Source organism: Fusibacter sp. 3D3 (assembly GCF_001748365.1).
In the GTDB taxonomy this organism is placed as follows: domain Bacteria; phylum Bacillota; class Clostridia; order Peptostreptococcales; family Acidaminobacteraceae; genus Fusibacter_A.
The window spans coordinates 288,358-403,700 of sequence record NZ_BDHH01000002.1 but is presented as its reverse complement, the minus strand read 5'-3'; the positions used below and the strand labels follow the sequence as shown (position 1 = coordinate 403,700).

General features: G+C 38.0%; 100 protein-coding genes and 1 riboswitch (2 of these 101 only partly in view). Of the genes, 90 read left to right on the top strand and 10 right to left on the bottom strand.

The genetic code is table 11. The annotated features are described in order from the left end of the window. A protein-coding gene (locus tag F3D3_RS03800) for a methyl-accepting chemotaxis protein (protein ID WP_069871342.1) crosses the window boundary here: on the top strand, positions 1-308 show its end. Its footprint begins 1,819 nt before the window's first position; only the last 308 of its 2,127 coding nucleotides appear in the window; its start codon lies beyond the left edge, outside the window; it ends in the stop codon at positions 306-308. A 139-nt stretch (positions 309-447) separates the two neighbouring features. Further along, positions 448-2,016: a M20/M25/M40 family metallo-hydrolase gene (locus tag F3D3_RS03795; RefSeq protein WP_175438277.1), complete on the top strand. Its 1,569-nt coding sequence runs from the start codon at positions 448-450 to the stop codon at positions 2,014-2,016. Positions 2,017-2,234: 218 nt separating this feature from the next. On the opposite strand, the gene F3D3_RS03785 is transcribed toward F3D3_RS03795, so the two are convergent. Both F3D3_RS03785 and F3D3_RS03780 read right to left on the bottom strand, forming a co-directional pair. Continuing rightward, on the bottom strand, positions 2,235-4,007 hold the full coding sequence (locus tag F3D3_RS03785) for a M3 family oligoendopeptidase (RefSeq protein ID WP_069871336.1): 1,773 nt from the start codon (positions 4,005-4,007) through the stop codon (positions 2,235-2,237). A 29-nt stretch (positions 4,008-4,036) separates the two neighbouring features. After that, positions 4,037-5,479, bottom strand: a complete 1,443-nt coding sequence (locus tag F3D3_RS03780; RefSeq protein ID WP_069871334.1) for a sensor domain-containing diguanylate cyclase — start codon at positions 5,477-5,479, stop codon at positions 4,037-4,039. A 161-nt stretch (positions 5,480-5,640) separates the two neighbouring features. On the opposite strand from F3D3_RS03780, the gene F3D3_RS03775 reads away from it, so the two are divergent. The 9 genes from F3D3_RS03775 (at position 5,641) to F3D3_RS03735 (ending at position 14,413) form a co-directional block, all read left to right on the top strand. Beyond that, complete coding sequence (locus F3D3_RS03775) at positions 5,641-6,075, top strand: NfeD family protein (RefSeq protein ID WP_069871332.1); 435 nt, start codon at positions 5,641-5,643, stop codon at positions 6,073-6,075. Positions 6,076-6,152: 77 nt separating this feature from the next. Continuing rightward, positions 6,153-7,076, top strand: a complete 924-nt coding sequence (locus F3D3_RS03770; RefSeq protein ID WP_069871330.1) for an SPFH domain-containing protein — start codon at positions 6,153-6,155, stop codon at positions 7,074-7,076. 307 nt (positions 7,077-7,383) lie between these two features. Next, entirely contained in the window at positions 7,384-8,655 is a 1,272-nt protein-coding gene (locus F3D3_RS03765) for an MFS transporter (RefSeq protein ID WP_069871328.1), read from the top strand. A 54-nt stretch (positions 8,656-8,709) separates the two neighbouring features. Then, entirely contained in the window at positions 8,710-9,078 is a 369-nt protein-coding gene (locus F3D3_RS03760) for a DUF2089 domain-containing protein (protein ID WP_069871326.1), read from the top strand. Positions 9,079-9,080: 2 nt separating this feature from the next. Beyond that, positions 9,081-9,428, top strand: a complete 348-nt coding sequence (locus F3D3_RS03755) for a hypothetical protein (RefSeq protein ID WP_069871324.1) — start codon at positions 9,081-9,083, stop codon at positions 9,426-9,428. A gap of 11 nt (positions 9,429-9,439) precedes the next feature. After that, the gene (locus F3D3_RS03750) at positions 9,440-10,390 is read left to right on the top strand and encodes a DUF4097 family beta strand repeat-containing protein (RefSeq protein WP_069871322.1); all 951 of its coding nucleotides are present in this window, start codon (positions 9,440-9,442) and stop codon (positions 10,388-10,390) included. A 143-nt stretch (positions 10,391-10,533) separates the two neighbouring features. Continuing rightward, positions 10,534-11,706 carry an FAD:protein FMN transferase gene (locus tag F3D3_RS03745; protein WP_084388806.1) on the top strand — a complete coding sequence of 391 codons (1,173 nt, stop codon included), beginning with the start codon at positions 10,534-10,536 and terminating at the stop codon, positions 11,704-11,706. Positions 11,707-11,757: 51 nt separating this feature from the next. Then, entirely contained in the window at positions 11,758-12,906 is a 1,149-nt protein-coding gene (gene ercA / locus F3D3_RS03740) for an alcohol dehydrogenase-like regulatory protein ErcA (RefSeq protein ID WP_069871320.1), read from the top strand. Continuing rightward, on the top strand, positions 12,893-14,413 hold the full coding sequence (locus F3D3_RS03735; protein ID WP_069871318.1) for a diguanylate cyclase: 1,521 nt from the start codon (positions 12,893-12,895) through the stop codon (positions 14,411-14,413). The genes ercA and F3D3_RS03735 overlap by 14 nt, the downstream gene beginning before the upstream one ends. Before the next feature lie 134 nt (positions 14,414-14,547). Here the strand turns inward: F3D3_RS03735 and F3D3_RS03730 are convergent, their stop codons facing one another. Beyond that, a complete protein-coding gene (locus F3D3_RS03730) occupies positions 14,548-14,865 on the bottom strand; it encodes a YbjQ family protein (protein WP_069871317.1) in 318 nt (105 codons plus the stop codon). A gap of 33 nt (positions 14,866-14,898) precedes the next feature. Continuing rightward, positions 14,899-15,117 (bottom strand): hypothetical protein, encoded by a 219-nt coding sequence (locus F3D3_RS03725; protein WP_069871315.1) that lies wholly within the window; start codon positions 15,115-15,117, stop codon positions 14,899-14,901. 160 nt (positions 15,118-15,277) lie between these two features. On the opposite strand from F3D3_RS03725, the gene F3D3_RS03720 reads away from it, so the two are divergent. The 6 genes from F3D3_RS03720 to F3D3_RS03695 all read left to right on the top strand — a co-directional run bounded on the left by F3D3_RS03720 (position 15,278) and on the right by F3D3_RS03695 (position 20,981). After that, positions 15,278-16,126, top strand: a complete 849-nt coding sequence (locus F3D3_RS03720) for a sugar phosphate isomerase/epimerase (protein WP_069871313.1) — start codon at positions 15,278-15,280, stop codon at positions 16,124-16,126. Positions 16,127-16,270: 144 nt separating this feature from the next. Then, the gene (locus F3D3_RS03715; RefSeq protein WP_242877067.1) at positions 16,271-16,537 is read left to right on the top strand and encodes a Veg family protein; all 267 of its coding nucleotides are present in this window, start codon (positions 16,271-16,273) and stop codon (positions 16,535-16,537) included. 422 nt (positions 16,538-16,959) lie between these two features. Next, on the top strand, positions 16,960-18,192 hold the full coding sequence (gene arcA / locus F3D3_RS03710) for an arginine deiminase (RefSeq protein ID WP_069871310.1): 1,233 nt from the start codon (positions 16,960-16,962) through the stop codon (positions 18,190-18,192). A gap of 224 nt (positions 18,193-18,416) precedes the next feature. Then, entirely contained in the window at positions 18,417-19,409 is a 993-nt protein-coding gene (gene argF / locus F3D3_RS03705) for an ornithine carbamoyltransferase (protein ID WP_069871308.1), read from the top strand. Between the two features lie 104 nt (positions 19,410-19,513). Further along, complete coding sequence (arcC, locus tag F3D3_RS03700) at positions 19,514-20,455, top strand: carbamate kinase (RefSeq protein ID WP_069871418.1); 942 nt, start codon at positions 19,514-19,516, stop codon at positions 20,453-20,455. A gap of 190 nt (positions 20,456-20,645) precedes the next feature. Then, on the top strand, positions 20,646-20,981 hold the full coding sequence (locus F3D3_RS03695) for a winged helix-turn-helix domain-containing protein (protein ID WP_069871307.1): 336 nt from the start codon (positions 20,646-20,648) through the stop codon (positions 20,979-20,981). 61 nt (positions 20,982-21,042) lie between these two features. On the opposite strand, the gene F3D3_RS24005 is transcribed toward F3D3_RS03695, so the two are convergent. Next, positions 21,043-21,795: a hypothetical protein gene (locus tag F3D3_RS24005; RefSeq protein ID WP_069871305.1), complete on the bottom strand. Its 753-nt coding sequence runs from the start codon at positions 21,793-21,795 to the stop codon at positions 21,043-21,045. A gap of 276 nt (positions 21,796-22,071) precedes the next feature. Here F3D3_RS24005 and F3D3_RS24985 point away from each other — a divergent pair, with 276 nt between their 5' ends. The 3 genes from F3D3_RS24985 to F3D3_RS03675 all read left to right on the top strand — a co-directional run bounded on the left by F3D3_RS24985 (position 22,072) and on the right by F3D3_RS03675 (position 26,053). After that, positions 22,072-23,469 (top strand): sigma-54-dependent Fis family transcriptional regulator, encoded by a 1,398-nt coding sequence (locus F3D3_RS24985; RefSeq protein ID WP_069871303.1) that lies wholly within the window; start codon positions 22,072-22,074, stop codon positions 23,467-23,469. Positions 23,470-23,709: 240 nt separating this feature from the next. Further along, a complete protein-coding gene (locus F3D3_RS03680; protein WP_069871301.1) occupies positions 23,710-24,750 on the top strand; it encodes a 3-oxoacyl-ACP synthase in 1,041 nt (346 codons plus the stop codon). Next, positions 24,734-26,053 carry an acetyl-CoA hydrolase/transferase family protein gene (locus F3D3_RS03675; RefSeq protein ID WP_069871299.1) on the top strand — a complete coding sequence of 440 codons (1,320 nt, stop codon included), beginning with the start codon at positions 24,734-24,736 and terminating at the stop codon, positions 26,051-26,053. Before F3D3_RS03680 ends, F3D3_RS03675 begins: the two co-directional genes overlap by 17 nt. A 195-nt stretch (positions 26,054-26,248) precedes the next feature. Here the strand turns inward: F3D3_RS03675 and F3D3_RS03670 are convergent, their stop codons facing one another. Then, complete coding sequence (locus F3D3_RS03670) at positions 26,249-27,034, bottom strand: NAD(P)H-dependent oxidoreductase (protein ID WP_069871297.1); 786 nt, start codon at positions 27,032-27,034, stop codon at positions 26,249-26,251. Between the two features lie 80 nt (positions 27,035-27,114). Further along, a complete protein-coding gene (locus tag F3D3_RS03665) occupies positions 27,115-28,317 on the bottom strand; it encodes an FprA family A-type flavoprotein (protein WP_069871296.1) in 1,203 nt (400 codons plus the stop codon). Positions 28,318-28,854: 537 nt separating this feature from the next. Between F3D3_RS03665 and nifJ the strand changes: the two genes are divergently transcribed. Further along, the gene (gene nifJ / locus F3D3_RS03660) at positions 28,855-32,397 is read left to right on the top strand and encodes a pyruvate:ferredoxin (flavodoxin) oxidoreductase (RefSeq protein ID WP_069871294.1); all 3,543 of its coding nucleotides are present in this window, start codon (positions 28,855-28,857) and stop codon (positions 32,395-32,397) included. 254 nt (positions 32,398-32,651) lie between these two features. On the opposite strand, the gene F3D3_RS03655 is transcribed toward nifJ, so the two are convergent. Continuing rightward, positions 32,652-33,059: a hypothetical protein gene (locus F3D3_RS03655; RefSeq protein WP_069871293.1), complete on the bottom strand. Its 408-nt coding sequence runs from the start codon at positions 33,057-33,059 to the stop codon at positions 32,652-32,654. Positions 33,060-33,232: 173 nt separating this feature from the next. Between F3D3_RS03655 and F3D3_RS03650 the strand changes: the two genes are divergently transcribed. The 15 genes from F3D3_RS03650 (at position 33,233) to F3D3_RS03580 (ending at position 53,462) form a co-directional block, all read left to right on the top strand. Then, the gene (locus F3D3_RS03650) at positions 33,233-33,715 is read left to right on the top strand and encodes a hypothetical protein (RefSeq protein WP_069871290.1); all 483 of its coding nucleotides are present in this window, start codon (positions 33,233-33,235) and stop codon (positions 33,713-33,715) included. A gap of 86 nt (positions 33,716-33,801) precedes the next feature. Beyond that, positions 33,802-34,935, top strand: a complete 1,134-nt coding sequence (locus tag F3D3_RS03645; RefSeq protein WP_069871288.1) for an aldo/keto reductase — start codon at positions 33,802-33,804, stop codon at positions 34,933-34,935. Positions 34,936-35,174: 239 nt separating this feature from the next. Beyond that, positions 35,175-35,357, top strand: a riboswitch (cobalamin riboswitch). A 267-nt stretch (positions 35,358-35,624) separates the two neighbouring features. Then, positions 35,625-36,623 carry a radical SAM/SPASM domain-containing protein gene (locus tag F3D3_RS03640; RefSeq protein ID WP_069871287.1) on the top strand — a complete coding sequence of 333 codons (999 nt, stop codon included), beginning with the start codon at positions 35,625-35,627 and terminating at the stop codon, positions 36,621-36,623. 4 nt (positions 36,624-36,627) lie between these two features. Then, positions 36,628-37,629: an ATP-binding protein gene (locus F3D3_RS03635; RefSeq protein ID WP_069871285.1), complete on the top strand. Its 1,002-nt coding sequence runs from the start codon at positions 36,628-36,630 to the stop codon at positions 37,627-37,629. Next, on the top strand, positions 37,622-39,547 hold the full coding sequence (locus F3D3_RS24980) for a VWA domain-containing protein (RefSeq protein WP_069871283.1): 1,926 nt from the start codon (positions 37,622-37,624) through the stop codon (positions 39,545-39,547). The genes F3D3_RS03635 and F3D3_RS24980 overlap by 8 nt, the downstream gene beginning before the upstream one ends. An 11-nt stretch (positions 39,548-39,558) precedes the next feature. Next, positions 39,559-43,290: a cobaltochelatase subunit CobN gene (gene cobN, locus F3D3_RS03625; RefSeq protein WP_069871281.1), complete on the top strand. Its 3,732-nt coding sequence runs from the start codon at positions 39,559-39,561 to the stop codon at positions 43,288-43,290. 30 nt (positions 43,291-43,320) lie between these two features. Next, the gene (locus F3D3_RS03620; RefSeq protein ID WP_069871279.1) at positions 43,321-44,169 is read left to right on the top strand and encodes an ABC transporter ATP-binding protein; all 849 of its coding nucleotides are present in this window, start codon (positions 43,321-43,323) and stop codon (positions 44,167-44,169) included. 14 nt (positions 44,170-44,183) lie between these two features. Next, positions 44,184-44,903 (top strand): ABC transporter permease, encoded by a 720-nt coding sequence (locus tag F3D3_RS03615; protein WP_175438276.1) that lies wholly within the window; start codon positions 44,184-44,186, stop codon positions 44,901-44,903. Between the two features lie 20 nt (positions 44,904-44,923). Then, complete coding sequence (locus tag F3D3_RS03610) at positions 44,924-46,159, top strand: ABC transporter substrate-binding protein (protein WP_069871276.1); 1,236 nt, start codon at positions 44,924-44,926, stop codon at positions 46,157-46,159. Between the two features lie 22 nt (positions 46,160-46,181). Continuing rightward, positions 46,182-47,222 (top strand): iron ABC transporter permease, encoded by a 1,041-nt coding sequence (locus F3D3_RS03605; RefSeq protein ID WP_069871274.1) that lies wholly within the window; start codon positions 46,182-46,184, stop codon positions 47,220-47,222. Positions 47,223-47,234: 12 nt separating this feature from the next. Continuing rightward, positions 47,235-48,350 (top strand): ABC transporter ATP-binding protein, encoded by a 1,116-nt coding sequence (locus F3D3_RS03600; protein WP_069871272.1) that lies wholly within the window; start codon positions 47,235-47,237, stop codon positions 48,348-48,350. Positions 48,351-48,523: 173 nt separating this feature from the next. Then, a complete protein-coding gene (locus F3D3_RS03595) occupies positions 48,524-49,687 on the top strand; it encodes a hypothetical protein (protein ID WP_069871271.1) in 1,164 nt (387 codons plus the stop codon). Further along, positions 49,684-50,913: a glycosyltransferase family 4 protein gene (locus tag F3D3_RS03590; protein WP_069871269.1), complete on the top strand. Its 1,230-nt coding sequence runs from the start codon at positions 49,684-49,686 to the stop codon at positions 50,911-50,913. The genes F3D3_RS03595 and F3D3_RS03590 overlap by 4 nt, the downstream gene beginning before the upstream one ends. Positions 50,914-50,923: 10 nt before the next feature. Beyond that, positions 50,924-52,660, top strand: a complete 1,737-nt coding sequence (locus tag F3D3_RS03585; protein WP_069871268.1) for a cyclic nucleotide-binding domain-containing protein — start codon at positions 50,924-50,926, stop codon at positions 52,658-52,660. 157 nt (positions 52,661-52,817) lie between these two features. Further along, entirely contained in the window at positions 52,818-53,462 is a 645-nt protein-coding gene (locus tag F3D3_RS03580) for a hypothetical protein (protein ID WP_069871266.1), read from the top strand. Positions 53,463-53,547: 85 nt separating this feature from the next. Here F3D3_RS03580 and F3D3_RS03575 read toward each other — a convergent pair whose 3' ends face one another. Further along, a complete protein-coding gene (locus F3D3_RS03575; protein WP_069871264.1) occupies positions 53,548-54,945 on the bottom strand; it encodes an MBL fold metallo-hydrolase in 1,398 nt (465 codons plus the stop codon). 158 nt (positions 54,946-55,103) lie between these two features. On the opposite strand from F3D3_RS03575, the gene F3D3_RS03570 reads away from it, so the two are divergent. The 11 genes from F3D3_RS03570 (at position 55,104) to F3D3_RS03520 (ending at position 66,017) form a co-directional block, all read left to right on the top strand. Continuing rightward, positions 55,104-55,985: a fumarylacetoacetate hydrolase family protein gene (locus F3D3_RS03570; RefSeq protein ID WP_069871262.1), complete on the top strand. Its 882-nt coding sequence runs from the start codon at positions 55,104-55,106 to the stop codon at positions 55,983-55,985. A 103-nt stretch (positions 55,986-56,088) separates the two neighbouring features. After that, the gene (locus F3D3_RS03565; protein WP_069871260.1) at positions 56,089-57,540 is read left to right on the top strand and encodes an SH3 domain-containing protein; all 1,452 of its coding nucleotides are present in this window, start codon (positions 56,089-56,091) and stop codon (positions 57,538-57,540) included. A gap of 73 nt (positions 57,541-57,613) precedes the next feature. Next, positions 57,614-59,170 (top strand): putative glycoside hydrolase, encoded by a 1,557-nt coding sequence (locus F3D3_RS23205; RefSeq protein ID WP_084388803.1) that lies wholly within the window; start codon positions 57,614-57,616, stop codon positions 59,168-59,170. A 73-nt stretch (positions 59,171-59,243) separates the two neighbouring features. Further along, positions 59,244-59,876: an orotate phosphoribosyltransferase gene (pyrE, locus tag F3D3_RS03555; protein WP_069871259.1), complete on the top strand. Its 633-nt coding sequence runs from the start codon at positions 59,244-59,246 to the stop codon at positions 59,874-59,876. A gap of 93 nt (positions 59,877-59,969) precedes the next feature. Continuing rightward, a complete protein-coding gene (gene trmB / locus F3D3_RS03550) occupies positions 59,970-60,611 on the top strand; it encodes a tRNA (guanosine(46)-N7)-methyltransferase TrmB (protein WP_069871257.1) in 642 nt (213 codons plus the stop codon). 177 nt (positions 60,612-60,788) lie between these two features. Beyond that, positions 60,789-62,339, top strand: coding sequence for a cardiolipin synthase (gene cls / locus F3D3_RS03545; protein ID WP_084388802.1), 1,551 nt, complete (start codon positions 60,789-60,791; stop codon positions 62,337-62,339). 8 nt (positions 62,340-62,347) lie between these two features. Then, on the top strand, positions 62,348-62,800 hold the full coding sequence (gene lspA / locus F3D3_RS03540; RefSeq protein WP_069871256.1) for a signal peptidase II: 453 nt from the start codon (positions 62,348-62,350) through the stop codon (positions 62,798-62,800). Between the two features lie 11 nt (positions 62,801-62,811). Continuing rightward, complete coding sequence (locus F3D3_RS03535; protein ID WP_069871254.1) at positions 62,812-63,189, top strand: hypothetical protein; 378 nt, start codon at positions 62,812-62,814, stop codon at positions 63,187-63,189. A gap of 34 nt (positions 63,190-63,223) precedes the next feature. Beyond that, positions 63,224-63,994, top strand: a complete 771-nt coding sequence (locus F3D3_RS03530) for an enoyl-CoA hydratase-related protein (RefSeq protein WP_069871252.1) — start codon at positions 63,224-63,226, stop codon at positions 63,992-63,994. 38 nt (positions 63,995-64,032) lie between these two features. Continuing rightward, positions 64,033-64,875: a 3-hydroxybutyryl-CoA dehydrogenase gene (locus F3D3_RS03525; RefSeq protein ID WP_175438280.1), complete on the top strand. Its 843-nt coding sequence runs from the start codon at positions 64,033-64,035 to the stop codon at positions 64,873-64,875. A 98-nt stretch (positions 64,876-64,973) separates the two neighbouring features. Beyond that, positions 64,974-66,017, top strand: a complete 1,044-nt coding sequence (locus F3D3_RS03520) for an LCP family protein (protein ID WP_069871249.1) — start codon at positions 64,974-64,976, stop codon at positions 66,015-66,017. Between the two features lie 95 nt (positions 66,018-66,112). Here the strand turns inward: F3D3_RS03520 and murC are convergent, their stop codons facing one another. Then, complete coding sequence (murC, locus tag F3D3_RS03515) at positions 66,113-67,495, bottom strand: UDP-N-acetylmuramate--L-alanine ligase (protein ID WP_069871247.1); 1,383 nt, start codon at positions 67,493-67,495, stop codon at positions 66,113-66,115. A gap of 70 nt (positions 67,496-67,565) precedes the next feature. Here murC and purR point away from each other — a divergent pair, with 70 nt between their 5' ends. The 43 genes from purR to F3D3_RS03305 form a co-directional block, all read left to right on the top strand. After that, positions 67,566-68,477 (top strand): pur operon repressor, encoded by a 912-nt coding sequence (gene purR / locus F3D3_RS03510; RefSeq protein WP_306455907.1) that lies wholly within the window; start codon positions 67,566-67,568, stop codon positions 68,475-68,477. A gap of 110 nt (positions 68,478-68,587) precedes the next feature. Beyond that, complete coding sequence (gene spoVG / locus F3D3_RS03505) at positions 68,588-68,881, top strand: septation regulator SpoVG (protein ID WP_069871245.1); 294 nt, start codon at positions 68,588-68,590, stop codon at positions 68,879-68,881. Positions 68,882-69,002: 121 nt separating this feature from the next. Continuing rightward, positions 69,003-70,127: a poly-gamma-glutamate synthase PgsB gene (pgsB, locus tag F3D3_RS03500; RefSeq protein ID WP_084388801.1), complete on the top strand. Its 1,125-nt coding sequence runs from the start codon at positions 69,003-69,005 to the stop codon at positions 70,125-70,127. Then, positions 70,120-70,554 (top strand): poly-gamma-glutamate biosynthesis protein PgsC, encoded by a 435-nt coding sequence (pgsC, locus tag F3D3_RS03495; RefSeq protein WP_084388800.1) that lies wholly within the window; start codon positions 70,120-70,122, stop codon positions 70,552-70,554. The genes pgsB and pgsC overlap by 8 nt, the downstream gene beginning before the upstream one ends. A gap of 46 nt (positions 70,555-70,600) precedes the next feature. Next, positions 70,601-71,656 (top strand): poly-gamma-glutamate system protein, encoded by a 1,056-nt coding sequence (pgsW, locus tag F3D3_RS03490; RefSeq protein WP_069871244.1) that lies wholly within the window; start codon positions 70,601-70,603, stop codon positions 71,654-71,656. Beyond that, positions 71,656-73,077 (top strand): sensor histidine kinase KdpD, encoded by a 1,422-nt coding sequence (locus F3D3_RS03485; protein WP_069871242.1) that lies wholly within the window; start codon positions 71,656-71,658, stop codon positions 73,075-73,077. The genes pgsW and F3D3_RS03485 overlap by 1 nt, the downstream gene beginning before the upstream one ends. Continuing rightward, complete coding sequence (locus F3D3_RS03480) at positions 73,046-73,681, top strand: response regulator (RefSeq protein ID WP_084388799.1); 636 nt, start codon at positions 73,046-73,048, stop codon at positions 73,679-73,681. Before F3D3_RS03485 ends, F3D3_RS03480 begins: the two co-directional genes overlap by 32 nt. A gap of 234 nt (positions 73,682-73,915) precedes the next feature. Then, complete coding sequence (locus F3D3_RS03475; protein WP_069871240.1) at positions 73,916-74,521, top strand: DUF6305 family protein; 606 nt, start codon at positions 73,916-73,918, stop codon at positions 74,519-74,521. A gap of 45 nt (positions 74,522-74,566) precedes the next feature. After that, positions 74,567-75,844 (top strand): TRAP transporter large permease subunit, encoded by a 1,278-nt coding sequence (locus F3D3_RS03470; RefSeq protein WP_069871239.1) that lies wholly within the window; start codon positions 74,567-74,569, stop codon positions 75,842-75,844. A 15-nt stretch (positions 75,845-75,859) separates the two neighbouring features. After that, entirely contained in the window at positions 75,860-76,006 is a 147-nt protein-coding gene (locus F3D3_RS23995; protein WP_175438275.1) for a hypothetical protein, read from the top strand. 10 nt (positions 76,007-76,016) lie between these two features. Beyond that, a complete protein-coding gene (locus F3D3_RS03465) occupies positions 76,017-77,162 on the top strand; it encodes a succinylglutamate desuccinylase/aspartoacylase family protein (protein ID WP_069871237.1) in 1,146 nt (381 codons plus the stop codon). 91 nt (positions 77,163-77,253) lie between these two features. Next, complete coding sequence (gene ggt / locus F3D3_RS03460) at positions 77,254-79,086, top strand: gamma-glutamyltransferase (RefSeq protein WP_069871235.1); 1,833 nt, start codon at positions 77,254-77,256, stop codon at positions 79,084-79,086. Positions 79,087-79,275: 189 nt separating this feature from the next. Continuing rightward, a complete protein-coding gene (glmU, locus tag F3D3_RS03455) occupies positions 79,276-80,643 on the top strand; it encodes a bifunctional UDP-N-acetylglucosamine diphosphorylase/glucosamine-1-phosphate N-acetyltransferase GlmU (protein WP_069871234.1) in 1,368 nt (455 codons plus the stop codon). Between the two features lie 9 nt (positions 80,644-80,652). Continuing rightward, on the top strand, positions 80,653-81,606 hold the full coding sequence (locus tag F3D3_RS03450; protein ID WP_069871232.1) for a ribose-phosphate pyrophosphokinase: 954 nt from the start codon (positions 80,653-80,655) through the stop codon (positions 81,604-81,606). Positions 81,607-81,753: 147 nt separating this feature from the next. Further along, positions 81,754-83,778, top strand: coding sequence for a methyl-accepting chemotaxis protein (locus F3D3_RS03445; RefSeq protein ID WP_069871230.1), 2,025 nt, complete (start codon positions 81,754-81,756; stop codon positions 83,776-83,778). A gap of 119 nt (positions 83,779-83,897) precedes the next feature. Then, positions 83,898-84,455, top strand: coding sequence for an aminoacyl-tRNA hydrolase (gene pth, locus F3D3_RS03440; RefSeq protein WP_069871228.1), 558 nt, complete (start codon positions 83,898-83,900; stop codon positions 84,453-84,455). A 16-nt stretch (positions 84,456-84,471) separates the two neighbouring features. After that, a complete protein-coding gene (mfd, locus tag F3D3_RS03435) occupies positions 84,472-87,951 on the top strand; it encodes a transcription-repair coupling factor (RefSeq protein ID WP_069871226.1) in 3,480 nt (1,159 codons plus the stop codon). Between the two features lie 40 nt (positions 87,952-87,991). Continuing rightward, positions 87,992-89,068, top strand: a complete 1,077-nt coding sequence (locus tag F3D3_RS03430; protein WP_069871224.1) for a peptidylprolyl isomerase — start codon at positions 87,992-87,994, stop codon at positions 89,066-89,068. Between the two features lie 111 nt (positions 89,069-89,179). Next, entirely contained in the window at positions 89,180-90,634 is a 1,455-nt protein-coding gene (mazG, locus tag F3D3_RS03425) for a nucleoside triphosphate pyrophosphohydrolase (protein WP_069871223.1), read from the top strand. Between the two features lie 91 nt (positions 90,635-90,725). Further along, the gene (locus F3D3_RS03420; RefSeq protein WP_069871221.1) at positions 90,726-91,004 is read left to right on the top strand and encodes an HU family DNA-binding protein; all 279 of its coding nucleotides are present in this window, start codon (positions 90,726-90,728) and stop codon (positions 91,002-91,004) included. A 189-nt stretch (positions 91,005-91,193) separates the two neighbouring features. Next, positions 91,194-91,457 carry an RNA-binding S4 domain-containing protein gene (locus F3D3_RS03415; protein ID WP_069871219.1) on the top strand — a complete coding sequence of 88 codons (264 nt, stop codon included), beginning with the start codon at positions 91,194-91,196 and terminating at the stop codon, positions 91,455-91,457. A gap of 220 nt (positions 91,458-91,677) precedes the next feature. Then, complete coding sequence (locus F3D3_RS03410; RefSeq protein ID WP_069871218.1) at positions 91,678-91,995, top strand: septum formation initiator family protein; 318 nt, start codon at positions 91,678-91,680, stop codon at positions 91,993-91,995. Between the two features lie 21 nt (positions 91,996-92,016). Then, entirely contained in the window at positions 92,017-92,928 is a 912-nt protein-coding gene (locus tag F3D3_RS03405) for a Ppx/GppA phosphatase family protein (protein ID WP_069871216.1), read from the top strand. A gap of 264 nt (positions 92,929-93,192) precedes the next feature. Beyond that, positions 93,193-94,581 (top strand): TldD/PmbA family protein, encoded by a 1,389-nt coding sequence (locus F3D3_RS03400; RefSeq protein WP_069871214.1) that lies wholly within the window; start codon positions 93,193-93,195, stop codon positions 94,579-94,581. 1 nt (position 94,582) lies between these two features. After that, a complete protein-coding gene (locus tag F3D3_RS03395; protein ID WP_069871212.1) occupies positions 94,583-95,929 on the top strand; it encodes a TldD/PmbA family protein in 1,347 nt (448 codons plus the stop codon). Positions 95,930-96,138: 209 nt separating this feature from the next. After that, a complete protein-coding gene (gene tilS, locus F3D3_RS03390) occupies positions 96,139-97,485 on the top strand; it encodes a tRNA lysidine(34) synthetase TilS (protein WP_175438274.1) in 1,347 nt (448 codons plus the stop codon). Between the two features lie 27 nt (positions 97,486-97,512). Further along, positions 97,513-99,510 (top strand): ATP-dependent zinc metalloprotease FtsH, encoded by a 1,998-nt coding sequence (ftsH, locus tag F3D3_RS03385; RefSeq protein ID WP_069871209.1) that lies wholly within the window; start codon positions 97,513-97,515, stop codon positions 99,508-99,510. 106 nt (positions 99,511-99,616) lie between these two features. Next, positions 99,617-100,000, top strand: a complete 384-nt coding sequence (locus F3D3_RS03380) for a thioesterase family protein (RefSeq protein WP_069871207.1) — start codon at positions 99,617-99,619, stop codon at positions 99,998-100,000. A 15-nt stretch (positions 100,001-100,015) separates the two neighbouring features. Further along, entirely contained in the window at positions 100,016-100,858 is an 843-nt protein-coding gene (locus F3D3_RS03375; protein ID WP_069871206.1) for a fumarate hydratase, read from the top strand. A 9-nt stretch (positions 100,859-100,867) separates the two neighbouring features. Further along, the gene (locus F3D3_RS03370; RefSeq protein ID WP_069871204.1) at positions 100,868-101,425 is read left to right on the top strand and encodes a Fe-S-containing hydro-lyase; all 558 of its coding nucleotides are present in this window, start codon (positions 100,868-100,870) and stop codon (positions 101,423-101,425) included. 246 nt (positions 101,426-101,671) lie between these two features. Further along, positions 101,672-103,045 (top strand): hypothetical protein, encoded by a 1,374-nt coding sequence (locus tag F3D3_RS03365; protein ID WP_069871202.1) that lies wholly within the window; start codon positions 101,672-101,674, stop codon positions 103,043-103,045. A gap of 56 nt (positions 103,046-103,101) precedes the next feature. Next, complete coding sequence (locus F3D3_RS03360) at positions 103,102-103,437, top strand: DUF3870 domain-containing protein (protein ID WP_069871201.1); 336 nt, start codon at positions 103,102-103,104, stop codon at positions 103,435-103,437. 198 nt (positions 103,438-103,635) lie between these two features. Further along, positions 103,636-105,132 (top strand): acetyl-CoA hydrolase/transferase family protein, encoded by a 1,497-nt coding sequence (locus F3D3_RS03355; RefSeq protein WP_069871199.1) that lies wholly within the window; start codon positions 103,636-103,638, stop codon positions 105,130-105,132. A 131-nt stretch (positions 105,133-105,263) separates the two neighbouring features. After that, a complete protein-coding gene (locus tag F3D3_RS03350; protein ID WP_069871197.1) occupies positions 105,264-106,940 on the top strand; it encodes a methylmalonyl-CoA mutase in 1,677 nt (558 codons plus the stop codon). A 27-nt stretch (positions 106,941-106,967) separates the two neighbouring features. After that, positions 106,968-107,366, top strand: a complete 399-nt coding sequence (locus F3D3_RS03345; RefSeq protein WP_069871196.1) for a cobalamin B12-binding domain-containing protein — start codon at positions 106,968-106,970, stop codon at positions 107,364-107,366. 99 nt (positions 107,367-107,465) lie between these two features. After that, on the top strand, positions 107,466-108,410 hold the full coding sequence (gene meaB / locus F3D3_RS03340; RefSeq protein WP_069871194.1) for a methylmalonyl Co-A mutase-associated GTPase MeaB: 945 nt from the start codon (positions 107,466-107,468) through the stop codon (positions 108,408-108,410). A gap of 256 nt (positions 108,411-108,666) precedes the next feature. Further along, complete coding sequence (gene mce / locus F3D3_RS03335; protein ID WP_069871192.1) at positions 108,667-109,071, top strand: methylmalonyl-CoA epimerase; 405 nt, start codon at positions 108,667-108,669, stop codon at positions 109,069-109,071. A 22-nt stretch (positions 109,072-109,093) separates the two neighbouring features. Beyond that, complete coding sequence (locus F3D3_RS03330) at positions 109,094-110,641, top strand: carboxyl transferase domain-containing protein (RefSeq protein ID WP_069871190.1); 1,548 nt, start codon at positions 109,094-109,096, stop codon at positions 110,639-110,641. Positions 110,642-110,658: 17 nt separating this feature from the next. Next, positions 110,659-111,072, top strand: coding sequence for an OadG family protein (locus tag F3D3_RS03325; RefSeq protein ID WP_069871188.1), 414 nt, complete (start codon positions 110,659-110,661; stop codon positions 111,070-111,072). A 62-nt stretch (positions 111,073-111,134) separates the two neighbouring features. Continuing rightward, positions 111,135-111,533, top strand: a complete 399-nt coding sequence (locus F3D3_RS03320; protein ID WP_069871187.1) for a biotin/lipoyl-containing protein — start codon at positions 111,135-111,137, stop codon at positions 111,531-111,533. 34 nt (positions 111,534-111,567) lie between these two features. After that, positions 111,568-112,710, top strand: a complete 1,143-nt coding sequence (locus F3D3_RS03315; RefSeq protein ID WP_084388797.1) for a sodium ion-translocating decarboxylase subunit beta — start codon at positions 111,568-111,570, stop codon at positions 112,708-112,710. A 258-nt stretch (positions 112,711-112,968) separates the two neighbouring features. Next, positions 112,969-115,071, top strand: a complete 2,103-nt coding sequence (locus tag F3D3_RS03310) for a methyl-accepting chemotaxis protein (protein WP_069871184.1) — start codon at positions 112,969-112,971, stop codon at positions 115,069-115,071. 168 nt (positions 115,072-115,239) lie between these two features. Then, positions 115,240-115,343 carry the start of a biotin--[acetyl-CoA-carboxylase] ligase gene (locus F3D3_RS03305; protein ID WP_069871182.1) on the top strand. The gene runs 883 nt beyond the window's last position, so only the first 104 of its 987 coding nucleotides appear in the window; the start codon lies at positions 115,240-115,242; its stop codon lies off the right edge, out of view.

The window sequence follows — 115,343 nt, the reverse complement described above, 5'->3', positions numbered from 1 at the left end:
ATGTGATGAAGGACTATGAGCTTTTATTAGGTCTTGGAGATCAGTATGATAATGATGCGACAACGCTTAATAATCTCTTTACAAGATTTGATCTGACCATGCAGGCGATGAAGGTTTCAGTAGAGGATGTCAATCGATCAATCGGTAGCATTGCTGTTAATATAGGGGAAAGTACATCTGGTATTAATGAAGTTGCAAATAATGTGGGCGATATCGTGAGTGTATCTGAATCCGTTTATAAAGAAGTGGGAAATGTCAGAAATACCTCCAGAAGTTTAAAGGCACATGTGGAAAAATTTGATATTTAAGCTCGAATTATCGTATCTATATAAGTTCAGTTATGTTAAAATATAATGGAATGTACGTCATGTTAGAGGATTTATGCGAAACTGCTTTGACACTCTGACCATAATTGAAATTTTCATGATAATCGAGGATGAATATAATATGTCACAAAAAATAGTACTAGATCATTTTTACAAACTGATGTCATGTAGAAGTGATTCAGATTCTTTTCATGAAAAAGAATTTGAATCACTTTTGCTGGATTTAATTGAAGATATGGATTACTTTAAAAAAAATAAGACATTGTGTGGGCGATCACTTTTGCCGAATGATCGTTTGGAGCGAAGTTGTATTTGGGCACTTGTCGATAAAGGCGCTAAAGAAACCGTGATTTTATTTGGTCACCATGATATTGTCGGCATTGAGCAATATGGTGAGTTTAGAGCACATGCTTTTGATTCGGATTTTTTAAGAACTAAATTTGGAGATTTAGAATCTGAACCCGATCAATGGATTTTTGGAAGAGGGAGTTGTGATATGAAAGCCGGGATTGCTATAAACCTCGCGCTTTTAGAAAGAGCTACTTTAAGTGATGAGTATCCCAATATTCTATTTCTTGCGGTGCCTGATGAAGAAAATTTATCAGCAGGTATGCGTCATTGCATTGAATTAATAGAGACTCTGCGCGCTCGATATGCGCTTCATTTTCACAGTGCATTTTTAACAGAACCTCATGAACGGCGATGTGATGAAGAATTTGTCACTTACTCAGGTTCTGCGGGTAAAATGATGCCACTTATTGTCGCAAAGGGGATTCCTGTTCACACGGGTGATGTCTTCTCGGGGCTTAATCCAATCAGTATTCTAACTGAAATCGTTAAGGCGGTTGAACTTAATACTGAGATGGGCGATGTCAAATATAAAAAAATGACGCCGCCACCTACTTTTCTATATTTAAGAGATTTGAAAGAGCAATATGATGTGACTACACCAGAATTTGCAAGTGCTTTTTTTAACTGGATGTTTTTAAAAGATTGCTTGGATGCGAAACTCTCTCAACTTAAAGAGTTGTGTGTGTGGTCATTGGAGGATGCGATCAATCAGTTCAACTATTCTCAAAATGAATTTTTAAGAAAACAAGGTTTGAGATCATTCGAATGTGTCAAAGAGTTTAAAACGAAAGTGTTGCTTTACGAGGAATTAATAGCATTACTTGAAGAGAAAACCGATGCTGAGGCTTTTGTAAATCAATACTTAGAACTCCATTCAGAAATGAATGATCAACGGCTTACGGTGATGCTCATTAAGCATATCATGGAATTTTTAGAGTTTGATCATCCCGTGGTGGTTATTGGGTTGTTGGCGCCTTTTTATCCAGCTGTTGATGCCACGGATTTTCACATGGAACACTTCAACGAAGTCATTGAAGAAGCGTGTTCTAAATGTGGCTTTTCTTATAGAAATGAACCCTTTTTTATGAAAATTTGTGATATGAGTTATCTTAAAGGGATGCAGACAAGTGCGGAAGCTATAGAAAATAATATGCCACTCATGAATAAACGTTATAGCATCAATTTTGAAAAATTGAACAAACTCAATATTCCGTGTTCCATAATTGGGCCTTGGGGTAAGGATTTGCATCAAAAAACGGAGCGTGTTTTCAAAAAAGATCTAGAAGAAACCGTGCCGATGATATTAGAAAATTTATTAATTCATATAAAAAGGATTTGAGCCCTATTTGAGCTCAAATCCTTTTTTTGAAATCGTGGTGACTTTTCCCTTTAACCGCCTTAACCCTCTTAATCATAGAGCCGGGTTAAAAACAGATAATTGGGTTTATCCACACTGTAAACCGTTAAAATTAACAGGATTTCAACAGGGAAAAGCTAAAATTGTGGATAAGTCTGTGGATACTGTTGACAAACATCTGTTTGCTTCACATAATTCTATTATTGTGGATAACTTTTTTGAATGAGAGATTCAAAGAGAACAATATCTTTTTTGATGATTTCAAGTGATTTAATCCAAAAGGCTTCTGATTCAACATCAATATCCATAAGTTTACAAACATCCACGATGGCCATTTTCCCTGCTGACGCAAGCAGCTGGTCATAATGCTCTACAAAGTATGTTTTATCTTCAAGATATTTTGCATAGAGACCTTTCGCAAAGAGTAATCCAAAGGCATACGGGAAATTATAAAAATTGAGATCAGCTGAATAATAATGCGGTTTGATGAGCCACATATAAGGATGAAGATAATCGTGATCAAGCCCAGCACCGTAAGCTTCTTTTTGAGCGTTTAGCATGGCTTCTTTAAATTCTGCCACAGAAAGCGGATGATCCACACGTGTATCGAATAAAGCAGATTCAAACAAAAATCTTGAGTAGATGTCACAGATAACTTGAGTGGCATCTTGTAGAGCATTCTCTAAAATAGTAATGGCTTCCTCTTTTGAAGCGATTTCAAGAGCCGCATTATTGACGATGGTCTCGCAGAATGTAGATGCAGTTTCGGCCAGAGGCATGGGTGCATCTGTATTTAAAATGTTCTCATCAAGGGTACACATTACATGATAGCCATGACCGAGTTCATGCGCTAAAGTGGTTACATCACCTAAATTTCCCGTATAATTGAGCATCACTCTAAATTCTTTTATAGGGTGTTGATCCGAACAGAAAGCACCGTTAACTTTGCCGTCTTTGGGCTCTACATCAATCCAAGATTTATCCATGGCATCTTTAGCCACTTGGTAGAGTCTATCTGAAAATTGCTTGAAATTAGTCAAGACGAATTCACAGCCTTCTTCATAGGTATACTTTTTGCACTGAGTGCCGACAGGGGCAAAGAGATCATAAAAAGGGAGCCCATTTTGATGATTCAAAAATTTCCCTTTTGCTACAAGATATTTTTGAAATTCTGGAATGTATTTTTGTATGGCGCTGAACATGGCATCAAGTGATTTTTTAGACATTCTCGAATCTTCAAGGGTTTTATCTAAAGGAGAAGCATACCCTCTGAGTTCGCTCATGGTAATGACTTCACCTTTTATACTATTTAGTGAAAGTGCAATAGCTTCATCTATTTTTGAATAAGCTAAAAGTTCGGCCTCATAGGCTGCTTTTCGAACCTTAGGATCAGAATCTTTTGCCAAATTTCGGAGGGTTGCGATTGGTAAAACTTCTGTTTTATCCTCTAATATGAGGGTTGCAGTGAGTGTTGAAGTCAACTTGCTTTGTAGAGTACTCCAAGCATTTGAGCCCGTTTGAGATAACTTAGAGGCGATAACTTCTTCGGATTCAGAAAGCATATGCGTTCCAGACGCTTTTAATCTCATGATGATAAAGGATAATGAAGACAGATATTCAGAGTGCTGGATGACCGCATCGATAGCTTCTATTTGATTTAGAAAATGAACACATTTGGCTTTTGCAAGTGTGGCATTGTTATAGAGGGTTAGAATCTTATCCGAATATTGAAGTGCCTTTTCGTGTTTGGTATTGACTGAGAAAGTTAGGTTACAATAAGAGTAGAGCTTAGCCACTAATATGTTAAAACTTTCGTAGTGCCTAAAATAGATCTCGAGTGACTCGCCATCTTTTAAAGACTGGGCAGCTTTGTTTAAGGCTTCAAGTTCCATTTCAAGCGCATTAAAATCTTTTTTAAAATCTGCTGAGTCAAAGTCGGTATAAAGTGCGTTCAAACTCCAATTATAGTTCATTTTGATCCTCCTATTAATGTTTTTGTAAATCAGTGTAGAATTGAAGTCAAAATATCTTGGTGCGTTTCTTTATAAGCCTTTTTAAATTCATACATTCGGACGTCGGCGATCTTGATCAGAACATCATAAACCATCGAATCATCTGGTGATGCAGCCAAACCGTAACTAAAGCTGATGGGAAGCTTATGACCGTTAAAATTCACCGTATAATATTCATATCGATTAAATATAGAGGCCATTTTTTCTTCTGCTTTCTGGTAATGAATGTTTTTGAGAAGAAGCACAAATTCATCACCACCTACTCTGGAGAAAATATCTGAATCCCGAATAGAATTTTGAATGAGATTTGAAAATTCTGAAAGGACGAGATCGCCTGCAGTATGGCCAAAAGTATCGTTAATGGATTTCAAAAAGTTTAAATCACAGAGTACAATGGCATAGGGTTCAAGATTCTCAAGTGTCAATTCGCTGTGAGATTCAAATATTTTTTCAAAGTAGTTGCGATTGTATGCACCTGTAAGTTTATCAAATTGGGACAATTTTACGGTTTCATCCACAAGGCGTTTATTGCGAATTGCGATTGAAATTTGTGCACTGAAGAATTGGATGAGTTGAACGTCAACTGCATCAAATGCGTTATCTTGGCTGCTATCGATGTTTAAAATGGCATAGAGCTTATGATCAATCATAATGGGCGTTGAAAGCGCTTCTTTGGCCTCTAACCAATTTGCCTTGGTGAGCCATTTGATGGTTTCCTCAGAGAGTATAGAATGACTGAAATCTTGAACGCTCGAGACGACCATCGGTTGATCTAAATTACCATCTGTGTATTGATATAGAAAGGTTTCTTCTAGTGCATAGTCAATATGTTTTAGGTATTCTAGTTCAAAGCCAACAGCAGTTTGATATTCGTATCTATTGGTTTCGGCATTCAAGACTAAGATACTGCCTTTTGTGGCGTTTTCTATAACATCAATGGCAGAATTGAGAATAAGCGTATAAAAATCCTCGTCGGCATTGCGATCCAAAATGTGATTGCTAACAGCCAGTATAGTATCTAAAGTACTGCTTTTACAGGCATTCAATCGATTTAATTCTATGATTGAGTTATGACTTTGCTTTATATACTCAAGTACAAGCTGGATGCTTCTTTCAAAGTTCTTCGAACTGCGATGAAAAATTTGTGAAAATTTAAGCGTATCCTCTATTTGAGGGCCAATGATAAATTTATTATAAATAGGAGTGTTTACCATTTCTTCGCGTATGTTTGTCAGTGTTCTATTGATCAAACTTTGAAATTTCATATAACGTGTTGCCAAGAATAAGTAAAGTCCAAATAAACTAATTGAAAGAAAGGAAACGGCAATTATGGCGTGCCACTGGACTAGTTTTTCGACGACGAAAACAATGCATAAACTGAACGTCAAAATCATAAGAAAATGGAAACCAATAGTATGCTTATATTTATTCAATTGAAGAGCCTCCTTCACTTAAGATTTCTCTCGTTTTTTAAGGGTTTTTTAATACTTTATCAAAGTCAAAAGGGTATAATAATATTAAGATAACTCTATTATACATGAATTACTAGGTATAGGGTAGCATATGATATCAAATCACTTTGGGAGGTGAGAACATGGATTTAAACTATTTTACGATAATGTGGGCCGTCCTTATTGTGGTATTCACTTTGATTGAGGCCGGTACATTGGGACTTACATCAATCTGGTTTGCAGTGGGTTCTTTAGCAGCACTGATAACTTCAGCAATGGGATTTAATATCGTGATCCAATTTGTGGTCTTTGTAATCGTTGCGGTGGTACTTCTCATTTACACGAGACCGATTGCTAAAAAGGTGCTTAAAATAGGTCAAAACAAAACCAATATCGATGCCATTATTGGGGAAACAGGATATGTAACTAAAGCGATTAAAATGAAAGAAACAGGTCTTGTGAAGGTCAATGGGCAAATGTGGACTGCAAAGTGTCCTGAACATGAAGAAATTGATGAGAATGAAGAAGTTGAAGTCCTAGCAATAGAAGGCGTTAAATTGATTGTTAAGAAAAAATAAATGAAAGCTCATGATGTTCAAGGATAATTTGCTTGATCATTGAGATTCAGATAAATCATATTTTATAGGAGGATTTTATGGGTGGTTTTATATTAGGAACAATACTTGTTGTTCTTGCATTTTTACTGGTCGTCAGCAATATTAGAATTGTACCTCAGGCCAGTTCATATGTACTCGAACGCCTAGGCGCTTACCATGGTACATGGGAAACTGGCTTGCATTTCAAAATGCCTTTGCTGGACAGAGTTTCTAAGAGAGTGTCTCTGAAGGAAATGGTAGTTGATTTTCCACCACAACCTGTAATTACGAAAGACAATGTTACGATGAAAATTGATACCGTCGTCTATTACCAAATTACAGATGCAAAATTATTTACTTACGGTGTTGCACAACCTATTGTTGCGATAGAGAATTTAACGGCAACAACACTTAGAAATATAATAGGACAACTTGAACTGGATGAAACATTAACTTCAAGAGATCTGATCAATACGCAAATGCGGAGTATTCTTGATGAAGCTACAGATCCATGGGGGATTAAAGTTAACCGTGTAGAGGTTAAAAATATTTTACCGCCAAAGGATATCCAAGAAGCAATGGAAAAGCAGATGAGAGCAGAGCGTGAGAGAAGAGAATCTATTTTAAGGGCAGAAGGCGAGAAGCGTTCAGCGATTCTTGTGGCTGAAGGTAAAAAAGAATCCGTTATCTTAGATGCTGAAGCGGAAAAACAATCGGCGATCTTAAGAGCAGAAGCGAGAAAAGAAGCTCAAATCAGAGAAGCCGAAGGTCAAGCAGAAGCGATTCTCAAAGTGCAACAAGCGACGGCTCAAGGTCTTGAAATGCTTAAAGCAGCAAATGCGGATCAAGCTGTACTCATGTTAAAAAGCTTTGAAGCGTTGGAACGTGTTGCGGATGGACAAGCGACTAAGATCATTATCCCTTCTGATTTAGCAGGTGTTGCTAACTTAGTGACAAGTCTAACAGAAATCGCAAGAAAATAAACGATCGTTAGAGTGTCAAAAGTCAAAAATCAAAAGTTGAGCAACCCTTTGACCGATGCGGATCGAATGAAATAAACATATAAAATGATGAGGAGTTTTCTGAAGGTGATTGAAAAATCATTTTTAAGAAGACTCCTTTTTATGTTATTAAGTGTTTTCAATATAATTAATCATTAAATTAATATTATCAATAGTATGGTTAAAAAATGGTTAGAAATTAAATTATCATATTGACTTTGATGATGTATAAGCTTATATTAGTTTTAGGATATCAAGCGAATACGGTTACATAGTGAAGGAGATCAAAATGAGTGAAGAATCGTTAGCACCGCAACAAAACATTGTGGGGAACAAAAATTTCATGCTTTTACTGTTAGGGCAGATTGTATCTAACCTTGGAAACGCACTCTATTCAATATCGATTATTTGGTATCTTATGAGTGCAGGAACTGCTCAAAATGTGGGACTTATCATATCTGGATTTGGGATTTGTATGGTTTTACCTTATATTCTAGTAGGACCGATTGGCGGGGTCATCGTAGATCGATTTGATAGGCGCAAAATTATTTATGGCACGGATTTTATGAGAGGTGTGTTGTTTGCAATTTTAACAATTGCCATTTATATGGACTTTTATCCGATTCTAAGTATTTTCGTGATCACAATAATCAGTAATGGGTTGAGTGCTCTCTTCAATTCCGCGATAGATGCAAGTGTGCCCAATATAGTGCACGAGAGTCAACTCAATAAGGCCAATTCATACAACGGCATGTCAAGGCAGTTTACAATGATTTTAGGTTCAGCAGCTGCAGGGTTTCTATATTATTATATTGGTATTGTGGGGATTTTGATCATAAATACAATTTCATTTATACTCTCAGGTATATCAGAAACCTTTATAGCACTTGAACGAAAATCTACTGGTATTGTGGACTTTAAAGAGATGAAAAGTGATATGAAAGCAGGTTTTGAATATATTAAAGGTCATCCAGCACTTCTTAAAACCGTTGTTTTTTTTACTTTATTAAATTTGATTGTCAATCCAGTCTATATGGTCGTTTTTCCAAGAGTCATTAAGTTTGATTTGCATTTGACAGCTGTAGCGCTGGGTGTTTTCGAAGCTATTTTTGCAGGGGGTGCGATTATTGGTATGATTGTCGCGTCAAGGATTCCCGTTAGGAAGTCCTATTACAAATTGATATCCACTTCTTTAATCAGCCAATGTTTTGTGTTTGTTTTGTTTGCACTGCCTCTAACGCCTTGGGCGATCAGCCGTTTTAAAGGCATCGAGATTTTAGGCGCATGGGCTGTTATAGGCGTTGTCTTTGCAATTATTAACGCACTTTTAAATATTCCCTTGTTCACTATTTTGCAGACGCGTATAGAAGATGATTATAGGGGGCGCGTGATCTCAATGATTACCACCCTTGCTCAAGCTGCAACGCCAATAGGATTTGTAATCATGGGACTTTTAGCAGATAGAGTGGCTTCTTGGTTATTGTTTCTTATTTGTGGCATATTGTCATTAGGTGTATCCTTAGTGTTTTTAGTCAATAAAGAGATCAAGGCATATTGGTAGTAAATTTTAGGCATATTCAACAGGTGAATTTATAATTGGAAAGAGGTGTGCATTGTGAAGAAAGAGGTTTTAGGGAATTGTCCAGTTTGTCAGTCTAAACTAAAAGTGGTAAAACTGCATTGCGAACATTGTAAAACCAGTATTGAAGGAAATTTTGAACTGGATAAATTTAGCTATTTGACCAAAGAGGATAAGTTGTTTATCGAGATTTTTATTAAGAACAGAGGTAATATAAAAGAAATTGAAAAGGATTTAGGCATTTCATATCCAACGGTTAGACGGAATCTAGATCAGGTTATCGGTGCACTTGGATACAATGTAAAACCCAGTGAAGAAGAGCTCAGTAAAAAGGAAATTCTGGAAAAATTAAGTCAAGGAGAAATCACTTCTGATGAAGCTTTAAAGCGATTGAAGGGAGAATGAAAATGAGTGAGGACAGATTACAAATATTAAAAATGATTGAAAACGGAACGATATCTGCTGAAGATGGGTTAAAATTATTAGATGCTGTTTCTGAAAAAAAGGAAGATAAGAAGACAACAGAACCGATTAAGTGGGTCAGAGTAATCGTTACCAATGATGAAGCCGAGAAATCTGTGGATATCAAGTTGCCTGCAAAGCTCTTTAAAATACTGGGTTCTAAAATCATAAAACACGTGGATACAGACATTGATATGGAAGCAATTCTCGAGATGATTCAATCGGGTCAAGTGGGTGAAGTTATGAATATTATAGCGGATGATGGTCATGTGGTATCCGTCAGTTTAGAGTAGGAGGAATAGAGATGAATAATAAACTTGAGATATTAAAGATGATAGAAGCGGGTAAAATTAGTGTTGAGGAAGGCCTTGAACTTATCGAAGCTGCTGAACAAGCTGAACGGATTGAAGCGGATTCATCAAATGAAGAAGAGCGCTATGCTTACAATAAAACAGATCGTGAGACTTTAAAGAACTTTGATGTGGCCCTTGTCTCCTGTAAGCTTAATATTGAAAGATCCAATGTTGAAGATGTCACGATTGAACTTTTAAATCCTCAGACAAGAGAACTTGTGGATAAGCCAGATTGGTTACATTTCTATGAGGAAGAGAACTATATTGCGATAAAAGAAAAACGCAATGGCTCGTTTGGGGACTTGATCAATTTCTTTAAAGATTCGGGCGAAAATCCGTTTAAGACGATTTTTATCAATATAAAGCTGCCGATGAATCTCGTCATTGATCAGGGGAAATTTTCAAGCGTTTCCGGAAATCTTTCAGCTATTGGTCTAAACGGAGTGGATTTTACTTTTAAGACCGTAAGCGGCAAAGTCTATATGACGGGGGTGAAATCTCAAGTGATTCGGGGCAAATCGACTTCTGGATCGGTTATATCGGAAGATGTGAGATGTGAAAATGGTGTTTATAGTTCTACATCAGGTCGTTTAAAGTTAACAGGTCAACACGTTATGGCGAAAGGAAAAACAGTATCAGGCAGTATTGAGTTTGATGGTGGCGATGAGACGAAACAGGCAGATTTTTCAACGGTGTCTGGTAAAATAGATATAAAAGTTGAAACCCCAGAACAATATAATCTTTCTATGGATTCATTGACCGGGGGGATAGATCCGAGTGGCTTTGCAGTCGTGGATAAAGAAATGGGCGGCCAACGGCGTGTAAATATTTCGAACCGTTCGGAAGATAGGCTGATAAAGGCCTCTACGGTTTCTGGTAAAATCTTATTTGATAAAAAATAAAATTTCAAAAAAATTAAAAGGATCACTTGAATGTTTAATTCAAAGGTATAGGGTTAGGGTGTCGAAAACAAGGTTTACAGTTTTTCACACCCTAACCCTATCGCATGGTATAATAAATCAAGGCAATGCATTAGGAGGTAGAGTTGAAAAAGAGATTAAAGAAATGTGCTTTGTTTTTAGGTGTTTTAGCATTAAATGTAGTGGTCGCAATCGTTTTAGTGGGGTGTTCAGGCAACGCGCCAACAAATGCATCGGGTGATGAGGTCACAAGCGCTCAAGCGGGTAATGATGCAATTGTTAGAAGTGAATCCACTGTGGTTAATGATTCTAAGACGAATAGCATTATTACCTCTCAAGATAGTTTTCAAATTGGAACTTATATAAAAATAAGTATATATTCGGATAAAGAAGTGCCGTCAGCGCATTTTGACCGTATTTTTGAAGAGATTGATCAATTTGAAAAATGGATTTCTAAAAATATAACGACTTCAGAAATTTCTATGATTAATGAAAATGCAGGAAAGGCACCTGTAAAGGTTTCAAAACCTATTTTTGAACTCATACAAATGGGAATTCAATACGGCGAAATATCAGATGGCGGGTTTGACATATCCGTAGGGCCACTGGTTGATCTATGGGGTATAGGATCTGAAGACGCACATGTTCCAGAAGAATCAGAAATCAAGGATGTCCTTTCCAAAATTGATTATCACAATATTATTTTAAGTGAAGCGGATCAAAATGTGTTTTTGAAAGTGGAAGGCATGTCTCTTGATTTGGGTGCAATTGCAAAGGGGTATATTGCAGATCAGGTTAAGGCGTTGATTCAAGAAGAAGGGTATGAGAGCGCGATCATAAATCTAGGCGGCAATGTTTTAACGGTGGGTCATAAGCCCAATAGTGAGGCTTGGTCAATCGGGGTGAGAGACCCTAAGGGCGAAAGTAAAGATATCGTTGGCATCTTAAAACTTCAAGATAATTCAATTGTATCGTCGGGGACTTATGAACGATTTTTTATGGAGGATGGTGTAAAATACCATCATATTTTGAATCCTAAAACGGGATATCCAGAAGAAAATCAGTTGCAATCAGTCTCTATTATTTCAGAAAAATCAGTAGTGGGAGATGCACTTTCAACGACTGTATTTGTCATGGGACTCGAGGCGGGATATGCTTATGTGAACTCTTTAGACCAAGTCGAGGCACTTTTTATTATGGAAGATGGATCGATTTATAGCACACCTGGTCTTGTCGACGTCTTTAGCTTAACGCATAAGGGGTATGAATTAAAAGAATTTGTATCCAGTACAAAATAAAATTTTAAGAAACACTTCTGGGGGTATAAAAGCTCAAAGGAGTGTTTTTTTATGATGAAAGAGCTTAGAAAAATCGTAATTCCAGAATTTATTTTCGGATTTAATTCCAGAAAACTTATAGGGTCGTATGCGAAAAATTTAGGAGCTGAAAAGGTCCTGATTGTAACGGATGAAGGTGTTATAAATTCAGGATGGGTCAAGGAGATTACGGAAAGTTTAACAGAAGTGGATATAGACTACCATGTGTTTAGTGACATTTTTCCAAACCCGAGGGATATTGATGTCATGGTTGGTGCGGATGTTTTTTTGGCGCAAGACTGCAATTTTATAGTAGCAATTGGAGGCGGGAGCCCCATGGATTGCGCTAAAGGTATTGCTATTGTTGCCACGAATGGCGGTCATATAATCGATTATGAAGGCGTGGATTCAGTGCCTTATCCTGGTCCGCCACTTATTTGTATTCCTACAACTTCAGGCACTTCGGCAGATGTATCTCAGTTTGCCATCATATTAAATACAATGAGGCTCGTGAAAATTGCGATTATTTCTAAAAAGGTTGTCCCAGATTTAGCGTTAATTGATCCTGAACTGCTCACGACGATGGATGACTATTTAACGGCATGCACAGGGATGGATGCGTTGACACATGCCATCGAGGCTTATGTCTCGAATGCATCTTCCTCATTTACAGACTTGCATGCACTTGAGGCAATTCGACTGGTCAGCAATGATCTGATTTCACTTTATAGAGATCGAAGCAATGAAGAGGCACTGAGTAATATGATGCTTGCAAGTTTGCATGCAGGCATTGCATTTTCAAATGCGAGTTTAGGGGGGGTTCATGCCATGGCTCACAGTTTGGGGGGGCTTTTTGATTTACCTCATGGAGAGTGTAACAGTATTTTACTGGAGCATGTAATTGAACATAATTTCGAATTTGCAAAGGCACGTTATTTAAATATCGCAGAGGCTTTTGGTGTGAAAAGTCCAAGTAAAGAGACTTTGTTAGAGGCTATTAGAGGGATGAGAATGACGCTTGGCATAAAAGGTCAAATTGACTTGCGCGTGAAGCCAGATGAAATTCAGAAATTAGCTGAATTTTCATTACGAGATCCGTGCATGGTAACAAATCCGAAAGTGATGTCGAAAGCAGATGTTATACAAATTTTTGAAAGGGTTTTGTGCTATGAATCCAAATAATAACGATCTATTGAGGAAAAAAATTATCGGACTTGGAGAAAGTTCAAATCGGAAAAATTATTATCCAGAGTTGATGGGTACCATCAAAAAACTTGAGAAAATTAATGCTCGAAATTCTGCACTTTTAGAGGCTATCCCTGACTTGCTTATTTTGCGCGATTCTGAAGGAAACTTTTTTGAATATTATGGTGAATTGATTATGCTGAATGAAATAGGACCCGATCCCATAAAGCAGATGGTGTTTGAGGCTATATTTGATTCGAATTGGTCAGAGCAGATTTCAAAGGCGGTAGAAGAAGTTCTGACGGTATCTGAAGCCAGGGGGTTTGAGCTTGAAATTGCAAAGAAATGGTTTGAGATGCGGATTGTGCCCACTGGAAAAGATGAAGTGCTCATGATTGTGCGTGACATTACGGAGTCAAAGGATTTTTTTGAAAAACTCGAGTATATGGCGACCCGAGATTACCTAACGGGCCTCTATAACCGCGCTTATTTTGAGGAAAGGCTTCTAGAACATTGTGAAAATGGCGAAAAAGATTTAGGTCTTATTCTGTTTGATATTGATGGATTAAAGCTCATAAACGATGCTTTTGGTCATTTGACTGGAGATCATATGATTAAAGAAATCGCTGATGTCATAAAAGGCCATTTTAGAGATCGTGGCATTATAGGCAGATTGGGTGGAGACGATTTTGGGGTTATATTGAGACATGTCGATGAGAAGATACTGGATCGTCTGATTAGTGATTTAGATTTAAAATTTAAGCATTTCTATGCACTTGATAAAAAGATCAAGATGAGTGTCAGTATAGGCTATGCGATTAATTCTGAAAGCCTTAATAAAACACATTTGCTCTTTGCAAAGGCCGATCAAATGATGTATCGTAAAAAACTGCTTAAAAGTGGAAGCGTCAGAAACGAAATCGTGACAACCATGATGAGTGCGCTTGAAGCACGAGATTATATTACGGAAGGTCACGCTGAAAGACTTGAGTTTATTGCACTTTTCATAGGTCAAAAGCTTGAACTCCCTCAGCATCAACTCGGGAGCATTCGACTGCTCGCAAAGTTTCATGATTTTGGGAAGGTAGGTATTCCAGATTATATCCTCATGAAACCAGGTCCACTGACGGACGAAGAGATGACGATCATGAAGACACATTGTGAAATAGGGCAGAGAATTGCCAGTGCATCTACAGAACTCGCTCATATTGCCAATCTCATTCTGATGCATCATGAACACTGGAATGGTGGTGGGTATCCCCTTGGAATAGCGGGAGAAGACATTCCTATTGAGTGTCGCATATTGTCTTTAGCAGATGCCTATGATGCCATGACAAATGATAGACCTTATAGACGCGCCATGAAACGGGCGTTGGTCTTAGAGGAAATTAGTAAATTTAAAGGGAGACAATTTGATCCCGCACTTACAGAATTATTCCTTAAGCACATCACTGAAATAGAGCTATTAAAAGCGGATGAAGATGGGATGGTCATAGAACAATAATGATTTAATGAGGATGTCAAAAAACATGTTTTACAATAATCATATGATCTACAAAAAAAGCTCTAAAATTTTCAATAGAAAATTAAGAGCTTAGTGCACCGTCCTCTTTTTTGAGGAGTCTTTTCATGCATAACCTAGTCTTCAACGATAACGGCAGTACCATAAGCTAAAATTTCAGCGGCACCTTGGATAACACTTGAAGTGGTATATCGAACGTTAATGATGGCATTTGCACCTTGTTCAGTAGCTTCATCTACCATGAGTTTAGTTGCGATTTGCCGAGCTTCATTTAGCATTTCGCTGTATTCTTTCATTTCTCCCCCTACGAGATGACGGAAAGCTGAAGTGATGTCTTTACCAATGTGTTTTGCGCGAATCGTACTACCTCTTACCAGCCCAATTGTCCGAATGATATTTTTGCCAGGAATATCAGGTGTATTAACCAACAACATAGAAACGCCTCCTTTGAGTAAACACTAGAATTATCAATACTTTTTGTAATCATCATTTTCTTTTTTATAATCTCGATAACGATCGATAATTAAAGTGATGATCAATGCGATTCCAATGATTAGAAGCCCTACAGCTGCGATGTTAATAGTGATGACGAGCAAATGTGCAGCCGGGAGAAATATCGTTGTGACAGATGCGCCTATAAGGCAGACTATCAAAAAAACAAATGTGATACTCAAATTTTTAATCATGGGAAATCGCTCCTTTCGTTGATTAATCGGCACGTTTTACATCGTGTCGGATTATGATAAAATATGAGAGTCCAAAGTAAATTTCTTACTCTTATTTTATCAAATTTCATATAAAACGAGGTATTAAAAAAGCATTAAATAATTAAACGAGAGGTGACCAATGCTGGGTACGAATACAGTTCATTTCAATATAGAGGCATTAAGTCAATACAAGTTAGAGTGTGTAGAAGTTTGCCTTGGAAGAGAAGGCACTTTTAAAATGCATCAAAAGAAAGTTTATGATGAAATTCAGCGTGCAAACAGGCTTAAAATCCCTTTGTCTGTACATTTGCCGATTGAGCTGCCAGAGCGATTTACAAGAGACTATTTGGATGCTTTTTTTTTGGAGCAAGATGGTGAAATTGCATTTGAAATGATTGAACTCAATTTAAGTGCGCTTTCAAAATATGATATCGAGTATTATGTGCTACATTTTCCAGGTGTAATCCATGTGATTGAGGCAGAAGAACTCTTTGTCGATAGGCTTAGAGTTGTACTTGCAAAGATAAATGCGCTCGCCAGACGATACAAGGTTAAATTACTGCTTGAGTACTTTGGCTCTAATGTGAATTTTTATAAACCGCAAATGTGGATAGATGAAATACTCAAATTTTCAAATTTAGGAATTCTGGTGGATACAGGGCACCTTTATTTTGCCTCCAAGATCTGGGGTTTCGATTTTATGAACATACTTAAAAATTTATCAGAAGTAGCAGATGCTTTTCATTTGTGGACGACAAAAGGAGAAGGCGTTTATGCCAGCAGCGAATACTATCAGAAATTTAAGCATATTGTTCCTCATGTTGAACAGCGTGTAGAAGATGGCTGGGCTTTTGACACTTTAAAAGTTTTGGAAATCATATCCAATACTGAAAAACCCGTCATTATAGAAGCAGCGCCACTTTATCTAGGTGAAAAGTACTATAGAGATGGGATAAAAAGCGTAGTAAACTTTTTTGCAAATTGTTAAATATTTGTTAACATATTAGAGAAAAAGTAATTAAAATGTAGAAAATGAGTATTGACAATGTTTAAGAGACGTTGTATAATAGTTGACAATTTATGTCTGTAATGATACAATAAATTTAGCTATAGTATAAGGATGGTGGTAGAGTTGGCAACTAGACAGACATTAGACGATATCAAAAAAAATGTACAAGACTGTTTGGGTAAAAAGGTCATCCTAAGAACGAATAAGGGAAAACGTAAAGCAAAGGTAAGAGAAGGCATCATACAAGATGCGTTTCCAAGCGTTTTTACCGTTCGTGTTGATGAAGGTAGAGATTCGGAGAGAACAGTGTCATTTAGCTACTCAGACATATTAACAGAGTCTGTTGAAGTTACAATTTTGGGTACGACCGATAAAATAAAGGTATCATGAAAATAAGGCTGGGAACCTTATTTTTTTTTGCCTAAAATTTGAATGCGACTGGAATTGAGCCAAAAAAATTAGGGCAAATGTGATGCGCATGAAATAGAAACACCAGAATTGTGAGAAAATTTAAAAAAATAGGGAACAATTTTATTAAATCTAATTCATTAATATACAATTGGGGTTGTGGTTATTTGGACGCTATAAAAGGTATAAGTCAGTGAAGGGGTAAATGAACGCCTGAGAGTGTAAAAATATGTAATTTTATTCACTGGATGAATATGCACGACGTGTATAAAAAAACAACAACATCTTGAAAACATTGAAAAACAGGGGTTGATAAAATTAAAAAAGAAGTGGTATACTAAGTGAGAAGGTTAACACAATGAATAAAATACCATAATCTGGTGGTGGCTGAAAGAGGGGTTAATATGAATCACAATGGATTACAAGTCTATTCGGAAATCGGAAAACTTAAAAAAGTACTGCTACACAGACCTGGTGAAGAAATCGAAAACTTGACACCGGACTTGATGGAAAGACTGCTATTCGATGATATTCCTTATCTAAAAGTTGCACGTGAAGAACACGATGCTTTTGCTGATGTATTTAAGCGCAATGGTGTTGAAGTGCTCTACCTTGAGAAATTAATGGCTGAAACCATTAAAGATGAGTCCGTAAAGCAAATTTTTATAGAAGAGTTCGTAAAGGAAGCAGGGATTCTCAACAAAACGAGAATGGATCAAGTGACAGCTTATTATCAAAGTTTTTGTGATGATCAAATGCTCGTGGATAAGATGATGGCGGGGATTAGGCGCGAAGAATTCAAAGTAGGTTTATCTTATTCTTTAGCAGATATGATCGAATCGGATTATCCTTTTGTGGTAGACCCAATGCCAAATCTGTATTTTACAAGAGATCCGTTTGCAACTATTGGCACAGGCATATCACTTAACAAAATGAGAACTGTAACCAGAAGAAGAGAGACCATTTTTGCAAAGTATATCTTTAAATATCACGCCATGTTTAAGGATGCATCTATACCTTATTGGTATGATCGAGATCAACCTTATTCAATAGAAGGTGGCGATGAACTTGTGTTAAGTGATAAAGTTATTGCAATTGGTGTGTCTCAAAGAACGGATGCAGCTGCGATTGATACAATCGCCAAACGGGTTTTTGCAGATGGCCAACCTTTTGAAACCATTTTAGCATTTGACATTCCAAAGGAACGTGCTTTTATGCATTTGGATACTGTATTTACGATGGTAGATCATAATAAATTCACGATACATCCTGAAATTGAAGGGCCGTTAACGGTGTATTCAATTCAAAGGGGCGACAGTAAAGGTGAGTATGTGATTGAAAAGGAAACGAAAAAACTAGAGGATATCTTAACGAAATATCTTGAGGGAGACCAAGTGAAATTGATTCGATGTGGTGGGAAAAGAGGAATTGATGCTGGAAGAGAACAGTGGAATGATGGTTCCAATACACTTGCCATAGCACCGGGAGAAGTTATTGTTTATTCAAGAAATCATGTGACCAATAGACTTTTAGAAGAGGAAGGGGTAAAACTGCACATCATCCCATCGTCGGAATTATCCCGAGGTCGTGGAGGCCCAAGATGCATGTCTATGCCACTTTATAGGGATAAATTATAAGGGGTTTAACTTTAATTATAAAATTCAAAAAAAACAGTTGACCTTAGAGTTACTCAAAGGTTTATCATTTATAATAAGAAGATCAATCATAAGGCAGAATATTAAGTTCAAATCTCAATAATTGAGATGCATAATGCTATAACATAGGGTAAAATGATGTTGTAGGTAATTAACGCCACTTAAGCAAAGATATATTTCAAACCATTTTTAAGGAGGAACAGCTCATGCCTGTAAATTTAAAAGGAAGACATTTATTGACTTTAAAAGACTTTACATCTGAAGAAATTAGATATTTATTGGATCTTTCAAAAGATTTAAAAGCTAAAAAACGTGCTGGAATTAGAGGCAATCTATTAGAAGGCAAAAATATCGTATTGTTATTTGAAAAAGCTTCTACTAGAACAAGATGTGCATTTGAAGTTGCGGCATTTGATGAGGGCGCTCAAGTTACTTTCTTAACCAATAGCCAAATGGGTAAAAAAGAGAGTATTGAAGATACGGCTAAAGTGCTCGGTAGATTTTATGATGGGATTGAATTTAGAGGGTTTAAGCAAGAAACAGTTGAAGATTTAGCGAAATTTGCTGGCGTTCCAGTTTGGAATGGATTAACAGATATGTATCACCCAACTCAAATTTTAGCAGATTTTTTAACCATTATGGAACATGTTGCTAAACCGCTTAACAAAGTTAAATTTGTCTATGCAGGTGATGCGAGAAATAATATGGGGAACTCATTAATGATCGGTGCTGCTAAAATGGGCATGCATTTCGTTGCGCTTGCACCAAAAGAATTATGGCCAACTGAAGCGCTTGTTGCTGAAATGAAAGAAGTTTGTAAAGCAACTGGTGGACAAATTGAATTAAGTGAATCTGTAGATGCTGTTAAAGGCGCAGATGTTATATATACAGATGTTTGGGTTTCAATGGGCGAAGAGCATATGTTCGCTGAGAGAATCAAACAATTAAAGCCATACCAAGTCAATATGGAAATGATCAAGAAAACTGAAAACAACGATGTGATTTTCATGCACTGTTTACCAGCATTCCATGATCAAATGACTGAAGTTGGCGTTCAAGTTAAAGAAGCTCACGGTATCGATGAAATGGAAGTTACTGACGAAGTGTTCAGAAGCAAACATTCAGTTGTATTTGATGAAGCAGAAAACAGAATGCACACAATCAAAGCCATTATGGTTTCAACTGCAGGTAATTTGTAATCCTTTAACATTGTACTATTAAATAGCAGCTTGTATGATTATATTGCGCCTCTACATGAGGCGCTTATACATTATATAAGTTATAGGAGGGCTTTTTTATGAAAATGAAGGATAAAATCGTTGTCGCTCTAGGCGGTAATGCACTTGGAAAGAATCCAGAAGAACAATTACAACTCGTTAAACATACGGCAAAACCAATCGTTGATCTCATTGTGGCAGGACATGAAGTTATATTAGCACATGGTAATGGACCACAAGTTGGCATGATTAACCTTGCAATGTCAACGGCTTCACAATCTGAAGCCAAAACACCTGAAATGCCTTTTCCTGAGTGTGGCGCCATGAGCCAAGGTTATATTGGATATCATCTTCAAAATGCCATCAGAGAAGAGCTCTTAAATAGAAATATGGCGATACCAGTTGCAACTGTCATTACTCAGGTTATTGTTGATAAAAATGACCCCGCATTTCAAAATCCAACCAAACCTATTGGTGCTTTTTATTCAAAAGAAGAAGCAGAGCAAATGGTTGCCGAAAAAGGTTATGTCATGGTAGAAGATGCTGGTAGGGGATACAGACGTGTTGTCGCTTCTCCAATGCCAATAGATGTTGCCGAAAAAGAGACGGTTAAGGCTTTAGTTGAAAAAGGACATGTTGTCATTACTGTTGGTGGTGGTGGTATTCCAGTTTACAGAGATGGAAATGCACTTGTTGGAATTCCTGCTGTAATTGATAAAGACTTTGCATCTGCAAAGATTGCTGAACTTTTAGATGCTGACTATTTAATCATTTTAACGGCAGTTGAAAAAGTAGCGATTAACTTTGGAAAACCGGAAGAAAAATGGTTATCCACGCTATCTTCTGAAGAGGCAAATCAATATATTGCTGAAGGTCATTTTGCACCAGGAAGCATGCTTCCAAAAGTACAAGCGGCACTTAAATTTGCAAATTCTAAACCTGGGCGTAAGGCTTTAATTACTTCTCTTGAAAAAGCAAAAGAAGGTATTGATGGCATTACGGGAACACTGGTTGTCAATTATAAATAAAGATGCGCAAAATCTAGAAACCACCGATATGATCCAGAGGATATCAGTGGTTTTTTTACGCCTTATGGATATGAAAAAATAGGCTTATAAAATTCGATTTTAGAATAAATTAAGAAATGTTTTAATATGAGTTTAGATTTAGGGGATAATATGAATTCATATAGACCTATTTTAAGGGGGCGTGGCTAAAATGTGGGGAAATCCATCCGTGAATGAATATCGAGAATTTGAACTCAAAAATGTTCATATTTACTGTGGTTCTCAGAGCGTTGAGGTATCAGGAAATGAAATAGCACTGACACGGCTTGAGTATCAATTTTTAGTGTATCTTGCTGAGCATGAAAATAAAGCCATAAGTCGAGAAGAATTGTTAAATGAAATCTGGCAAATTGAGTACCCCATTGAGACGCGCGCTACAGATGATACTGTAAAAAGGCTACGTAAGAAATTAAAAGAAGCTCAGGCGCAGATTCAAATAGAAACCATTCGAGGATTTGGATTTATAATTAAAAAAAATAAGGCTTGATTAAATCAAAGCCTTATTTTTTTTTTGCTAATTTTTAGCACATGCTTATTTCAATGAAAAGCTACTCGGAAATATCAAACAATGGATTTGTTTTAACACTTGAGGAGCTTAAGTATTGACTAATCGCATAGTTTTGGAGAAAATTAGACGCAAAATTAGTGGAAGATGAGGCTTCGGTGGTTGTATTATCTTCGTCTTCATCCTCTGCATATAATGCATCTAATAGCGTTTGAAGCGTGCTGATTTCATCATCATCATCTTCTACATCAGAAACAGCACTGGCGCCACCTAGACCGCCTGGACCACCTGGACCACCTGGACCGCCTAGACCGCCCGGACCACCCGGACCACTTGGACCTTGAGCCATTTGCTGAGCTTGCGCCTGAATATCTGTAAGAATTTGTGTCAATTCGTCTTCTGAAAGTGCTTCGATTTCAGCTGTGCTTGCTTCTTCGCCAGATAATGCAGAATCTACAGAAGCTAAGAGCGCTTGTTTATCCTCAAGACTCATAGCATCTAAATCAGATTCGGAGACGTTATCCATGGCAGTTTTGATAGTTTCCATTTTTGTGCTTTCGCCTTCATCAATACTTTTAATTTTGTGCTTCATCATCTGAACTTTAGGATCACTTAACATATCGCTTTTGATACGATCAACGCTTGATGATGAATCTGAATCAGAAGCGTAAGTGGCAGTTGAAAAAAGAGCGTTTGCAAGTGCAAGTGTTGAAGCATCATAAGATTGTGATCCTGATGTGGTTTGCTTTTGCGTTTGACTGATGTAGTATTGTTGATCTGAACTAGAAATTCTCATATTAACCTCCTTTATAGTATTAGTTTGACACGGATAGCATCGGAACATTTTGTAAAATAAATCAACGAATTTGCGTGGCAGTTTTGTGGCAGTTTTTCAGCCTATAGAAAATTTGAGTTGAATACCTTAGGATGGAATGTCGTATTTCCGAATGCGATCAATTGGTATCAAATTTGCAAGTACTTATAGTTGAACATAATCCTATCAAATCGGTTTCAATTTATTTAGGAATCCGATATAATATGATTAAATGCTTTAAGAGATGGAAGTGAGATAATGAAACGTAATGAAAGTCCATTATTGGACGCTTATTTTGTTCAAAACATGCACCAAATTTTTGACCCAATACCAGTGCCTATTATTTTGGTCAATAAAGAAACCGAAATCATGATGATCAATGAAGAATTTGCAGCGTATTTGGGTCATACAAGAGCTGAACTGATTGGTAAGAAAGTTAATGTCATAGATCCGAACACGAGATTTCCTTACGTATTTAAATCCAAAAAACCTGAAATTGCTTACAAACATAAATTTTCTAACGGGCATACGGCATTGGTTCATCGAATTCCAGTATTAGATGATGATGGGGAAGTACTCTATGGCTTTGGAATGGTCATATTTGATGATCTCAAAAAACTGCAAGAAGTTCTTGAACGCAATAAGCTACTTGAAGGCAAGCTTTCTATTTATCAAGAAGAGTTGAAAAATATGCGTGGCGCTAAATATTCATGGGATACGATTATCGGCAATTCGTTAACCATGCAACGTGTTAAGGCAATGTCTTCAAAGTCAGCTAAGACGGATTCCAATGTCTTAATCATGGGAGAAAGTGGCACTGGAAAAGAACTTTTTGCACATGCTATTCACAACGATTCAAAACGGTTTGATGGCCCTTTTGTCAAAATTAACTGTGCGGCGATTCCCAAAGATTTATTAGAATCGGAACTCTTTGGATATGAAGAAGGTGCTTTTACAGGTGCAAAGAAACAAGGCAAAATCGGGAAATTTGAACTCGCAAACGGTGGGACGATTTTCCTTGATGAAATTGGAGATATGCCACTAGATATGCAAGTTAAAATTCTCAGAGTATTACAAGAGCGTGAAATTGAAAGAATTGGCAGTAATAAAACGATTCCTGTGGACTGTAGAATCATTGCTGCGACAAATCGAAATTTGATCGAACGGATTAAAGCAAATGAGTTTAGGGAAGACCTCTATTACAGGCTAAATGTTATCAATATTGAGGTGCCACCATTAAGAGATCGAAAAGAGGATATTGAGCTTTTATCACTCAAACTTATGGAGAAGCTTTCTAACAGTTTAGGGCATTATGTGAGCAATATCACGGTGGAGGCACTGGAATGTCTTAAAGCATATAACTGGCCAGGTAACATTAGAGAGCTTGAAAACATCATTGAACGCGCCATCAATATGGTTGACAATGAAACCATTGAATTATTTCATTTGCCTCAATATATTCTTGTTAAAAATCAAAGTGTTTATACCGAAATTCCCAAGATTCAAAATCTTAAAGAAGCTGTAGAAGAAGTTGAGAAGACGACGATTTCAAATTGTCTCGTTGCAGTTCAGCACAATAAATTAAAAGCAGCCAAGCTCCTTGGGATTAGCAGAACGAGTTTATATGAGAAAATTGAGAAATATAAATTAATCTAAACGATTTAAATCTTTATCATTTACCTAAGTAGTGTCCAAATGTGCTGTCAATAATTTGGACACTGTTCTTTTTTTGTACAGAAATGTGTACAAAGTTTGATGATAAATTCTTAGTCTGCGTCCAGCATAGAGCCGTGATGTTCAGCCGACTCGATGCTGTTAGACGAGGATGAGTTCGCTGAAATAAGTTGGCATAGGTTTTGCGATTTATCTCATTGACGAAACGAATAGGAGGAATCTATGTCAATGAGAACAGTAGGAATAGTAGGCACAGGCATTTATATCCCAGAAACTTTTATGACTGCAAAAGAAATCTCTGAATCAACGCATGGCATATGGACTGAAGATGCTGTTATTCATAAATTGGGATTTACGAAAAAACCAATTCCTGGACCAGAAGATGGCACACAGGAGATGGGTGTTAAGGCAGCGCTTGATTGCTTGAAAAGAACGGGAATTGATCCGCTTGAAATCGATGTTATTTTATGTATGGGTGAGGAGTGGAAAGAATATCCACTCACGACATCAGCCATATATATTCAAGAACAAATAGGGGCAACCAATGCTTGGGGAATAGACATTCAAAACAGGTGTTGCACGACGGTAACTGCTATGAAAATAGCCAAGGATATGTTAGTCGCTGATGAGAGTATTCAAACCATTTTGATCTGTGGGGGTTATCGAAATGGGGATCTTGTAGATTACAGCGATAAAGACATGAGTATGATGTTCAATTTGGGTGCAGGTGCAGGGGCCATTTTATTAAAGGCGGATTATCAGCGCAATAGGCTCTTAGAATCACATATTATGTCAGATGGCAGTATGGCTAGAGATGCAGGGGTTGAAATTGGCGGGATAATCAATCCGATTACAGATGAAAATCAGCGAGAAGCTTATAAATCACTCAGGCTGATGGATGCGGAGCACATGAAAAATAGGCTTAATGATGTTTCCATGAAAAATTGGATGAATTGCATTGAACAGGCATTCATAAAATCAAAAGTGGATAAAAGAGCGTTAGATTACTTAGCAGTGCTTCACTTTAAGGCTTCCATGCATAAACATATGCTCGACTTGCTGGGTTTAAATGAGGAACAGTCGATTTATCTTAGTGAATATGGCCATATTGGTCAAGTCGATCAAATTCTGTCATTGCATCTTGCGATTGAGTCGGGTAAGCTGCATAATGGCTCAGTTGTTTCAATGATTGCGGCTGGGATTGGTTATGCATGGGCTGCTAATGTAATCATTTGGGGGGAGAGGAGTGAGCAAATTGTCTAATTATCAAAATAAAGTCATCCCTGTGGATGAAGCGCTTTTAAAAATAAAATCAGGGGATCATATTGTGTCGGGATTAGCAGGTGCAGAACCTCAACTTATGCTGTCTAGGCTTCATGAAATTCATGAGCGTGTACAGGATGTGCACATTATGACTTGCCTACCCATGGGACTTTATGATTTCTATACGGTGCCAGAGTATAGGGATTCTTTCTTAATGGAAGGGTGGTTTTACAGTGGCCCCATGAGAAAATGTCATGATTATAAAAATGTGACGTTTATACCGAACCATCTCCATTTCTCTGCTAAAAAAAGAATTGATTTTAGAAAACCCAATATCTATATTGGAAATTGCTCGTGGATTGACGCGCATGGTTATGTATCTTTGGGACTTAGTGCCGTGTATGAAGTGGAAATGATTGAAGCCGCTGATCTGGTTATTTTAGAAATGAATCCAAATGTACCTAGAACTTTTGGAGATACAACACTTCATATCTCGCAGGTGGATTTTATCATTGAGACGGATTATAAAATGCCCGAATTACAACCGACGGCTATCAATGAAAAAGATAAAATAATAGGGAAATGGATTGCTGATCTTATAGAAGATGGTTCTACGATCCAACTTGGAATAGGAGGCATACCCAATGCAGTTGCAGATGCGCTTAAGACTAAAAAACACTTAGGGATTCACACCGAAATGTTTACAGATGGGATGGTGGATTTATTTGAATCCGGTGCGATAGACAATACACAGAAATCAATTCATAGGGGGAAAATGGTTGCAGCCTTTGCCCTTGGAAGCGAAAAACTGTATAAGTTTATAGATGACAATCCTGCTGTGGCCATTTTAGATGGCGCATACGTCAATGATCCACACGTGATTGGACAGAATGTCAAAATGATTTCCATAAATACTTCTATTGAAGTAGATCTGACAGGTCAGTGCTGTTCAGAATCTATTGGGACTAAACAAATCAGTGGCACTGGTGGGCAAGCAGATACTGCAATTGGTGCTCAAAACAGCAAAGGCGGTAAATCCTTTATTGCTTTATATGCAACTACAACTGTAAAAGATTCTGAAACGGGAAAACTTGTGGAAAAATCTAAGATCGTGCCAATCTTATCCCCAGGAGCCATCGTTTCACTTTCAAGAAATGATGTGGATTATGTTGTAACGGAGTATGGTGTGGCTTCACTTAGAGGGACCTCTATCAGGGAGCGTGTAAAAAGATTAATTGAAATTGCGCATCCGGATTTTAGAGCGTGGTTAAAAGAAACGGCTGAAGCGTACAAAATTTGGTAATGCCATAGAAGAGCACTTTAATCATACTGACTGCTTTAAGAAGAAATTCATAATTTAAGGATTGAAGAGAAAGTACTAGCACTCTTGCACGCTCTATTTGCTTCAATCCTTTTTTTATGCGCTTATTAAATTATAATTATTCCGCTAGGGACTCTATCACATCTTTGAGCAGATATTTCCGAAAAAATAAGCAAATCAATAACCGAGATACACTTTTTTCATAAAATGTTTTATGATTTTAGTGAGAACGGAACTTAGGAGCAGTCTATAGAGTGGAATACGAGCATCATAATAATATTGCATTTCAAACCAATTGTTTTTAGTAAAGGTAATATTATCTTTTACAAGCGTATCCCTTGCGGCATATGCATTTAGCTTCCAAATATTAAACCACAATAGATCGGTGAGTTTAGGCGTTGGATAATACCTATTACTTGATTTGAGTTGATGTAAAATAATGTCAGCCGTTTGTTCTATTTTAAGCATAGATTTTTCTTTGAATTTTGGGGTCAAACTTTCTAGATGTGGGATACCCATTTCATATAATACATATCCTCCCCATGCTTTTACATTTTTCGACATGTATTTAAAAATGGGTTTAAAAGAACCGCCCCCACTGCTCACTAAGACAAATGGTTTTCCAAAAAATTCAGGACGATGCCAAAGATAGGTCATAAAATCAAACCATTTCTTCATGAGTGCTGTTACATGATCATTGTAAACGGGTGAAGCTAAAATGATTAAATCTGCTTGGTGTATCAATTGGGTGAGATCATGTAATTTTTCAGATTCAAGGCAAAGTGCTTCATCTTTTAGGATACACAAATGACAGCCGGTACAGTCTTTTAAATTTAAAGATTTTAAATCGATAATTTTGGAAGTGATGGAAGGTTGAGTTGCCCTTAATTTAGATTCTAAAAGATTTAATAGATGATAGGTTTCATAATGCCGTGGGCTGCCGTTGATCATTAAAATATTCATGGGATCTCCTTGATAAGAACTGACATTTGTAAAAGGCTGATCGTCAATATTGCGATCAGCCTCATAAATACTATAGGATTCTATTCTGGGAAATCAGTTTTTAAACGTGCGGCAATCTCTTTACCTAAACTTTGTAAAGCTTTAAATTCAGCATCTTTCGGAGAATAAGTCGCCTCGATAGAGGGTCCAATCTTTTCCCAACCAATTTCGGAAACGAATTCATCTATTCCAGATACCCCGCCACCTGACCACGATTTATTACCAAAAACGGAAACGTAACGTTCTTTTAAGCCAGAGTTTCTAAACTTCTCAAGAACCGTTGCCACAGAAGAGAATACTTTTGTGTTATAGGCGCAAGAGCCTATAACCACCGATTTATATTTCCAAACTTCACTTAAGATATAAGAGGTGTGTGTTTTTGAAGCATCAAAGACTTTGACATTTTTGATACCGTGTTCAGCGATAACGCGAGCAAGATAGTCTGCCATTTTAGCGGTGTTACCATACATTGAGCCATAGATGATGACCACACCTTCTTCAGCTTCAAATCGGCTCCATTTGTCGTAAAGAGAAATGATTTCTCCAGGATTGGTTCTCCAAATTGGGCCGTGTGTTGGCGCAACGATTTGAATATCAAGTCCACCAACTTTTTTGAGCGCACGTTGTACCATTGAGCTGTATTTTGCGACGATGTTTGAATAGTAACGTCTTGTCTCATCTTCATAAAATTCATAATTGATTTCATCATCAAAAATACCGCCATCAAGAGAGCCAAATCCGCCGAAGGCATCCATTGAAAACAATACCTTTGAAGTTTCATCATAGGTCATCATAGTTTCTGGCCAGTGCACCATCGGGGTTAAATGGAAAGTTAACTTGTGGTGACCAAGGTCTAACGAATCACCATCACCAACTTCATAAAAGTTTTTAGTAATCCCATAGAAGCCTTCAATAAAGGGAAATGTTTTTTTATTGCCGACGATCTGCATTTCAGGATAGGCGCCCAAAAGAGCAAGCATGGAACCAGAATGATCGGGTTCCATATGATTGACAATCAGATAATCAACGGGTTTGTCGCCGACAATTTCCTTTATTTTTTCAAGGTATTCTGTGGTTTTGTTGAATTTAACCGTATCAAGGATTGCAATTTTCTCATCATTAATAATGTATGAGTTATATGCAACACCTTTTTCAAGTGGCCAGTAATTTTCAAAAAGTGTCGTTTCACGATCATTGACGCCAATCCAGTGAATCTTATCTTTAATATTTAATCTGCATTCCATTTTTTCACCTCATAATTTAATTTAGTTGAATATAATTGATTAGACCATCTGTTTATTCTAAAAAGGTCTAAAATCATACTTTCTATGTTGTTTCTATTATAAAATAAAAAATGAAAAATATCATCCTTTTACTTGTGATTAGTTTATCAAAAAAAAGCAAAGTATGAAATCGAATAAAATAGTCAAAAAAATTCATAAAAAAAGAGAGAATGAACATTGTATACAAAATACAGAAGTGGTATAATTGTATTACAGTATATTTTTCAAAAACGGTTAAAAATCACTTAAATGAGTCAGGGTATGAACTCGGAATATCCGAGCAATATTGTAGGGATAATTTGTGTAGGTTTTTGTTCGGTTTTCCTTATTTTCTAAGGTTTACATTGCATCAAAACTCTTATATAATGGTCTTGTACAATTTTGACAATTGATTAACAAAATATCGTATAAGTGCATGCTCTTATGAATTGACAGTCATGTATTTTGTATACTATACTGTTTTTGTAATCAATATTGATTAAAGGAGGCTATTTTTCAATGGGTAAAAAAGTTATGAAAACCATGGATGGTAACACAGCTGCTGCGTGGGTATCTTATGCATTTACTGATGTTGCTGCAATCTACCCGATCACACCATCTTCAAACATGGCTGAGTTTGTAGATGAATGGGCGGCAAATGGCAAAAAAAACATTTTTGGACAAAAAGTATTAGTATCTGAACTTCAATCTGAGGGTGGTGCTTCAGGTGCGGTTCACGGTTCGTTACAAGCAGGTGCTTTAACAACTACTTTTACGGCATCTCAAGGACTTTTGTTAATGATTCCTAATATGTACAAAATTGCTGGGGAATTATTACCAGGTGTTTTCCATGTTAGTGCAAGAGCGCTTGCTTCTCATGCGTTATCAATCTTCGGAGATCATTCAGACGTTATGGCAGCAAGACAAACTGGTTTTGCAATGCTCGCTTCTGGATCAGTTCAAGAAGTAATGGATCTTGGTGGAATTGCTCATTTAACTGCAATCAAGTCAAGAGTACCTTTCTTACATTTCTTTGATGGCTTTAGAACTTCACATGAAGTTCAAAAAATCGAAGTAATTGATTACGATGTATTTGATAAGTTAGTGGATCATGATGCGATTAAAGCATTCAGAAAAAATGCTTTAAGCCCTGAACATCCAGTGACTAGAGGAACTGCACAAAACCCAGATATTTTCTTCCAAGCAAGAGAAGCATCTAACTCATTCTACAATGCTGTTCCAGCAATCGTAGAAGGCTATATGAATGAAATCAGTAATGTTACTGGTAGAGATTATAAATTATTTAACTACTATGGTGCACCTGATGCAGATAGAATTATCATTGCAATGGGCTCTGTTGTAGAAGCAGCTGAAGAGACAATTGATTATTTAATGGCTAAAGGCGAAAAAGTTGGTATGATCAAAGTTAGACTTTACAGACCTTGGGCACCTAAATACTTCTTCGATGTTTTACCAGCATCTGTTAAGAAAATTGCTGTTCTTGACAGAACAAAAGAACCAGGAGCTGATGGCGAACCATTATACAAAGATATCAGAGCAATGTTCTACGATGTGGAAAATGCACCTGTTGTCGTTGGCGGTCGTTACGGTCTTGGTTCAAAAGATACAACACCATCACATATCAAAAGAGTATTTGATGAACTTAAAGAAGCAAAACCAGCAAATGATTTTACATTGGCGATTAAAGATGATGTAACAAATCTTTCTTTAGACATCACTGAAGAAATCGTTGCTGAAACTGCAGGCACAATCAGATGTAAATTCTGGGGTCTTGGATCAGATGGTACAGTTGGCGCTAATAAAAGTGCGATCAAAATCATCGGTGACAAAACGGACCTTTATGCGCAAGGATACTTCTCATATGACTCTAAAAAATCGGGTGGTATCACTGTATCGCATTTAAGATTTGGTAAAAACCCAATTAGATCCACTTATTTAATCAACGAAGCGGACTATGTGGCTTGTCATAATCAATCTTATGTATATCAATATGATTTATTAAAAGGTCTTAAAAAAGGCGGCGCATTTGTTCTTAACTGTAAATGGAGCACTGAAGAAGTTCATGCACTATTACCAGCTGAAATGAAACGTTATATCGCTAAAAATGATATTGCTTTCTATACAATCAACGCAACGAGCCTTGCTGAAAATATCGGTTTAGGTAATAGAATTAACATGATCATGCAAGCGGCATTCTTTAAACTTGCTAAAGTTATTGAACTGGATCAAGCGGTTGAGTATTTAAAAGAAGCAATTGAAAAATCTTATGGTAAAAAAGGTAACGCAATCGTTGAACTTAACTACAAAGCAGTTGATGCAGGTATTGAAAACCTTGTGAAAATTGATGTGCCAGCAGATTGGGCAGACGCTAAAGAAGGCGTTGATGTTGAAGCGAAAGGCGAACCTACATTTATTACAAATATCTTAAGACCAATCAATGCTCAAAAAGGTGATGACCTTCCGGTTAGTACATTTAAAGGCATTGAAGACGGTTCATTTGATCATGGGACTGCTGCTTACGAAAAACGTGGCATTGCAGTAAATGTGCCAGAATGGCAAATCGATAACTGTATTCAATGTAACCAATGTTCATATGTGTGTCCTCATGCTGCAATCAGACCTTTCTTATTAACAGAAGAAGAAGTTGCTGCTGCACCGAACACATTTGAAACTAAACCAGCAATGGGTAAAGGACTTGAAGGCTTAAGCTATAAAATTCAAGTATCTCCATTTGACTGTACAGGTTGCGGAAACTGTGCGGATGTTTGTCCTTCTAAAACAAAAGCATTGGTGATGAAACCAATCGAAACACAAGTTGAAAAGCAATCTCCTAACTGGAATTATGTTGCGGCATTACCTGTTAAATCAGATAAAATGCCACTTACAACTGTAAAAGGTTCTCAATTTGCTCAACCGTTGTTCGAGTTCTCAGGCGCTTGTGCAGGTTGTGGTGAAACACCATATATGAAAGCCGTAACTCAATTATACGGTGATAGAATGATGATCGCTAATGCTACTGGTTGTTCTTCAATCTGGGGCGGTTCAGCACCATCTACACCTTACACTAAAAATGCGGCAGGCAAAGGACCAGCTTGGGCGAACTCTTTATTCGAAGATAATGCTGAGTATGGTTATGGTATGGCGATTGGCGTAAAAACAATCCGAAATGCCCTTAAAGAAAACTTTGAAGCATTAGTTGAATTACCTTCAATTGATGAAGCTGTTAAAGCACCTTTCAAAGCATGGTTAGCTGGCATGGAAGATGTAGAAGCTTCAAAAGCGGCTGCAGCGGATATTTTAGCTGTTCTTGCAAACAATAATGTAACCGATGCTGCTGGTAAAGCTGCATTACAATATGCTGCTGATAATTCTGATTACCTCGTTAAACGTTCTGTATGGATCGTTGGTGGTGACGGATGGTCTTATGACATCGGTTACGGTGGACTTGATCATGTTCTTGCAAGTGGAGAAAACTTAAATGTGATCGTATTTGATACAGAAGTTTACTCAAACACGGGTGGACAAGCATCAAAATCAACGCCTGTTTCAGCGGTTGCTAAATTTGCGGCATCTGGTAAACGCGTTAAGAAAAAAGACTTAGGTATGATCGCTACAACTTATGGTTATATCTATGTTGCTCAAGTCTCTATGGGTGCAAATCAAGCTCACTTCTTAAAAGTACTTCACGAAGCTGAAAGCTATGATGGACCATCATTAATCATCTGTTATGCACCATGTATCAACCATGGTATCAAAACAGGTATGGGGACTGCTCAAAGAAGAATGAAAGAAGCTGTGGATTCAGGATACTGGCATTTGTGGAGATTTGATCCAAGAACTAAAGAAGAGGGCAAAAACCCATTCACATTGGATTCAAAAGAGCCAACGACAGGATTCCAAGATTTCATCTTAGCTGAAACAAGATATACTTCACTTAAAACACAATTCCCAGAAATCGCTGAAGAACTCTTTGCAACTGCTGAAAAGCAAGCTAAAGAACGTTACGAAGGTTATGTAAGAATGGCGAAAATGGAGTATTAATCAACTCGGTTAAATTAATTAATCAATAGAACATTTAATATTAAAGGCGATCTCTTAGGAGGTCGCCTTTTGTGTCAGACACAAGACCCCCCCACCTATATAACCACCTTTCAGGCTAAAGTCCTCGCTTGCGCTGTGGATAGCCTTACAGGTGGTTATATAGGTGGGGGTTAACATAAAAGTCCATGTACAGTAAGCGGTTACAAGAAAAGAAAAGACATAAGTTAACATCCTAAGTCTTTTCTTTTACTTTTTTATTTAACTAAGACTCTTATTTCCTCAAGCAGTTCTTTACCATCGATGATGGTGTACATTTTTCCTGAGCCATCATACCAATAATTATCGTCTCCAAGGACTATAAACTTCAATTCTGCCTCATCGAGTATGATGATTTCATACCAAACTCTGGTCATGCCATCTCTTTTATAACCATAACGCTTGTAATTTGAATTATAGTGACTTAATGTGGCCACAATTTCATCAAATTGCCCTTCAAATTGCGCTTCGTTTTTAATATCAAGCTGATTGATTTTTAATATTTGTATATTTTCTGGTGAATGGATGAGTTTGATCACTTTCGTATCCTCATAATGTTGATAGGCAACGATTAGGAGGATGAGAATAATCAATCCTAAAATCCATTTTTCTGTTTTTTTAATCATATTATACCTTTCAATATGATGGCTTAAGTATACCTCATGAATTAAGGATAAATGAAGAAATCCCAGAAGTCAACCCGATTTTAATTGGGTTGACTTCAAGGGGGCGCTGATAATATAGTCGATCTAAATAAATTCATGATATAATGAGTTAAGTATCTGGAGGTGAAGTCGTTATGAAAAATTTTGTAAAAATGAAGGTACGGTTAAACTGTGATCTCTTTGAAGCTTACAGAAGTTTAACGCGAAAAGATAAAATGGAAAAATGGGGCGCAGTTTTCCAAGAAGATCACTTTGAAGTAAAGACTGCAAATGGTGTTTTAAAGGCGAAACTTTCACAAATGGGTGATCTGAATGAAAGCGTGCAACCCATCGCTTGGAGTGGAACCCTTAAAACAGGATCTGAAGGCTCGGATAACCAAAATGAAATCATACAACCGTGTCAGTTTGTTTTCTACCGCATGAACTGTACACATAAGACAGAATATTGTGCAGAAATCCACCTTGTTGTGGAGGCTATTGGTGATACGCTTGTGCCAGAAATTATTTTAAAAGAAATGGGTGAAGGCGTTTTGGATATGATTCGCAAGCGCTACAATAAGGATTGGGTCATCTTGGATTCAGATCTTCACGCCTCAATATTGAAAGGATCACTTTAAGATTGACGTAAGGTCTTCCAAAGAGGTAAAATAGATTTAGAAACTTCGTAAACCGAAATATCTGAACTGTAAAATGAGGAGGCTTCATGAAATTTAGAGAGATTGGAAAAACAAACATCACGTCTTCTGTACTTGGTCTTGGCTGTATGAGATTACCAATCGTAGAGGGCAATTCAGAACAAATTGATGAAGAAAAAGCAATTGAAATGATTCGATATGCCATTGATCACGAAGTGAATTATATAGATACGGCGTATCCTTATCATGGTGGCAATAGTGAACTTATCGTTGGAAAAGCTTTAAAAGACGGTTATAGAGAAAGAGTAACCCTGATCACTAAGTCACCAAGTTGGCTCATGGAACAGCCTAGTGATTTTGAGAAATATTTGGATGAACAACTTGAAAAATTACAAGTATCCTATTTAGATATTTATCTATTGCATGCATTAGATAAGAAAAGATGGGAAACTTATAAGAAAATAGATATTTTTAGCGAAATCGAAAAAATGAAAGCGAAGGGCAAGATCAAGCATATTGGTTTTTCATTCCACGATGATTTTGAAGCTTTTGATGAAATCATTAGAGCCTACAATTGGGATGTCTGTATGATTCAGTTTAACTATATGGATATCAACGAACAAGCCGGTTTAAAGGGCGTCAAACTTGCAGAAGAGTTGGGGATCCCTATGATTATTATGGAGCCGCTGAAAGGCGGCATGCTGGCAACACCTTCAGATGATATTTTAGAACTTTGGAAGCAATCTCCAAGAAACTGGTCGCCAGTAGAATGGTCACTGCGTTATATTGCTAATTTTGAAAATGTAAAAGTGGTTTTAAGCGGCATGTCTAATTTAGAGCAGCTTAAAGAAAATATAGACATAGCAGATCGTCTAGAGGCGAATACGTTAACAGAAGAAGACCATGCCATGATCTCAAAGGTGAGAGAAGCTTATAATCAAAAGGTTCAAATTCCTTGTACAGATTGTAAGTATTGTGTGCCTTGTCCACAGGGTGTTGAGATTCCAAGAGTATTTGCGCTGTATAACAGAGGCAATATGTTCAATAATTTTGAAGGGGTTAATAGTAACTATCAAGGCATGTTGAAACCCGAAGCGAAGGCAAGTAATTGTGTTGCATGTGGGGCATGTGAACCAAAGTGTCCTCAGCATATTCCCATTATTGAAAGTTTAAAAGTGGCAAAAGCTTATTTTGGGAACTAGTAGAAGCGCAAGCGTTGAAGAAACCTAAATATTTTTTAATCTTTTTAACGATCGTTAGAGTGTCAAAAGTCAGTTTCGCATAAACCCTCTACCCTATACTGCATCGCGTACATCCCATAAAAGACATTATACGGTAAAATTTTGCTCAACTTTAGACGCTTTAACCCGCTTTTTTAAAATGATGTTGACAAAATGTATTGAAAAAGATAAGATCATTTATGTTAAGATATCTATTTGATAAATAAGAGAGTAACTCAAAAACTGAATAGAATTCAATCGAAGTTATGGAATCATGTGTGAATCATGAACGGTACGGCCACTGTAATGCGGAGTGAACCTTATATATGTCACTGGGAAACTGGGAAGACGAGGGGAGCGTTGAAGCAAAGTCAGGATACTTATTTCGATGGTGTTGTCTCCTTGTAAGACAAATAGAGCTTTGTTGATATCCGTCAATGCATTTTTTGTGTTGGCGTTTTTTTTGTCAATTTTTTAATATAACCCTTGAGGAGATGTCCCCCACTTCTCTAAGTGGGGGTTCATATTCCTAATTCAGTGGGAGTCCAAACTTCCACTGAATGCAATCCGATAGGATTGTGCAAGTGTTACGAAGGTAGCGAAGCGGACTGAGTATACGCTTTGATTATTTGACTAAAGCCTAAATATTCAATTGATGAGGAGGAACTGACTTGTCCATAAAGCTGTTAGTGTTAAGAGTGACTCAACGCTGTAATCTAAATTGTGATTATTGTTATGCTTCTGAAGGCCCTAAAGTCCATATGACTCAAGGCGTGGCGATATCAGCAATTGAAAGATTTTCAAGACCTGGAGAGGTCCTTAAAATCCAATTTACAGGTGGGGAACCCCTGCTGAATATGCCTTTGATAGAAGCCATATATATCTATGGTATAGAGACCAAGCGACAACTCCTACTGTCCGTCCAGACGAATGGCACACTTTTATCCAAGGAAATCTGTCAAAAACTGAAACAGATGAGGGTATCCATAGGCGTTAGCTTAGATGGCATAGGCAAGGCGAATAGACTTCGCACTTATCCCGATGGAAAATCTAGCTTTGAAGATGTTCTTGAAGGCCTTCAAAATTTAAGAACAGTAGGCATAAAATGCAATTTAACCACAGTTGTGACTTGTGATAATGTCCATTCACTTGACCAGATCTTGCAACTTTCAGCGTACTTAGGACATATTCACGGTGTCAGTTTAGATTTTTTTAGACCGCTGGGCAGAGGTAAACACAAGAATCTTACAGCAAATCAACTGGATTTAGAGGCAGGTATAGACAAACTCATAAATCAATATGATGAATTAAGACGGTTACATAAACGGGTTGCAATAAAAGCCATGGAAAAAATGGAAAGGGTCATATCGAGTGACATCAAGAGAGCCGTTTATTGTTATGCTCAGACAGATCAATCACTCTGTATAGATCCTGAGGGCAATCTTTACCCTTGCTCTTCGTTATCGGATTCAGCTCATTTGATTGGCAATATCAACTCTGGTTTAAGTATGCACCAAAGAGATGCGCATTTAATGCAACTCAGTGAAATTTGCAGTCCATGTAAAATACTTCAATATTGTATGGGGGGATGTCCTGCAAGTGATGATAAAACAGCAAATTGCATATTAAATAGAAAACTTCACCAGTATCTGACAAATCAAAGGAGGTAAACACATGTACATGAATTATCCGTTTTCAGCAATTGTAGGTCAAGAGGATATGAAACTCGCGTTGATTTTAAACTTGATTAATCCTAAAATCGGAGGAGTCCTCATAAGAGGCGAAAAAGGCACGGCCAAATCCACAGCAGTTAGAAGTCTTGTGGCCATTATGGAAGAGGTTAAAGTGGTTAAAGACTGTCATTTTCATTGCCGGATCGAGGGGCCCTATTGCGAATCTTGTAAAACTTTAAAAGAAAAATCGGTTCAGGATTATGCCATGAATGTGGTGGAATTGCCAATCAGCGCAACTGAAGATCGTGTGGTGGGATCACTTGATATGGATAAGGCCATCAAATATGGAGAGAAGGGATTTGAACCCGGTATTTTGGCAGAGGCAAATGGCAATTTACTCTATGTAGATGAAATCAATTTATTGGATGACCATATTGTAGATGTGCTTTTAGATGCGGCAGCCATGGGGGTCAACACAGTGGAACGCGAAGGCATTTCCTATTCACATCCGGCTCAATTTATACTTGTTGGAACGATGAATCCTGAAGAGGGGGATTTAAGACCGCAACTTCTAGATCGATTTGGATTAGTAGTTCAAATTGAAGGCGAAAAATCGTTGGATTTGCGTATGGAAATTATTAAGAGACGTCTAGGTTTTGAACAGTCCTCAGAGGTCTTCAATAGAGACTGGCAAAATGAAAATGCAATTCTAAAAGAGAAGATATCAAATGCTAAAAAGAACTTAGACCAGGTGGCTATTTCGGATGAAATAGTCCGCATGGTAGCAGCGTTAGGCATCAAATTAGGTGTTGATGGACATCGGGCAGATATAACCATGATTAAGACGGCTAAGACCATCGCTGCATATGAAGGCGCAACGCGGATAGAAAAGGCTCATATTATTAAAGCCGCTACTTTAGTATTACCACATAGACTTAGAAAATTGCCATTTGAATCAGATGAGAATCAAATGATGAACTTGGAGGCGTTGTTGAATGCGTGAGTATCCGTATCCTTTCAGTGCTATTGTAGGACAAGAACAATTAAAAAGAGCACTGATTTATAATGCAATTGAGCCTAAAATTGGCGGCGTTTTGCTATGTGGTGAAAAGGGCACCGCTAAATCAACGATTTCAAGGGCGCTAGCTCAAATTTGTGGTATGAAAATTATAGAGTTGCCGCTCAATGTCACTGAAGATATGCTGATTGGAACTGTTGATTTTGAACAAGCAATTTCGTCTGGCGTACGGGTGTTTCGTGAAGGGATTCTACACCGTGCACATGAAAATATACTGTATGTGGATGAAGTCAACTTATTAGCGGATAATATCGTCAACATTTTAATTAATATTACCTCAAATGGTGTCAATCGAATAGAGCGCGAAGGGATCAAACACAGTCATCCATGTGAAACAGTGCTCATAGGTAGTATGAATCCTGAGGAAGGGATGCTCAGACCTCAATTGCTTGATAAATTTGGTTTGTATGTTGCAGTTAGTGGTGAAGAAGATGTTGAAAAGCGCATGGAGATCATACGCAGAAGATTGAACTTTGAAGCGTGTCCAGATCAATTTGCTGAAGGTTTTGAATCTGAGACGGAACAATTAACCAAGAAGATTCAAAGTGCCAAAATGCGGGTTAAGCATATCAGCCCTTCAAAAGAGATGATCAAATTAGCAGCTCAAATTGCTGATGAAGCTTCGTGTGAAGGCAATCGTAGTGAGATTATACTTCTGAATACAGCAAGGGCAATAGCGGCATTTTCCAGTAGAGATTATATGACGCTTAAAGACTTAAATGAAGCTTCTGAATTCGTGCTCCCTCATCGGAAAAGAGAATTAGGTCATTCACAATCCCGTGATCAAACACAAACAGGTGATGATCAACAAAGCGTTGATGATGGGCAGTCTCCAAGAGATAGGGCATCTTCGATTGAAGATTATGATCATGGTGAAATCGAAAAACCGCAGTCAAATGACTCACAGTCTTCACCACTTGAGAAAGATCAATCGGAATCAGAACTAGAATCAGAACTAGAATCAGAACTAGAGTCAGAACTAGAATCAGAACTAGAGTCAGAACGATCTCAAACACCTTATGAAGTGAGGCCTCTATTTAATCGAGGCATGGATCGCATCTATCGACAGGGCACTGGCAGAAGACAAAAGACAAGGACAAACACTTATAAGGGACGTTATGTCAATTGGACTGAATCCGAAAACTATGGTAAGGGCATTGCATTTGATGCAACCCTCAGAGCAGCGGCACCTTTTCAGCAGTTTAGAGTGCGTCAAGATACCGCTTTTGTGATTGAAAAAAGAGATTATAGATTCAAAAAACGTGAGATTCATATAGGCGCCTCAATCGTCTTTCTAGTGGATGCCAGTGGTTCTATGGGCGCTAAAAAACGCATGCAAGAAACGAAGGAAGCGATACTTTCACTACTAATGGATTCGTATCAAAAACGAGATAAAGTTGGGTTTGTTAGTTTCAAAGGGCATTCAGCAGAAGTGCTTTTAGATCTAACATCCAGTGCACAGATGGCAAATAGGGCGCTTCAATCGCTTCCAACTGGTGGCAAAACACCACTGGCAGCAGGGCTTTTAAGTGCATGGCAATTAATCAAAGCAGCTCAGATAAAAGATCCCAATATTTTACCCATGCTTGTTTTGATAACTGACGGTCGTGCAAATGTCTCTTTGCAGGGGGGTGAACCAATAGAAGAGGCTATTAAAATGGCTGAATTGATTGCTTCTGAAAAAATCAATACAGTGGTTATTGATACAGAAAATGATTTTATCAAAGCAGGCATTGCTAGGGAACTTTCTGCAAAGTTAGGTGGGCATTATTATAAAGTAAAAGACATACGAGCTGGTGTGATTCAAAAGTATGTCAACATCCAAAATCCAATATTACGGTAGGGGGAAACTGTATGAAAGTACTGTGTTTAATGGGTACAGAAGATCGATTGTATTTAATGAGACAGGCACTGGAAGAGCTGAAGAACTTGACAGAGCATGTCTTTGAAGGTGACATATATTCAGTGTGGGAACTTAGACAATCCCCATTAGCAGATCAAATGATGTCAGCGTTAACAACTTATGATTTTGCAATTGTTTATTTTCATGGGGGCGCACATTTAATGGATCGATTTAGTACCTTTTGGAATGGCATTAAGAATAGAATGCCTGTTTTTTTTCTCTCTTCTTTAGCGGAAGAAATTTCTGAGCTTATGCCACAATCTGCTTTAAATCCAGAAGCGTATAAAAGAATGATTTCTTATTTTGAAGTGCCTACATTGAAAAATTATAAATCGGTGTTGATGCTCGCAGGGAATGAAGTCAATGCGCACTTTGATATTCCAGAGCTTGAAGTCATGCCGTTACAAGGCTATTATATGCCGGAACAGCTTATTGAACCTCATGATGAACAGACTTTTGTAAAAGAGATTATGGAAAAAAAGCTTCCGATTATTGGACTCATCATACATCAGAATAACATTATGACGCAAAATAGGGCACATATCAATTGTGCGATTGAAACACTTCAAGCATTAGGGGCAGCGCCTTTACCCGTATATACCAGAATTGCTGAGGACGAAAATAAAAAAAGTGGTATTTTACATGCCATTAATCGTTATTTCATTCACGATGGAAAAGTGGTTCCAGAAGCGTTGATTGTCATGACCGGCTTCTCTATGACTTATATGTCAGGCTATAATAATATACCTGAAACCATGGATAAATCCATATTTGAAAGACTCAATATTCCCGTCATGCAGATGATGATCACACACTTTAGCACTCAGGAATATGCGGACAAGATTCAGGGCCTTGATTCTATGAGTCTTGGCACTTCCGTTTTTCAACCAGAGCTTGACGGTCAAATCATTACCGTGCCCTCAGCCAGTATGGAAATGAGAATGATAGATTCTATTGAGCGCAAGCTGGCAAGTCCGATGGCAGATCGAATTCGCAAAACGTGTTTGTTAGCTATCAATTGGGCGAAATTAGGAAAGTTAAAATCAAGTGATAAAAAATTAGCGATTATACTGCACAATTTACCAGGCAATGATCGCATAGGTTGTGCAGAGGGGTTAGATACTTTTGAATCTGTTTATCAGCTTCTGGCACTTTTGAAGGATGAAGGCATTAAGACAGAATATGCCTTTGAGAATGGACAAGAAATCCTCGTAAAATTAACAGAGGCTCTAACCAATACCAATGATTATAAAACAGAGGATGAAATCGCAACACAAGCGTGTGATCTGATACTACCAGAGCGATACAACCAGTGGTGGGCACGTTTTGGAGATCAAATTTCAGACCATTTGAAAAAACGATGGGGAAATCCACCTGGAGCATTCATGATGCACGATGATCAAGTCATCATTCCAGGGTTGCTCAACGGCAATGTCTACATTGGACTTCAACCAGACAGAGCTTATAACAATTGTGCAGAGGCTTTATATCACAGTACGGATTTTCCACCACCTTATAGTTATATTGCATTTTACAGATGGCTTGAGGAAGTTTTAAAAGCGGACGTGGTGATTCATGTGGGGACACATGGTACGGTGGAGTGGTTGCCGGGTAAGGAAATTGGACTTTCAAAAGCTTGTTATCCAGATATCTGCATGGGGAGTTTGCCACATCTCTATATTTATCATATGGGGATAACCGGTGAAGGGATTCAAGCCAAACGCAGAAGTCATGCAGTGATTCTTGAACACTTGATTCCGTCTATGCAAGAATCGGGAACCTATGGTGAGCTCAGCGCACTTGATGATGCCATAAAAGCTTATAATCACGCCAATCAATTTAGTAAAGGACAAGTGCAGAGTACACTAGAGCAAGTTTATAAACTTGCAGAGACATTAGCGCTGAATTCAGATATCGACCTCGATGAAAACGATTATAAAAGTGCCCCAGATGCGTATATAAGAAAATTGCATCACTGGATGGGGCAGCTTAAGAATTCAGTTACGCGAGATGGGCTTCACATTTTTGGTCAGGCACCTCATGGCGAACCCTTTTCTAATTTATTAAGGATGCTTGTTCGTGTGAATAATCACCATATCCCCTCTATTTATGATGCGGTCTTAACCGCAATGGGGCATGATCCTGAAAAAGTAAAGGATCAACTTGAGGCAACTGCGACAGATTCTGAAGCACAATACATTTATGATGAGGCCGTGACAATTGCGACAGAACTTACACATGAACTCCATACGCATAAATATGAAGTCCTTTTTATACAGAAAATCATTCAAAAGAGCGCTTTTAGAGGCCATACACAGCCACTTAATGAAGTTTTATCGTACGTGTGCACAACCTTAAAAGAAAAGGTACTGGAGACTTGCAATGAAGGACATCAGTTTATAAATGGCATCAATGCGCGGTTTGTACCACCGGGAAAAGGCGGCAATCCAACGCGTGGCAATGCGGACATTTTACCGACGGGGAGAAATTTTTATGCAGGCGATCCAGCTGAAATTCCTTCCAGGGCAGCTTATGAAGTGGGTGTTAAATTGGCTCAAAAAACGCTGGATAAGTACCTGAGTTTATCAGAGGCGTATCCAGAAAGTGTAGCAATGATCGTATGGGCTGGCAATACACTTAAAACTTACGGGGAAGATTTTGCTGAAGGTCTTTCCTTGATGGGGGTAAGACCCGTGTATTTAGGGCAAACCGCTAGAGTTGTGGACGTTGAAGCCATTCCAATGATAGAACTAAAGCGCCCTAGAATCGATGTGACCTTGAGAGTCTCTGGGCTGTTTAGAGATATGTATCCAAACCTCATTGAACTCTATGATAAGGCCGTTAACTGCGTGGTCGCTTTAGAGGAAAACCATGAAGAAAATCATGTAAAGCGTCATTTTGATGAAGACATAAAAGACTTAATTCAACAAGGCATTGATATGGATGAAGCCTCTGAACGTTCAAAAATCAGAGTTTTTAGTGCAGCACCAGGGACTTATGGCGCAGGAGTGAGTCACCTCATTGAGAGTAAAGCATGGGATAGCTATGAGGATATTGCGGATGTGTATAGCAATTGGAGCAGTCATGGTTATTCGTCAAGGCAACACGGAAGTCGCATGCAGGCAATGTTTGAAAAAAGGCTTTCCACTGTAGAGGTTACTATAAAAAATGAATCTAATATAGAAGTGGACATGTTCTCAAGCGATGATTTTTATGCCTATCATGGTGGCTTAGTGGCTTGTGTAAAGAAGCATTCGGGTAAGAATCCACTGGCAATTACAGGGCATACAGAAGATGCTAATAGACCCGTTTTAAGAACGCTCAAAGCAGAAACGGCACGTATTGTAAGAACTAAAATTTTTCATCCGGTATGGCTTGAGGGCTTAAAAAGGCATGGGTACAAAGGCGCACAAGAAGTGGTGATGGCAGTGAATCACTTGTTCGGATGGGATGCAACTTCTGAAGTGGCTGAAGACTGGATGTATCAGAAGATCGCAGAACAATTTTTATTCGATCAAGAAAATCGAGATTGGCTGGAATCTGTGAACAAATGGTCCACGCATAGCATCAGCGAAAGACTTTTAGAAAGTCATCAAAGAGGCATGTGGGATGCCGATGAAGAGGTTGTTTCACAGCTTAGAGCGCTTTATTTGAATACTGAGGGATTGATTGAAGGGGATTAGAGCAATGAAGTCTATAAGGAGGAAACCGTAATGATAGAACTTAAGAACTTGACAAAAACTTATCCAAATCAAACGGAACCTGCGGTAAAAAGCGTGGATATGCATGTTAAAAAGGGGGAGTTTTTTGGATTGCTTGGGCCTAATGGTGCGGGCAAGACAACGATGATCGAAATGATGACAACATTACTTTTACCAACAGAAGGCGAGATTTTGATATCGGGGCAAAAACTTGCACGGAACCGAGTGGATTTAAAAAAGAAATTTTCTTTGGTGACACAAGAGTATTCTTTGAGATCGGATATGAATTTGGATCAGATTATGGAATTTCAAGGGAGATTGCATGGGATGCCTAAAAAATTGATTAGAAGTCGAAGCAATGAATTGCTAGAGATTTGTGATTTGGCGAAGCATCGCAAGAAAATTGTGAGAAAGCTATCTGGGGGTATGAAGCGAAAGCTTATGCTCTGCAGGGCACTTTTAACAGAACCTGAAATTATATTTTTAGATGAGCCCACAGCGGGACTGGATCTCATGTTTAGAAGGCAAATGTGGGATTTGCTGAGAAAGCTCAACGAAGAAGGTTTAACGATTATATTGACGACACATTATATTGAAGAAGCGGAAGCTCTGTGCCACAGAGTTGCCATGATGCGAAATGGTAAGATTGTAAAACTTGAAAATCCGAAAAGATTGATCACGGAATTAGGCGAATTTTCGGTGGATGTATTTGATGGCAATGCTACAAAGAGCTACTACTTTGAAAATAAAGAAATGGCATTGGCATTTGCCACCACAACGCATGATCGAATCAATATCAGAAGTACCTCTCTTGAAGATGTCTTTGTCAAAATATCAGAAAGTGGGGTTGAAATAAGCTGATGGGAATAGTTTGCGTGTTATGGGAAAAATATGTGGAATTCAAATACGAATGGATTAAGATCACATTGGCAGCAATTATGAGTCCTGTCTTGTACTTAATCGCCTTTGGTTGGGGTTTAGGTGATCGTCTGGTAAACGGTCATCCCTACATTCAATTTTTAATTCCAGGCATTATTGCACTTTCCACGATGAATACCAGTTATGCCTCTGTGGGGACATCGCTCAATATCCAAAGATTATTTGAAAAATCCTTCAAGCAAATTATCATATCCCCCACGCCATGGTGGCAATATCTAGTGGGGCAGATTATAGGGGGTTCTATTAGAGGCATGTATGCAGGCGTTTTACTTTTGATTGTTGTCATGCCTTTTCAAAACGTTGTAAGTGTTACGCCACTTTTTTTCTTAGTGATGTGGCTTAACGGCGTTGTATTTTCATTATTAGGGGTGTTGGCTTCTATGATTGCAAAGACACATTCAGATATTAGTCGATTCTCAACCTTTGTGATTATGCCAATGACATTTTTATGTAATACCTTTTTCCCACTTGAAAAAGTGCCTAAAGTGGCACAAACTTTTATCAACTTTTTACCTTTACCACATGCAAGTGGTTTGCTCCGGGCGATTTCTTATGGAGATCCAATCCAATATCAATCTTTGGTGGTACTTTTGGTGTATGCAATAGTCTTATTTATATTGACACTTCAAACGACTCAAAGCATAAAAAATATGTAAGTTTAGAGGAGAATAACACAATGAAAAAGTTTATATCGTTAATAATGGTTATGTTGTTTGTATTTGCAAGTCTTACAGGATGCACCGCTACGGTTCAAGAATCTGCTTCTGGAACACAAAAGACTGAAAATGTTCAATCTGAAAGCGATCGATTAGAAAATGAAGCCGTGAATTTATCTGAGGGGGAAGTTGTTTTAGAGTCTCAACCAGTAGCAGGGCATCTAAAATACATTAAAAGTCTTAAACTGGAGTATGCTCACGCCTTTAAAGTGGATTATTTTGAGAAGGGGTATACCCTTTTAACGGTTGGAGAGGATACTCAGTATTTGATTATTCCAGAGCACGGGCAAGTGCCAGAAGATTTAAGCGCTGATATTACGATGATTCAAAGACCGATTCAAGGATTATATATTTCCACAACGCCAACGATGTCTCTCATTAATGCAATGCAAGGTCTTGATTATGTTCGGTTTTGCGGCACGAAAATTGAAGATTGGTCAATCGATGAAGTGGCACAGGCTATGACAGATGGCAAAATTATATTTGCGGGGAAATACAACGAACCCGACTATGAATTGCTTGTGGAAAATGGGACCAATTTAACCATTCAGTCGGCAATGATCGATGCGGAACCAGATGTCGTTTCTAAATTTAACGAACTCTCCATACCTGTAATCATTGATCGTGGTAGTAATGAGACTCATCCACTTGGAAAAGTAGAGTGGTTAAAATTCTATGCGGCACTTCTTGATCTGGATATGAGTATTGCCAATGAGCTGTTTGATAAACAAGCAGAAACGGTAAAAACGCTTTCAAACAATGAGAAGACAGGCAAAACAGTTGCGATCTTCTATATCACTTCAAAAGGGAAATTATATGTCAGAAATATGGATGATTATGTGACTAAAATGGTAGAACTTGCAGGTGGGCAATATATATTTACTGACCTTGAGAATTCTGGCAGCAATTCAACCACCATGGAAATGGAAGCTTTTTATGATCAAGCAAAAGATGCGGATTATATTTTGTATATGTATAGTACTGGTGGAAAACCCAATACACTAGAAGATCTACTTGAAAAAAATGCTCTGATTTCAGATTTCAAAGCCGTTAAAGAGGGCCATGTTTGGGCAACTTGCCCTGAGTTTTTTCAAATCAGTGATGTGATGGGGAATATGATTGGCGATATTAATACGGTATTGACAACAGATGACGCGTCACTTACAAATCTAAAGTATCTTTTTAAGCTTAAATAGTGCATTAACTAAGGAGATGAGCATGAAAATTAAAGCCAAATGGATGGCATACGTGAGATATCAAGTTGTTTTCGTTGTGCTCATAATATTATTTTGCTGTGTTGTAGTGGCAAATATCAATTCTGGAAGTGTTGCTATTTCAGTGCCTGAAATTCTAGACATCATATTTAATAAAAATGCTTTGATCACTTCAAATTATAATATTTTGTGGAAAATCAGGCTGCCGAGACTTATGACAGCAGCAGTTTTAGGTGGTGGGTTATCCATATCCGGATTTTTGCTTCAAACTTTTTTTAGAAATCCCATAGCGGGGCCTTATGTGCTCGGCATTTCTTCAGGCGCTAAGATGACGGTGGCCTTTGCAATGATTATTGCCACCAAATACCATGGGACTTTTACTTCATTGGAGCTTGTATTAGCGGCTTTTGTTGGTTCTCTTGTGTCTATGTTCTTTGTCTTGACAATTTCTAAAAGAGTACAAAGTATCTCTATGTTGCTTGTTGCAGGCATTATGATTGGCTATATTTGTTCGGCATTTACCGATTTTTTTATTGCATTTGCGAATGAATATCAAGTTACTAATATATATACGTGGGCTCTAGGCAGCTTTTCAGGTGCATCGTGGACCTCGTTTAAGTTTGCAGCGACAATTATTTTCACGGTGTCGGGCATTGTTTTTTTACTTTCAAAGCCTATTGGAGCATATTTATTGGGAGAATCCTACGCACAGAGTTTAGGGGTAAACATAAAATGGTTTCGTATTGCGCTTATATTGTTTTCAAGCTTGTTATCGGCCACTGTAACGGCATTTGCTGGCCCTATTTCATTTATTGGAATTGCGGTACCGCATATGACAAAGATGCTCCTCAAGACGACAAAGCCAATTTTGGTTATTCCAGCGGCTTTTATTTGTGGTTCAACCTTCTGTATGTTTTGTGATTTGATTGCAAGAACGGCTTTTTCGCCAACAGAATTATCAATCAGTACGGTTACGGCAGTCTTTGGAGCACCTATTGTAATCTCTCTGATGTTAAAGCGACAGAGCAATCCCAATAACACCTAGAAAGGAACACATATGAATGATTATTATTTTAGTTCAAAAGAATTGACAGTGGGTTATCAGGGCATTCCTTTGATTAAAAACATCAATATTAAACTTAAAAAAGGAGAGATCTTAACGCTGATAGGACCTAATGGCTCTGGAAAGTCCACTATTTTGAAAAGCTTAACAAAACATCTTGAAAAGCTACAAGGCACAGTCTTTATTGGAAAAAATGATATGGCGGCGCTCACTTTTAAAGAAATTTCAAGACAACTTGCAGTGGTTTTGACAGACCGCATTAAAGTAGATCTCATGACTTGTTGGGACTTAGTCGAAACCGGTCGGTATCCGTATACGGGTTATCTAGGAAGGTTAACAGAAACGGATAAAGAAAAGGTGGCAAATGCGCTTAAAAAAGTGCATGCATGGGATTTAAAAGATAAAAACTTCAATGAAATCAGCGATGGACAAAGACAGCGCATTTTACTTGCAAGGGCAATTTGTCAGGAACCCGAGATTATTATTTTAGATGAGCCCACTTCTTTTTTAGATGTACGCCATAAATTAGAGCTTCTCAAAATCTTGAAGGATATGGCTAAAATTGACCAGATTACAGTTATTATGTCTCTACATGAAATCGATTTAGCACAAAAAATAGCGGATAAAATTATGTGTGTTAAAGGCGAGACTATTTATAACTATGGGAGCCCAGAAGAGATTTTTTCTTCAGATATCATTCAAGAGCTTTATGAAATTGACAAGGGTTCCTATAATGTCAATTTTGGAAGCGTGGAACTCAATAAATCAATTGGCGAACCAGAAGTTTTTGTGATTGCAGGAGATGGAACTGGTATCGCTCATTTTAGAGAACTTCAAAGAAGAGAGATTCCATTTTGTACCGGGGTCCTTCATCAAAATGATATTGATTATCAAATTGCTAAAGCATTGGCTGTAAAAGTGATCAAATCACCTTCATTTAATAAAATTTCTAATGAAATCTATTTAGAAGCAAAAGAAGTGTTGCATGGCTGTAAGAAAATTTTGTACACTGGAGTTGAATTCGCAGAAATGAACGATAAAAACAAAGCGTTACTCGACGTTGCTAGACGATTGAATATGCCTATTTGTTATTCAGTGGATGAAATATAATCGTATTTATAGTATAGAGATTTAGATCTGCTACTTTTTTAAAAGGATGTAGATCTGAGTCTTTTTTATTGTAAACGGTTAATTATAGAGACTCTGAAACGCGCATATGAATATTCCAATCAAAAAAGGGTAAAAGCTTTGTAATCTGGGATTTTGAAAGTAGGGGGGGCAATATGAAGAAATGTTTTGGTTTAATTGTGAATCGATTAGATGATAAAGTCACCTTGATTGATTTTTTGCTAAACGCTAAACGATTTGGTCATATGATAGATGAGGTCATTGTTATTTACTCACAGGATATAGACCGCGGGTATCTTGAAAATGTAAGAACATTTGTCAAGATAAAGCTCATTCATGTGAATAGACTGACACCCATTTATGATGAACTCCTTGGGATGGGCGTATCTGAAAAGTCGATTATAAAAATTCTTGGCATGGATGATTTTGAAAAAACTGGGCTGGTCACTTATTCTAAAAAAAGAAATTTGGTACTCCTTCAAGCGCTATTAGACGGCATGGATATCGTGTACTTTATTGACAGCGATGTGCATCCTTGTGTGCTGTATAAAGAAGGCAAATGCGAAGAAATTGATTTTGTTGGCGTTCATCTCAATCACTTGCTCTTTAAAGATGTGGCAGCAACGACAAGTGATTACTCAGGTTATTTTATCTTGCCACCTATGAAATTTAAGCATATGGATGCTTTTCTAACAGGGATTCAGAAAGAAGGTGCAATTCCTTATATGAGTACTTCTGATCTTCACAATTGTTTAAAGCTTGGCATACATGAACCCTATCGAACGCCAACTTTTACGAACAAATTACTCGGGGGTAATTTGGCCATGAGAACTTGCTTTTTGGATCGAATCCCTCCTTTTTTTTCGTTTTTTTACAAAATGGAGGATCGTTATTATTTAACAAGAGGAGAAGATACCACTATGGGGATTTTCTTTGATCAAAATCATCTCAAAGTGATCGATATAGATGTAAAAATCACACATGACACTTTCGGCACATATCCGAAACAGCCAGATTTGTTAAATGATCCCTTGATCCAAAATAGGCTTTTCTATGCTTCCATGGGGTGGATTGGCAGAAATCCATTTTTGAATTATATCCTTGGCGAAGATGTGAAAGCCATGGCGGATGTCCAAAAAAGTGCGATGGAAGTTGGTGCACGCGCATTGGCTGAGTATACAAACGATTCGAGATTTTTAAAGCTGCCACATGCGATTGACTGTGCTGTGGCGAATCTGCCAGCGATGATAGAGCGCTATGAAGAAGTTAAAACCGCTTGGCTTGAAATTACAACGGTGATTGAAAGGAGAAAAGGATGAAAGTTTTATTAATGAATCATTTCCCACTTGAAGGTTCTGGAAGTGGTGTTTATACCAGAAATCTTGCAGAAGAACTCGTCAATTTTGGCAATGAAGTCATGGTTATTTTTCCTGAACACCATAAAATAAAATATGAGAAATTTGAATCCATGCCAATTGTATTTCAAAGTGATCAACACAATACGGATGATCTAGTGGACGTGCCTTTTGATTTTCCATGTTTTACGTCACACCCCAGAAGTGTCAACACCTTTTATAATCTGACGGATTTTGAAATGACACTCTATATTGATGCCTTTAAAAAAGCAACACAAATTGCCATTGAGACCTTTAAACCCGATATAATACATGCACAACACTTATGGATTACCCCCTATGTTGCAAGTCTCTTTGACATCCCCTATGTGATCACAGCACATGGCACCGATCTCAAGGGATTTGTGAAAGATGAACGGTATCATCGATATGCACTCGAAGGTGCAGAACAAGCAGAGCGGGTTATTACGATTTCAAAACAAGTGGATCGGGAAGTGGAAACACTTTTAAAAGTGCCTAAAGAAAAACGCAGTTTGATACTGAACGGTTATAATCCAGAACTCTTTAAAATGAAGACAGTAGCGCCTAAAGAGGTGCTGGGCAAATATGGAATTGTTTATAACGATGAGCAAGTGGTATTCTTTGCTGGAAAGCTTGCACATTTCAAAGGCGTGGATGTTTTGCTGGATGCAACTAAATTGAATGAGATCGCTTTACAGGGCAATGTGGTTACGGTTATCGCAGGAAACGGTGAGCTCTACGAGACCTTAATCCATCAAAAAAACAATTTAGAGCTCAAAAATACACATTTTCTAGGTCATATTTATCAAGATGAACTCGTTGATCTTTATAATATAGCACATGTGAGCTGTGTGCCTTCGAGAACGGAACCTTTTGGACTGGTTGCGATTGAAGCACTGGCGTGTGGCGCACCTGTTGTGGGCACGAATCAAGGTGGACTACCTGATTTTATAACACGTGAAGTAGGGCAATTGGTGCCTGTGGAAGATTCTGTAGCATTGTCGGGTGCGATACTGGAAATGCTCAAAAACAATAGCCATAGAGAAATGGCTGACGTTTGTCATAACTATGCAGAGCTTAATTTTTCAAGACATATTTCAATCAAAAAAGTAGAAGAAATGTATCAAGAAATCATCATGAAATCAGCGCAGAATAATCCAAAAAAATAAGGAGGATCACATGAGAATCGTAATGGTAATTCCGACCTATTGGCAAAGGTCAAGAATCGAGGGATGGCAAGAAGGCGATGCCGTTTACGACCATCCGACACCCATAGATGAAGAGGGAACCCTTGGTCGTACGCTTGAGAGCATTAAGCTGTTGAACAACAAAAACTTTAAATTGGTAATTCCAGTTTGCCCAACAACCGACAAGATTGCAGAGGTTGCTGAACGCAAAACGAAGGAAATTGTTGAGAAATCTAAGATTATAGTGGAAACATACATTTTCACACCTAATAATTTAGAAAATATAAAAAAAATATTACACCAAGAGGGCTTAAGGGAAGAACTGGAACTGCTCAACATCAAAGGGTATTCAAATGTCAGAAATATTTGCCTCTATGCGGGGCAGGTATTAGGGGGGGATGCAGTTATTCTCATTGATGACGATGAGGTCTTTGAAAAACCAGATTTTATTGATATGGCTGTGGAATTCATGGGCAAACGCAAATATGGTTCTATCATTTACGGTGTTGCAGGCTATTATCTCAATAAAAAAGACGAATACTATGATGACGTGGAAATGCAAGCTTGGATGACTTATTGGGATCGATTTGGTTCTAAGGCAAAGGCTTTCGATAAAATTATTTCTGCGGGCCCAAGAATAAAGATCACGCCGTTTGCTTTTGGGGGTCTTATGGTGATTCATAAAAACATGTTTAGGATTGTCCCTTTTGATCCTAAAGTCTCAAGGGGAGAAGATATTGATTATTTGATCAATGCCAAAATGTTTGGTTTCGATTTCTTCTTAGATAATAAACTCAATATCAAGCACTTGCCACCACCAAAGCATCATCCAGTTTGGAAGAGAACACGAGAAGATATTTATAGATTTTTGTATGAAAAATCCAAGATTGACAATCAAATGGAACACAGCAATATGAAAAAGGTAACCGCGGAAGATTTTATGCCTTATCCAGGTGATTTTTTAACCGATGCGTTAGAGGATAAAATTTATAAAACCAATATACTGTTGGCGCTTGATTATTTAGCTGAAGGCAAAGTGGATGATTGTAGAGGCGCAATTGAGAATATTTATTTGAGCAAATATGAAGCCATTCCAAAGTTTGATACTTTTGAAACCTATAGGGATGCCCAAAAAATGTGGATAAAACTCATCGATCTCACAGGCATTCACAGAACAGTCATTCGTAACGAAATGGAGCTCAACAACCTTTCAAGACAAAAGGCTGCTCAAGAAATCGAAAAGTTCGTTACAGTGGATCGCGTGGAAATCAAGGAGTCTCTAAAGGAAATTTCATTCTTCAATATTTTTACAGACAAAGAGCTTGAACGGATTATCGATATCGTCTCTACAAGACGATACAAGGAAAATCAGATTCTCTTTAGAAGTGGGGATGTTAATGAAGCCTTTTACATTATCTTAAAGGGTTGTATAAGAATCGCTAAAAGAGATGACAACAACGAGGAGATCGTATTAGGACACGTTGCGACTCAAGGGCTTTTAGGTGAAACAACGCTGGTTAATGAATTTCATTTTGTGGATGCGATTGCAGAAGAGTATACGGAAGTGCTTGAAATGAAACAGAGTGAACTTGAGCACATGATTGATGAAAATCCGGTGCTGGGGAATAAATTCTTGTTAATGCTCATCGATAAGCTAAACTTTAAACTATCTGCTACAAATGAGTTGGCGTCCAAGTATTTTATGAAAGATGAACACATAAAAGATTAAAAAGACAATTTGACACTCTGATTAATATTATTAGTGCTTGATAAGAAGCAGTGGTTCAACAAAAATTTTAAACTTTATTAAATTTGTTGAATCGCTGTCTTTTTGCGTCTATAATAATAGATGAAGTTATTCAGATTATATTTTTAGGAGGGTTATTTTGAGAAAAGGTGATTTCATTTGGGGGGCCATACTGATTCTGTTTGTGGCTTTTGTATCCTTAGAACCAACACATAGTGTTTTTATCAGTGTAACAACAGCACATCCTTATGTAGGTGGTTTTTTAAAATTTGCTTTACTTGCAACTATGGGCGAAATGCTTGTAACGCGTTTGAATCAGGGGTATTATAAAAAATCGGAAGGGTTTGTTTATAGAGCCATCATTTGGGGGATTCTAGGGATTGTGATTACCTTGATTTTTCAAATTTTTTCAGCGGGAACCATGGCGGCACTTGAAAAGGGATATCTCATTGGAAAAGGCAGCACACTTGCATTTGCATTTTTTACGAGTTGTTTAATGAATTTAACCTTCGCGCCAACGATGATGGCTTTTCATAGATATACGGATACTTATATAGACCTTAAGTTTGGCGAAGGTATATCCAAACCAACAGTGAGTCAAGTCGTTAATAAGATAGACTGGTATGGCTTTATTTCATTTGTGATTTTTAAAACAGTGCCCTTTTTCTGGATTCCAGCGCATACTTTAACCTTCTTATTACCAGGGGAGTATCGTGTGCTAGCTGCAGCGTTTCTTTCGATGGCATTGGGGTTACTCTTAACGATTGGCAAACGGAAAAAATAGATTTTGAAATGAGAGGTTAAAGGCACTCATAAGAGCTGAAATGATCTCTTATGAGTGCCTTTTAGCTTCACTACGCAGTAGTGGTTTAGAGCTCGAATGAATCGTTGAGTTTTGGAATCACAATTTCACAAGATTTGAGTTCTTTGAGGCGATCTCTAAAAAAATGAGAAGCTTCAAATTCACCATGCGTGACAAAGATCTTTTCGAGGCCCTCAATAGGGCTGACCCACCCAAGAAGATGATTGAGATCAGCGTGGCCAGAAAATCCTGAAATGGAATGAATATGTGCTTTAATGGCAATGTCCTCATCCAAGATACGCACCTTTGTAGCACCATCTTTTATAGCTCGACCAAGGGTCTCTTCTGCTTGATAGCCAATGAAGATGATATGTGTAGAGGTTCGCCAAAGATTGTGTTTTAAGTGGTGCTTGATTCTACCCGCATCACACATGCCGCTTGCGGAAATAATCACTTTTGGAGCATGATTTTTATTTAAGGCGATGGATTCTTCGTTTGAATTGACAAGATGTAAGTTTTTTAAAATAAAGGGGCTTTCGCCGTAGCTTTTTATAAGTTCGCTCATGTAATGACTGCTCTTTGAATAGATGGAAGTGGCATCAAGTGCCAAGGGTGAATCTACATAAATCGGAATTTGATCTAATAAAATCGCTTTTTCTGTACGGCGTGTTCGGATATAATGATTGAGTTCAAATATAATTTCTTGTGTTCTCCCAACCGCAAACGAAGGGATGATCACCGTGCCACATTCTTCATAGGCCTGTAAAATAATGTCCACAAGCTTATCTGTTCGGGTTTCAATATCTTGATGAAGTCTATCGCCATAAGTCGATTCCACAACAAGATAATTAGAGCGTTCAATGGTTTCAGGATTTTCTTGAAGGAAATTGGTGCTGTTCCCAAGATCGCCAGAAAAAACGATGCGTTTAGAAACACTGTTTTCAGTATAATCAATAATGACAGAAGAAGAACCTAAGAGATGTCCTGCATTGACAAGCTTAAAGGTCATAGAGGCATCTCGTTCAACTTCGTGGTTATAATCCAGAGGATATAGGTATTGGATGGCTTCCACTGCATCATCTTCTGTGAAGAGCGGGAGCACTTTTTCAAGACCTGCACGTTCTCTTTTTTTGTTTTCCCAATCGGTTTCAGACTCATGAATTTTCCCAGAATCTCTGAGTAAGATATCGGCCAAGTACATGGTGGGATAGGTACAGTAGATCTTACCTGTGAATCCTTTTTTGACAAGAAGTGGAATTCTGCCAGAGTGATCCACATGGGCATGCGATAATATCATAAAATCCAAAGTCTTTGGATCAAAATCAAGAAGTGAATAATTAAGCTGTTCTTCGGTAAGAGTGCCTTGAAATTGTCCGCAGTCGATTAAAAAACGATGTTGCTCTGTTTCTACAAGATACATGGAGCCAGTAACGTGACCGGCAGCACCTAAAAAATGAATTTTCATAATCTACCTCCAACTTTAGCTTCGACTATTTATATTGTACCCTAAAACACAAAAAAATATTTGAAAAATTCTTGTGTTTTTAGTTTACAAATAAGATAATGTTATGGACTGGATAATAACCCTTTAAAAAAATGAATTCAGCTTATACAGGAGGTCAAATGAAAATTGGAAATTGTTTGCATAAAGATGAAAAAATCGGTTATTGTATTATTGAATCAGAGTGTGTTTACCCTATAAATACAATGTTAGGCATAGAAGTTGACAGCTTTCATGAACTCGTTGAGAACTGGGATGATATTCGTAGCGAAATACTAAAAAAAAGAGATTCTACGAAAAGTATTGCCGCAGGGGAGGTCTCCTTTTTAGCCCCTATTCCAAAGCCCGTTAGAAACCTAATTTGTGTGGGCAAAAATTATTTAGAACATGCAAAAGAGCTTGAAGGCAAAACCGCTAATCTGGCGGGTATACCTCAAGACCCCATCTACTTTTCAAAGATGGCGCATCGAATACTTGGACCTACAGAGGCTCTTTTTATTGATGCTTCGATAACCACTGCAGTCGATTATGAAGTGGAACTGGGGTTGATTATTAAAAAGGAATGCAAAGATGTACTTGCAGAAGAGGCAAAAGATGTTATTTTTGGATATGCCGTCTTTAATGATTATTCAGCAAGAGATCTTCAAACGAAACATATACAGTGGCACAAAGGGAAATCCTTAGATAATTTTACGGCAATGGGGCCTTATATTGTGACAGCAGATGAGATCCCATTTCCGCCAAGCCTTGAGATCACTTGTAAAATAAATGGCGAGTTGAGGCAAACAGGGCTTACAGATCAATTGATTTTCTCAATTGAAAAATTGATCGAAGACTTCTCAAGGGGTACGACGCTTATCCCAGGCGATATAATGATCACCGGAACACCTGCGGGTGTGGGCATGGGGTTTGATCCACCTAAATATCTTGAAGATACAGATCTTGTTGAATGTGAGATAGAAGGCATGGGACGAATTTGCAATGGAGTTGTAATGAAAAATTAAAGGTTCCGTGATGGTGTTTAAACACTAAATTTGATACAATAGAGATAGATAAGAAACGTTTCTAATCAAGAAACGAAGGGTTAGAACTTAAGAAGGGGATTATATGACAGATAAGAAAATCAGAATGATGTCAGTTTTGGTTGCATTTTTATTGATGTTTACTTTCAATATAGGATATGCAGGACCTGAAATGTTGAGAGATGAAATTGTTGGAACTGTTCTAGATGTTGATTCATTAGGGCGTAAGGTGATCGATAATAGTGTAGGAGAGAGCGATGTACCCATTGTAGAGACAGAAGTTGATACGACAGAAAATGTTGTAGAGGGCACATCTGAAAGTGCCATAGGTGCCACGGCTGACGTCGTTATATTGAACAATGAAGGGGTAGAATTATTGGAATCCTATTCTTTCACACAGCCTGAGGGTATGGATGTGGAAAACATAGAATACAATCAGTATAATATTGGTTATTTTTATGTTGTCGCAGTAAGCAATGCGGTGAATGTTAGACAAAAACCAGATACCAGCAGTCCTGTAGTTAAACAATTGGGCTTTTACGGGAAGATGAATGTCTTTGAGAAAGTAAGAGGACAACATTTTACAAAGTCAGACAGTGATGAGTGGTATCGTGTTTACTGGTATGAAAAAAGTGAAATCAAAACGGGCTATGTCTATTCGAAAATTGTAAATTTTAGGACGTTCAGACTTGATCTTGTTAAAACGCAAATTGATGAACTTGTAGATTATTTTAGCAAATACGATAATATGGCTCAAATAAGCAACTATAAAAATGTCAATGGCTATGCACCCCTTTACAAGGGTAAAAAAGAGGATGCGTTTGGAAACACTAGAGATCAGTCTGCACCTTTATACCAATCGGCAGATAGTAGTAGTGAGCTCAGATATTTACCAGATGGACTTGTGGTAGACGTATTGGGTGCTGAAAATGGTTATTATAAAGTGCATGTATTTGATCATGGTTCAGAAGGGTATGTTCCTAAAAAATATTTGTCTTTCCAGAATCAAGTTGAAGAGATGAATCAAGTGATTTTCGTAGATATTAAAAATCAAAATATCAGTAGTTATCAGTTAACTGAAGGCCAGTGGGTATTAAAATCATTGTCTTATGCAACAACTGGGGTGGAAGCGCAATTTAAAGAACCCACAGTACCAGGGACTTATGCGGCCATTCAGAAAAAAGAAAAATTTCTATATTTAGATGATAAAACGAAAGAACTTGATGGCTATGCGCCTTATGCAATTCGATTCAATGGTGGCGCATATTTGCATGGATTTCCTGTGAATTACAGGTGGAACAAGGTTCAAGAACTTGTCAAGTCAGCTGAATACGATGCACAAGGGGTTCTATTGCATGAAGCTGTTTATTCAGAAAAAAGAGTGGGTTCACCTATAGATCCAGGCTTAATCGAATATTCGTATACACTTGGAACGGTTCCTTTATCACATAAATGCGTTCGAAATCCAACGTCCCATGCTGAATTTTTATATGATTGGATTGTATTAAACGAAGCGATGATAGTGGTCGTGGATTAAAATCAATAAAGCGGCAACAGCGGAGTAGAAGCACTGAAATCTGACAACAGGTATATGCCATTAGGAGAATTAAATGAAGCAAAAAAAAATAATCACATTTAGCATTATTTTAGTGATAGCTGTATTGGTTGGTGCATTTAGCATTAACCAATACACTATTTATGTGGAAAACAAGAAAATTGAAGCTGTTGAAACAAAAGCACGACTCGAAGAAGAGGCGAGAATAGCAGAAGAAGCACGCATTAAAGCAGAAGAAGAGGCTAAGCTCAAAGCAGAAGAGGCAGCACGACTTAAAGCAGAGGAAGAAGCTAGACTCAAAGCGGAAGCCAATAAAGAAATCATCCAAGAAAATACATTTTATACAGGTAAAAAAGGGGCAGTCGTTTACGATCAATACAGCGGGGAACAATCAGAGGTGACTACCATTGCCCCCAAAACGGCTATATACGTCTTGACTTATATTCAAGATGAGTCGGGTAACACGACATTTGCAGAGGTTTCAGATCAGTTTGATGGAACTGTCCTAGGGTATGTTCCTTTTGATCAGCTTGTAAAGACGCCAATGGATCTCATTGCAAACCCTTATGAGGATGCGGATTATACGGCATTCGGTAAAAATGAAGATTTTGTAGACAACCCTGCAGTGGTTGTCAAAGGCGCATACATGACTGGCAATTCGGCTGCAACGAGCAAGCTGGATACATTGATCGATCTACTGGATAAAACGGAACTCAATGCGCTTGTGATTGATGTAAAAGACGACAATGGCTTTTTATTATTTTATTCAGAAGCAGCCGAAAAATACAACCCTAAAGCCAATGAACATATCTACATTAAAGATATGCAGGCTTTCATGGATAAGTTAAAAGCACATGATATTTATTTAATCGCAAGAATTGTTACCTTTAAGTCACCCCTTTATGCAAGAGCTAATCCAGATAAGGCAATTGTCTATGCAGGGACATCAAATCTGTATAGTGATTCAGACGGTTTGTTATGGGCTTCGGCACATAATAGGGAACTTTGGGACTACAATATAGGTGTCGCTCAGGAAGCGGCAAAATGGGGGTTCAACGAAATCCAATTCGATTATGTTAGGTTCCCTGCGATTTCTAAAAAGGTCAATATAGATTATAGAAATCCTGAAAATGAGTCACAGACGGCTACGATACAGAAGTATCTCATGCACGCCTATGAAGAACTTAAACCGTATAACGTTTACATCGCTGCAGACGTATTTGGTTGGGCAGCGACGTCTATCAACGATGTCGGTATCGGACAACACTGGGAAGCTGTAACGAATGTCGTGGATTATATATGTCCGATGATGTATCCAAGTCACTATGGCACAAACAATTTTGGATTATCGGTTCCGGATGCTTTTCCATATGAAACGATTGATCGCTCATTAAAAGATGCGTTTGATAGAAATACAAATGTGATGACACCAGCACGTATCAGACCTTGGATTCAAGATTTCACAGCGGGATGGGTAAAAGGACATATCTCATATGGTGCAAAAGAAGTTGGAGCTCAAATTAAAGCGCTTGAGGATAATGGCATACACGAATTCTTGTTGTGGAATGCGAAAAACAATTATTCTGAGGGTGCATTTAAGAAAATACAATAGTTAGAGGGTTTGTGTGAAACTGGCTTTTGACGCTCTAACAATAGTCAAATTATAAAGTTGTAGGAGGCAGAAGATGATATCAAGGCAAGTTGCAGAAGCCCTTTTAGAGATTAAAGCGGTTTCAATAGTAGGTGAAGATCAGTTGTTTACATGGGTTTCTGGTATTAAATCACCCGTTTACTGTGATAACCGAATGACGATTAGTTTTCCTAAAGTAAGGGATTTAATTGCAAATGGATTTGCAGATAGGATCAGAGAAAAGTATAAAGAAGTTGATGTCATCGCGGGGACAGCTACAGCAGGTATTCCACATGCAGCATGGGTGGCTCAAATTTTAGATTTGCCTATGGTTTATGTCAGAAGCAATCCTAAGGGACACGGAAAAGGAAAGCAGATAGAAGGCTATTTAAAACCAGGTAGTAAAGTGGTTTTAATAGAAGATTTACTTTCTACAGGCGGCAGTTCAATGAAGGCGTGTGAAGCATTAATAGAAGAAGGCGCAGATGTTTTAAGTGTTTTAGCAATCTTCAGTTATAACTTTGCACAAGTGGATGAAATTTTTAATGAAAAAGGCGTTCTATTTGATACGCTTACAGATTATAAGACATTATTGCCAATTGCAGTAGAGAAAAATTACGTAGATGAAAGCAGCAAAGAAACGCTTTTAAAATGGAGCGATAATCCTAAAATGTTTACAGAGGCTTAAGCCTATTTGCAATAACAAGAAGAACATCTTTATTTAAGGATGTTCTTTTGATTTGAATTTGCTATAATAGAGATTGAATAAGAGGTGTATAAAGTGAGAGTCAGAAAAATAAAAGGGGCGTTCGAAGAGTTGGTTACTTATGATCAAGTTTTTGTGGTAGACCCAGCAAGCAAGAAGAGTAAGTGGCATGAAGTCTTTGGAAATGATCATGAGATTCATGCGGAATTTGGTGGTGGAAAAGGTCGATTTATTATTGAAATGGCAAAGCGTCATCCAGATGTCAATTTTATCATGATAGATGTGATCACTGAAGTCATTTTAAAAGCCGCTCAACATGCAGCTAAAGTGAAATTGCCTAATCTAAAAATGATTATGATTGATTTGAATGAGGTCAATAATTTTTTTGACGCAGATGAGCTCTCGAGGATTTATTTGAACTTTAGCGATCCTTGGCCTAAAAAAAGGCATTATAAAAGACGTTTAACTTATAGAGATTTTATGAAAAAATACCAATCTGTTCTTAAAGAAGACGGTTGGATTCATTTTAAAACGGACAACCAAGCCTTGTTTGAGTTTTCTCTCAACGAGTTTTGTGCACTAGATATGATTATGAAAAATATAGCACTTGATCTACATTCACAAAATGATCTTGAAAATATCATGACAGAGTATGAAGAAAAATTTTCTAAAAAAGGTTTTCTCATCTATCGTGTTGAAGCCAAATTTAGGAATTGAGATATTATAACCCTTGAGGAGATGTCCCCCACTTCTCAAAGTGGGGGTTCATATTCCTAATTCAGTGGGAGTCCAAACGCCCACTGAATGCAATCCGATAGGATTGTGCAAGTGTTACGAAGGTAGCGAAGCGGACTGAGTATATGCTTTGATGACCACTCAAAAGGAGGGGGTTTTATGGAACGTTTAATTAGGCGGGTTTTGATCATTCTATTGACTCTTTTAGTCACGGGCTCTTTATGGCTTGGCTATTATTGGCTGGCTCAACATGCAAATCAAAATAGATATATTGAAATCGCCTTTAATACGATATACTGGTTATTTAGAATTAATATCCTGTGGATTGCCATCGTGATATTTTTAGAGAATAAGAATCCTTCTCGTACAGTGGCTTGGCTACTCGTGTTAACACTGATTCCCTTGCTCGGTTTTTTGTGTTATATTCTCTTTGGAAGAAGTTATCGTAAAAAATCGCTTTCTAAAAGTAAACATCTAAGCGATTCAGATCGATTGTCACATGCTGCAAAAGTTCAACAAGGCCTAATTGATTATATCGATTTACCTAACAGTAAAAATGCACATAATAAACGCCTCATGCAACTCCTTTTAACCAACGCGAAGGCGCCGTTTTCCCTTAATAATGAAATTAATGTACTTACAAATGGCATGAGCAAATTCAGTCGCTTAGTCGGGTGTATAGAGCGCGCGAAGGCGCATATACACATTGAGTACTTTATCATTAAAGATGATCAGATTGGAAATGATATCCGAAGATTGCTCATTGAAAAGGCCAAAAAAGGCGTTAAGGTCAGAATTATATATGACGCAGTCGGTTCGTTTAGACTTTCTAAGTATTATATTGAAAGCCTTAAAAAAGCGGGGGTAGAGGTTTATCCATTTTTTCCGGTTGCCTTTCCACTTTTTTCAAGAGATCTAAATTACAGAAATCATAGAAAGATTGTCGTGGTCGATGGCACGGTTGGTTTTGTGGGTGGATTAAACATTGGTGATGAATACCTTGGAAAATCAGATCGATTTGATTTCTGGAGAGATACACATCTAGAAATAAAAGGTGAGGCTGTTTATGCACTTCAAACTATATTTTTAAATGACTGGAATTATGTAGCCAAGCAATTAATCGATGGCGCGGATTACTTCCCTGAACATGCCATTCACAAACAAGCCTTGATGCAAGTGGTTGCTTCGGGACCAGATTCTGAATGGCAGGCTATCTTGCAAGCTTTTTATAAGATGATGGCATCTGCCACTGATAAAATATGGATTACAACGCCCTATCTTGTTCCAGAAGAGAGTTTGATGATGGGCCTAAAGACCGCAGCTTTAAGTGGTGTAGATGTGCGCATTATTATTCCTTCACAACCAGATCACTTTTTTGTGTACTGGGCATCTCAATCCAATATTGAAACCTTGCTTGAGGCTGGCGTCAAAATATATCAATATAAAAATGGATTTATACATTCGAAAATTATGATTGTAGATCGTTTGTCGGCAACGGTTGGTACCACAAATCTAGATATTCGATCCCTTGAAATCAACTTTGAAGTGAATGCCTTTATTTACGATGTGCCGACGATTATACGGTTGGAAGAAGATTTTGTAAAGGATCTGACTGAATGCAACGAATTTATATGGGATCATTTTAAAAAGAGGCCATTTACAAATAAAGTGTTAGAAGCTTTGGGCAGATTAGTCTCCCCATTACAATAGGAGGTGTTATGATTTATTTTTTTATGATACTCGTGGCTGTTGCAGTGGACCAATTGACAAAATATTGGGCCGTAACCCATCTGATGCCACAAAAGAGCATGGATTTTATTCCAGGATTTCTGGGATTTCATTATACAGAGAATACGGGTGCCGCATTTAGTATATTACGCGATAAACAATTGCTTTTAATCATCATCACCTTATTGATTATTGCTGTGCTTTTAGGTATGATGACAAAGGCGATTAAGATAAGTGATCCAATAGTGGTTAAATTGTCGTATATGCTCATTATTTCAGGCGCGTTAGGCAATTTTATCGACAGAGCGAGACTCAATTATGTTGTAGACTTTTTTGAATTTAAATTTATCAATTTTCCAATCTTTAATGTTGCAGATGTCTTGGTGGTCTGTGGTGTGATTTTACTTGGTTATGCAACTGTTTTTCTCAAGTATGAATTTTAAGGAGAGGTTAAATGAAGCGTCTAACGGAATTAATAGTTAAAGCACTTGTCAGAGGTGTGATTTATGCTGGGGGATTTGCTCTAGTAGGTGGATTAGCGGGTCTATTGCTCAAGAAGGGGTTTATACAAGGGGCTTACATGGCCGTTCTAGCGGGTTCATCAGCGGCAATGCTCGTAGCTGCATATGGATTTATAGGCTCTCCCAAGACGAGATTTTCATTTTTTACGCATAATCAATATGATGATGTAACACGGTCAATAGATGAAAAAAAATCGACAAATTCGGAAACACCCGAAAATGAAAGTATCGAGTACAGAGGCCTGTATCCAACAATCATTGCTGTGGAACTGTTAGTAATAGGGTTTATCATCGAAGCATTGCTTCATTGATATAAGTCACAAAACATAGGGAAGGTGAGAAGATATGGAAAACATATTATTCGAAAAGAGGGACCAAATAGGGATTGTTACCTTTAACAGACCTAACGCTCTGAATGCCCTCAATGAAGAAACACTGTACGAGCTTAAAACATTGATCGCGGAATTGGAACAAGATTCTGAAATAACGGTTGTTGTTTTTACAGGCGCAGGCAAAGCTTTTATTGCGGGTGCAGATATCAAAGCGATGGCATCACTTAACGCCGAAGAGGGTCGGCAATTTGGAAGACTTGGACAAAGTGTTTTCAGAGCAGTTGAGAAGATGGAGAAGGTTACTATTGCTGCAGTAAACGGTTTTGCACTGGGTGGTGGGCTTGAATTTGCTCTGAGTTGTGATCTGAGATATGCTCATGAAAAGGCGAAATTTGGTCAGCCTGAGGTTTCACTTGGGATTACCCCAGGATTTGCAGGTACACAAAGATTACCAAGGGTCGTAGGGATTGCAAAAGCGAAAGAAATTATTTATACTGGAAGAATGATTGATGCTGAGCATGCTGAAAAAATTGGTTTGATCAATGGCATTACAGCGGATAATGTTCTTGAAGTTGCTCTTGAAACTGCTGAATTGATTGCATCACAAGCACCAATTGCGGTTAAGTATGCAAAAAAAGCGATCGATGTAGGTGCAAATGTCTCGATTGAAGAGGGCAATGAGGTTGAAGCGACATTATTCGGACTTTGTTTTGCAACACTTGACCAGAAAGATGGCATGAAAGCTTTTCTAAATAAGGGAAAAGCAGCGTTTCAAAACAAGTAATTTTATGGGTTAATAACTCAACAAAAGTAGGAGGAATGATTATGAAAATCGGTATTTTAGGAGCAGGCACTATGGGCGCTGGGATCGTTCAAATATTTGCTCAAAATGGCTTTGATGTCGTTATGCGTGATTTAAATGAAGAGGCGCTTGATAAAGGTCTCAAAGGTATTGAGAAAGCGTACGGGAAGCTTGTGACAAAGGGTAAGTTAAGTGAAGCAGATAAGATTGCGAGCCTTAGTAGAATTCAAACGACTTCTGATGTTCAGGCTTTGAAGGATTGTGATTTTATTATAGAAGCTGCAACTGAAAATATGAATGTTAAAAAGAAAATATTTGAAGAGCTTGATCAAGTGGTTAAAGCAGAAGCTATTTTAGCAACCAATACATCTTCTCTTTCGATTACTGAAATAGCGGCAGTCACTAAGAGACCAGATAAAATAATTGGGATGCATTTTTTTAATCCGGTACCCGTTATGAAATTAGTTGAAATCATCAAGGGCATTTCAACTTCTGATGCAACCTATGATATCGTTTATGATCTTTCGACAAAAGTGGGCAAAGATCCTGTAAAGGTTGAAGAAGCACCTGGATTTGTGGTCAATAGAATTTTAATTCCAATGATCAATGAAGCGGTGGGCATTTTAGCAGAGGGTGTTGCAACTGCGGAAGATATTGATAAAGCGATGATGCTTGGTGCAAATCATCCGATTGGACCTTTGGCGCTTGCAGATCTTATTGGAAATGATGTGAATCTAGCGATAATGGAAGTTTTATTTGATGAATTTAAAGATCCTAAGTACAGACCACATCCACTTCTAAGAAAAATGGTGAGGGCTGGACACCTTGGCAGAAAATCAGGGGCGGGCTTTTATCAGTATTAAGTAGAAACAGCGTTAAAAGGATGTAACATAAATGTAAAACGGGTGCCTTTCCTATTATGTTACAATAAAATAGATCTTATTATGAAAGGAATCTCAATATGAAGTTTTACATTAAATTATTTGTTATATCTTTTATATGCTTTACAGTTGTAATCGCGGGTACATTTTTTGCCATAGAAAAGAATCATGAAAAGAGCGTCGCTAAAACACCAACGGAAGGTCCCGCTTCAACAACGCCTATCAATGTTGAGCCTGAAAAGCTGCCAGTTGAAGAAGATAATCGAACGGAGCTGCAGAAGATAGCAGAGAGTTCGAATAGAGTTAATGTGCTCGCATTTGGGCTCAATGACTCGCTAGCAGATACAATGATGTTTATTAGTTTTGATCCAGATACACAGAAATTAGATATTTTATCTATACCCCGTGATACTTATCACCCTGTGGAAGGCCACAATAATCCTGGGCAAAAGAAGATGAATGCAGTTTACGGGATGAAAGAGGTTGGCGGTGTCAATGGCATGAAAAAATACCTATCTGAGTTTTTGGGCGTTCCGATCGATTACTATGTTCGAATAGATTTTAAAGCGGTTCAGGCAGTTGTGGACGTCCTTGGGGGTTATGAAGTTAAAGTGCCATTTGATATGGATTACGATGATTCATGGGCGACTCCAGAGCTTCATATTCACATTAAAGCAGGTCTTCAAACACTCAGCGGAAGCGAAACGGTCAAATTTTTAAGATTTAGACAAAACAATTCGAAAACCATCAGTGAAGGCGATATTCAGCGGATTCCAAGACAACAGGCTTTTGTAAATTCAATGATCAAAAAAGCGTTGAGTGCTCAGTTGCCATCGGTTATGAATACGATTATCAACAGCAATTATATCAAGACAGATATGACGATTGAAAAGGCATTAGGCTATGCGGTTAAAGCAGCCGGTATGAAATCAGATCAAATTTCCTTTTATGTAGTCGAAGGTGAAGGTAAGCGCATTAGTGGTCTTGACTATTGGATTCATGATCCAGCAGCACTTGAAAACACAATGTTCAAAATCTATGGTCTCGAAAAAAAGATAGAAGAACCTGAAACAGAACCTGAAGCAGAAAAAGAAAAAACGCCTGAAACGAATTCAACAAATTGAAAAAAGCGGTTAAATTAAAAAAGCGTTTATTCATCTCAGCAATCGCTGGATGAATAAACGCTTTTTCTAATTTTATAAATGGGATAAACTTAATTTCATTTTCCTAATGTTTCAGTGAGCCGATAGCCAATTTTGTTTACATCGCCAGCGCCTATGGTCATCACATAGTCATAGGGTTGGCATTTAGAAGCTAAATAGGTGACAATTTCATCAAATGTCTCAAAAAACAGTGCATTGACACCTTCAGCAAGGAGCTCTCTTAAAAGATCTTTCGAATGTATTTCGCCTTTGTCCATTTCACGAGCGGCATATATATTGGTGAGTAGAACTTCGTCTGCATATTTAAAAGAACCTGCAAATTCATGTAAAAGCTCTTTGGTTCTCGAATAAGTGTGCGGTTGAAAAATGCAGTATAATCTATGCATGGATTCAATTCGACGAGTTGCTTGCAGCGTTGCTTTTATTTCGCTTGGGTGATGTGCGTATTCATCGATAATGATAATGTCATTCACTTTGCCAATTTGTTCAAAACGGCGTTTGGCATTGGTGAATGAATTCAATCTGGATTGAATCAGCTCAAAGTCTTGTATGAATTCAGAGGCTGTGGCAATGGCTGCAAGTGCGTTGTAAACATTGTGTTGCCCAGGAATAGACAGTGCAATTTGAGTCTTGAGCTGGTCCTTATGATAAACATCAAATGTTGGAAAACCTAAATGATTGTAGACGACATTTTTGGCGTTAAAATCGCATTCAGAATTCATTCCAAAAGTGATAAGACGACCATGATAATAAGCTTTGATTTTTTTGCTGTTGTAATCGTCGCCATTTAAGATAAGAACACCCTCTTCTTGAATGTTCTCAGTGAACTTTGCAAAAGAGCTGACAATATGCTCTAAATCTCTGTAATAATCCAAATGATCTTCATCGATATTGAGGATGACTCCTATTTTGGGATAAAAAGATAAAAAACTTTCCTTGTATTCACAGGCTTCAGTAATGAATAATGCGCTTTTTCCGATTCGAACATTACTCTTGATATCTGAGAAAAAACCGCCTACAAGTGCAGTCGGATCAAGGGTTGTATCGTTTAATAATCTTGTGACCATCGATGTGGTTGTTGTTTTACCATGTGTACCAGAGATTGCAATGCTATCCTGATAAGAGGACATGATTTCGCCTAACATCTCTGCTCTGGAAATGCAGGGAATACCTTTTGCGATAGCTTCTGATAACTCTGGATTTTCAGCGCTTACAGCAGATGTATAAACGACTAAATCAATGCTTTTTATATGATCGGCAGAATGCCCTATATATATTTTAAAACCTTTATTTTTGAGTGCTTCAGTTGTAGAAGATGACGACATATCAGAACCGCTTATTTCATAACCGTTGGTGTGTAAAATTTCAGCGATTGCGCTTACACTGACCCCGCCAATTCCAATTAAGTGAATCCTTTGGATGGTACTCATATCTATCATATTTCACCTCTATTATTTAGTACGTCTTTTGACACAAAAGACATTATGATTATACCATATTTTTAAAAACTTGAAAGAAAAAAATAAAAAGGGATTGAAGTCCATCAAAAAAACGAATAAAATTAGAAATATAGATTATGAATATTCGGAGTGTGATGAAGTGAGTAAATTAAAACGAAATGAAAGAATTGGTGCAATTGTTAAGATTTTATGTGATTCACCGAACAAAGTATATACGCTAAATTATTTTACCAATATGTTTAATTCGGCGAAATCGACCATTAGTGAGGATCTCGTAATTGTTAAAAAGATTATGGAGGAACTTTCTCTTGGTAAAGTGGTAACACTTGCAGGTGCAGCTGGGGGAGCTAAGTATGTGCCTATGATGGGAAAAGAAGAAAAGACAGCACTTATTGAAAAAATTTGTGACGAGATCAAGAAACCAGAGCGCATTATGCCGGGAAGATACTTATACATGGCGGATATTTTATACAATCCGACTTATACCAAGGGCATTGGGGATATTTTTGCAGAAAGATATTCAGACGAAGGGCATCAAGTGGATTATGTGCTCACCGTGGAGACCAAAGGCATTCCCATTGCCATGATGACTGCGCGAGGACTCAATGTCCCTTTAGTGATTGCAAGGCATGAAAATAAAGTAACTGAAGGGTCTAAAATCAGTATCAATTTTATTTCCGGATCTACAGGAAGTCTTCAAACCATGTATATCGCCAAAAACGCGATTAAGAAAGAATCCAAAGTACTCATTGTGGATGATTTTATGAAAGCAGGGGGCACTGCAAAGGGCATGATTCAATTGGTCGAAGAATTGGAATGTAAAGTGGCAGGTGTGTGCGTGCTCATGGATACAATTTCACCTTCAAAAAAATTAGTTGAAGATTATTTATCGCTGATAAAATTTGAAGGAATTGACGCACAAAACGAAATTATTGTGCACCCTAATTATGAAAAATTATGAATCCAGTCAAATCATTAAAAAAAATTAATATTTTCGCAAAAAAAAGAAGGAATTTTTAAATCTGTATAGAATACTTCCTTTACACAGCAAAATTAGGGGGAAATAGATCGATGAATATTACAGATGTGAGAATTCGCAAATTACGAGAAGAAGGTAAAATGAAAGCTGTCGTTTCTTTGACTTTTGATAATGCATTTGTTGTACACGATATCAAGGTAATTGAAGGACAAAATGGGTTGTTTGTGGCAATGCCAAGTCGAAAGGTTGGGGAATCCGATTATAGAGATATTGCACATCCAATAAATCAAGAAACACGCTCGATGATTCAAGATATTATATTTGCAGAGTATGAAAAAGCAAAGCTTTTAACAGATGAAGAAGAGCCTAACTATCTAGGTGAATAATCAGTACTTAAAAAGTCGTGTCTCAAACACGACTTTTTTTCTTTTTGGGGAACGAAATGTATGCTATTCTTTTTAAGTGTATTATAGTAGTATTAAAAAGCAGAGCAAACAGAGGTAGCCTATGTTGGAAAAATGGATCATCTTTCTCTTCGCCCTTACAATAATTGGATTTATAATAGAAAACAAATTGGCAATTAACAGGCGGAAGCAGTTCAAGCACGTTATTTATATTAACGGAACACGTGGCAAATCCACAGTCACTAGACTTATAGATGCAGGTCTACGGCAAGGGGGCTATCGCGTATTCTGTAAAACCACAGGGACTGTCCCTTTGACGATTGGGACAGACAATGTTGAAAGGCGTATCAAAAGAAATGGAAAACCTAACATTAAGGAGCAGCTCTGGGTTTTAAAAAAGGCTCAAAGAGAAAAAGCCGATATTTTAGTGTGTGAGTGTATGGCGATCTCACCAGAGTTGCAGTGTATTTCACAAGATCGAATGGTCAGGAGTGACATCGGCGTCATCACAAATGTGAGACATGATCATATGGAAGAAATGGGAAAAACATTGCCTGAAATCTGTGATGCGCTATCCAGCACAATTCCAGAGCACGGCGTCTTATTTACTTCAGATGTTAATTTTTACGACCAACTCAAGCAGAATGCCAAAAAACGTCATACAGAGGTCATTTTAGCAAATCTACAAAATGAATTTGAGCATGAACACTTTAGGGAAAACATGGTTTTGGCGCTTTCTGTTTGTGAACATGTAGGTGTTGCTAAAGAAGTTGCTATGGAAGGGATGCAGCATTACAAGAAAGATCCATATGCACTCAGTCTATTTCTTCTTGAAAGTGGTGGTGTTTTCGTAAATGGTTTTTCAATTAATGATCCTGATTCCACAATGGCCGTTTACGATAAGCTCACGAAAAGCGCGTTGCTGAAGCATAGAAAGTGTATTCTTTTGATCAATAGTCGAGCGGATCGATTGTCAAGGACGCAGCAAATGATAGAACTTGCCATACAATTAAAACCCAGTGAAGTGTGGCTCATCGGGTCTATGAAGGCCATGGCTAGGAGAACTCTTGAAAAAAAGGGAATGGATGTAAAAGTTTTTAACGCCTCAAGTACAATTGACTTTAAAACGATTGATGCGCACTTTTTTGTATTTGCAGTGGGCAATATAGCGCATGAGGGGGTTCAACTGATGCGGAAAATTGAAATGGAGGGCCGTGAAATTGGATAACGACATCATGATCCTAGGGATCGTCATCAGTCTCTTGTTTTATGAATTAACGGGTATATCCCCATCAGGTCTTATCGTAGCGGGGTATTTTGCACTTAATTTTCATTCGCCTTATAGGATATTATATACGTTTGGTGTGGTTTTCCTAACTTGGGGCATCGCGAAGCTATTATCTAGTTTTATGATTCTCTATGGAAGAAGACGGTTTGCTGTTATGATTTTACTTGCTTTTGTCATAAACAGCATCATCCTTCAAAGCGGTATTTTAGTGCATACGCCAGGGATCATTGGCAAGATAGTTCCAGGTATTATCGCTTTAGAGTGGGAGAGGCAAGGTATTTTAAAGTCAACATTAGCACTGGGTGTTGTCGTTATTCTGAATCTACTTGTGATTATGTGGCTTGGTGTGCCGGTCATTTCGTTTTAGAAATGTGTTATACCGTGCTTTCAATTTATAAGGAGATGAAATTTATATGAATATAAGTAAAAAAGAGGAGATACGATTAGGCGCAATCTTGATTTTTCTTATTTTATCTTTGGTTTTAATTGCTCAATGCAGCAAAGTTGAAAAAAATGCCTATTATACTCAACAAGTTAATGCTGCTGAGCAAATGGAAAAATGCATGGCAGCAGTTAAACGCTATAAATATGACCTAGGAATTCCCCTATCAGACGAAGATTACTTTGAGACTGGGATGATCGGGGAACCCTTTAATCTTATCACGACCACCTTAGGGGAAGTGAAAGCAAAACGGACCACAGCAAACCCCAATATGGCTGCCCTCATGATAAAAATGTTTCATGAAGCAGACCTTAAAAGAGGAGATCGTGTGGGCCTAGGCTTCTCAGGTTCCTTTCCTGCGCTCAATATAGCTGTTATTTGTGCAGCGGATGAGATGGGACTTGAAATGATTCCTATAACCAGCATTGGGGCATCTACCTATGGCGCTAATCACTACGCATTAACATTTCCAGAGATGATGCATCGTTTATATCAAGAGGGGCTGATCCGCACAGATAGTGCCATGGTCTCAATCGGTGGAGACTTCGATGTGGGCGTCAATATTGACCCTGATAAACGCCTTGAAATTGAAAAAAGGCTGGCAGAGGCAGGTCTCAGTCTTTTAAGGGAATCTGATTTGGAACGTAATGTTCAATTGAGATTGAAGACTTATGGGGATATAGCATGCTTTATCGCAGCTGGGGGCAATATAACCAGTGGGGGTGTTTCTGAGGAATCCATCACGCTAGGACAAGGCCTTTTGGATGGGAAGCGCTATTTAGGCATTGTTGATGAAAAAAGTGGGGTCATACAGCATTATCTTGCGAAACAAGTCGATGTGATCAATTTACTGAATATTGAAAAGATCACTTTAGATTACGGCATGCCGTTTGACCCTATGACACAAACAGCAATAGGTGTCGGGGGCATATATCACAAGATCGCCTATCCTAAGGGGTTGATTGGTATCGTGTTTATTCTAAGTGTTGGCTTATTAGGGCTTTTTTATAGGAAGCGGGGCATGTGATGAGCAGTATTCATATCAAGAATTTTAACCGCGCTAAATTTTGGTATGGGCTAATTATGGTGATATTGGGCATTGTTATTCCCAGTGTGATTACAGTGGATACCTTTAAAATACCTGAAAAACTAAGTCTTGCTATTCGAAATGAAGATGTGATCATTTTATTGGTTGCAGGGCTGGAACTGATTGCACTCAATTCTCTGCGTGCTTTTCCACATTACCTAGGCGCATTTTTTATTGCCGAGTCCATCGAAATTAGCGACAATTTTCCATTTGAAAAATTATTTAAGTCGGCATTGGTATGTCTCATCATTCCACCCGTCTATTTTATTATTGGCTATATCCATCACATCAAGTACTACTTTGGCATGCCTGCTTTTGTCTTGATCATACTTTTGATGCTTTTGGGAAAGAACGATTACAATCGTGTGAGCGGGTGGAAGAAGTCCGCCTTGATTATGGTTTTTTTAACTGCATTTCAATTTGTGGATATTATGCCTAGCATGGAGGGATTGCCCATAGGTAGAGGTGAAACTTCCAACGAAGTAAAACTTGTTGCTCACTTTTTAAACGCTGATAAAACAGTGGATATAATGGCCCTCGTTTTTATGCTGTTGCTGCTCTTTCTAGGGGCGCTTCTATTTTTGCTCATTCGGGACGAGAATAACTTGAGATCAATGAATGCTCTAAAAGAAGCCAACCGGAAAATGGAAATTGAAGCAAAGTTTACGGCACTTAAAAATAGAACTTTTTTAGAGATGAACAGTTTGGTCCATGATTTGAAATCGCCGTTGACATCGGCACAGGCACTCGTGGGCGTGGTCAGATTGAATTGCGAGATGGATGGTCGTAGCAAGGATGTCAACTACTTAGAGAATGTTGAACTTGCAATAAATAGAATGAGTGGGATGATTTCTGAAATTTTGTATGAAGATTATAAGTCTTTTATAACGACTGACGAACTGCTTCATGCTGTTTTAGCGCAAATTTCCATTGCGGAATATGCGCCCTTTGTCATGGTTCATAATGATTATCCAAAGCATATGCTTATTTTGAGCAAAACGCGGATGATCAGGGTGCTCATCAATTTGCTTGAAAATGCCTATGAAGCTTCAAAACAAAGGATGCCCAATATACAAATCACTGTTTCTCGCTTCTTTGTTGAAGAAAGTGCCTATTTGGGATTTGAAGTCTCAGACAATGGGTGTGGCATCGATATGAAAAATTGTGATAAAATATGGGAGGTAGGCTATTCCACGAAGCATTCTCATGGGCTAGGTCTGAGTTTTGTGAAAAGTGTTGTAGATGCCTATGAGGGGTGGATTGAGATTGAAAGCACTTTAGATGTGGGCACGACGATTAAAGTGGTGCTAAAGGAATGGGGGGTAGCAAATGGACAAGATTTTGACAATATTGTCGATTGATGATGATGAAGCCATAAGATTTGCTTTGAAGGCCGTTATAGAAAGCCAAGGATGGGTTGCAATTACAGCTGAAAATGTTGCGGTGGGTTTGGAATGTTATAAAGAGTTTAAGCCTGATTTGATATTAATGGACTATCATATGCCAAGAATTAATGGTTTTGAAGGCGTGCGCATGATCAGGACATTGGATGCTCATATTCCAATAATCGTATTCACTATTGACGAAAGTCAAGAACTCGCAGATCGATTTTTAGAGGTTGGTGCAACGGATTTTGCGATGAAGCCCATCAGAACACCCGATATCATATCTCGCATTAAACTGCATATTAAATTGATACAGACGCGTGAGACGACAAATACAAAACCCAAAGTAGAGCTCGTGCCTGCAAAAGGCATTGGCATGGCAACGCTTGAATTGATTTTAGATGCACTGGTTCAAATCGATGATTTCATTGCTGTTGAAGAAATTTCGGAGATCTCTGGACTCGCCTATCAAACCACGTACCGATATTTGCAATATCTCTCGGCGGAGAATATTGTTGAAGTTAAAAGTACTTACGGCAAAGTGGGAAGGCCAAAACAAACGTATAAACTTATTCAATAGGACCAAAGCACTTCAATAACGCTGCATCGACTTGATGTGGCGATTTTTTTTTGGATCATGAGTCTTCGCCCGGTGTAAAGTGGCCTGTTCGGACAGCTCTGAGATAAATAAGATAAATAAGAGAAAAAATAGAAAGATTAAGGCCAATATGTTACATTTGTTTAAACAATGTGTGAACCTCTTAACGATCCATAAGAGGTAAATCTAGTAATTTTAAGATAGGGGAGAGAAGATATGAAAAAGAAAATTTCAGTGTTTTTAGTAATCATGTTATTGGGAATGCTCATAATGGCATGTGGGAATGATACATCAAATAAACCAGAGGCAGTTGCTGAAGTCGCAACGATTGAGGGGTTAAAAGAACCCATTGCAGAACGACCGGTATTGTTAACTTCGGTTGGACAATCCGCAGATGTTGAAATGGTAAAGACAATGCTTACTAAAAATGAGATAGAAGTGACAATGAAGATGACTGCTACAGAAGCGGATTTAACAGATATTAAAACGCTTATTTTGGCAGTTGGCGGCTCTTCAAAAGGATTAGGTGCTGCAGGTATTGATGCGGATCAAGAAATTGAAAGAGTATCTGCACTGGTAAATGCGGCAGATGAAGCTGGAATTACGATTATTGCGGTTCATATAGGTGGAGAAGCAAGAAGAGGAGAACTTTCCGATAAATTTATTGCGCCGAGTTTTGCCAAAGCAGATTATGCAATCGTTGTAATGGCGGGGGATAAAGATGGCTTGATGGCTGGTCTTGCATCAGATGCGAAGATACCAATGGATGTTGTCAATACCATGTCAGATATTACGGCAACTCTCAAAGCTGCGTTTAAATAAAAAGTATAACGCTAGTTGTTGTTGCGAATTTGAGGGAGGCATTTCATGAGCATTGAATTGATCATTTTTTTAGCTATGATTATAACGTTTGTTTCAGGTTGTTTTATTTTAAAGCTTCCTGTGAGTATTTCCATGGTAGCAGCTGCTATTGTGGGCGCTTTTGTAGGTGGCTATGGCTTTCCGCTCCGGCACTTAGTGGAAGGGATGTTTTCATATGTAGACACCGTACTGGTTATTACAACTGCAATGATTTTTATGAAAGTAATACAGGATTCTGGGGCGCTTGATGCGCTCTCCGCACTTATAATAAAAAAATTCAATAAAACACCCGCTTTACTCCTCTGTTTGATCATGCTTGTAATCATGTTTCCGGGTATGATCACAGGATCATCGACTGCAGCGGTATTGTCAGCAGGATCTATCATGGCACCAATTTTGATGATCATGGGTATCCCGGCACTTGAGACGGCATGCATCATAGCCATGGGTGGTCTGCTAGGCATGATCGCACCTCCAGTCAATATTCCAGTTATGATTATTGGCGGCGGCATAGATATTCCATACGTTGGATTTGAAGGGCCACTTGCAATGCTTACTTTTCCACTTGCGTTTTTATTTGTCCTAATGTTTGGCTATAAATATGTCAAGAAATTTGAATATGATCTCATCAAGTCAAAATTAAACAACGCGCCAATGGATAAATATGGAGTTAAAATATTTATTCCAATATTTATCGCTCTAGGACTAATGGTGATCAACAAAGCCTTTCCAACGTTGCCGAACTTGGGCATGCCTTTGATCTTTATCATTGCCTCCATAGTAGGCGCTTTTACTGGAGAGCGCATTAGTGTGACTAAAGTATGCAAGGAATCGATTAAAAGTGTATTGCCGGTTTTAGGTATTTTAATGGGCGTAGGGATGTTTATACAGATTATGACGCTAACAGGTGTTCGTGGCTTAATCGTAACGGCTTGTATTAGTCTGCCGGATGCTTTGAGATACATTGCGATGGCGGTTACAATTCCATTGTTTGGCGCCGTATCCTCTTATGGTTCAGCCTCTGTACTCGGGGTTCCGTTCTTGATGGCGTTTTTGAGCGGCAGTCAGATCGTCACAGCATCTGCAATTTCATTGATTGCATCTTTAGGCGATATGATGCCACCTACGGCGCTGGCGGGTATATTTGCAGCACAGGTTGTGGGACTTGATGACTATAAACCAGTTCTAAAAAAGTTTATTTTGCCAAGCCTAATCATTATTATTTGGGCAATTCTATTTATTGTGTTTTCAGATAAAATTGCGCCATTTATCGTATTTAAGTAAGAACGGAGATGACATATGATTACTTTGATCTATAGAGGTATAATTGCACTGGTGCTTATTTTTGTAGTATGGCATATTTTTGAAGAAGAAAAAATAACACATCAAGCAAATGCAGCACTTGTTATTATTCCACTTGTTTTAAGATTTTTAATGATTAAATAGGGGGCAAAGGATGAAGAAACATTATCTAACGGGTACTTTGTGCCTAGCTATTGCAATCGTTATCATGGTGCTTTCTAGTATGAATTTTTTATCACTAAAAGATTTAGGCGAGATTGTGCCAGGGCCTAGTGTGAAAGAAGTGAAAATGCTATCGGATTATTTTGAGGGTATTCAAGATACAAATATGGATACAGAGGTCTATGTCCTTGAGGGGACTAAACCAGGCGGAAAAGTTTTAATTCTCGGCGGGACTCATGGCAACGAACCTTCGGGCTATTTAAGCGCCATAACCTTCATTGAAAATGCGGTTATAGAAGAAGGTACTGTCTATGTGATTCCGTATACAAACCACAGTGGGATGACACATAATGATGCTCAGGAAGCGTCACCACAATTTATTCATATTCCAACTCAAACTGGAACGAGAACTTTCAGATATGGTTCTAGGGCTTCTAATCCAATAGATCAGTGGCCAGATCCAGATGTTTATGTTCACGCGGCTTCAGGCCAACAATTATCAGGTTCCGAAACCAGAAATATCAATAGAGCTTACCCAGGACGTCCAGATGGAACGCCCACTGAGCAGGCAGCTTTCGCAATCGCTGAACTCATCAGAAATGAAGAGGTGAATTTAACTTTTGACCTTCATGAGGCATCGCCAGAATATCCAGTAATCAATGCCACCGTATCTCACGAAAAGGGGATGAGCGTTGCGGCTGAGGGTGTTATGGAATTGCAGTTTTCAGGAATCCAGATGGCACTTGAACCTTCTCCGTCAAATCTTCATGGACTTACACATCGTGAACTTGGAGACTATACAGACACAATCCCACTTTTGATGGAAACCGCTAATGCTTCTCAGGGGCGCCTTAGAGGGGCGACAAATGAGGCGCTTGCACTGACAGGCATCGATAAATCTTATGTAAAAAGTCAAGAACTTGGATTTTTATATGTGCCCTATGATGAATCTGGACATCCAATAGAGGAACGTGTGGGCAGACATCTTCAAGGTATTATTGAGTATACAAAAGCGTATTCAAATCAATATGGAGAAAAACCCGTTACTTTTTCAAACGTGCCAACTTATGAAGCACTTTTTTTAGAGGCTTCAAAGGAAGATTTAGGGGGCCCGCAATTAGGTAAATATTTGCACTAATCAACTGCGAGTATGCTTATAAATAGAATCTGAATGACCAGATTCAATACTCATTAGTAAAATAGGCTTTAAAATCAAGGGGGATAAAACTATGAAAATGACTAAAAGTATCATTGCATTTATGCTCGTCGTATTGTTACTTGCTGGCTGTGCAGCACCAGCTGCACAGGCGCCGGCAGCTCAGGAACCATCTGGGGAAACAGTGGCATTGGCGAATGAATCAACCGGAGAAAGTGATTCTGAATCGGCTTATACTTCACTTGACGATTTCGTGCTCTTCGATGCAGATGGCGTGCTTACGAAGACGGGTCGAGATGCAAAAGGCACCACGGGTGTGGTTTCATCAGGCAAGTATGAAGCTTCAAAAATTGGTAAAGAAATAATGGAAAAAGGCGGTAATGCAGTAGATGCAGCAGTGGCAGTTGGCTTTGCTCTTGGACTTGCAGAACCAAACTCATCTGGTCTTGGTGGCGGCGGTTTTATGACACTTAGAACTGAAGATGGCGAAACGCTTTTTATCGACTTTAGAGAGAGAGCACCTATGGCTGCAACGCCAGATATGTGGCAGAGTTATACAGATGCAGAGGGCAAATCAGTAGTTATTGGCGAACAAAATAAATTAGGTGGAAAATCAGTTGGCGTACCTGGCAATGTGGCGGGATTATTATACGCACTTGAGCACTATGGCACAATGTCAAAAGAAGAAATATTGACACCTATTATAGAACTTGCTAAAAAAGGCGTTACTGTTACACCGACTTTATCAAGTGATATGAAAAACAATTATGATAAATTATTACTTTACTCTGAGAGTGGAGAGCTCTTCTTAAAAGAGATCGATGGGATCAAGTATCCTTATGAAATCGGAGAAAATTTCAAAAATCCGGAGTATGCAAAAGCACTTGAGCTCATTATGGCACAGGGCGCAGATGTGTTCTACAAAGGTGAAATTGCTGAAGCGGTTGTAGCCTCTGTCAACAAGTACGGTGGGGTTTTCACAATGGACGACATGGCAAACTATCAAGTGGAAGTGACTGAACCTGTAAAGGGCACGTACAGAGGCTATGAAATCATTTCTTCTCCAACGCCTTCTTCAGGAGGTACAATTGTTTTAGAAATTTTAAATATTCTTGAGAACTTTGATTTACCATCAATGGCAGATAATTCAGCAGAAGAATTGCATCTTTTTTCAGAAGCCTTTAAACTCGCGTATGCGGATCGTGGCGCATATATGGGAGATCCAAAGTTTGTAGAAGTTCCTTTAAAAGGTTTAATGAATAAAACTTATGCAAAAAAATTAGCAGATAAAATTGATTTAAGCGTTTCTGCTGAAAATGTAATACCAGATGATCCTTGGATGTTTGAACATGAGGATACAACACATTATTCAGTAGCAGATCATAAAGGCAACATCGTAGCGGTAACCCAAACGGTCAACTATGTATTTGGATCAAAAGTAGCAGTTCCAGGATATGGCTTCGTCATGAATGATGAAATGGCAGATTTCGTAACTCAAGCAGATCATCCCAATTCAATAGCAGGTGGCAAAACACCACTGTCATCTATGACACCTACAATTGTTCTAAAAGAGGGTAAACCCTTTGCTGTTTTAGGAACACCTGGTGGAACGACGATTATCTCAACGGTTGCACAGATCATCTCTAATCTTGTTGACCATGATATGGGCATGCAAGAAGCGATAGATGCCCCTAGAATTAGCGGATTCAATAAGAATACGATTACAATTGAGACAAGAGTACCTGCAGAAGTCATTGCTGAACTCGAAGCAATAGGACATATTGTTAAACTTAGTGATGATTGGAGTCGATCATTTGGTTCTGTAAACGCAGTCAAATATTTGGAAGATGGTACTTTAGAAGGTGGCGCTGATCCACGTCGTGATGGCAAAGCTTTAGGATACTAGGATCAAACAAATGAGTTAAGTCATATTGTATAATAAAAGAGTGGTGCAGATGTTGTGCCGCTCTTTTGCCTTTAATTGTTACTTTTTACGAACTTTTTTTCATTTTTTTAGAATAAAGGTTTAGTTTTCTGTATAAAAATGATATAATCTTGCGTGGTAAAATCAAATCAGATTTGGAGTTGATAAGAGATGAAAAAATTGACCACAGTGATACTTGCAGCAGGGCATGGCAGGCGTATGAGATCAAGTTTACCCAAGGTTCTACATAACGTTTCTGGCATGTCAATGGTAGAACATGTTATAAGAGTTGCACAATCTGTAAACAGTGAGAATATTATATGTGTTGTGGGCCATGGGAAAGAACAGGTTATAGAGCAGCTCAAGGGCGCACCTGTAAAATTTGTGGAGCAAAATGTACAACTTGGCACAGGGCATGCGGTCATGATGGCAGATGACTATATTATGGAAGGGGATATTCTCATCTTGTTTGGAGATGTACCATTGCTTTCAAAAGCGACTCTAAATGATTTTGTATCCATGCATCAAAACGGTGATAATGATGCGACTGTACTTTCGACCAAGGTAGATGATCCAAAGGGTTATGGTAGAATTGTAAGAGGCTCTAGAGGCTTTGAAAGAATTGTTGAACATAAAGACGCCACACCAGAAGAACTTGAAATCAAAGAAATCAATTCAGGCATTATGATTGTGAAAGCACCAATCTTAAAGACGCTGCTTAAACAACTTGAAAATGACAATGAGCAAAATGAATATTACCTAACGGATATTTTTGAGCTGATTTTAAAACAACAAGGGAAAATTGGTGTTATGGTAGCAGAAGATGATTATGAAGTGATGGGCATTAATGATCGCTACAATCTTTCGCTTGCAGATGAATACATGCAACAGAGCATTAAGAAGAAGTGGATGCTAGAAGGTGTAACGATGATTTCCCCATCAAGCATCTATATTGAGATAGACGTTCAAATTGGAAAAGACACTGTTATTTATCCGAATAGTATCTTACAAGGCAACACGATCATTGGAGACTCATGTATGATCGGACCTAGTGCAGATATTAAGAATTCAAAGATCAGTGAGGGCGTAAGCGTTAAACATTCTACCCTAGTCGATTCAAAAGTAGATGACAATGCTTCTATTGGGCCTTATGCTTATTTAAGACCAAAATCGGATATCGGAAAGCATGTTAAAATTGGTGATTTTGTTGAAGTGAAAAATAGCAGAATAGGTGATTTTTCAAAAGTATCACATCTCACTTATGTGGGTGATGGCGAAATCGGAACGCATGTCAATGTGGGGTGTGGTGTTGTATTCGTCAACTACGATGGCACAAAGAAGCATTTGACTCAGATCGAGGATCATGCGTTTATTGGCTGTAATTCAAACTTGGTAGCGCCTGTTAAAATCGGAAAAGGTGCTTATGTGGCAGCAGGCTCAACCATAACGGACGATGTACCTGAAGGTGCGCTAGCAATTGCACGCGAAAGACAAGTGATTAAGACCAATTGGTCTAGTAAATATCAAAAGAAGGTTTAGGAGGAAGCAATGCATACAAGGGGCAGAAAAATAAAGGTGTTTTCTGGTAATGCCAACCAAGAGCTTGCTAAAGCAATTTGTGGTGAACTGGGACTCCCTTTGGGCGACAGTATCGTAAAGACGTTTAGTGATGGTGAAATATCAGTAAATATTAACGAAACTGTTAGAGGTGTGGATGTCTATGTCGTTCAATCTTTTTCACTTCCACATGTAAACGACTATTTAATGGAGCTTTTAATCATGATTGATGCACTTAAAAGAGCATCGGCGGGGCGCATTACAGCTGTGATTCCCTATTATGGTTATGCAAGACAAGATCGGAAAGCAAAAGCAAGAGATCCAATCTCGGCAAAACTTGTTGCAAATCTCATTGTAGCAGCTGGTGCAGATCGCGTTTTGACTATGGATTTACATGCGTCACAGATTCAGGGGTATTTTGATATTCCACTGGATCATTTAAGAGGTGTCCCGATATTAGCAGAATATTTTAAAAGTAAAAACATTGAAAATCTTGTGGCGGTTTCCCCCGATTTAGGAAGTGTCACAAGAACACGTGATTTTTCATATAAACTGGACGCACCGATTGCAATTGTTGACAAGAGAAGACCTGAAGCCAATGTTTCAGAAATTATGAATATCATCGGTGATATTGAAGGTAAGAATGTAATTTTGATTGATGATATGATTGATACTGCAGGCACCATCGTAAACGCAGCTAAAGCGCTTAAAGATATGGGTGCTAAAGATGTCTATGCATGTTGTACGCATGGTGTTTTCTCAGGGCCGGCACTTGAGCGGATCAGAAATTCGGCGATAAAGGAATTGGTGGTATTAGATACCATTAATTTATCACCTGAATTCAAAGAGCTCGATAATATTACGCTTTTATCAGTGGCCCCTATTTTTGCAGAAGCCATCCGAAGAATTTTCAATAATGATTCCGTCAGTAAATTGTTTGATTAGAAATGAGTGCACAATAATAAATAAAAGGGCGAACTTATTAGAAGTTTTGCCCTTTTATTAAATTTTTGTAAACTTTAATTGTGAACAGGGTGTTAACGATGGTATAATATGACATGGGTAATGTTTAAAGTATAGGAGGCATTAATTATGGGAAAAAGAGAAAAAGTTAAACGGGAAAAAGGTAGAAGTTCGATCAAGGTAAAGTTTCTTATGATTATGAGTTTGATTTTAATTATTGGGGTCGCAACTTTGAATTTTTCAGTGTATCTCATTTCTAAAAATGTATTGACCACTAATTTTGAAGCGACGGCAAGGGAACTTTCTAAATCAACTGAGCTCATCATTGAAGGGTTTTTAGCTGAATATGAAGGGGTTGTTACGGCTGCATTAAAATCGGATGAGTTCGCTGGCTATGATGGATCAGCGACAGATCTCAAAAGACTTGAATCCTATATTGATGAGGTGATTGGATCCTATCCCAATATTCTATTTATGTATTTGGGTACCGAAAAAGGCGAAATGATTATGAGACCGCTTACAGAATTGCCAGTTGGGTATGATCCAAGGGTGAGACCTTGGTATCAAGATGCACTTGCAACGGATGCTGTGGTTTGGACTCAGCCTTATGTTGATGCGAATACAGATCAACTGGTCGTAACGTGTACGGCGAAGGTATTGGACAAGAATAAAAAACAAATTGGCGTTATTGGGATTGATTTGAGTTTAGAAAAACTTTCTGAACTTGTGAATTCAATTACCATAGGACAAACAGGCTATCCAACGCTTGTAGATGGCAATTTGCTGATGATGACATCACCAGATCCAACGCTTATTGGCAAAGAAGTGCCTGTTCCTGAGATTAATGAAGCCCTTAAATCAGGCAGTGATCAAGTGGTTAAATACAAGGTTGATATTGAGGGTAAAAAAAGCGAAAATTTGGTGCTTGTTGAACCCATCCAGAAAGTCAATTGGTATATTGTAGCGACTTTCTCTGAAAGTGAAATCATAGAAGATATCGCAGCAATCACTTGGACGATTATTTTATATGGCATCGCTATTTTGCTAATCTCGTTGATTATAATCTTTATTTCCACAACAAAAATCGGAAACAATATCAAGAAAATTGTGGGCGTTATGGAAAAAGCTAAAAATGGGGATTTGACAGCGGTAGCCACAATTCACTCGAACGATGAAATTAATCATTTGGCGAATTACATGGCAAATGCATTTGAAAGTATCGGGGCTATGATCAAGAGCGTTCAAGGGGTGACTCAAGAAGTCAGCTATGCTGCAGAAAATCTAGCAGCGACATCTGAAGAAACCAGTGCTTCTGTGGATGAAATCTCAAGAAGTGTGGCGGATATTTCAAAAGGAGCACAGGAACAAGCTGCTGATGCGGAAAAAGGTGCGATGCATGTCAATCAATTGGCTAATAAATTTGAAGCACTCAACAGCAATACAAGCGATATGTTAGAGGCTTCATCTAAAGTATTAGAAGCGAATGAAAAGGGATTATCGTCTATTCATCAATTGAGAGAAAAAACGAAGTTAAATGATGATGCCAATTTGAAAATAAGTGAAGCAATTCATGCCCTTAATGGTAAAACCCAGTCCATTGGCAATATTTTAAATACGATTTCATCCATTTCTGAGCAAACGAATTTACTGGCTTTGAATGCTTCAATCGAAGCCGCTAGAGCTGGAGAATTTGGAAGAGGATTTGCAGTAGTTGCAGAAGAAATCAGAAAATTAGCAGAAGAATCTGCTAAGTCGACTGAGGAAATCAGAGAAATTATTGTCAATATCCAAAGTGATAGTAATAAAACGGTAACCAGTATGACTGAAGTTCAGACGATTTCTAAAGAACAAACTCAAGCCGTCTATGATGTGAACGACCAATTTGATGAGATTTCAGGTGCCATTAATGCCATTAATCAAGGCATTAAACGTATTTCAGTATCTGTTAGCGAACTCAATCAGGATAAAAACAACATTGTTGAGTCCATTGAAAGCATTTCGGCAGTGAGCGAAGAAACTGCTGCTGCATCTGAGCTGATGAATGCGACTATGGATCAACAAGTCTTTGCGATTGAAGAAGTCGCTAAATCGGCTGAAAAGCTCAACGAGCTTGCAACGGTATTAAATCAAGAAATTTCTAAATTTAAAATTTAGCAGGTTTTAAATGTAACTCGAAAATGAATCTATTAAAAGCTTGGCAATTTAATAATTGTCAGGCTTTTTTTATGGTATAATTGATGTGCTAAAAAACCGAGGCAAGATGAGGAGATATTATGTATGTCATTGTAGGATTAGGCAATCCTGGAAAGCAATATCAACAGACACGTCACAATGTGGGATTTAATGCGATAGATATACTCAGTGAAAAATTAGGAATTCGTGTTGACAAAATAAAATATAAAGCCGTCGTCGGAGAAGGGCAGTATCAGGGTGAAAAAGTCATGCTGGTGAAGCCTCAAACGTTTATGAATCTCAGCGGCGAATCTGTCATCGGAATAATGGCCTATTTTGATTTGCCAATTGAAAATCTCATTGTGATCTATGATGATATAGATACGGATTTTGCGAAACTGAGAATTCGAAAAAAAGGAAGTGCTGGAACGCATAATGGGATGAGAAATATCATCTATCTGTTGCAAAAAGATGAATTTCCCAGAGTCAGAATTGGTATTGGAAAGCCTGAAAGAGGAGATCTAAAAGATTTTGTCCTCAAGAAATTTAACCCAGACGAAAAAATATTAATGTGCGATACGCTATCAAGGGCGGCAGAGGCAGCGCTTATGATAATCAGAGAAGACGTTGACAAGGCAATGAATCAATACAACGGTTAGGAGAAAGGAAGTTGTCATGAAACTCATCACCAATTTATTTGATCATTCCAAAGAGTATCAAGAACTCAAGAAGAGCGTTTCACAGAGGATTAGCCCTATTTTAGTGCATGGGACTGAAATAAATGCTCTTAAATGGATGATTTTAAAACTATCAGAAGAAGTGAAACGCGATATATTGGTATTGTTTGATGATGATTTTAAAGCGAAGACGGCTTCAGAGGATTCGGATACTTTCAGCTATTTACCAAGTCGAGAGATGATTTGGTTTGATACTTTTGCGCATTCCAATCAGTTGACCCATGAACGTGTTGAAACATTATTAAAACTTAAATCTGAAAATCCAACGATTTTATTTACGGCTATTAACAACCTCGCTGTTAAATACCCCTTATATGAGCAATTTAAGGAAAAGGTACTCACTGTGAATATGGATTCGCTTTTAGAACTTTCGCAAATACAGAAAATCTTTTTCGAATTTGGATACGAGAGAGTCGAAATTGTTGAAGCAAAAGGGCAGTACAGCATTCGTGGTGGCATCGTGGATATTTTTTCGACATGCTATGATAATCCGATTAGGATGGAATTTTTTGGAGACGAAATAGACTCCATACGTTCATTTGATATAGAAACACAGAAATCAATTAAAAAATATGAAGGCATTGATATTTTCCCGTGCCGAGAAATGCTCTTAGAAGCGCAAACCGTAAAAAATGCGGTGATTAAACTGAGCCAAGCAAAAGCCAATTATAAAGCGCAAAAGAGACAGCGTGTAGAAACGATGATTGAACATCTTAAAGAAGGGGTTATATCAGATGATTTGGATCCCTATTTTTCTGTGTTGTTTGATCAGGCGGATTCACTATTGGCCTATCAAAGAGATCCTATTGTATTCATTATAAGCAACAATCAATGTATGATGAGAATTAAGCAATACATTGCGGAATATGCAAGACAATTCACAGATTTTCTTAAGCGCAATGAGGTCATTAAAGAACAATACGGTAGAATCTTTGAACTGGAACAAATTATGCTTTTGCTCAAACAAAAAACTTTGGTCCTAGATGAATTGTTGATTAAAAAAGTGGATCAATTTGAGCCAGAACAGATCATGAAGATCACTTCGAGAGAGCTTTCAAAGTACTTTGGTAAATTTGAGCAAGTGGCACTTGAGATAAAAAAGTGGAAGCTCAGTGGCTATCACATCGTTATCGCAATAGGCGATTCTCAAAGAAAACAAAAGTTTTTTGAATTGATGCAATCTTATGATATTGCAATCGATCAAGAAGCAAATTATGAGCGCGCACTCAGTGGCCAAGCGATTCTAGTGGCGCAAAATCTGTCGGCAGGGTTTTACTTTGATACGTTTAAAGCGGTTGTTTTAACAGAAAATGAGCTCTATGGTGAAGGCAAGAAGATCACGCGTAAACGTGCGAATACGGGAAAGGTCATCAAGGCTTTTTCAGAGCTATCATTAGGGGATTATGTCGTTCATGAAAATCACGGGATAGGTCAATATGTCGGCATTGAGCAAATGAAAATGGATTTGACGCGAAAGGATTTTTTAAAGATCAAGTATGCTCAAGATGATTTTCTCTACATTCCTGTGGAGAGTTCAAGCATGATTCAGAAGTACATTGGTACAGATCATGATAAGTTAAGGCTCAATCGGCTTGGTGGCACCGAGTGGAAAAAGACCAAGCAGAGGGCTCAAAAATCCATTGAGGAGATGACCGATGAACTTATCGAACTCTATGCAGATCGAAAGGCTAAACGCGGCTACGCCTTCTCACGGGACAATGATTGGCAAAGAGAATTTGAAAACATGTTTCCGTATCAAGAGACTCGTGATCAACTCAAGTGTATTGAGGAGATCAAAAGAGATATGGAAGTGCAGCTTCCCATGGAAAGATTGCTTTGTGGTGATGTTGGATATGGTAAAACCGAAGTTGCGCTTAGAGCAGCTTTTAAAGCTGTACTGGATTCAAAACAAGTGGCTATTTTAGTGCCGACTACAATTCTGGCACAACAGCATTTTAACAACACTGTAGAGCGTTTCTCAAAATATCCTGCAAAAATTGAGATGCTCTCTCGATTTAGAACGAAGGCGGAACAGGCTAAAATTATCGAAAACATTCGGACGGGCGTGGTAGATGTGATTATTGGCACGCATCGAATTCTATCTAACGATATTCAGTACAAGGACTTAGGTCTTTTGATCATAGATGAAGAGCAAAGATTTGGCGTAAAACACAAAGAGAAAATCAAGATGATTAAAGAAAATATAGATGTACTCACCTTATCTGCAACGCCCATTCCAAGGACACTTCACATGTCCATGATTGGCATCAGAGATATGAGTGTCATAGAAGATCCGCCAGAAGATCGTTATCCGATCCAAACTTATGTGGTTGAATTTGATGAATTTTTGGTAAGAGAAGCCATTATAAGAGAGATTGAAAGGGGCGGACAAGTGTTCTTCGTTCACAATCGAGTGGCTGATATTGATCAAGTCGCCTATAAAATCAATCAGCTTGTACCAGATGCAAAAGTTGATTTTGCTCATGGCCAAATGAATGAACACAAGCTTGAAAAAATAATGATCAGTTTTATGAATAATGAATTCAATGTGTTGGTTTGTACCACGATTATTGAAACCGGTCTTGATATTGCCAATGTCAATACAATCATCATCAACGATGGGGATCGATTTGGACTTTCACAGCTTTATCAGCTTAGAGGGCGTGTGGGTAGAAGTAATCGCCTTGCTTATTGCTACATCTTCTATCAAGTCAATAAAGTGCTTAATGAAGTGGCTGAAAAACGGTTGAGAGCTATTAAAGAGTTTACAGAACTCGGTGCAGGCTTTAAGATCGCAATGAGAGACCTTGAAATTAGAGGGGCTGGCAATGTGCTTGGCACTCAACAACATGGACATATGGAAGCAGTTGGATATGATTTGTTTTGCAAACTGTTAGAAGAGAGTATTATGCGCAAAAAAGGCGAGATTGTCAGTGAAATGCCGCAGGCCAAGATGGATATTGCAATAAATGCTTATATTCCAGAAACGTATATCCATAATCATCAGATGAAAATTGAAATTTATAAAAAGATTGCTGCTATTGAGACGAGAGCGCAATTCGATAGTGTTTATGAAGAAATAGAAGATCGATTTGGTACGGTTTCAGCTTCTGTCAATAACTTGATGAAGATAGCATTCATAAAATCCATGGTTGAAAAAATGTGGATTGAGGAAATTGCAGAAGATGGCACGAACTTTATTATGAAATTCCAAGTAGATGCTCAGATCAATCCCCTGTTTATCGGTCAAATCGTGGAATTCGAGCCCAAAAATATACAATTTTATGCTGGAAATCCAATGATTATGAAACTTAAAATTACAAACAGATTAAGAAAAAAAGAAGAACAATTAACAATGCTTGAAAATTTCATAGAAAAAATATATAGTTTTTATTGTGAGTATAGTAATATGGAATAGTGTTATTTAAATTTCGCAATAAAACCAAGGAGAGGGTATGATGACAAATTTTAAAAAAAGGCTAGCAGTGATGTTAGTGATAATGATGCTTGCAATGACAGGTTGTGGTGCGGCAACTAAATCAACAGATGGTGGAGTGCCTAAGATTGATACAACAAATGCAGTTGCAGTAGTTAACAATCAAATAATTGAGCTAGATACATTTAATAAATTCTACGGCATGTATGAGTCTGCTTATAAGAAGAATTATGGCGACGATGTTTTAGAAAGAGATGTTAATGGCGTGAAATTTGGTGAGATTTTAAAACAAGATATCGTTGATATGTTGGTATCAGAACAATTAATGCGTGAGTATGTCATCGGTACAGATTATGTTGTAGAAGTAACCGTACTCGATGAGAAATTTAAAGAATTGCAAGATCAATTGGCTACGAATGAAGAAGTAAAAGCGCTTTATGAAACTTTAGGCATTGATGATGTATTTTTAAAGAAACAAGTTGAAAGCAGTATGTTAGCAAGTGAATTCGATCGCTTGATTACAGAGAGCATTGACAAAGATGAAGCAAAGCTCAATGAACTTTATGCATCGACACCGATTCAAGTCAGTGCAAGTCATATTCTTGTTGAAGATGAGGCAACTGCTACACTTGTTAAAGGCAAATTAGATGCAGGTGAAGATTTTGCTGAGCTTGCTAAAGAATACTCTCAAGATCCAGGATCGGCTTCAAACGGTGGTAGTCTTGGCTTCTTTGCAACGGGTGTTATGGTGCCTGAATTTGAAGAAGTTGCATTTGGTTTGCCAGTAGGAGAAATTAGCGATCCAGTTCAATCTAGTTTTGGATATCATATCATTCGAGTAGATGAAATCCAAACCATTAATGATATGATTGCAGCCGGAGAAGATGAAACGGTTATAAATCAACACAAAGAAGAGTTGAAAAAAACAATTTCAGATGAGTACTTTACAAAAAAAATGGAAGCGCTAAAATCAGCAGCTACAGTTGAAACTTTTATGGATAAAGTGACAGATATTGCAGCAACTCCAGCGGCACCAGAAACAAAAGCACCAGAAACAACAGAACCAGAAGCAGAAACAAAAGAACCCGCAACGAACTAAGACAATGAGGTCAGATGATAAATCGTCTGACCTTTTTAAATCATTATATGCATCATTAGTCTTCGTCCAGCGTAGAGCAGGAATTTAGGAACACATAGAAGGTGGATTACGATGAATCAAATAACAATAGTAGGTATGGGGCCAGGGAGCAAAGAATACTTAACGGTACAGGCAATAGAGGCTTTGACAACATTGCCAAATGTTTACCTAAGGACAGAAAAACATCCTGTGGTAGAATATCTTGTTCAAAAGGGCATGCGTTATCAAAGTTTTGATGAACTCTACGAGGCCGCAGATACTTTTGAGGAGACCTATGAGACAATTGCAAATAAAGTGCTTTTACTGGCTAAGGCTGGGCCTGTAGTATATGCTGTTCCCGGAAATCCGTTCGTTGCAGAAAAAACAGTGGCATTGATCATAGCCTCTCATCCGAATGCGCTCATTAAGATTGTTCACGGTGTTAGTTTTATAGATGCCATTATTACAGCACTTAAATATGATCCTGTAAAAGGACTCGAAATTGTCGATGGGCTTAAAATAGAGTCAGAAACATTGAATCCTAAAAAGGATCGATTGATTATACAAGTCTACAATCAAATGGTTGCATCAACAGTGAAGCTTCAGCTTATGTTGCGATATCAAGATGATCATGAAGTCGTCGTTGTAAATGCCGCAGGAATAGAGTCACTTGAAAAAATCGAGCGTGTACCGCTTTTTGAACTGGATCGTAATCCAGAAAGGTTTAATCATCTGACGAGCTTATTTGTGCCAGCGGCAAACGCGTCTGGTTACACTTTTGAAGATCTTCAGAACATTATGGTTAAATTAAGATCGGATAATGGATGCCCATGGGACAGAGAACAAACACATCGTTCTTTAACGAAATATTTAGTTGAAGAAGCCTATGAAGTATTAGATGCCGTGGAATCGGAAGATGATAATGCGCTAATAGATGAACTTGGAGATGTGCTTTTGCAGGTTGTGTTTCATGCGACAATTGCAAATGAAGATGGCTATTTCTCAATGGACGATATCACTGATGGTATTTGCCAGAAAATGATTAGGAGACATCCACATGTGTTTGGAGACGTTGATGTTTCTGGATCAGATGAAGTTCTTGTGAACTGGCAGGCCATTAAAGCGAAAGAAAAACAAACGGAAAAAATACATGAAGCAATGAATGCTGTTGCCACGAGTATACCAGCTCTTATTAGAAGCCAAAAAGTTCAGAAAATTGCAGCCAATGTTGGTTTTGACTGGCAAAATGTAAAAGAGGCTATAAAAAAAATCGACGAAGAACTGGGCGAGTTTAAAGTTGAGGTAGAAGCGCAAGATTTTATGAAGCTCGAGGAAGAACTCGGAGATTTATTAATGATCATCAGTAATGTCGCAAGGCACTTGAAAATTGATGCAGAGATTGCACTTGCTAAAGCCATAGAAAAATTTATTCGTAGATTTAAATATGTTGAAGAAAAATTAGCAGAAAGTAATGAGATTCCCAATAGTGAGGCACTTGATAAAATGGATAAATTATGGCTTGAAGCGAAAATATGGGATAAATATTAAAAAAATATTCAAAAACTCTTGTAAAACTTGAAATTTCAACGTATACTATTTATAGTTAAAACAACTTTATAATTTAAGAGGAGGTTTTATTGTGAATAAAGCTGAATTAGTAGCTAGCATGGCTGAAAAATCAGGATTAACTAAAAAGGATGCAGAATTAGCACTAAATGCATTTATGAAAAGTGTTGAAGACGAACTTGCAAGAAACGGAAAAGTTCAATTAGTCGGATTTGGTACTTTTGATGTAAGAGAAAGAAAAGAAAGAACTGGTAGAAATCCTAGAGATCCAAAACAAACAATTGAAATTCCAGCATCTAAAGCACCTGTTTTCAAAGCTGGTAAAGCATTAAAAGAAACAGTAAATGCGTAATATAGCATAGAAAAGGCAGCTTCGCTGCTTTTTCTTTATTTAAAGCATCCTTAATGTCCTCGTAGTGAAGGCAGTGTTCTCACCGCCCCACGCAGTGGCCTTAAATCATCCGCCCCATCTTCATAACGAACTGTATCCTCGCAAAGTAAAAGCACCAGATCATCATCAATTGATCAGAGGAGGTTGTCCATGAGAATCGATAAATACTTAAAAAATGCAAGACTTATCAAGCGGCGAACAATCGCAAAAGAAGCTTGCGACCAAGGTCGTGTAAGCGTAAATGGGAAAATAATTAAAGCGAGTGCTGAAGTCGCTGTTGGCGACGAGGTAATCATAACTTTTGGAAATAGAAAAATAAATTTTAGAATAACAGCATTAGAAGAGCATGTTAAAAAAGAACTCGCTAAAGAACTTTACGAGATCTTATCAGAAGAAAAAATTGAAAATCTTTGATTTTTAGGAATATAACCCTTGAGGAGATGTCCCTCACTTCTCAAAGTGGGGGTTCATATGCCTAATTCAGTGGGAGTCTAAACGCCCACTGAATGCAATCCGATAGGATTGTGCAAGTGTTACGAAGGTAGCGAAGCGGACTGAGTATACGCTTTGATTAAGTTGTAAAAACTTTAAGGAAATCACTTGATATTCAATTCAAGTGATATAGGTGTTTGTGATGGCTAAAAAATTTTTTAGAAGAAATAGTCTTTTGATCATTGTTTTGATCATTTTTGTCGTATATTTTGTGTATAGCATGTATATAACCGACATTAAGTTAAAAGAATATCAAGCCAATCAAAGTGAGCTAAATCAAGAAATTAATGCACTTGAAGATGATATTGAGCGCCTTCAAGATGATTTAGAGTACGCACAAACGACTGAGGCAGTCGAAAAGATTGCAAGAGAAAAATTGAAGATGGTCAAACCCAATGAAATTATCTATATGATTAAGGGGCTTGATGATAATCCGGACGATGTCGACAATGATGAATGAGAAAATAGATAAGGAAAGATTATGAATAAAAAATATGCATCTATAGATGTTGGGACGAATTCAATAAGGTGTTTATTGGCGGAGCTAGAAGATGGAAAGCTTACAAAGGCAGAGAAGACGCTTGAAATGACTCGAATTGGTGAAGGCGTAAATGCAACCAAAATGTTGCAATCCGAAAGAATACTTTCAAGCACAAATGCGATTAAAAAATTTGTGGATGAGGCGAAATCTTTCCGTGCAGAAGATATTTTTATTATGGCCACCAGTGCGGTAAGAGACGCAGAAAATAGAGCTGTTTTTTTAAATGCAGTTAAAGCGGCAACGGGATATGATATTGATGTGATCTCAGGGACGCAAGAAGCCGATATTGGGTTCAAAGGTGTTATGGCAGGCGCGATATCTCCTGAACAAACAAAGCTTGTCGTCGATATTGGTGGCGGTTCTACAGAGTTTATTATTGGAAATGCAAAGGGGATTCTTTTTTCCAAAAGTATTGATATTGGTGCGGTTAGAATGACCAACATGTTTGGAAGTGACTATAGAGCCCTGTCAAGTTATGTCGATGAAAAATTGAAACTTGTTATTGAACGTGTTGCAGTTGAAAAAACATTTGATTTGGTTGGCATTGGCGGTACTGCAACAACATTTTTAACGATGTTAAAAAAAATAGAGTGCTATAGACGTGAATGGGTGCATAATCAGACGATCACTCGGAGTGAGATAGAAGCGCTCAGTGAAGCGTTGCATCGCATGCCTCTAGAAGATAAAAAGAAGCAAGTTGGACTAGATCCTAAACGAGCGGATATAATTGACGCAGGCGGTGTGATTTTAAGCCGTATAATGAATCTGATTCATGCAGAGCAAATGACAATCAGTGACTATGATAATCTCGAAGGGTACTTGTTCTACCGTCTTGACGCGCTTAAAATTTAAGTTGGATTACTGAACCGATAAATTATGTTCAAAAAAGTAGGATGCGCAAGTGATTTCATATGCTTTTGCATCTTTTTTTGATGATGGGGGGTTCGCGAGCACTTTTAACAGTTTTCAACTTACCCCCATTGGCGCAAAGATGTTAATAGATTGTGTATTTTACGGCATAACCATTGTGCTTGATGCATAAAATGTTATACAATATAGAGACCATATAAAATTATTTATATATAAAATTAAAATAGCGATCGACGGAGGTGTTGTATGATTGAAAAAAATATCATTCATGATGTGCTTATAGCAGCTGTTTCAACAGGTGGTGATTTTGCAGAAATTTTTGTAGAAGATCGATTTAACACGGCAATTGAAATGACAATGGGCAAAGTTGAAAAATCATTGTCGGGTAGAGATTTTGGAGTGGGTATTCGGATTTTCAAAGGGACCAATAGCGTCTATACCTATACGAGTCATTCTGATAAAGAGCATCTCATAAAAGTGGCAAAGAAAGCCGCTGAGGCGATAAAAGGCATGCCACTTGATTTAAATTTCGATTTACAATTAGCATCTCCAGAGATTATACATCCTATAGCAATCAGGCCGAGAAATGTGGAAAAAAGTATTAAAGTTGAACTCATGCGAAGAGGTTATGAACAAGCTGCTAAAGCGAGTCAATCCATTAAACAAGTTGTTGTGAACTATATGGATTATGAGCAAAAAGTGCTTATAGCAAATACTGAAGGTAGCTTTGTAAAGGACATGCGCACAAGAACACGTTACATGATTAACGCCGTAGCTGAAAATGAAAAAGGTCTGCAAACAGGTCGTGCTGGCAAAGGCTCTGGCAAGGGTTTTGAGCTCTATGATCAAATCGATGTTGAAGCGCTTGGACGTGAAGCCAGTCGAGTGGCACTTACAATGATGGATGCCAAAGCGGCTCCGAGTGGTAAATTCCCCGTGATTATTGACAACCGATTTGGTGGCGTTATTTTCCATGAGGCTTGCGGCCACGGTCTTGAGGCAACTTCAGTTGCAAAGGGTGAAAGCGTTTTCTCCGACAAAATGGGACAGAGAATTGCATCTGAAATTGTAAATGCGGTGGACGATGGAACTGTTCTAAATGAATGGGGATCTGCAAGTTTTGATGATGAAGGGACGCCGACTAAGCGAAATGTACTCATTGAGAATGGGGTCTTAAAAGGCTTCATGATAGACAAACTCAATGCAAGAAGAATGAATATGGATATTACAGGTTCCTCTAGGAGACAATCCTATAAATTTGCCCCTACATCCAGAATGACAAACACCTATATTTTAAATGGAACGCATACCTTTGATGAGATGGTAACATCGGTACCTTTTGGGTTATACGCTAAAAATTTAGGTGGTGGTTCAGTGAACACTTCAACGGGAGAGTTCAACTTTGCAGTACAAGAAGGTTATCTCATTGAAAATGGCAAGATCACAAGGCCTGTAAAAGGCGCTACCCTCATTGGAACAGGTCTAGAAATATTAGAAAAAATTGAAATGATCTCTAATAACTTTGGGTCAGATGAAGGCATGTGTGGTTCTGTGAGTGGTTCTATTCCAGCAGGATTGGGACAGCCAGCACTAAAAGTTTCAGAAATAACGGTTGGCGGTAGAGAGGAGGCATAACATGGATGCAATGATAAAACAACTATTTGAAAAAGGACGTCAAATGGGCTTTACGGCACAAGAAATCTATATACAAGATGCAAAAAAACTCTCTATGTCCGTCTATAAGCAAGAACTCGATAAATACAGTTTATCAGAAAACGGTGGGATTTCTTATCGCGGTATTATTGAGGGTAAGATGGGATATTCCTATACGGAAAAAATGGATGAACAGGCAGTGGAAATGCTTGTAAATGAAGCTTATCAAAATGCAAAAATCATTGAAAATGATGATGAAGTTATGATTTACAGTGGGGATCAAAACTACAAAAGTCTCGATCTATATAACCCTAAACTCGAACAGGTTCCCATAAGTCAAAAAATTGACTTTTTAATGGCACTTGAAAAAGAAATTGAAGCAAAAGATTCTAGGATCCACCAAGTAACGGCAAGCGCTTATGAAGAGTCAGAAGTTTTTGTTAGGATTATCAACACGGAAGGTTTAGACGTATCAGACCATGCAAATTATTGTGTTGTATACACCATGATATCGGCAAAGGCGGCGGGTGACACTCGAACGGGATTTGCTTATCAAGTCGGAAATGCATTTGATAAACTTTCAGTGGCTTATCTAGCAGAAGAATCCACACGTGAAGCCTTAAATTTATTGGGTGCAAAGTCAACAAAGTCAAAAGCGTGCGAAGTTGTCTTTAAAAATGATGCTTTTGCACAATTCCAAAGTGCTTTTAATGGCGTTTTATCTGCAGAGAATGTTCAAAAAAACCTTTCGAAATTTAAAGGGAAACTAAACGAACGCGTTGCAGCTGAACAGTTTACACTGATTGATAACCCTCATCTTGAAACAGGGATTTCATCGGGTAGTTTTGATGCAGAAGGTGTGGCGACACGCGTTAATACTATGATTGAAAAGGGTGTGCTCAAAACCTATTTTCACAATTTAAAAACCGCCAAAAAAGAAGGCGTGAGTTCGACAGGAAATGCAAGCAAAGGCTCTTATAAAGGCACCATTGGTGTATCTGCAACTAATATATACGTCGAGCCTGATAAATACAGTTTCGAAGAAATCATTGCGTCTGTAGAGGACGGTATTTACATTATTGATCTTCAAGGGCTACATGCAGGACTCAGTCAAGTATCAGGTGATTTTTCATTGCAGTGTTATGGATATCATATTAAAAATGGCAAATTAGATAAACCTGTTAGTCAAATAACGGTTGCGGGTAATTATTTTGAATTGCTTAAAGATATCGAACTGATTGGAAATGATTTGAAATTTACAATTATGGGAGATGCCTACACAGGATCCCCTACGATTAAAATCAAGAAGCTTTCGATTTCGGGAGAGTAACCGTTGAAAACTGTGATAAAGGGTCATGAACTATAATAATCAGCATTTTGAAATCCCCTTAACTATTAAGAGATAAACTTGTAGTTAAGGGTTCTTTTCTTTTTTCTATTTTTTAATAGTTTGAAAATAGAAAAAATGATACAATATAAAGGACCTTGCTTACTGGGGATTTTTATAATAGAATTGAGGCGATATCATTGTTGAAGCAGATGCTAGAAACGATTTATGACCACCATTTAATTGAAGAGCATGATAAAATAGTAGTTGGTCTCTCTGGTGGTCCAGACTCACTTGCTTTGATACATGCGTTGTATCATTTTAGAGAGAGTTTAAAAATTAATCTAGTGGCAGTCCATATCAACCATATGTTTAGAGGCACACTGGCTGATGAAGATGAAAAGTTTGTGAAAACATTTTGTGAGTTGCATCATATTCCCGTTTATAGTTATCGAATAGATGTTGGCGAGTATGCAAAAGAAATTGGCACCTCTTTTGAAGATGCAGGTCGTAGAGTACGCTATCAATATTTTCAAAAAGTGCTTGTTAAAGAAAGTGCTCAAAAAATTGCAGTTGCGCAGAATAAAAATGATCTGATTGAAACTTTTTTTATCAATTTATTTAGAGGATCAGGTGTAGATGGACTTGCATCTATAGATTATAGGCGAGATCAAATCTATATAAGGCCCCTTTTGGATGTAGATAGGACTTCTATTGAAGCCTATTGTTTAGAAAATGCACTAAATCCGCGTCGAGATCATACAAATGATGAAAATGATTATTTGCGAAATAAAATTAGAAATGAGCTAATACCTTCTTTGAAAGCTGTTTATAATCCCTCACTGGATCAAACGCTTTATAAAACTATAAAAATTATGAAGAGAGAGAAAGCATTTTGGAAAAAACATACTGAATATTTGTTTGAAAACTGTTGCAAGTGGGAAGAAAACAAGGTAAGTGTCTCTAAAAAGGCCTATGATCTTCTACACGAAGCAGAGCAACTACAACTTTTGAGATATGTGATATCCAAGGTTAGGGGCAATCTGACCAATATATCATCGGATATGCTTGAGCAGATACAATGGCTGACAAAGACAGGGACTTTTGTTAATCTTGATCCTAATTTCAGAGTTTCGTTGTCATACGATGAACTCATTATTGAACACAAAGTGGCGTCGTGTGTTAAAGTGTTACCCGTTTTAGAACGGAAAAGAGTCAGCAGGCAAGACTACGAGAAAATAAAAGAAAATCTCAATATTTTCGAAGTTGTTGCTGTAGATGAATCTACTATAAGAGGTGATTTGATTTTAAGACATAGAGAAGATGGAGATGTTTTTGTGCCGCTAGGGATGTCAGGGCATAAAAAAATTAAAGACTTTTTTATAGATGAAAAGATACCCAAAGAAAAGAGAAATCAAATATGGCTTATATGCGATGACGAAAAAATAGTATGGGTTCATGGTATGAGAATGAACGATATGTGTAAAATTACAAATAAAACTGAAAACATTCTGTTAATTAGTTTCAATGATATTGTTGAAGCTTTAGAATTGTGCTAAAATTATAAGACGCGTAAGGAGGGTGCTATGAATAAAAATTTGAAAAATGCATCGATATATATTGCGATATTCATAGGGATTTTAATACTCGTTATGATGACTAAAAATAGTGTGGTCAAATCAGTAGAGCTCACATACAATGAGTTCAATGATAAGTTGAACAGCGATCAAGTGCAAACACTTAGTATCGATGGCAACAAGATCACAGGGCAATTAAGTGATCAAACATTATTTGAAACCTATATACCGAGTATGTTATCACCAATCACAGGTGAAAAAATCAGTGAGCTTGAAGGCAAAACAATTACAGGCGTGCCACCTGCGAATACACCTTTCTTTATTGAAATTTTACCAACGATTATCATGATTTTGCTAATTGTGGTATTCTGGTTTGTGTTTATGCAGAACTCTCAAGGTGGCGGCTCTAGAGTAATGTCTTTTGGTAAGAGTAGAGCTAAGATGGTAAAGGACAGTAGCAAAAAAATTACTTTTGCAGATGTTGCAGGCCTTAAAGAAGAAAAAGAAGAGATGCAAGAAATCGTCGATTTTCTTAAAAATCCAAGAAAGTATTTGGCTTTAGGCGCTAGGATTCCAAAGGGAATTCTGATGGTTGGACCTCCTGGAACCGGTAAAACCTATCTTTCAAAAGCATGTGCTGGAGAAGCTGGGGTACCATTCTACACGATTTCGGGTTCTGATTTTGTTGAAATGTTTGTTGGTGTTGGTGCTTCCAGAGTAAGAGATCTATTTGAAGAGGCTAAAAAGAATTCACCTTGTATTGTCTTTATTGATGAAATTGATGCAGTGGGTAGAAAACGTGGCGCGGGCTTAGGCGGTGGTCACGATGAAAGAGAACAAACTTTAAATCAATTGTTAGTGGAAATGGATGGTTTCGGTGATAATCAAGGTATTATTATTATCGCGGCAACTAACCGTCCGGATATTTTGGATCCTGCATTGCTTAGACCAGGTCGTTTTGATCGTCAGGTTATGATTGGGGTACCAGATATTCGTGAAAGAGAACAAATATTAAAAGTACATTCCAAGAATAAACCGACTGCTGAAGATGTTAATTATCAAGTATTATCGCAAAGTACACCTGGATTCACACCAGCAGATCTTGAAAATGTAATGAATGAAGCTGCATTGCTTTCCGCAAGAAATGATGATAAGGTCATTCGTATGGAAACGATTAAGCAAGCGATTATCAAAGTAATAGCAGGTGTTGAGAAGAAAAGTAAATTGGTTAGCCCTAAAGAGCGCAGACTTACTGCTTATCATGAAGCGGGTCACGCGGTACTTGCTCAACTTTTGCCAGATACAGATCCTGTGCACCAAGTTACGATTATACCAAGGGGCAGAACTGGCGGTTTTACAATGCAATTGCCAGAAGAGGATAGAAGCTACGCAACTAAAAAGAGTATGGAAAAAGAACTCATTATTCTCTTAGGGGGTAGGGTTGCTGAAAGTCTTATCCTAGATGACATCAGTACTGGTGCCCAAAATGACCTCTCTAGAGTGACAAAGGTTGCTCGTGCGATGGTCACTAAATATGCCATGAGTGAAAATTTGGGCTCTATGAGTTACGATACTGAAGATGAAGTTTTCTTGGGGCGTGATTTTACGTCGATGAAAAACTACTCAGAACATGTTGCGTCTGAAATCGATAGAGAAGTTAGAAATATTGTTGATAATTCTTACGATAAAGCGAGAACTTTGCTTGAAGAAAATTTAGACAAGCTACATGTCATCGCGGAAGCGCTTCTTAAATACGAGACGATAAGTGGTGAAGAATTTAGACTGGCATTTGAAGAGGGCATGGATGTGCTTACTGAAAGTGTTACAACTCACCGTGTGAAAATTGAAGAAGAAAAACGTGTTGCTAAAGAACTTGAAGAAAGAGAAAAAGCGGCATATGAAAAACTCAATGAAAAATTCAAAGAGATGAATGATGATAAGACGTCTGTTTTTGAAGCGGTTAAAGAAGAAGAAATTTCTTTGACGGATGACAATAAGAAAAGTTAAGTTATTATTAAAACCAGTTCCAACAAGGGACTGGTTTTTTTATGAAAATTTATTCTTGTCAGATTGCAATTCTTTATTATAGAATAAAGGCTGAGGAGGTGAAGAAATGATGTTGAAAATTGGAGATCAATTTATTTCCGAATTGATTGTCGAAGAAAAGCACACCGCAGCAGCATTTGGAAGTGGTACCATTTTTGTGTTTTCTACCCCGATGATGATAGGGCTCATGGAAAATGCAGCGCTAAAATGTGCACAAGTGGGACTTTCCGAAGGTCAATCTACAGTGGGCACATTTGTAAATGTCAAGCATATGGCAGCAACACCGATGAACATGAAAGTGAAAGCAATAGCGACTATTATTGAAATAGACGGTAAAAAACTTACGTTTGCAGTTGAAGCGTTTGATGAAAAAGAAAAAATTGGCGAAGGGACGCATGGCCGTTATGTCATTGATGCGGAGAAATTTTTAAAGCGCGTTAATGAAAAATAATGGACAGGAGGTTTTATGAGAGCAATAAACGTGTCTGAAATAAGGGAAGCCGTAATGAAGATGTGTATGGATATGAACTATTATATTGGTGCAGATATTCAAAATGCATTTGAACATAATCTTGAAAAAGAAGAATCACCAATAGGAAAAGCAATTTTATTAGATTTAATTGAAAACGCAAAAATTGCAGGTGAAAAACAAGTTCCTATTTGCCAAGATACGGGCATGATCGTTGCTTTTGTTGAAGTGGGGCAAGAGGTGATGCTGACTGGTGGGGGCATATCAGATGCCATTAATGAAGGCATTCGAAAAGGTTATGGTGAGGGTTATCTCAGAAAATCAGTTGTAACAGATCCGCTTTTAAGACAAAATTCTAAAGACAATACACCAGGTGTAATTTATTATGATATTGTGGATGGCGATCAGGTGAAGATAAAGCTTGCAGCAAAAGGATTTGGGAGTGAAAACATGTCGAGATCTAAAATGCTCAAGCCCTCAGATGGCATTGACGGCGTCGAAGCCTTCGTTGTGGAAACGGTATCTTTAGCGGGGCCTAATCCGTGCCCCCCGATCGTTGTAGGCGTTGGTATAGGCGGGACAATAGATAAGGCAGCACAAATTGCTAAAAAGGCGCTCATGCGTGATCTGGATTCGGTAAGCAGATATGAACATATTAGAGCGCTTGAAGAAAGATTGCTTGAGCAAATAAACGCACTGGGCATTGGACCTCAAGGCCTTGGGGGTTCAACGACGGCGCTGGGCGTTAATGTGGAAATTTATCCAACACATATTGCAGGTTTACCAGTTGTTGTCAATATTAACTGTCATGCTTCTAGACATCTTGAAACTGTAATATAGGGGGCTGAAATGAATAAGATAAAATTGACGACACCGTTGACAGATGAAATCATAGAATCCTTGAAATCTGGAGATCAAGTGCTCATATCAGGTGTGATTTATACAGGGAGAGATGCTGCACATTTGAGACTTGTCAAATCAATAGAACATGGTGAAGCGCTGCCCTTTGATGTGGCAGGACAAATTATTTATTATGTTGGACCTGCACCAGCAAAACCTGATCAAGTCATAGGTTCATGTGGGCCTACAACAAGTTACAGAATGGACGATTTGACAGTGCCCCTATTAAAATTAGGCTTAAAAGGTATGATTGGAAAGGGATCGAGAAATCAAACTGTAATCGACGGGATGAAGAAACATAAAGCAATCTACTTTGCCGCTATAGGGGGCGCAGGTGCGCTTATAGCCAATTCGGTTAAAGAGAGCACTGTCATTGCTTACGAGGACTTAGGCACAGAAGCAATTAGGAAACTTGTTGTTGAAGAATTGCCTGCAATTGTGGTTATTGATGCAGAAGGTAGTAATCTATATGAAACGGAACGCGCAAAGTATCAAAAAAAATATTAAAAATAATTTAACTTTCTGATAACTTATGTTATAATGTTATTAAGTTAACAAACTGCCCAAACCAATATCCGGTGGTTTCCCATCATCGACACGTATTGATATCTCGGCATAGCATCTATTTGCTATGTCTTTTTTAATGTCTGCATGCTCTCCATAGCGAAAAGTTTCCGCTTTTTTACCTATGTAGAGCATTAGGGGCATTCAAGAGTCGTTAACTAATTTATGAAATAAAAGGGGTATAAAATTATGAGTTTTGATTACATGAAGTGGTTGATGGATCCGTTTATTTTAATGTTTATCACCGTAGTTACGGGTCTCTTGTTTGGAAAGATTAAGTTTGGGAAATTTAACTTTGGAACCTCGGGTGCTTTATTCACTGGACTCCCGATTGGGTGGTTTATGCTTAACTTCGCTAAAAAAGTTGGAGAAGACGATGTCACCGCTTATAAGTCGGCTTCGGCCCTCATTAAAGCAGGTGTGGTTGATAAAGGCTTCTTTACTTTGTTTTTGGTATTATTTGTCGTTGCAGTGGGGTTGCTTGCAGCAAAAGACATCGATGTTGTTCTTAAAAAATATGGTGCTAAATTTATCATTATGGGATTTGTGATTACACTTTTAGGCGCTGCTGCAACTTATGGTATGACCTTTGTGTTTAAGGGTCAGAACCCTTATGAAATATCAGGTGTTTATACGGGCGCGTTGACAAGTTCACCTGGGCTTGCAGCTGCAATTGAAACAGCGAATAAACATGCAAATGCTCAAGTTGTTAAATTTGACACAATGTCAACTGAGGCAAAAACAAAATTTATTAAAATATTGGATAAAGATTTAGATCCCGCTACTGTAACCACTTTAACAGAGGAGCAAAAAACGCAGTTTGTTAAAAACGCAGCGGCAGGTATAGGCGTTGGACATGCAATTGGTTATCCTTTTGGTGTGCTCATCGTCATTATTGCGATGAACTTCTTCCCTAAAATCTTTAGAATAGATGTAGAGAAAGAAAAAATAGAATTTGCTCGCGAAATGGCAGAGGCTAAAGCGGGTAAGACAGGCAAGGAAATTCCAGAAGTAACATTTGATATGATTGGATTTGTTTTTGCGTGTTTCTTTGGATACACAATTGGTCTTTTGACCATTGATTTGAGCTTCATTGGATTAGGGAACTTCAGCTTAGGTGCTACGGGTGGCGCTTTAATTGGTTCATTAATTTTAGGCTATATTGGTAAACTAGGGTTTATAAGTTTCAGAATGAACGGTAAAATCTTAGGTGTTATCAGAGAAGTATCGCTTGTATTCTTCCTAGCAATCGTTGGCTTAAGATACGGTTTTGCAGTTGTTGATGCATTGGCAGGCCCTGGTATTAACCTTGCAATCGTATCGTTAGTCGTTGGCGTCGTAGCGATGATGGTGGGTTACATTATTGGCAGATATGTTTTCAAAATCAACTGGATTATGCTTTCAGGTGCGATCTGCGGTGGAATGACTTCTACACCAGGTCTTGGTGCTGCAGTAGAAGCCGTTGGTTCTGATGATCCTGCAGCAGGTTATGGTGCAACGTATCCATTTGCACTCTTAGGAATGGTAATATTCACAATTATTCTTCATTCGCTCCCTATGTAAGACCCTAAGTATGTGATATAATATGCTTAAAAGTGTCATAATACAGGAGGATTTTCATGGAGACAAATGAAATTCTGATTACAGGTTACGCCAAACTTCCACAGGGAATAACTGCGAAAGAACTGTATTCGGTAATAGCAGTGGGTTTAATTGTAGAAAAAAATTCAGGCGTGATTATCGATTCGGATTGCTCATTAGCAACGGTACTGGCTAAAGATTTTGTAGGCAAAATCTTAGTGGGGACTAATATAAATGATGTAGAATCTATTGAAAAAAAATTTAAAAAGTATTATTATGGGAGTGCAAGAAAAGCGATTATATCGGCTGTGAAAACTTGTGCTGAAAAATACAAACAAATTTGTGAAAGTGGTGAAGACTACAACGAAGATTAATTCGAGCACAAGTTTGAAAATGAATAGAGCCTAGAGGGTATTGATCCATTTTACTAAGCGAGATAAAAAAACCTTTTATCTCAAGAAATTAGTAATAATTGAGCCAAATAGCCAATCTTTTAATTGAAAGATGGTTATTTGGTTTTTTTGTTTTTAGGGATTAAGCATAAAATGAGAGTAAGTTTAGGAGGCAAAGTTATGATTAATGAACGCATAAGAAGTGAAATGTTACTTTCTAAATTAACAACCGCAGAAGTAGCAGCGAGATTTATAAAAGATGGAGATACAGTTGCTACAAGTGGTTTTACGCCTTCGGGATATCCTAAAGCTGTTCCACTTGCCTTGGCAGAACGTGCTAAAGCAGGTGAGAAAGTCGAAATCACCTTAATCACAGGGGCATCAGTAGGACCAGAACTTGACGGGATATTAGCAGAAGTGGGCGTCATTAAACGTAGATTTCCATATCAAACAGATGCGCGTATGAGGAATGCGATTAATGATGGCGAAATAAAATATGCAGATATGCACTTAAGCCATGTGCCACAATATATGGATTATGGCTTCTTTGGGGATATTGATGTGGCAATCATCGAAGCGATTGCCATCAACGCAGATGGTGGGATCGTTCCATCGACATCAGTGGGAGTATCGCCACAAGCTGTAAAAAATGCTAAAAAAGTTATAATAGAAATAAACACATCGCAATCTATGGATCTTGAAGGGATTCACGATATCTATATGACACAAAAACCGCCGTTCAGAGAGCCAATACCAATTACCAAATCGGGTGATCGCATAGGAACAACGTATATTCCTTGCGATCCTGATAAAATTGTAGCAATCGTAGAAACCAATATTACAGATAAAGTAAGACCCCTTGGTGCAATTGATGAAGATTCAAAAATGATCTCTAAGCATATCATCAAATTTTTAGAAAATGAAGTTACAGCAGGAAGACTTCCAGAAAATTTACTCCCGCTTCAATCGGGTGTGGGTTCTGTTGCAAATGCTGTTTTAGGTGGTTTAGTGGATTCGAACTTTACAAATTTGACGTGTTATACAGAAGTTATTCAAGATTCGATGTTCGATTTAATTGATGCGGGCAAAGTTACAGTGGCCTCTGGAACTTCATTTACACCTTCCGAAGAGGGCTTAAAGAGACTTAATGACAACATGGCACATTATGCAAAATACTGTGTGTTAAGACCGATGGAAATTAGTAACAATCCAGAAGTTGCAAGGCGTTTAGGGGTAATCTCTATCAATACTGCAATTGAAATAGATATGTATGGACATGTTAACTCTACTAATATCATGGGTTCAAGGATGATGAATGGGCTTGGTGGATCTGGAGACTATACTAGAAATGCTTATATATCAATATTCACAACTGTTTCAACTGCCAAAGATGGCGATATATCATCCATAGTACCAATGGCATCTCACGTGGACCACACAGAACATGATGTTCAAATTGTGGTTACTGAGCAAGGTCTTGCGGATTTAAGGGGACTTTCACCTAAAGAGCGCGCTAGAGTGATTATCGAAAATTGTGCGCATCCGGACTACAGAGAAATGTTAGTGGATTATTTGGATAGAGCGGAGCAGACAAAGTTTAAGCACGAAAGTCAGCTCATGGATGAGGCTCTTTCTTGGCATGCAAGATTTCTTGCAACAGGATCAATGAAAAAATAAGTATTTTGATGCGAATGGTTAAAAAAGTATACAATTATACTTTGATAAAAACAATGAATTTTGACATGATTTATGGTATTGTTATAGAGGTTAATGCCATATTGCGGTCATGATAAGGAGGATTTAAAAAGATGTTTAAAGAGGATCAAATTTCGATTTTAAAAGCAGCAGTAGAGAAAGAGAATGCGAAAACGCAAGAAAGCTTGCAAAAACGACCTGAACGTAAAGCTGAATTCACAACAGGATCGGGTTCACCAGTGAAACGCTATTATACACCAGCGGACATCGAAGATTTAGACTATATGGAAGATTTGGGCTTACCTGGTCAATATCCATACACTCGTGGTGTGCAAAACACAATGTACAGAGGTAGATTCTGGACAATGAGAATGTACGCAGGTTTTGCAACTGCGAAAGAATCTAATCAAAGATATAAATATCTTGTTGAACAAGGTTCAGGCGGTTTATCCGTTGCTTTTGACCTGCCTACTCAAATTGGCTATGACTCGGATCATGCTTTATCAGAAGGCGAAGTGGGCAAAGTGGGCGTTGCGATTGACTCATTAGCGGATATGGAAATCCTATTTGATGGGATTCCGCTCGATAAAGTTTCTACTTCTATGACCATCAACGCACCTGCATCTGTATTACTTGCAATGTATATTGCAGTGGCAGAAAAGCAAGGCACTTCATCTGAAAAATTAAGAGGCACTATCCAAAATGACATCTTAAAAGAGTACATTGCTAGAGGTACTTATATATTTCCAACGGAGCCCTCTATGAGATTAATCACCGATATCTTTGAATACTGTTCAAAAGAAGTACCGCAATGGAACACGATTTCGATTTCTGGATACCACATCAGAGAGGCGGGTTCAACGGCAGCTCAAGAAGTCGGATTTACTATAGCAGACGGTATTGCATATGTTGAAGCTGCTATTAAAGCGGGTCTTGACGTCGATACGTTTGCACCAAGATTATCATTCTTTTTTAATGCGCATAATGATTTATTAGAAGAAGTTTCTAAATACAGAGCAGCAAGAAGATTATGGGCAAAAATCATGAAAGAAAGATTTGGCGCTAAAGATCCTAAGTCTATGGCACTCAAGTTCCATACACAAACAGGAGGTTCTACATTAACAGCTCAACAACCTGATAATAACATCGTCAGAGTTGCAGTTCAAACACTGGCGGCTGTACTAGGTGGCACTCAATCACTTCATACAAATTCAAGAGATGAGGCACTTGCGTTACCATCGCAAGCATCCGTACAAGTTGCACTTAGAACTCAACAAATCATCGCTAATGAAAGTGGCGTTACAGATGTTATAGATCCTTTAGCAGGCTCATATTATATAGAAGCAAAAACAAAAGAAATTGAAGATCAAGCAATGGAGTACATCAAGAAAATTGATGATTTAGGTGGCGCTCCTAAAGCAATTGATGCGGGTTATATTCAACAAGAAATTATGGAAGCTTCTTATAGCTACCAAAAGAAAGTTGAAAGTAATGAAATTATCGTTGTTGGTATGAATAAATATCAAGTTGAAGAAGAAGCACCTAAAGGCTTACTACGAGTTGACCCTTCAGTTGGCGAAATGCAAAAAGCAAATCTTGTTAAATTAAGAGCAGAAAGAGATAACAATAGAGTTGATGCAGCGCTTGTTGCACTTAAAACTGCTTGTGAAGGCACTGAAAATGTAATGCCATATATATTAGAAGCGGTAAGAAGCTATGGTACATTAGGTGAAATTTGTGGCGTTATGAGAGAAGTATTTGGTGAATACCAACAGTCAGTAAATCTTTAATTTCAATTGATATTTAGGAGGATTACAATGGATAGACCAATTAGAGTTTTAGTTGCTAAACCCGGTTTAGATGGACATGATAGAGGCGCAAAAGTTATTGCAAGAGCATTGAGAGATGCGGGCATGGAAGTTATTTATACAGGACTTCGTCAAACACCAGAACAAATCGTAAACGCTGCAATTCAAGAAGATGTTGATTGCATCGCATTGAGCATTTTATCTGGTGCTCACAACACTTTATTGCCAAGAGTTGCTGCACTTATTAAAGCAGAAGATGCAGAAGATATTTTAATCATCGGTGGTGGCGTTATTCCAGGTGAAGACATTCCAGGATTAAAAGAAAGTGGTATAGCGGAAGTATTTACACCAGGTACGCCAACTCAAGTTACTATTGACTATATCAGAGCAAACATCAAAAGAGCTTAAATATTTTGTTCAGCGGGGTGCTAGCATCTCGCTGAACTTTAAAAACGCTTTAGTAAATGAGCAGACGTTCAGCAAACGATAAAGGATATAGGAGTCACTATGGATATCGAAAAACGTATTTTAGAGAAAGACAAAAGAGCTGCAGCTAGGCTGATTACACTCATAGAAAATAAGGACCCAGAGGCTTTAGAAATTCTAAAAAGATTGTATTCCAAAAGCGGCAATGCTTATATTGTGGGCATCACTGGTCCTCCAGGTGCTGGTAAAAGTACTCTAACAGATAAACTGGTAAAAGCTTTGAGAAAACAAGGCAAAACCGTTGCAATCATTGCTGTAGATCCCACTTCTCCCTTTACAGGTGGTGCGATTTTAGGCGACCGTGTAAGAATGAATGATCTTAATTTAGATCCCGGTGTGTTCATAAGAAGTATGGGTGCTAGAGGGCATTTAGGCGGTATTTCGGAAGCGACGAGTGCAGCAGTTAAAGTTTTAGATATTTATGGATCTGACTATATATTGGTTGAAACTGTTGGCGTTGGTCAATCAGAGATAGATATTGTTAAAAACTGTGATACCACTTTAATGGTTATGGTACCGGGTTTAGGAGATGATATTCAGGCAATAAAAGCAGGTGTCATGGAAATTGGAGATGTTTTTGCAGTCAACAAGTCAGACCGTGATGGGGCTAAAAGAACGGCTAGAGAAATTGATATGATGCTTGATTTTAACAAAAATGCTGAGTGGAGAGCACCAGTAAAAATGGTTATTGCTGTTGAAAATCAGGGCATAGAGGAACTTTTAGAAGCAATTCATGAACACAAAGCCTATATGGTTACTAGCGGGAAATTTGAAAAACGCAGAACTGAAAACGCAAAAAGTGAAGTGGTAGGGCTTGTAAAAGAAAGGGTTGAAAAAGCAATTCTAGATAAATCTAATAAGGAAGAATTGTTAGATTTCTACTCTGAAAAAATCGCAAAACGTCTTGTAGATCCTTACTCAGTCGTGGAAGAAATCTTAGGGAAAATGGATGTTTTATTAAAATAATGAACATTTTATAGTGTTTTCATAAAATACACTAAATTTGATTCTTATATAGTTTAAAATAGCATTGAAGTATTCATGTCTGCATTTGACAATTGCAAATGACAAAGTAAAGAAATGATAAAATCTACATTGCTTAAAGTGGATTATTCGAATAAATACTTGTTTTAAATAAGGAATATGTCTAAAAGTGTTTATTTAATTTATTTACAAAAAACAGAGATGTTGTTAAAATCAACTTAGTTAAACGGAGGGTTTTATGAAAGCTTTGAAAGTAGATCACATTGGTATTGCAGTTAAGGACTTAGATGAGACAATTAAGTTCTACCAAGATGTTTTAGGTCTTGAACTACACGGTTCGGAAGTTGTTGAAGAACAAAAAGTAAGAGTTGCTTTTTTACCAGTAGGGGACACAGAAGTAGAATTGTTAGAATCAACTTCGGAAGATGGTCCGATTGCTAAATTCATTGAGAAAAATGGTGAAGGCGTACAACATATTGCATTTAAAGTAGACGATATTGAAGAAGCAATTGAGTATATGCATTCAAAAGGGATGAAAATGATTGATGAGACGCCAAGATATGGCGCAGGCGGAGCGAAGATCGCATTCGTCCATCCTAAGAGTTCACACAGAGTTTTAGTTGAATTATGCGAAAGAAAATAAATCACAACTTGGAGGTTTTGAAATGTCTATCAGTAAATTAGATGATTTAAGACAACGAAAATCTAAAATTCTAGCTGGCGGTGGTGCTAAACGTATTGATAAGCAACATGAAGCAGGTAAATTGACTGCTCGCGAAAGACTAGATTTACTTTTCGATGAAGGCACTTTTGTAGAATTAGATGCATATGTTAAACACAGATGTACTAATTTTGGTATGGAAAAGGTAGATGCACCCGCTGAGGGCGTTGTAATCGGTTACGGTAAAGTGGATGGTAGACTTGTCTATGCTTACTCACAAGACTTTACAGTGGTAGGCGGTTCACTTGGTGAAATGCATGCCGCAAAGATTTGTAAAGCAATGGATAATGCCATGAAAGTTGGCGCACCAATCGTAGGGCTTAATGATTCGGGCGGAGCAAGAATTCAAGAGGCTGTAGATGCATTATCTGGATATGGTAAAATCTTTTACAAAAACACATTGGCTTCAGGTGTTATTCCACAAATTACAGCAATCATGGGACCTTGTGCAGGTGGTGCAGTTTATTCACCCGCTTTAACCGATTTTATCTTCATGGTAGACAAAACATCGCAAATGTTCATCACAGGTCCACAAGTCATTAAAACAGTGACTGGAGAAGAAGTTACTGCAGAAGCACTTGGTGGTGCAATGACACACAACTCAGTAAGTGGGGTAGCACAATTCATTTCTAATAACGATGAAGCCTGTATTTTAGAAATCAGAAGACTGTTAAGCTTTTTACCATCAAACAATATGGAGACAGCGCCTGCATACGGTTGTGATCATGATGTCAATGAAATCATTGAATCTTTAAATGATCTTATGCCAGATAATCCAAATAAGCCTTATGATATGTTTGATATCATCAAAGCAATTGTGGACAATGGAGATTATTTAGAGTATCAACCTTATTTCGCTAAAAACATTATCACTTGTTTCGCGAGAATAAACGGACAATCTGTGGGAATCATTGCAAATCAACCTAAATTTTTAGCGGGATGTCTTGATGTAAGCGCTTCGGATAAATCAGCTCGATTTATTAGAACTTGTGATGCCTTTAATATTCCATTATTAAACATCATTGACGTACCAGGTTTCTTACCAGGGACTCAGCAAGAGTACGGTGGTATCATCAGACATGGCGCAAAAATGCTTTACGCTTACTCGGAAGCAACTGTGCCTAAAGTATCTTTGATTGTTAGAAAAGCATATGGGGGTTCTTACCTCGCAATGTGTTCTAAAGACTTAGGTGCAGATCTAGTACTTGCATGGCCAACTGCTGAAATCGCAGTAATGGGTCCTCAAGGTGCTGCTAATATCATCTTTAGAGGCGAAATTAAAGATGCTAAAGATCCAGTGGCAACAAGAGCAAAAGTGATTCAGGATTATACAGATGAATTTGCAACACCTTATAAAGCAGCAGAAAGAGGTTTTGTAGATGATGTCATAGAACCATCAGCGACTAGACCAAGACTTGCAGATGCCTTCGATATGTTAGCGTCTAAAAGAGAAACGAGACCTGCTAAGAAACATGGCAATATTCCTTTATAAAAAAAAGAGGTGAAAAGATGCAAATTTTAGAGAATTTYAAGCATGCTGGAACCTTCGCAGAGATGACTTTAGGCGATAAAATGGTGGCAACGCTATATGTGATCTTGCTTGGCATGGGCATTACATTTGTCGCACTTGTTACGATTTGGGCCTTAACAGCACTGATGTCTAAAATTATAAGTATAATTGAACGACCAGCTGTCACTGAAGCGCCAAAGTCTAATGCCCCAGTAAATGCTCCMGYAACAATGGCTTTAAAGKCAGAAACGGAAGAAGATGAAGCTCTAATCGCAGTGATCACAGCGGCCATTGCAGCATCCCTTAACACGTCTATGCACAACATTGTTGTAACAAATATAACACGTGTTAATGATGAAACGCCTGTATGGGGACGTACTGGTAGAAGTGATGTTATGAATTCAAGGTTTTAATAGCGCAGTGAGCAGTAAAAGCGCAGGGTGGCACATTAATATTTAATGGAGGAATCWTATTTATGAAAAAGTTTAATATCACCGTGAACGGTAAATCATACGAAGTGGAYGTAGAAGAAATAGGTGGCGTAAGTACAYCATCACCAAGACCGGTGCAAAGAGCAGCGGCACCTGCACCAGCGGCAGCRSCAGCACCAGCAGCTCAAGCGACGGCAAAAGCAGCACCCGCAGTGGCAAACGTAACAGGTGGGGAAACCATCACGGCGCCAATGCCAGGCACTGTACTGGATATCAAGGTAGCTGTGGGCGACGCTGTCAAATCAGGGGATGTACTTGCAATCCTTGAAGCCATGAAAATGGAAAACGAACTCATGGCACCATGTGCTGGTAAAATCGTTTCAATCAATGTAAACAAAGGTGCATCAGTAAATTCAGGGGATGTATTAATTGTTATTGGATAGTATCCGAAAATAATTAATGGAAAGGAGATGCACTATGATTCAAACGATAAAAGATTTTTATATGAGTACAGGCTTTAGTGCAATCACTTGGGGTCAAGTCGGTATGATCTGTGTGTCCTTTATATTGCTTTACTTGGCAATAAAAAAGGGATTCGAACCGCTGTTGCTCGTCCCTATTGCGTTTGGTATGTTTTTAACCAATTTACCACTTGCAGGGTTGATGGCGCCACCTGTTGGACATGATCAACCAGGAGGATTGCTCTACTACTTGTACCAAGGAGACCATTTAGGCATCTTCCCGCCACTGATTTTCTTGGGGGTAGGGGCGATGACGGATTTTGGTCCTCTGATTGCAAACCCAAAATCACTCTTACTGGGAGCAGCGGCACAGTTCGGCATATTCGTCACATTTTTAGGTGCGATTGCATCGGGTCTATTTACACCACCTGAGGCAGCTTCTATCGGCATCATAGGAGGTGCGGATGGTCCAACAGCGATCTTCTTATCCTCAAAATTGGCCCCTCATTTAATGGGTTCGATTGCAGTGGCAGCGTATTCGTATATGGCGCTAGTTCCTGTCATTCAGCCGCCAATTATGAAATTTCTGACTACAAAAGAAGAACGTATGATTAAAATGAAACAACTTAGAAATGTGTCGAGACTTGAAAAGTTACTTTTCCCAATTATGGTAACCTTGATCGTTTCTATGATCGTACCACCAGCAGCAGCGCTAATCGGCATGCTCATGCTCGGAAACTTATTTAAAGAATCGGGTGTGGTAGGGCGTTTATCAGACACTGCACAAAACGCAATGATGAACATTGTCACTATTTTTCTAGGGGTAACTGTAGGGGCAACTGCAACTGCTGAAGCGTTTTTAAACGTACAGACACTTGCAATTGTATGTCTTGGGGTTGTAGCATTTGGTATCGGTACAGCAGCAGGGGTCATCTTGGCGAAAATCATGAACAAATTTACAAAAGATCCTGTAAATCCACTGATTGGATCAGCAGGGGTATCCGCAGTACCAATGGCAGCAAGGGTATCACAAGTGGTTGGACAGAAAGAAAATCCAAGCAACTTCCTACTCATGCATGCAATGGGACCTAACGTTGCCGGTGTAATCGGTTCAGCAGTATCTGCTGGGGTATTGTTATCACTGTTCTCTGGATTCTAAAATAATAAATAAAAATATAAAACTGGCTCATTTGTGAGCCAGTTTTTTTTTGAAGATCATCTAATCCACGTCATATAAAGCAAGGTCAAAGATGAATGGTAAGCAGGAATCTGTCGATACTTAGAGCACGGAATAAATTGACAATACAAAAAATGACGAAATAATTTATTTTTTAACAATAGCGACACTTGTTTGAATTTTCATTTAAAAACCTTTATAATGATAAATAGGTAATTATTTTGTGTGGAGGCGTGATTAATGGGAAAAACGAAAGTTAAAGTATTGAAGAAATCAGGTGTGGGATCTGATGAAACATCTCGAAAAAAAACCAAAGAAGGAAAACGGGCTAAATCTCAAAATGACGTAAAGAGATTTGGCAATTTGAAAGTTTTGGATTCTAAATTTGGGAAAAGGCTTGCAATCATTCTAGTTATTTGTATTATACTCCCAGTGTTTGTTACTGGTGCAGTGATTTTTAATCAGTTTAGAAATTATGTGGAAGAGGATATTTATTCGAACAACGAAGTAATCCTGAATACTTTGGATTCTTCTATACAAAATCAATTGGATAGTGTGAGTAAAGTTTTAACAATTTTATCCCAAGTCGATTATGTCCAAAATATGCAGCCCTTGCTTGTTAAATCCATGTTTGTAAATGTTCAAAACGAATATGATTTGCTGACGAGTATTGAGGTATATGATTCGACAGGCAAATCTGTGTTTTCATCTACTGGAAAGACAAATCCAATGGACGCATCTCATTTTGATGCTGCATTAAAAGGTAATCTTACTTATTCAAGCATTATTCAATCAGAGGATGGTCAAACGGATCTCATACAACAAGCTATTCCCATATACAATCGAAATGGTTCTATAAATGGTGTTTTGATGGGGGAAATATCGCTTGAAAAATTTAATCAGGCAGTTCAAAGCCTAGTTTTGCCAGATGATTTTGAAGCCCTCATTGTGAGCCAAGAGGGGAAAATTGTGGCGCATTCAGATGGGGCTGTTTTTACAGCTCAAAAAGAAAAAGATTTCTCAGTGCTGGAACCTTTTAAAAGAGGTATCGCTGGAGAAAGTGGATCCGTTGAGTATACAACTGAAGACAAAAATTATTTAACGTCATATCGACAACTTGAAGGTGTCAATTGGGGCGTTGTTATTCAAATTCCCTCTTCCAAGGCCTACGCTGAAATCAATTTATTAACGGCACTCTTCGTCGGTATATTGGTAGTCGCTGCAGCTTTAGGTTTGATTGTTTCCATAATGCTTTCACGTTATGTAACCTCTCCACTTCAAAAAGTTTCAGAAGGCGCATTAACTGCATCTGGCGGCGATTTCACGGTTCAGATGGATGCAAAAACTTTTAAGAGAACCGATGAATTTGGCGATTTAGCAAGGTCATTTATGGTTATGATAGATGCATTTAAGGATATTATAATGCGTTTAAAAACATCGACAAATGTGCTTGATGAAAACACGGATACACTTGTAGGGACTTCGGAAGAAACACGACATGAAATGACGATGATTATTAAAAACGCGGATGAGCTTAAAGAGACTGCACATGAGGATATCAAATTATCTAGAAAAGTGGTTGGTGCTGTTGAAGAAATGGCAAAAGGCTCCGAAAACGTTGCTCAGAATACAGAGCGCTTAAATGTTCTGATCAAGAATAATGTTGATTTTGCATCAAGGGGTGTAGAAATGATGTCCAATACGGCTGGACTTGTGCAAAAAACATTTAGTGCCTATGAGTTAATTGAAAGTCGGATCAAGTCACTTGAAAAATCAGCTGTAGACATAGGGAGTATAACAGATACCATTATGGAAATCGCAAATCAAACGAATCTGTTAGCTCTAAATGCAGCGATTGAAGCTGCTAGAGCAGGAGATGCTGGTCGAGGATTTGCAGTCGTGGCCGGAGAAATTAGAAACCTCGCGGATCAATCCAATAAATCAGCTGAGAGTATTACAAAGATTATTAAAGATATTCAATATGACATTAAAGATACATCAGGCATGTTTTCAAGTACATCTGGGATGCTTCAGAATGTTGTGTCAGAATCTGAGAAGACTGTTGAACAAATCAATGCAATATTAACAGATTCTAGAAAAGCAGCAGAGTCAGTAGATGAAATCAGTGCTGTAACAGAGGAACAAGCTGCTGCATCTGCACAAATCAATGAAATGATGGAAAATATGCTTGAAACAATTCAAGAAACCGCAGGTACTTCAGATCAAATGGCCGAACGTATTAATATACAAAAATCAAAAAATGATGAAACGATTGTAATGATTGAAGAAATCAAACAACTTTCTGAAGCCATAAAATTAATGACAGGTCAGTTTAATTGTTAAGCGGGACTGATTATACGCTTTGATACACTGGAATAAAAGGATCCTTGTTATGATCAATACAGAGGCACGCTTTAGTTTTGTATAAAATCTAAAGCGTGGCTTTTACTTTTTGTGTGTGTCCATGTATGTTATAATGATAACGAAATTATATATAGAAAGAGTGATGCTGTGAAAGCTGAAATTATAAGATTATTAAGGGCAAAACAAGGCGCATACGTTTCAGGAGAAGAGATTAGTAAGCAGCTCAATGTCTCTAGAACCGCAGTTTGGAA

Excerpts from the sequence above, each read along its gene's own strand:
- F3D3_RS03795 (WP_175438277.1), top strand. The coding sequence starts at position 448 with ATGTCACAAAAAATAGTACTAGATCATTTTTACAAACTGATGTCATGT.
- F3D3_RS03785 (WP_069871336.1), bottom strand. The coding sequence starts at position 4,007 with ATGAACTATAATTGGAGTTTGAACGCACTTTATACCGACTTTGACTCA.
- F3D3_RS03775 (WP_069871332.1), top strand. The coding sequence starts at position 5,641 with ATGGATTTAAACTATTTTACGATAATGTGGGCCGTCCTTATTGTGGTA.
- F3D3_RS03770 (WP_069871330.1), top strand. The coding sequence starts at position 6,153 with ATGGGTGGTTTTATATTAGGAACAATACTTGTTGTTCTTGCATTTTTA.
- F3D3_RS03765 (WP_069871328.1), top strand. The coding sequence starts at position 7,384 with ATGAGTGAAGAATCGTTAGCACCGCAACAAAACATTGTGGGGAACAAA.
- F3D3_RS03755 (WP_069871324.1), top strand. The coding sequence starts at position 9,081 with ATGAGTGAGGACAGATTACAAATATTAAAAATGATTGAAAACGGAACG.
- F3D3_RS03750 (WP_069871322.1), top strand. The coding sequence starts at position 9,440 with ATGAATAATAAACTTGAGATATTAAAGATGATAGAAGCGGGTAAAATT.
- ercA (WP_069871320.1), top strand. The coding sequence starts at position 11,758 with ATGATGAAAGAGCTTAGAAAAATCGTAATTCCAGAATTTATTTTCGGA.
- F3D3_RS03735 (WP_069871318.1), top strand. The coding sequence starts at position 12,893 with ATGAATCCAAATAATAACGATCTATTGAGGAAAAAAATTATCGGACTT.
- F3D3_RS03730 (WP_069871317.1), bottom strand. The coding sequence starts at position 14,865 with ATGTTGTTGGTTAATACACCTGATATTCCTGGCAAAAATATCATTCGG.
- F3D3_RS03725 (WP_069871315.1), bottom strand. The coding sequence starts at position 15,117 with ATGATTAAAAATTTGAGTATCACATTTGTTTTTTTGATAGTCTGCCTT.
- F3D3_RS03720 (WP_069871313.1), top strand. The coding sequence starts at position 15,278 with ATGCTGGGTACGAATACAGTTCATTTCAATATAGAGGCATTAAGTCAA.
- arcA (WP_069871310.1), top strand. The coding sequence starts at position 16,960 with ATGAATCACAATGGATTACAAGTCTATTCGGAAATCGGAAAACTTAAA.
- argF (WP_069871308.1), top strand. The coding sequence starts at position 18,417 with ATGCCTGTAAATTTAAAAGGAAGACATTTATTGACTTTAAAAGACTTT.
- arcC (WP_069871418.1), top strand. The coding sequence starts at position 19,514 with ATGAAGGATAAAATCGTTGTCGCTCTAGGCGGTAATGCACTTGGAAAG.
- F3D3_RS03695 (WP_069871307.1), top strand. The coding sequence starts at position 20,646 with ATGTGGGGAAATCCATCCGTGAATGAATATCGAGAATTTGAACTCAAA.
- F3D3_RS24005 (WP_069871305.1), bottom strand. The coding sequence starts at position 21,795 with ATGAGAATTTCTAGTTCAGATCAACAATACTACATCAGTCAAACGCAA.
- F3D3_RS24985 (WP_069871303.1), top strand. The coding sequence starts at position 22,072 with ATGAAACGTAATGAAAGTCCATTATTGGACGCTTATTTTGTTCAAAAC.
- F3D3_RS03680 (WP_069871301.1), top strand. The coding sequence starts at position 23,710 with ATGTCAATGAGAACAGTAGGAATAGTAGGCACAGGCATTTATATCCCA.
- F3D3_RS03670 (WP_069871297.1), bottom strand. The coding sequence starts at position 27,034 with ATGAATATTTTAATGATCAACGGCAGCCCACGGCATTATGAAACCTAT.
- F3D3_RS03665 (WP_069871296.1), bottom strand. The coding sequence starts at position 28,317 with ATGGAATGCAGATTAAATATTAAAGATAAGATTCACTGGATTGGCGTC.
- nifJ (WP_069871294.1), top strand. The coding sequence starts at position 28,855 with ATGGGTAAAAAAGTTATGAAAACCATGGATGGTAACACAGCTGCTGCG.
- F3D3_RS03655 (WP_069871293.1), bottom strand. The coding sequence starts at position 33,059 with ATGATTAAAAAAACAGAAAAATGGATTTTAGGATTGATTATTCTCATC.
- F3D3_RS03650 (WP_069871290.1), top strand. The coding sequence starts at position 33,233 with ATGAAAAATTTTGTAAAAATGAAGGTACGGTTAAACTGTGATCTCTTT.
- F3D3_RS03645 (WP_069871288.1), top strand. The coding sequence starts at position 33,802 with ATGAAATTTAGAGAGATTGGAAAAACAAACATCACGTCTTCTGTACTT.
- F3D3_RS03635 (WP_069871285.1), top strand. The coding sequence starts at position 36,628 with ATGTACATGAATTATCCGTTTTCAGCAATTGTAGGTCAAGAGGATATG.
- F3D3_RS24980 (WP_069871283.1), top strand. The coding sequence starts at position 37,622 with ATGCGTGAGTATCCGTATCCTTTCAGTGCTATTGTAGGACAAGAACAA.
- cobN (WP_069871281.1), top strand. The coding sequence starts at position 39,559 with ATGAAAGTACTGTGTTTAATGGGTACAGAAGATCGATTGTATTTAATG.
- F3D3_RS03620 (WP_069871279.1), top strand. The coding sequence starts at position 43,321 with ATGATAGAACTTAAGAACTTGACAAAAACTTATCCAAATCAAACGGAA.
- F3D3_RS03610 (WP_069871276.1), top strand. The coding sequence starts at position 44,924 with ATGAAAAAGTTTATATCGTTAATAATGGTTATGTTGTTTGTATTTGCA.
- F3D3_RS03605 (WP_069871274.1), top strand. The coding sequence starts at position 46,182 with ATGAAAATTAAAGCCAAATGGATGGCATACGTGAGATATCAAGTTGTT.
- F3D3_RS03600 (WP_069871272.1), top strand. The coding sequence starts at position 47,235 with ATGAATGATTATTATTTTAGTTCAAAAGAATTGACAGTGGGTTATCAG.
- F3D3_RS03595 (WP_069871271.1), top strand. The coding sequence starts at position 48,524 with ATGAAGAAATGTTTTGGTTTAATTGTGAATCGATTAGATGATAAAGTC.
- F3D3_RS03590 (WP_069871269.1), top strand. The coding sequence starts at position 49,684 with ATGAAAGTTTTATTAATGAATCATTTCCCACTTGAAGGTTCTGGAAGT.
- F3D3_RS03585 (WP_069871268.1), top strand. The coding sequence starts at position 50,924 with ATGAGAATCGTAATGGTAATTCCGACCTATTGGCAAAGGTCAAGAATC.
- F3D3_RS03575 (WP_069871264.1), bottom strand. The coding sequence starts at position 54,945 with ATGAAAATTCATTTTTTAGGTGCTGCCGGTCACGTTACTGGCTCCATG.
- F3D3_RS03570 (WP_069871262.1), top strand. The coding sequence starts at position 55,104 with ATGAAAATTGGAAATTGTTTGCATAAAGATGAAAAAATCGGTTATTGT.
- F3D3_RS03565 (WP_069871260.1), top strand. The coding sequence starts at position 56,089 with ATGACAGATAAGAAAATCAGAATGATGTCAGTTTTGGTTGCATTTTTA.
- F3D3_RS23205 (WP_084388803.1), top strand. The coding sequence starts at position 57,614 with ATGAAGCAAAAAAAAATAATCACATTTAGCATTATTTTAGTGATAGCT.
- pyrE (WP_069871259.1), top strand. The coding sequence starts at position 59,244 with ATGATATCAAGGCAAGTTGCAGAAGCCCTTTTAGAGATTAAAGCGGTT.
- cls (WP_084388802.1), top strand. The coding sequence starts at position 60,789 with ATGGAACGTTTAATTAGGCGGGTTTTGATCATTCTATTGACTCTTTTA.
- lspA (WP_069871256.1), top strand. The coding sequence starts at position 62,348 with ATGATTTATTTTTTTATGATACTCGTGGCTGTTGCAGTGGACCAATTG.
- F3D3_RS03535 (WP_069871254.1), top strand. The coding sequence starts at position 62,812 with ATGAAGCGTCTAACGGAATTAATAGTTAAAGCACTTGTCAGAGGTGTG.
- F3D3_RS03530 (WP_069871252.1), top strand. The coding sequence starts at position 63,224 with ATGGAAAACATATTATTCGAAAAGAGGGACCAAATAGGGATTGTTACC.
- F3D3_RS03520 (WP_069871249.1), top strand. The coding sequence starts at position 64,974 with ATGAAGTTTTACATTAAATTATTTGTTATATCTTTTATATGCTTTACA.
- murC (WP_069871247.1), bottom strand. The coding sequence starts at position 67,495 with ATGATAGATATGAGTACCATCCAAAGGATTCACTTAATTGGAATTGGC.
- spoVG (WP_069871245.1), top strand. The coding sequence starts at position 68,588 with ATGAATATTACAGATGTGAGAATTCGCAAATTACGAGAAGAAGGTAAA.
- pgsB (WP_084388801.1), top strand. The coding sequence starts at position 69,003 with ATGTTGGAAAAATGGATCATCTTTCTCTTCGCCCTTACAATAATTGGA.
- pgsW (WP_069871244.1), top strand. The coding sequence starts at position 70,601 with ATGAATATAAGTAAAAAAGAGGAGATACGATTAGGCGCAATCTTGATT.
- F3D3_RS03485 (WP_069871242.1), top strand. The coding sequence starts at position 71,656 with ATGAGCAGTATTCATATCAAGAATTTTAACCGCGCTAAATTTTGGTAT.
- F3D3_RS03480 (WP_084388799.1), top strand. The coding sequence starts at position 73,046 with ATGGACAAGATTTTGACAATATTGTCGATTGATGATGATGAAGCCATA.
- F3D3_RS03475 (WP_069871240.1), top strand. The coding sequence starts at position 73,916 with ATGAAAAAGAAAATTTCAGTGTTTTTAGTAATCATGTTATTGGGAATG.
- F3D3_RS03470 (WP_069871239.1), top strand. The coding sequence starts at position 74,567 with ATGAGCATTGAATTGATCATTTTTTTAGCTATGATTATAACGTTTGTT.
- F3D3_RS23995 (WP_175438275.1), top strand. The coding sequence starts at position 75,860 with ATGATTACTTTGATCTATAGAGGTATAATTGCACTGGTGCTTATTTTT.
- F3D3_RS03465 (WP_069871237.1), top strand. The coding sequence starts at position 76,017 with ATGAAGAAACATTATCTAACGGGTACTTTGTGCCTAGCTATTGCAATC.
- ggt (WP_069871235.1), top strand. The coding sequence starts at position 77,254 with ATGAAAATGACTAAAAGTATCATTGCATTTATGCTCGTCGTATTGTTA.
- glmU (WP_069871234.1), top strand. The coding sequence starts at position 79,276 with ATGAAAAAATTGACCACAGTGATACTTGCAGCAGGGCATGGCAGGCGT.
- F3D3_RS03450 (WP_069871232.1), top strand. The coding sequence starts at position 80,653 with ATGCATACAAGGGGCAGAAAAATAAAGGTGTTTTCTGGTAATGCCAAC.
- F3D3_RS03445 (WP_069871230.1), top strand. The coding sequence starts at position 81,754 with ATGGGAAAAAGAGAAAAAGTTAAACGGGAAAAAGGTAGAAGTTCGATC.
- pth (WP_069871228.1), top strand. The coding sequence starts at position 83,898 with ATGTATGTCATTGTAGGATTAGGCAATCCTGGAAAGCAATATCAACAG.
- mfd (WP_069871226.1), top strand. The coding sequence starts at position 84,472 with ATGAAACTCATCACCAATTTATTTGATCATTCCAAAGAGTATCAAGAA.
- F3D3_RS03430 (WP_069871224.1), top strand. The coding sequence starts at position 87,992 with ATGACAAATTTTAAAAAAAGGCTAGCAGTGATGTTAGTGATAATGATG.
- mazG (WP_069871223.1), top strand. The coding sequence starts at position 89,180 with ATGAATCAAATAACAATAGTAGGTATGGGGCCAGGGAGCAAAGAATAC.
- F3D3_RS03415 (WP_069871219.1), top strand. The coding sequence starts at position 91,194 with ATGAGAATCGATAAATACTTAAAAAATGCAAGACTTATCAAGCGGCGA.
- F3D3_RS03410 (WP_069871218.1), top strand. The coding sequence starts at position 91,678 with ATGGCTAAAAAATTTTTTAGAAGAAATAGTCTTTTGATCATTGTTTTG.
- F3D3_RS03405 (WP_069871216.1), top strand. The coding sequence starts at position 92,017 with ATGAATAAAAAATATGCATCTATAGATGTTGGGACGAATTCAATAAGG.
- F3D3_RS03400 (WP_069871214.1), top strand. The coding sequence starts at position 93,193 with ATGATTGAAAAAAATATCATTCATGATGTGCTTATAGCAGCTGTTTCA.
- F3D3_RS03395 (WP_069871212.1), top strand. The coding sequence starts at position 94,583 with ATGGATGCAATGATAAAACAACTATTTGAAAAAGGACGTCAAATGGGC.
- tilS (WP_175438274.1), top strand. The coding sequence starts at position 96,139 with ATGCTAGAAACGATTTATGACCACCATTTAATTGAAGAGCATGATAAA.
- ftsH (WP_069871209.1), top strand. The coding sequence starts at position 97,513 with ATGAATAAAAATTTGAAAAATGCATCGATATATATTGCGATATTCATA.
- F3D3_RS03380 (WP_069871207.1), top strand. The coding sequence starts at position 99,617 with ATGATGTTGAAAATTGGAGATCAATTTATTTCCGAATTGATTGTCGAA.
- F3D3_RS03375 (WP_069871206.1), top strand. The coding sequence starts at position 100,016 with ATGAGAGCAATAAACGTGTCTGAAATAAGGGAAGCCGTAATGAAGATG.
- F3D3_RS03370 (WP_069871204.1), top strand. The coding sequence starts at position 100,868 with ATGAATAAGATAAAATTGACGACACCGTTGACAGATGAAATCATAGAA.
- F3D3_RS03365 (WP_069871202.1), top strand. The coding sequence starts at position 101,672 with ATGAGTTTTGATTACATGAAGTGGTTGATGGATCCGTTTATTTTAATG.
- F3D3_RS03360 (WP_069871201.1), top strand. The coding sequence starts at position 103,102 with ATGGAGACAAATGAAATTCTGATTACAGGTTACGCCAAACTTCCACAG.
- F3D3_RS03355 (WP_069871199.1), top strand. The coding sequence starts at position 103,636 with ATGATTAATGAACGCATAAGAAGTGAAATGTTACTTTCTAAATTAACA.
- F3D3_RS03350 (WP_069871197.1), top strand. The coding sequence starts at position 105,264 with ATGTTTAAAGAGGATCAAATTTCGATTTTAAAAGCAGCAGTAGAGAAA.
- F3D3_RS03345 (WP_069871196.1), top strand. The coding sequence starts at position 106,968 with ATGGATAGACCAATTAGAGTTTTAGTTGCTAAACCCGGTTTAGATGGA.
- meaB (WP_069871194.1), top strand. The coding sequence starts at position 107,466 with ATGGATATCGAAAAACGTATTTTAGAGAAAGACAAAAGAGCTGCAGCT.
- mce (WP_069871192.1), top strand. The coding sequence starts at position 108,667 with ATGAAAGCTTTGAAAGTAGATCACATTGGTATTGCAGTTAAGGACTTA.
- F3D3_RS03330 (WP_069871190.1), top strand. The coding sequence starts at position 109,094 with ATGTCTATCAGTAAATTAGATGATTTAAGACAACGAAAATCTAAAATT.
- F3D3_RS03315 (WP_084388797.1), top strand. The coding sequence starts at position 111,568 with ATGATTCAAACGATAAAAGATTTTTATATGAGTACAGGCTTTAGTGCA.
- F3D3_RS03310 (WP_069871184.1), top strand. The coding sequence starts at position 112,969 with ATGGGAAAAACGAAAGTTAAAGTATTGAAGAAATCAGGTGTGGGATCT.